At 54.7% G+C, this 114,702-nt stretch carries 105 protein-coding genes, 1 tRNA gene and 9 pseudogenes (1 of these 115 only partly in view); 33 read left to right on the forward strand and 82 right to left on the reverse strand.

Annotated features, from left to right (window positions below; translation table 11 throughout):
- Window positions 1-2,128 carry the 3' portion of an S-layer homology domain-containing protein gene (locus ACSAMP_RS07305; protein WP_457799993.1) on the forward strand. 1,235 nt of this gene lie to the left of the window's left edge, so the window shows 2,128 of its 3,363 coding nt (coding positions 1,236-3,363); the start codon falls outside the window, past its left edge; the stop codon is at window positions 2,126-2,128.
- 171 nt (window positions 2,129-2,299) lie between these two features.
- The gene (locus tag ACSAMP_RS07310) at window positions 2,300-3,349 is read left to right on the forward strand and encodes an NAD(P)-dependent alcohol dehydrogenase (RefSeq protein ID WP_457799994.1); all 1,050 of its coding nucleotides are present in this window, start codon (window positions 2,300-2,302) and stop codon (window positions 3,347-3,349) included.
- Between the two features lie 28 nt (window positions 3,350-3,377).
- Here the strand turns inward: ACSAMP_RS07310 and ACSAMP_RS07315 are convergent, their stop codons facing one another.
- Together ACSAMP_RS07315 and ACSAMP_RS07320 are read right to left on the reverse strand one after the other, a co-directional pair.
- Entirely contained in the window at window positions 3,378-3,737 is a 360-nt protein-coding gene (locus ACSAMP_RS07315) for a winged helix-turn-helix transcriptional regulator (RefSeq protein WP_457799995.1), read from the reverse strand.
- A gap of 122 nt (window positions 3,738-3,859) precedes the next feature.
- Window positions 3,860-4,909: a PDDEXK nuclease domain-containing protein gene (locus tag ACSAMP_RS07320; protein ID WP_457799996.1), complete on the reverse strand. Its 1,050-nt coding sequence runs from the start codon at window positions 4,907-4,909 to the stop codon at window positions 3,860-3,862.
- 623 nt (window positions 4,910-5,532) lie between these two features.
- Between ACSAMP_RS07320 and ACSAMP_RS07325 the strand changes: the two genes are divergently transcribed.
- The 4 genes from ACSAMP_RS07325 (at window position 5,533) to ACSAMP_RS07340 (ending at window position 9,406) form a co-directional block, all read left to right on the forward strand.
- A complete protein-coding gene (locus ACSAMP_RS07325; RefSeq protein WP_457799997.1) occupies window positions 5,533-6,336 on the forward strand; it encodes a hypothetical protein in 804 nt (267 codons plus the stop codon).
- Window positions 6,337-6,369: 33 nt separating this feature from the next.
- Window positions 6,370-7,179 carry a protein-ADP-ribose hydrolase gene (locus ACSAMP_RS07330; RefSeq protein WP_457799998.1) on the forward strand — a complete coding sequence of 270 codons (810 nt, stop codon included), beginning with the start codon at window positions 6,370-6,372 and terminating at the stop codon, window positions 7,177-7,179.
- Window positions 7,130-7,972: an SIR2 family NAD-dependent protein deacylase gene (locus tag ACSAMP_RS07335; protein ID WP_457799999.1), complete on the forward strand. Its 843-nt coding sequence runs from the start codon at window positions 7,130-7,132 to the stop codon at window positions 7,970-7,972. The genes ACSAMP_RS07330 and ACSAMP_RS07335 overlap by 50 nt, the downstream gene beginning before the upstream one ends.
- A 114-nt stretch (window positions 7,973-8,086) precedes the next feature.
- Window positions 8,087-9,406 (forward strand): RNA-binding domain-containing protein, encoded by a 1,320-nt coding sequence (locus ACSAMP_RS07340; RefSeq protein WP_457800000.1) that lies wholly within the window; start codon window positions 8,087-8,089, stop codon window positions 9,404-9,406.
- A 150-nt stretch (window positions 9,407-9,556) separates the two neighbouring features.
- Here the strand turns inward: ACSAMP_RS07340 and ACSAMP_RS07345 are convergent, their stop codons facing one another.
- Window positions 9,557-9,889, reverse strand: a complete 333-nt coding sequence (locus ACSAMP_RS07345; protein ID WP_457800001.1) for a helix-turn-helix domain-containing protein — start codon at window positions 9,887-9,889, stop codon at window positions 9,557-9,559.
- Window positions 9,890-9,998: 109 nt separating this feature from the next.
- Here ACSAMP_RS07345 and ACSAMP_RS07350 point away from each other — a divergent pair, with 109 nt between their 5' ends.
- Genes ACSAMP_RS07350 through ACSAMP_RS07360 form a run of 3 tightly spaced genes read left to right on the forward strand, consistent with a single transcriptional unit; the run spans window position 9,999 to window position 11,159 of the window.
- A complete protein-coding gene (locus ACSAMP_RS07350; RefSeq protein WP_457800002.1) occupies window positions 9,999-10,367 on the forward strand; it encodes a hypothetical protein in 369 nt (122 codons plus the stop codon).
- Window positions 10,333-10,500, forward strand: a complete 168-nt coding sequence (locus ACSAMP_RS07355; RefSeq protein ID WP_457800003.1) for a hypothetical protein — start codon at window positions 10,333-10,335, stop codon at window positions 10,498-10,500. Before ACSAMP_RS07350 ends, ACSAMP_RS07355 begins: the two co-directional genes overlap by 35 nt.
- Window positions 10,501-10,520: 20 nt before the next feature.
- Window positions 10,521-11,159 carry a hypothetical protein gene (locus tag ACSAMP_RS07360; RefSeq protein ID WP_457800004.1) on the forward strand — a complete coding sequence of 213 codons (639 nt, stop codon included), beginning with the start codon at window positions 10,521-10,523 and terminating at the stop codon, window positions 11,157-11,159.
- Between the two features lie 587 nt (window positions 11,160-11,746).
- On the opposite strand, the gene ACSAMP_RS07365 is transcribed toward ACSAMP_RS07360, so the two are convergent.
- Window positions 11,747-11,833 (reverse strand) — tRNA-Leu (locus ACSAMP_RS07365).
- 221 nt (window positions 11,834-12,054) lie between these two features.
- Between ACSAMP_RS07365 and ACSAMP_RS07370 the strand changes: the two genes are divergently transcribed.
- The gene (locus ACSAMP_RS07370) at window positions 12,055-12,852 is read left to right on the forward strand and encodes a DUF2238 domain-containing protein (RefSeq protein ID WP_457800067.1); all 798 of its coding nucleotides are present in this window, start codon (window positions 12,055-12,057) and stop codon (window positions 12,850-12,852) included.
- Between the two features lie 411 nt (window positions 12,853-13,263).
- Here the strand turns inward: ACSAMP_RS07370 and ACSAMP_RS07375 are convergent.
- The 8 genes and pseudogenes from ACSAMP_RS07375 to ACSAMP_RS07410 all read right to left on the reverse strand — a co-directional run.
- Window positions 13,264-15,258 (reverse strand): annotated as a pseudogene (locus ACSAMP_RS07375) (YgiQ family radical SAM protein); the annotation flags it as partial.
- 29 nt (window positions 15,259-15,287) lie between these two features.
- Complete coding sequence (locus tag ACSAMP_RS07380) at window positions 15,288-16,448, reverse strand: GNAT family N-acetyltransferase (RefSeq protein ID WP_457800005.1); 1,161 nt, start codon at window positions 16,446-16,448, stop codon at window positions 15,288-15,290.
- Between the two features lie 45 nt (window positions 16,449-16,493).
- A complete protein-coding gene (locus ACSAMP_RS07385) occupies window positions 16,494-17,420 on the reverse strand; it encodes a dihydroorotate dehydrogenase (protein WP_457800006.1) in 927 nt (308 codons plus the stop codon).
- The gene (locus ACSAMP_RS07390) at window positions 17,413-18,189 is read right to left on the reverse strand and encodes a dihydroorotate dehydrogenase electron transfer subunit (protein WP_457800007.1); all 777 of its coding nucleotides are present in this window, start codon (window positions 18,187-18,189) and stop codon (window positions 17,413-17,415) included. The genes ACSAMP_RS07385 and ACSAMP_RS07390 overlap by 8 nt, the downstream gene beginning before the upstream one ends.
- A gap of 170 nt (window positions 18,190-18,359) precedes the next feature.
- Window positions 18,360-18,914 carry a hypothetical protein gene (locus ACSAMP_RS07395; RefSeq protein WP_457800008.1) on the reverse strand — a complete coding sequence of 185 codons (555 nt, stop codon included), beginning with the start codon at window positions 18,912-18,914 and terminating at the stop codon, window positions 18,360-18,362.
- A gap of 15 nt (window positions 18,915-18,929) precedes the next feature.
- Complete coding sequence (locus ACSAMP_RS07400) at window positions 18,930-19,529, reverse strand: hypothetical protein (RefSeq protein ID WP_457800009.1); 600 nt, start codon at window positions 19,527-19,529, stop codon at window positions 18,930-18,932.
- A 47-nt stretch (window positions 19,530-19,576) separates the two neighbouring features.
- The gene (gene pyrF, locus ACSAMP_RS07405; RefSeq protein WP_457800010.1) at window positions 19,577-20,503 is read right to left on the reverse strand and encodes an orotidine-5'-phosphate decarboxylase; all 927 of its coding nucleotides are present in this window, start codon (window positions 20,501-20,503) and stop codon (window positions 19,577-19,579) included.
- Window positions 20,504-20,571: 68 nt separating this feature from the next.
- A complete protein-coding gene (locus ACSAMP_RS07410; RefSeq protein WP_457800011.1) occupies window positions 20,572-21,849 on the reverse strand; it encodes a dihydroorotase in 1,278 nt (425 codons plus the stop codon).
- 242 nt (window positions 21,850-22,091) lie between these two features.
- Here ACSAMP_RS07410 and ACSAMP_RS07415 point away from each other — a divergent pair, with 242 nt between their 5' ends.
- The gene (locus ACSAMP_RS07415) at window positions 22,092-22,274 is read left to right on the forward strand and encodes a hypothetical protein (protein WP_457800012.1); all 183 of its coding nucleotides are present in this window, start codon (window positions 22,092-22,094) and stop codon (window positions 22,272-22,274) included.
- A 67-nt stretch (window positions 22,275-22,341) separates the two neighbouring features.
- Here ACSAMP_RS07415 and ACSAMP_RS07420 read toward each other — a convergent pair whose 3' ends face one another.
- A complete protein-coding gene (locus tag ACSAMP_RS07420; RefSeq protein ID WP_457800013.1) occupies window positions 22,342-22,752 on the reverse strand; it encodes a peptide deformylase in 411 nt (136 codons plus the stop codon).
- Window positions 22,753-22,896: 144 nt separating this feature from the next.
- Between ACSAMP_RS07420 and ACSAMP_RS07425 the strand changes: the two genes are divergently transcribed.
- The 13 genes and pseudogenes from ACSAMP_RS07425 to ACSAMP_RS07485 all read left to right on the forward strand — a co-directional run.
- Complete coding sequence (locus ACSAMP_RS07425) at window positions 22,897-23,253, forward strand: arsenate reductase family protein (RefSeq protein ID WP_457800014.1); 357 nt, start codon at window positions 22,897-22,899, stop codon at window positions 23,251-23,253.
- Window positions 23,254-23,628: 375 nt separating this feature from the next.
- A pseudogene (locus ACSAMP_RS07430) lies at window positions 23,629-24,948 on the forward strand (Wadjet anti-phage system protein JetA family protein).
- A 36-nt stretch (window positions 24,949-24,984) separates the two neighbouring features.
- Window positions 24,985-25,563, forward strand: a complete 579-nt coding sequence (locus ACSAMP_RS07435) for a DUF4194 domain-containing protein (protein ID WP_457800015.1) — start codon at window positions 24,985-24,987, stop codon at window positions 25,561-25,563.
- A complete protein-coding gene (locus ACSAMP_RS07440) occupies window positions 25,560-28,898 on the forward strand; it encodes an ATP-binding protein (protein WP_457800016.1) in 3,339 nt (1,112 codons plus the stop codon). Before ACSAMP_RS07435 ends, ACSAMP_RS07440 begins: the two co-directional genes overlap by 4 nt.
- Before the next feature lie 2 nt (window positions 28,899-28,900).
- Window positions 28,901-30,103 carry a Wadjet anti-phage system protein JetD domain-containing protein gene (locus ACSAMP_RS07445; RefSeq protein WP_457800017.1) on the forward strand — a complete coding sequence of 401 codons (1,203 nt, stop codon included), beginning with the start codon at window positions 28,901-28,903 and terminating at the stop codon, window positions 30,101-30,103.
- A 164-nt stretch (window positions 30,104-30,267) separates the two neighbouring features.
- Entirely contained in the window at window positions 30,268-30,672 is a 405-nt protein-coding gene (locus ACSAMP_RS07450) for a hypothetical protein (protein ID WP_457800018.1), read from the forward strand.
- Between the two features lie 393 nt (window positions 30,673-31,065).
- Window positions 31,066-31,533, forward strand: a complete 468-nt coding sequence (locus tag ACSAMP_RS07455) for a transposase (protein WP_457800019.1) — start codon at window positions 31,066-31,068, stop codon at window positions 31,531-31,533.
- 379 nt (window positions 31,534-31,912) lie between these two features.
- Complete coding sequence (locus ACSAMP_RS07460; protein WP_457800068.1) at window positions 31,913-32,191, forward strand: creatininase family protein; 279 nt, start codon at window positions 31,913-31,915, stop codon at window positions 32,189-32,191.
- On the forward strand, window positions 32,142-32,594 hold the full coding sequence (locus tag ACSAMP_RS07465) for a cytosine permease (RefSeq protein WP_457800020.1): 453 nt from the start codon (window positions 32,142-32,144) through the stop codon (window positions 32,592-32,594). Before ACSAMP_RS07460 ends, ACSAMP_RS07465 begins: the two co-directional genes overlap by 50 nt.
- Before the next feature lie 124 nt (window positions 32,595-32,718).
- Window positions 32,719-32,943, forward strand: a pseudogene (locus ACSAMP_RS07470) (hypothetical protein); the annotation flags it as partial.
- A gap of 10 nt (window positions 32,944-32,953) precedes the next feature.
- Entirely contained in the window at window positions 32,954-33,418 is a 465-nt protein-coding gene (locus tag ACSAMP_RS07475) for a RidA family protein (protein ID WP_457800021.1), read from the forward strand.
- A gap of 330 nt (window positions 33,419-33,748) precedes the next feature.
- Window positions 33,749-34,444 (forward strand): hypothetical protein, encoded by a 696-nt coding sequence (locus ACSAMP_RS07480; RefSeq protein WP_457800022.1) that lies wholly within the window; start codon window positions 33,749-33,751, stop codon window positions 34,442-34,444.
- A pseudogene (locus ACSAMP_RS07485) lies at window positions 34,416-34,676 on the forward strand (transposase); the annotation flags it as partial. The gene ACSAMP_RS07480 and the pseudogene ACSAMP_RS07485, both read left to right, overlap by 29 nt.
- A gap of 115 nt (window positions 34,677-34,791) precedes the next feature.
- Here ACSAMP_RS07485 and ACSAMP_RS07490 read toward each other — a convergent pair.
- The 4 genes and pseudogenes from ACSAMP_RS07490 to ACSAMP_RS07505 all read right to left on the reverse strand — a co-directional run.
- Window positions 34,792-34,934 (reverse strand): annotated as a pseudogene (locus tag ACSAMP_RS07490) (transposase); the annotation flags it as partial.
- Between the two features lie 167 nt (window positions 34,935-35,101).
- Complete coding sequence (locus tag ACSAMP_RS07495) at window positions 35,102-36,319, reverse strand: M20 family metallo-hydrolase (RefSeq protein ID WP_457800023.1); 1,218 nt, start codon at window positions 36,317-36,319, stop codon at window positions 35,102-35,104.
- A gap of 88 nt (window positions 36,320-36,407) precedes the next feature.
- A complete protein-coding gene (locus ACSAMP_RS07500) occupies window positions 36,408-37,190 on the reverse strand; it encodes a creatininase family protein (protein WP_457800024.1) in 783 nt (260 codons plus the stop codon).
- 104 nt (window positions 37,191-37,294) lie between these two features.
- Complete coding sequence (locus ACSAMP_RS07505) at window positions 37,295-38,287, reverse strand: ornithine cyclodeaminase family protein (RefSeq protein WP_457800025.1); 993 nt, start codon at window positions 38,285-38,287, stop codon at window positions 37,295-37,297.
- Between the two features lie 631 nt (window positions 38,288-38,918).
- Between ACSAMP_RS07505 and ACSAMP_RS07510 the strand changes: the two are divergent.
- Together ACSAMP_RS07510 and ACSAMP_RS07515 are read left to right on the forward strand one after the other, a co-directional pair.
- A pseudogene (locus ACSAMP_RS07510) lies at window positions 38,919-39,122 on the forward strand (transposase); the annotation flags it as partial.
- Between the two features lie 138 nt (window positions 39,123-39,260).
- A complete protein-coding gene (locus ACSAMP_RS07515; RefSeq protein WP_457800069.1) occupies window positions 39,261-40,166 on the forward strand; it encodes a transposase in 906 nt (301 codons plus the stop codon).
- Window positions 40,167-40,276: 110 nt separating this feature from the next.
- Here the strand turns inward: ACSAMP_RS07515 and ACSAMP_RS07520 are convergent, their stop codons facing one another.
- Window positions 40,277-41,143, reverse strand: a complete 867-nt coding sequence (locus ACSAMP_RS07520; protein ID WP_457800026.1) for a DUF6076 domain-containing protein — start codon at window positions 41,141-41,143, stop codon at window positions 40,277-40,279.
- Window positions 41,144-41,855: 712 nt separating this feature from the next.
- Between ACSAMP_RS07520 and ACSAMP_RS07525 the strand changes: the two genes are divergently transcribed.
- From ACSAMP_RS07525 to ACSAMP_RS07550, 6 genes and pseudogenes are all read left to right on the forward strand, one after another.
- Entirely contained in the window at window positions 41,856-42,065 is a 210-nt protein-coding gene (locus ACSAMP_RS07525; protein WP_187015601.1) for a helix-turn-helix transcriptional regulator, read from the forward strand.
- The gene (locus tag ACSAMP_RS07530) at window positions 42,062-42,475 is read left to right on the forward strand and encodes a helix-turn-helix domain-containing protein (protein WP_457800027.1); all 414 of its coding nucleotides are present in this window, start codon (window positions 42,062-42,064) and stop codon (window positions 42,473-42,475) included. The genes ACSAMP_RS07525 and ACSAMP_RS07530 overlap by 4 nt, the downstream gene beginning before the upstream one ends.
- A gap of 683 nt (window positions 42,476-43,158) precedes the next feature.
- Window positions 43,159-43,593, forward strand: a complete 435-nt coding sequence (locus ACSAMP_RS07535) for a hypothetical protein (RefSeq protein WP_457800028.1) — start codon at window positions 43,159-43,161, stop codon at window positions 43,591-43,593.
- A 266-nt stretch (window positions 43,594-43,859) separates the two neighbouring features.
- The gene (locus tag ACSAMP_RS07540; protein WP_457800029.1) at window positions 43,860-44,162 is read left to right on the forward strand and encodes a hypothetical protein; all 303 of its coding nucleotides are present in this window, start codon (window positions 43,860-43,862) and stop codon (window positions 44,160-44,162) included.
- Window positions 44,163-45,365, forward strand: a complete 1,203-nt coding sequence (locus ACSAMP_RS07545) for a tyrosine-type recombinase/integrase (protein WP_457800030.1) — start codon at window positions 44,163-44,165, stop codon at window positions 45,363-45,365.
- Window positions 45,329-46,315, forward strand: a pseudogene (locus ACSAMP_RS07550) (site-specific integrase); the annotation flags it as partial. The gene ACSAMP_RS07545 and the pseudogene ACSAMP_RS07550, both read left to right, overlap by 37 nt.
- Before the next feature lie 170 nt (window positions 46,316-46,485).
- Here ACSAMP_RS07550 and ACSAMP_RS07555 read toward each other — a convergent pair.
- The 42 genes and pseudogenes from ACSAMP_RS07555 to ACSAMP_RS07760 all read right to left on the reverse strand — a co-directional run bounded on the left by ACSAMP_RS07555 (window position 46,486) and on the right by ACSAMP_RS07760 (window position 95,883).
- A complete protein-coding gene (locus tag ACSAMP_RS07555) occupies window positions 46,486-48,012 on the reverse strand; it encodes a recombinase family protein (protein WP_136890910.1) in 1,527 nt (508 codons plus the stop codon).
- Complete coding sequence (locus ACSAMP_RS07560) at window positions 47,997-49,655, reverse strand: recombinase family protein (RefSeq protein ID WP_329757369.1); 1,659 nt, start codon at window positions 49,653-49,655, stop codon at window positions 47,997-47,999. Before ACSAMP_RS07560 ends, ACSAMP_RS07555 begins: the two co-directional genes overlap by 16 nt.
- A gap of 2 nt (window positions 49,656-49,657) precedes the next feature.
- A complete protein-coding gene (locus tag ACSAMP_RS07565) occupies window positions 49,658-51,292 on the reverse strand; it encodes a recombinase family protein (protein WP_457800031.1) in 1,635 nt (544 codons plus the stop codon).
- Window positions 51,293-51,414: 122 nt separating this feature from the next.
- Complete coding sequence (locus ACSAMP_RS07570) at window positions 51,415-51,918, reverse strand: DUF6870 family protein (protein ID WP_429835579.1); 504 nt, start codon at window positions 51,916-51,918, stop codon at window positions 51,415-51,417.
- A 292-nt stretch (window positions 51,919-52,210) separates the two neighbouring features.
- On the reverse strand, window positions 52,211-52,693 hold the full coding sequence (locus ACSAMP_RS07575; RefSeq protein WP_136890913.1) for a sigma-70 RNA polymerase sigma factor region 4 domain-containing protein: 483 nt from the start codon (window positions 52,691-52,693) through the stop codon (window positions 52,211-52,213).
- Window positions 52,694-53,113: 420 nt separating this feature from the next.
- Entirely contained in the window at window positions 53,114-53,953 is an 840-nt protein-coding gene (locus ACSAMP_RS07580) for a class B sortase (protein ID WP_457800032.1), read from the reverse strand.
- A 177-nt stretch (window positions 53,954-54,130) separates the two neighbouring features.
- Window positions 54,131-59,881, reverse strand: a complete 5,751-nt coding sequence (locus ACSAMP_RS07585) for an InlB B-repeat-containing protein (protein WP_457800033.1) — start codon at window positions 59,879-59,881, stop codon at window positions 54,131-54,133.
- On the reverse strand, window positions 59,878-60,231 hold the full coding sequence (locus tag ACSAMP_RS07590; RefSeq protein WP_457800034.1) for a hypothetical protein: 354 nt from the start codon (window positions 60,229-60,231) through the stop codon (window positions 59,878-59,880). The genes ACSAMP_RS07585 and ACSAMP_RS07590 overlap by 4 nt, the downstream gene beginning before the upstream one ends.
- A 159-nt stretch (window positions 60,232-60,390) precedes the next feature.
- Entirely contained in the window at window positions 60,391-61,020 is a 630-nt protein-coding gene (locus ACSAMP_RS07595; RefSeq protein ID WP_457800035.1) for a PrsW family glutamic-type intramembrane protease, read from the reverse strand.
- On the reverse strand, window positions 61,017-61,643 hold the full coding sequence (locus tag ACSAMP_RS07600) for a histidine kinase (protein WP_457800036.1): 627 nt from the start codon (window positions 61,641-61,643) through the stop codon (window positions 61,017-61,019). Before ACSAMP_RS07600 ends, ACSAMP_RS07595 begins: the two co-directional genes overlap by 4 nt.
- A complete protein-coding gene (locus ACSAMP_RS07605) occupies window positions 61,634-61,993 on the reverse strand; it encodes a DUF4179 domain-containing protein (RefSeq protein ID WP_457800037.1) in 360 nt (119 codons plus the stop codon). The genes ACSAMP_RS07600 and ACSAMP_RS07605 overlap by 10 nt, the downstream gene beginning before the upstream one ends.
- Window positions 61,980-62,528 (reverse strand): RNA polymerase sigma factor, encoded by a 549-nt coding sequence (locus tag ACSAMP_RS07610; protein ID WP_457800038.1) that lies wholly within the window; start codon window positions 62,526-62,528, stop codon window positions 61,980-61,982. The genes ACSAMP_RS07605 and ACSAMP_RS07610 overlap by 14 nt, the downstream gene beginning before the upstream one ends.
- Window positions 62,529-62,581: 53 nt before the next feature.
- Window positions 62,582-62,791: a helix-turn-helix domain-containing protein gene (locus tag ACSAMP_RS07615; protein ID WP_181446422.1), complete on the reverse strand. Its 210-nt coding sequence runs from the start codon at window positions 62,789-62,791 to the stop codon at window positions 62,582-62,584.
- A 392-nt stretch (window positions 62,792-63,183) separates the two neighbouring features.
- Complete coding sequence (locus tag ACSAMP_RS07620; RefSeq protein WP_457800039.1) at window positions 63,184-64,608, reverse strand: relaxase/mobilization nuclease domain-containing protein; 1,425 nt, start codon at window positions 64,606-64,608, stop codon at window positions 63,184-63,186.
- Between the two features lie 249 nt (window positions 64,609-64,857).
- Window positions 64,858-65,145: a CD1845 family protein gene (locus ACSAMP_RS07625; RefSeq protein WP_101069706.1), complete on the reverse strand. Its 288-nt coding sequence runs from the start codon at window positions 65,143-65,145 to the stop codon at window positions 64,858-64,860.
- A gap of 131 nt (window positions 65,146-65,276) precedes the next feature.
- Window positions 65,277-65,615 (reverse strand): plasmid mobilization protein, encoded by a 339-nt coding sequence (locus tag ACSAMP_RS07630; RefSeq protein WP_370794033.1) that lies wholly within the window; start codon window positions 65,613-65,615, stop codon window positions 65,277-65,279.
- A gap of 3 nt (window positions 65,616-65,618) precedes the next feature.
- Window positions 65,619-66,116: a DUF3849 domain-containing protein gene (locus ACSAMP_RS07635; protein WP_457800040.1), complete on the reverse strand. Its 498-nt coding sequence runs from the start codon at window positions 66,114-66,116 to the stop codon at window positions 65,619-65,621.
- Window positions 66,116-74,677 (reverse strand): helicase-like domain-containing protein, encoded by an 8,562-nt coding sequence (locus ACSAMP_RS07640; protein ID WP_457800041.1) that lies wholly within the window; start codon window positions 74,675-74,677, stop codon window positions 66,116-66,118. The genes ACSAMP_RS07635 and ACSAMP_RS07640 overlap by 1 nt, the downstream gene beginning before the upstream one ends.
- 2 nt (window positions 74,678-74,679) lie before the next feature.
- Window positions 74,680-75,033, reverse strand: coding sequence for a TnpV protein (locus tag ACSAMP_RS07645; RefSeq protein WP_240287441.1), 354 nt, complete (start codon window positions 75,031-75,033; stop codon window positions 74,680-74,682).
- 764 nt (window positions 75,034-75,797) lie between these two features.
- Window positions 75,798-76,028, reverse strand: coding sequence for a transposon-transfer assisting family protein (locus ACSAMP_RS07650; RefSeq protein WP_370864147.1), 231 nt, complete (start codon window positions 76,026-76,028; stop codon window positions 75,798-75,800).
- A 1-nt stretch (window position 76,029) separates the two neighbouring features.
- Window positions 76,030-78,213: a YodL domain-containing protein gene (locus tag ACSAMP_RS07655; RefSeq protein WP_457800042.1), complete on the reverse strand. Its 2,184-nt coding sequence runs from the start codon at window positions 78,211-78,213 to the stop codon at window positions 76,030-76,032.
- 167 nt (window positions 78,214-78,380) lie between these two features.
- Window positions 78,381-78,728, reverse strand: a complete 348-nt coding sequence (locus tag ACSAMP_RS07660) for a cysteine-rich VLP domain-containing protein (protein WP_429835591.1) — start codon at window positions 78,726-78,728, stop codon at window positions 78,381-78,383.
- 10 nt (window positions 78,729-78,738) lie between these two features.
- Window positions 78,739-79,419: pseudogene (locus ACSAMP_RS07665) on the reverse strand (DNA topoisomerase); the annotation flags it as partial.
- A gap of 32 nt (window positions 79,420-79,451) precedes the next feature.
- On the reverse strand, window positions 79,452-79,916 hold the full coding sequence (locus ACSAMP_RS07670; protein ID WP_241522614.1) for a transposon-encoded TnpW family protein: 465 nt from the start codon (window positions 79,914-79,916) through the stop codon (window positions 79,452-79,454).
- A complete protein-coding gene (locus ACSAMP_RS07675; RefSeq protein WP_206603618.1) occupies window positions 79,898-81,262 on the reverse strand; it encodes a virulence-associated E family protein in 1,365 nt (454 codons plus the stop codon). Before ACSAMP_RS07675 ends, ACSAMP_RS07670 begins: the two co-directional genes overlap by 19 nt.
- Window positions 81,186-81,824 carry a CHC2 zinc finger domain-containing protein gene (locus tag ACSAMP_RS07680; protein ID WP_107030418.1) on the reverse strand — a complete coding sequence of 213 codons (639 nt, stop codon included), beginning with the start codon at window positions 81,822-81,824 and terminating at the stop codon, window positions 81,186-81,188. The genes ACSAMP_RS07675 and ACSAMP_RS07680 overlap by 77 nt, the downstream gene beginning before the upstream one ends.
- A gap of 197 nt (window positions 81,825-82,021) precedes the next feature.
- On the reverse strand, window positions 82,022-82,492 hold the full coding sequence (locus ACSAMP_RS07685) for a hypothetical protein (protein WP_022616344.1): 471 nt from the start codon (window positions 82,490-82,492) through the stop codon (window positions 82,022-82,024).
- A gap of 338 nt (window positions 82,493-82,830) precedes the next feature.
- On the reverse strand, window positions 82,831-83,340 hold the full coding sequence (locus tag ACSAMP_RS07690) for a DUF5104 domain-containing protein (protein WP_024720781.1): 510 nt from the start codon (window positions 83,338-83,340) through the stop codon (window positions 82,831-82,833).
- Between the two features lie 167 nt (window positions 83,341-83,507).
- Window positions 83,508-84,929, reverse strand: a complete 1,422-nt coding sequence (locus ACSAMP_RS07695; RefSeq protein ID WP_457800043.1) for a plasmid recombination protein — start codon at window positions 84,927-84,929, stop codon at window positions 83,508-83,510.
- Window positions 84,930-85,127: 198 nt separating this feature from the next.
- A complete protein-coding gene (locus tag ACSAMP_RS07700; RefSeq protein WP_118610060.1) occupies window positions 85,128-85,877 on the reverse strand; it encodes a hypothetical protein in 750 nt (249 codons plus the stop codon).
- 284 nt (window positions 85,878-86,161) lie between these two features.
- Complete coding sequence (locus ACSAMP_RS07705) at window positions 86,162-86,638, reverse strand: hypothetical protein (RefSeq protein ID WP_003023125.1); 477 nt, start codon at window positions 86,636-86,638, stop codon at window positions 86,162-86,164.
- 232 nt (window positions 86,639-86,870) lie between these two features.
- On the reverse strand, window positions 86,871-87,161 hold the full coding sequence (locus tag ACSAMP_RS07710; RefSeq protein WP_005930793.1) for a hypothetical protein: 291 nt from the start codon (window positions 87,159-87,161) through the stop codon (window positions 86,871-86,873).
- Entirely contained in the window at window positions 87,139-87,387 is a 249-nt protein-coding gene (locus tag ACSAMP_RS07715) for a ferredoxin (RefSeq protein WP_117677514.1), read from the reverse strand. Before ACSAMP_RS07715 ends, ACSAMP_RS07710 begins: the two co-directional genes overlap by 23 nt.
- A 109-nt stretch (window positions 87,388-87,496) precedes the next feature.
- Window positions 87,497-87,880: a TnpV protein gene (locus ACSAMP_RS07720; RefSeq protein ID WP_118143145.1), complete on the reverse strand. Its 384-nt coding sequence runs from the start codon at window positions 87,878-87,880 to the stop codon at window positions 87,497-87,499.
- Window positions 87,877-89,799, reverse strand: a complete 1,923-nt coding sequence (locus tag ACSAMP_RS07725; protein ID WP_457800044.1) for a DUF4368 domain-containing protein — start codon at window positions 89,797-89,799, stop codon at window positions 87,877-87,879. The genes ACSAMP_RS07720 and ACSAMP_RS07725 overlap by 4 nt, the downstream gene beginning before the upstream one ends.
- Before the next feature lie 67 nt (window positions 89,800-89,866).
- Window positions 89,867-91,372, reverse strand: coding sequence for a recombinase family protein (locus tag ACSAMP_RS07730; protein ID WP_457800045.1), 1,506 nt, complete (start codon window positions 91,370-91,372; stop codon window positions 89,867-89,869).
- Between the two features lie 85 nt (window positions 91,373-91,457).
- On the reverse strand, window positions 91,458-91,646 hold the full coding sequence (locus ACSAMP_RS07735; protein WP_118544239.1) for a hypothetical protein: 189 nt from the start codon (window positions 91,644-91,646) through the stop codon (window positions 91,458-91,460).
- A gap of 631 nt (window positions 91,647-92,277) precedes the next feature.
- Window positions 92,278-92,697 (reverse strand): sigma-70 RNA polymerase sigma factor region 4 domain-containing protein, encoded by a 420-nt coding sequence (locus tag ACSAMP_RS07740; RefSeq protein ID WP_118749560.1) that lies wholly within the window; start codon window positions 92,695-92,697, stop codon window positions 92,278-92,280.
- A 435-nt stretch (window positions 92,698-93,132) separates the two neighbouring features.
- Entirely contained in the window at window positions 93,133-94,257 is a 1,125-nt protein-coding gene (locus ACSAMP_RS07745) for an ABC transporter permease (protein ID WP_118603011.1), read from the reverse strand.
- Between the two features lies 1 nt (window position 94,258).
- Window positions 94,259-94,969, reverse strand: a complete 711-nt coding sequence (locus ACSAMP_RS07750) for an ABC transporter ATP-binding protein (protein WP_118603014.1) — start codon at window positions 94,967-94,969, stop codon at window positions 94,259-94,261.
- Complete coding sequence (locus tag ACSAMP_RS07755; protein WP_457800046.1) at window positions 94,966-95,442, reverse strand: hypothetical protein; 477 nt, start codon at window positions 95,440-95,442, stop codon at window positions 94,966-94,968. Before ACSAMP_RS07755 ends, ACSAMP_RS07750 begins: the two co-directional genes overlap by 4 nt.
- Entirely contained in the window at window positions 95,443-95,883 is a 441-nt protein-coding gene (locus ACSAMP_RS07760) for a LytTR family DNA-binding domain-containing protein (protein ID WP_118603018.1), read from the reverse strand.
- Window positions 95,884-96,071: 188 nt separating this feature from the next.
- Here ACSAMP_RS07760 and ACSAMP_RS07765 point away from each other — a divergent pair, with 188 nt between their 5' ends.
- A complete protein-coding gene (locus tag ACSAMP_RS07765; protein WP_178264945.1) occupies window positions 96,072-96,431 on the forward strand; it encodes a helix-turn-helix transcriptional regulator in 360 nt (119 codons plus the stop codon).
- 170 nt (window positions 96,432-96,601) lie between these two features.
- Here ACSAMP_RS07765 and ACSAMP_RS07770 read toward each other — a convergent pair whose 3' ends face one another.
- From ACSAMP_RS07770 to ACSAMP_RS07875, 22 genes and pseudogenes are all read right to left on the reverse strand, one after another.
- Window positions 96,602-97,951, reverse strand: a complete 1,350-nt coding sequence (locus ACSAMP_RS07770) for a relaxase/mobilization nuclease domain-containing protein (RefSeq protein ID WP_457800070.1) — start codon at window positions 97,949-97,951, stop codon at window positions 96,602-96,604.
- Window positions 97,952-98,093: 142 nt separating this feature from the next.
- Entirely contained in the window at window positions 98,094-98,387 is a 294-nt protein-coding gene (locus ACSAMP_RS07775) for a CD1845 family protein (RefSeq protein WP_419027712.1), read from the reverse strand.
- A gap of 146 nt (window positions 98,388-98,533) precedes the next feature.
- Window positions 98,534-98,881, reverse strand: a complete 348-nt coding sequence (locus tag ACSAMP_RS07780; protein ID WP_021887816.1) for a plasmid mobilization protein — start codon at window positions 98,879-98,881, stop codon at window positions 98,534-98,536.
- Window positions 98,878-99,051 (reverse strand): DUF4316 domain-containing protein, encoded by a 174-nt coding sequence (locus ACSAMP_RS07785; protein WP_118625813.1) that lies wholly within the window; start codon window positions 99,049-99,051, stop codon window positions 98,878-98,880. The genes ACSAMP_RS07780 and ACSAMP_RS07785 overlap by 4 nt, the downstream gene beginning before the upstream one ends.
- A 10-nt stretch (window positions 99,052-99,061) precedes the next feature.
- Entirely contained in the window at window positions 99,062-99,640 is a 579-nt protein-coding gene (locus ACSAMP_RS07790; protein ID WP_457800047.1) for a defense against restriction DarA-related protein, read from the reverse strand.
- A 127-nt stretch (window positions 99,641-99,767) separates the two neighbouring features.
- Window positions 99,768-100,124: a cysteine-rich VLP domain-containing protein gene (locus tag ACSAMP_RS07795; RefSeq protein WP_457800048.1), complete on the reverse strand. Its 357-nt coding sequence runs from the start codon at window positions 100,122-100,124 to the stop codon at window positions 99,768-99,770.
- Window positions 100,114-100,299: a hypothetical protein gene (locus ACSAMP_RS07800; protein WP_118544233.1), complete on the reverse strand. Its 186-nt coding sequence runs from the start codon at window positions 100,297-100,299 to the stop codon at window positions 100,114-100,116. Before ACSAMP_RS07800 ends, ACSAMP_RS07795 begins: the two co-directional genes overlap by 11 nt.
- A complete protein-coding gene (locus tag ACSAMP_RS07805) occupies window positions 100,296-101,036 on the reverse strand; it encodes a DUF4366 domain-containing protein (RefSeq protein ID WP_457800049.1) in 741 nt (246 codons plus the stop codon). Before ACSAMP_RS07805 ends, ACSAMP_RS07800 begins: the two co-directional genes overlap by 4 nt.
- Window positions 101,033-101,284 (reverse strand): DUF4315 family protein, encoded by a 252-nt coding sequence (locus ACSAMP_RS07810; RefSeq protein WP_457800050.1) that lies wholly within the window; start codon window positions 101,282-101,284, stop codon window positions 101,033-101,035. Before ACSAMP_RS07810 ends, ACSAMP_RS07805 begins: the two co-directional genes overlap by 4 nt.
- A gap of 15 nt (window positions 101,285-101,299) precedes the next feature.
- Window positions 101,300-101,611: pseudogene (locus tag ACSAMP_RS07815) on the reverse strand (C40 family peptidase); the annotation flags it as partial.
- Window positions 101,612-101,710: 99 nt separating this feature from the next.
- Entirely contained in the window at window positions 101,711-103,669 is a 1,959-nt protein-coding gene (gene ltrA, locus ACSAMP_RS07820) for a group II intron reverse transcriptase/maturase (protein ID WP_457800051.1), read from the reverse strand.
- Window positions 103,670-104,321: 652 nt separating this feature from the next.
- Entirely contained in the window at window positions 104,322-105,725 is a 1,404-nt protein-coding gene (locus ACSAMP_RS07825; RefSeq protein WP_457800052.1) for a CD1108 family mobile element protein, read from the reverse strand.
- A complete protein-coding gene (locus tag ACSAMP_RS07830) occupies window positions 105,706-108,039 on the reverse strand; it encodes a VirB4-like conjugal transfer ATPase, CD1110 family (protein ID WP_457800071.1) in 2,334 nt (777 codons plus the stop codon). The genes ACSAMP_RS07825 and ACSAMP_RS07830 overlap by 20 nt, the downstream gene beginning before the upstream one ends.
- A complete protein-coding gene (locus tag ACSAMP_RS07835) occupies window positions 108,023-108,403 on the reverse strand; it encodes a PrgI family protein (protein ID WP_097785037.1) in 381 nt (126 codons plus the stop codon). Before ACSAMP_RS07835 ends, ACSAMP_RS07830 begins: the two co-directional genes overlap by 17 nt.
- Complete coding sequence (locus ACSAMP_RS07840; RefSeq protein WP_055060868.1) at window positions 108,391-108,981, reverse strand: MT-A70 family methyltransferase; 591 nt, start codon at window positions 108,979-108,981, stop codon at window positions 108,391-108,393. The genes ACSAMP_RS07835 and ACSAMP_RS07840 overlap by 13 nt, the downstream gene beginning before the upstream one ends.
- Window positions 108,978-109,652 carry a DNA-methyltransferase gene (locus ACSAMP_RS07845; protein ID WP_457800072.1) on the reverse strand — a complete coding sequence of 225 codons (675 nt, stop codon included), beginning with the start codon at window positions 109,650-109,652 and terminating at the stop codon, window positions 108,978-108,980. Before ACSAMP_RS07845 ends, ACSAMP_RS07840 begins: the two co-directional genes overlap by 4 nt.
- Before the next feature lie 129 nt (window positions 109,653-109,781).
- Entirely contained in the window at window positions 109,782-110,648 is an 867-nt protein-coding gene (locus tag ACSAMP_RS07850) for a VirB6/TrbL-like conjugal transfer protein, CD1112 family (protein WP_419027722.1), read from the reverse strand.
- 12 nt (window positions 110,649-110,660) lie between these two features.
- Entirely contained in the window at window positions 110,661-110,873 is a 213-nt protein-coding gene (locus ACSAMP_RS07855; RefSeq protein WP_457800053.1) for a Maff2 family mobile element protein, read from the reverse strand.
- A gap of 89 nt (window positions 110,874-110,962) precedes the next feature.
- A complete protein-coding gene (locus tag ACSAMP_RS07860; RefSeq protein WP_457800054.1) occupies window positions 110,963-112,801 on the reverse strand; it encodes a VirD4-like conjugal transfer protein, CD1115 family in 1,839 nt (612 codons plus the stop codon).
- On the reverse strand, window positions 112,788-113,243 hold the full coding sequence (locus tag ACSAMP_RS07865) for a PcfB family protein (protein WP_457800055.1): 456 nt from the start codon (window positions 113,241-113,243) through the stop codon (window positions 112,788-112,790). The genes ACSAMP_RS07860 and ACSAMP_RS07865 overlap by 14 nt, the downstream gene beginning before the upstream one ends.
- Before the next feature lie 60 nt (window positions 113,244-113,303).
- A complete protein-coding gene (locus ACSAMP_RS07870) occupies window positions 113,304-114,017 on the reverse strand; it encodes an antirestriction protein ArdA (RefSeq protein ID WP_457800056.1) in 714 nt (237 codons plus the stop codon).
- Window position 114,018: 1 nt separating this feature from the next.
- Complete coding sequence (locus ACSAMP_RS07875) at window positions 114,019-114,360, reverse strand: DUF7768 domain-containing protein (RefSeq protein ID WP_055060880.1); 342 nt, start codon at window positions 114,358-114,360, stop codon at window positions 114,019-114,021.
- Between the last annotated feature and the right edge of the window lie 342 nt (window positions 114,361-114,702).

The following is a 114,702-nucleotide window of genomic DNA, read 5'->3' on the forward strand; positions in this document are numbered from 1 at the left end:
GGAGGCGGACTGGAAGAAGCTGGACCACTCCGCCGATCCCTCCACCGGCTATGTGGAGCAGGCCGTGGTGAACATCGTGCCTGACACGGACAGCGGGACCCCCGAGGGCAGCGACAGCGGGATGCGGGGCGTGTTCATGCCCGCCATGAGCAGCTCCCTCACCCTGGACGGCACCCCCAAGGACCCCGGCACCTATCTCATCTCCGTCACCATCACCGACGACCAGGGCCGCACGGCCACCAGCAACGCCCTGCCCTTCCGGGTGTACACCGGGAAGGAGCTGCTGGCCGACCAGCTGGCAGAGGACAAGCTGGGCGCCGGCACCCTGAAGCAGACCCAGGACGGCAAATATATGTGGGACATCATGGAGCCCTGGGTCATCACCGACTTTGGCAGCAACGTCGCCGGGGAGGAGAACAGCGTCCGGGTCCCCGCCGGACTGAAGGCCTGGTACGGCTCCCACCAGAGCGGCACCTATGGCGTGCTGGGCGCTGACCTGGCCTGGGAGCAGGTGGAGGCGGGCAACATCCCCCAGACCCTGTATATCCCCGCCGGGTGCGACCTGACCATGGTGAACATGGAAGTGCTGAGCAACGTGCGCATCGTGGTGGAAAACGGCGGCAAGCTGACCCTGCGGGACTCCGGCGTCCAGGGCATCATCGACGTGCAGGGCGGCGGCACCTTCTCCATGAACTATAACGACTTTGGCGGCGGGGAGTTCCTCACCGGGGCCTCCATCAACGGCCAGCTGCGCCTGGCCGACGGGGCCATTCTGGAAAACGCCGCCATCTATTCCCACATCAACTATCTGGCCAACGGCGATCTGGTGGACCGCACCAGCCACGAGCCCGTGGTCACCGCCACCGGAAACGTCACCGTGAAGGGCCAGGTGTTCATCAAGGGCGACGCCGGCGGCAGCAAGATCGGCCAGGCCGGTCTGCGGGTGACCGACGGCACCCTGACCCTGGCCGACGGGGCCACCCTGGTGGTCTATGGCGGCGAGGGCAACGTGGTCAACACCAAGGGCGGCACCGCCGTCCAGCTGGAAAACGGCACCATCACCGGCAGCGGCAAGCTGGTGGCCATCGGCGGCCAGGTCCTGTGGGAGGAGGGCGGCACCGCCGTCTCCGGAACCGGGACCATCTCCACCGGCGAGGTCTATCTCCAGGGCGCCACCGCCTCTCAGGCGTGGAATGCCCAGCCCGGCAAGGCCGTCAGCGGCGACGTGACCATCACCAGCGCCAAGCGCCACATCGCCGACGGCAGCCAGAAGGAGACCGTGGCCGACGACCCCCTGGAGGAGCTGTACTGGAAGCCCGGCATCGACGCCACCCCGCCCCTGGACCTGTTCGTCACCCAGGACAGCGGCAATAGCGGCGACAACGGCAACACCGGCGATAACGGGAACAGCGGCAACAACAACAATTCCGGCGGGTCTTCCTCCGGCGGCGGCAGCAGCTCCGGCGGGAGCAGCAGCGGTGGGAGCAGCAGCGGCGGTTCTTCCGGTGGTAGTTCCTCCGGCGGCTCTTCCAGCGGCAGCAACACTTCCGGCGGCAGCGCCAACACCAGCGCTGGCGGCAGTGCCAGCGGGAACATCCAGTTCTCCGACGTGAAGGACAGCGACTACTTCGCCCCCGCCGTCCGCTGGGCGGCAGAGCAGGGCGTGACCCAGGGCGTGTCCGCCGATCAGTTCGGCAGCGACCTGGCCTGCACCCGCGGCCAGATCGTCACTTTCCTGTGGCGGGCGGCTGGTTCCCCCGAGCCTAAGGGCGGCGTGAACACCGGCTTTGCCGACGTGTCCCCCGACGACTACTGCGCCAAGGCCGTGGCCTGGGCAGTGGAGAACGGCATTACCTCCGGCGTGGGCGACGGGCGCTTTGCCCCCGACCAGACCTGCACCCGGGCCCAGAGCGTGACCTTCCTCCACCGGGCCGCCGGGGAGGAGAACGGCCAGAGCTCCGGCAGCTTTGCCGACGTGCCCCAGGACAGCTATTATGCCGGGGCGGTCCAGTGGGCGGTGGAGAACGGCGTGACCTCCGGCGTGGGCGAGGGCCGTTTCGCCCCCGAGGCCCGCTGCACCCGCAGCCAGATCATCACCTTCCTCTATCAGACCTATCAGGGAAAGTAAATAAAACCAAACTGGAGCGGGACCTGAAACCAGGTCCCGCTCCAAACTTTTGCCCATTTGCACAATATTTCAGAATACCTCTTGACTTTTTTGCCGTGATGCGCTAATTAGTAGTTATATAAAAAGCACTTTACGAAAAGTCATTATTTTAATAGACAGGGAGGTTTTCTTGTGAAAGGGAGCATGAAGGTCGCGGTGATGAACGGCGTGGGCAAAATGGGCTATACCACCCGCCCCATTCCCACCCCAAAGGAGGACGAGGTGCTGGTCAAGCTGGAGTATGTGGGCATCTGCGGCAGCGATATGCACTACTATGAGACGGGGGCCATCGGCGATTATGTGGTCAAGCCGCCCTTTGTCCTGGGCCACGAGCCGGGGGGCACTGTGGTAGAGGTGGGCAGCGCCGTCAAACACCTGAAGATCGGGGACCGGGTGGCCCTGGAGCCGGGCAAGACCTGCGGCCGCTGCAAATTCTGCCGGGAGGGGAAGTATAACCTCTGCCCGGACGTGGTCTTCTTCGCCACCCCGCCGGTGGACGGCGTGTTCCAGGAGTATGTGGCCCACCAGGCCGACCTGTGCTTCAAGCTGCCGGACAACGTGAGCACATTGGAGGGGGCGCTGATCGAGCCGCTGGCCGTGGGCTTCCACGCGGCCAATCAAGGCGGGGCCCACGCGGGCCAGACCGCCGTGGTCATGGGGGCGGGCTGCATCGGCCTGGTGTCCATGATGGCCCTGAAGGCCGAGGGGGTCTCTCACGTCTACGTGGTGGACATCATGGAAAAGCGCCTGGACAAGGCGTTAGAACTGGGGGCGGACGGGGTCATCAACAGCCGGGATCAGGACGCCGTCCAGGCGGTGCTGGCCCTGACGGACGGCCTGGGCTGCGACCTGGTCATCGAGACGGCGGGCACGGAGATCACCACCCGCCAGGCCATCCAGATGACCCGGAAGGGCGCCACCATCGTCCTGGTGGGCTACTCCAAGTCCGGGGAGATGACCCTGCCCATGAGCCTGGCCCTGGACAAAGAGCTGACCTTCAAGACCGTCTTCCGCTATCGCCACATCTATCCCATGGCCATCGACGCCGTGGCCTCCGGCAGGGTGAATTTAAAGGGCATCGTGACCGACATCTTCGACTTTGACGACATCCAGAACGCCATGGACCGGAGCGTCGCCGACAAGGCCAACATCGTCAAGGCGGTGGTGAAGATCGCCAAGTAAATCAAAAAATCGCAAAGGGGAGCGGGCGTTACGCCTGCTCCCCCTGTTCTCCCTGCTCTTCTTGGCCGTCCTGCCGGGCGTTCTTCTGCTGATAGCCCGTGCCCCAGTCCACCATGGCGTCCAGAATGGGCTTTAAGCTATAGCCGGTGTCCGTCAGGGTGTATTCCACCTTGGGGGGCACCTGGGCATAGACCTTGCGGGTGAGCAGGCCGGTGGCCTCCATATCCCGCAGCTGGGCGGTGAGCACCTTTTGGGACACAGAGCCGATGGACTTTTTCAGCTGGCCAAAGCGCTGGGTCCCGCCCATCAGCTCCCGCAGAATGAGCACCTTCCACTTGTCACCAATCAGCATCAGAGTGGTCTCCACCGGGCAGGCTGGTAATTTCATCGTGATTCCTCCATAGTATCCTTTTGGTAACTACGGCTTAATTAAGTAATTTCAGCCAAATGCTGGTATTACAAGCACTTTTCGCACATTACATCTCATTTTACACCATCAGTACACCGATTTCAATTTAATACTTCTTCATTTTCCTTGTCCTCTGTTTCGTGCCATTCTTTCAGCACAGCTTCTACCTGCGCGATCAATTCTTCCTTATTGGGAATTACATAAGTGTAGCACGAAGCAAAGATGTTGTTGGAAAGTCCGCCGAGGGCATATTCGGCTTCCACATTGGTTTTGTCGGTGCAAAGAATGATGCCGATAGGCGGATTGTCGTCCGGGTCATTGACTTCCGCGGCATAATAGTTAAGGTACATATTAAGCTGTCCAACAGCTTCCGGCAATAACTTTACCGTTTTCAACTCGATCAGCACATAGGCGCGGAGCGGCTTATTGTAAAACACCATATCCACATAGTAATGAATGTTGTTTAGAGTAACCCGCTGCTGTGTCCCTACGAACATGAAGCCGCGCCCCAGTTCCAAAAGAAATGTTTCTATCTGCTGGACAAGAGCCTTTTCTAATTCACTTTCCATGATGGGCTTGTTTTCCGGGATGCCCAAGAATTCAAATACATACGGATCCTTAATAATATCGCTGGGTGATGTCAGCTCGATACCTCTCTGTGCAAGCGCAAGTACCGTTTCTTTATTTGATTTTCCCTCGGACAATAACAGTCGTTCATAGAGCGATGTTGCCATTTGGCGTTTCATTTCGCGTACTGACCAGCCGGAATTGACAGCTTCCTTTTCATAGAAACTGCGTTTGTTTGGGTCAGAAATAGAGAGAAGTTCACAGTAGTGCGTCCAAGTCAATTTTCCAGTCACCGACTGGAATTTCTTATAGGTGAGATAAAACAGGCGCATATTGTAAATGTTGGCACGAGAAAACCCCTTACCAAACTCTTTCGTCAGCACTTTTGAAAGCTCTTTTAGCGTCTGCTGCCCATATTCAGCACGTTCCTTACTTTGCTGCTCGTGCTCCACGATAATGCGCCCAATGTTCCAGTAGGTAGTTAGGAGTTCTGTATTCACTTGCTGTGCTACATTTTTTCGGGCAGACTGCAACACTTCTTTGATTTCATTTATCATGTCGTTGTACTCAGCGATTTTGTTCATGATATCGCCCCTTTCTATCATGTGCATTTTCAAATAATCCAGTCGGTGACTGGATTATTTAGTTGTCGCGGGCGCATAGGTGCAGCATACCGACCACGAGGAACACCAGGCCAAAGATCACCAAGCCCCAAACAGGATCATGCTCCGAAATGGAGCGGGCCAGCAGCCCGAACACCGCTTACAGCAGTATTTCTAAGTAGTGCAGTACCTTGGGCTTCACGCGAAGCTGGTCTGCGTACTGCATCAGTTTGTGAATGTTCTTATCCTTGGATGCCGCATAGCGTTTCATAGCTTCTCCGACAATCTGAACATCGCTGCCGCTGCCGCGCAGAATGTCACACAGCGTCCGTTCCAAATCGTAAACACGAAATATTATATGAAAATAATGTGCGGTTGTCAGCTGCGAGACGACGAACACACATCAAATTGTTTGAAAATAATGTGTGAATGTCAGAGAAGCTGCAAGGCTTTGACACAAGATGAAGCAAGACGAATAGTATCCTTTTGGTAACTACACCACAATATTGTGCTTACTTCACAAAACAGCTCTACCGCGTTATGATACTGCCAACGAAAGAAAAAAGCAACCTTTCGAACTTGAAATTTCTTTGGAGGCAATTATCATGAACAAGAACGCAGACCGCACCATTACCCTGGACAAGGGCCGGGTTGACATTTATCAGCAGAACGGCATCACCCTATACGCCTATCAGACCCGGGACGCCATAGAGGACGAGGTGTTCATCCTGGCCAAGGCGGGCCGGGGCGTGGTGATCGAGCTGCCCTGCTTCTATGACAACATTCAGGAGCTCACCGACTTTTTGGCTCGGGAGAACATCACGGTGGAGGGCAAGCTGGTGGCCTATCACGCCGCGGGCACGTCCTTCCTGCCCGGGGTGCCCGCCTATGGCACCGCCTCCTCCGTGGCCTATAACACCAACGGCGGCGGAGCCGGGCTGGTGGCCAACTTCCAGAAGGCCTTTGGCGAGGTGTTTGACGCGGGCCTGTGCCCTGTGGACCACGTGATGGAGGAGGGCGAGGTGGAGATCGCCGGCATCCGCTTTGTGGTAAAGCCCAACGCCGAGGCCTATGACCTGGAGATCCCGGAGCTGAACTGCGTGTACACCCACATGATGGGCCACGACTGCCACTCCATCGTGGCGGGCTGCCCCCACGCCGACGGCATCATCTCCCAGCTGAATTACTACATCCGCCGGGGCTTTGACCTGGTGCTCACCTCCCACTATACCCCGGAGGATCTGAAGGACGCCAAGACCAAGGTGGCCTATCTCACCGCCCTGAAGGAGATCGCCCTGATCTGTGACAGCGCCGACGAGATGCGGCAGAAGGTCCAGGCCCAGTATCCCAACTACAGCGGCCTGAACTATCTGGACATGACGGTGGGCTTTTTCTTCCCCGGCAAGTAAACCGGGGGAGAGCAGCCCGGAAAGGAGAACAACATGACCCAACAGGAGCGGCGGATGTTTTTGATCCGACATTTGCTGGCGGAGGAGCGGCGCTATGAGGACGTGGCCGTCCCGGCGGCGGAGGGGGAGCAGCGCCGTCTGCTGCGGGGGCTGATGAACGTCCGCCCGCCCCGGGCCGCCGGGCGGGAGTTCCTGCGGGTGCAGGACGACTATCTCCGGCAGGAACTGGCGGAGGAGGGTGTGACCGGCCTGGACCAGCTGCGGCCCATAGACGCAGACGGGCAGCTGTACCTCTGGCAGGGGGACATCACCCGCCTGCGGTGCGGGGCCATCGTCAACGCCGCCAACAGCGGCATGACGGGCTGCTATGTCCCCTGCCACGCCTGCATCGACAACTGCATCCACACCTATGCCGGGGTGCAGCTGCGCCTGGACTGCGCCCGGCTGATGGAGGCCCAGGGGCGGGAGGAGCCCACGGGCCGGGCCAGGCTCACCCGGGCCTATAACCTGCCCTGCGACTATGTGCTGCATACTGTCGGCCCCATCATCCAGGACCGGGTGCGGGCGGAGGACCGGCTGCTGCTGGCCGGGTGCTACCGCTCCTGCCTGGAGCTGGCGGAGGCCCACGGGGTGGAGAGCATTGCCTTCTGCTGCATCTCCACCGGGGTGTTCCGCTTCCCCAACCAGGCGGCGGCAGAGATCGCCGTGGCCACGGTGCGGCGCTATCTGGCGGAGCATAACAGCAAGATGAAGGTGATCTTCAATGTGTTCAAAGACAAAGACCGGGAGATATATGAGCGGCTGCTGGGGGCAGACCCAGCGGCTGAAGCGGGCGCTGGATGAGGCGGAGGCTGTGGTCATCGGGGCGGGCTCCGGCCTGTCCACCGCCGCGAGGTTTACCTATGACGGAGACCGCTTTCAGGAAAATTTCGCCGACTTTGCCGCCAAATACGGCATCCGGGACATGTATTCCGGCGGCTTTTACCCCTTCCCCACGCCGGAGGAGTTCTGGGCCTATTGGAGCCGCTATATTCAGATCAACCGCTATCAGGACGCGCCCAAGCCGGTGTATCAGGACCTGCGGAAGCTGGTGGCGGAGAAGGACTACTTTATCATCACCACGAACGTGGACCACTGCTTTCAAAAGGCCGGGTTCGACAAGCACCGCCTGTTCTACACCCAGGGGGACTACGGCCTGTTTCAGTGCAGCGGCCCGTGCTGCCAGGAGACACAGGACAATGAGAGCGTCGTGCGCCAAATGGTGGCCGAGCAGCGGGACACGAAAGTCCCCACCCACCTCCTGCCCGTCTGCCCCCACTGCGGACGGCCCATGACCATGAACCTGCGCTGCGACGACAAATTTGTCCAGGACGAGGGCTGGCACCGGGCGGCGGATCGATATGAAAATTTCCTCCGCACCCGCGCCCGGCAGAAGCTGCTCTTCCTGGAACTGGGCGTGGGCTATAACACCCCGGGCATCATCAAGTATCCGTTCTGGCAGATGACGATGAAGAACCCCAAGGCGACCTATGCCTGCCTGAATGCCGGGGAGGCCTACGCCCCCGAGGAGATCGGAGCGAGATCCATCTGCGTGAACGGGGATGTGGGGGAGACGCTGGATCGCATGCTGGAATAGTGGTGCTTTCTGCACATTCTGCTCATGATGTGATTGACAGGGATGAATAGAATGATTAGAATATGAGTAGAATAAAGCTGCGAGGTGAGCAGAATGAGGTTTCAGGAGACAGAAGTGGTCGAGCTGAAAGCGATGGTACAGGATGATATCAAAAAAGAGATCATTGCGTTCACAAACTGCAACGGTGGCACAGTTTATATTGGCGTTGCCGATAACGGCGATATTCTGGGCGTTGAAAATGCTGACGAGTGCGCCTTGCAGATATCCAATATGGTGCGGGATGCTATAAAACCGGATGTTACCATGTTCATTCACTATGAGACACTGAATTGCGACGGGAGAGAAGTTGTGGCCGTCAATGTTCAGCGGGGTACAAACCGGCCCTATTATCTGGCAAAGAAAGGGCTGCGGCCCGAGGGCGTCTATGTGCGGCAGGGCTATTCTTCTGTCCCGGCAACGGATACGGCCATTCGGCAGATGATCAAGGAGACCGATGGGGACAGCTTTGAGAATATGCGGTCCATCGATCAGGCATTGACCTTTGAGGCCACAAAAAAGGAATTTGAAAAACGGAATGTTGCCTTTGGTCAGCCGCAAATGCAAACCCTGAAAATCGTTTCCGCAGACGGTATTTATACGAATCTGGGTCTGCTTCTGTCTGAGCAGTGCCCCCATACCATCAAGGCGGCTGTTTTTGAAGGGACCAATCAGAATGTGTTTAAAGACCGGCGGGAATTTTCCGGTTCCCTGATGCAGCAGATGAACGAGGTTTATGAGTATATTGATTTTCATAACCAGATCCATGCGACGTTTCATAAACTTCTGCGTATTGATACCAGGGACTACCCAGAGGTTGCTGTCCGCGAGGCGCTGCTGAACTCGCTGGTGCACCGGGACTATTCCTTCCGAGCCAGCACGTTGATCAGCATTTACAATGACCGAATTGAATTTGTGTCCATTGGCGGGCTGCTTCCTGGTTTGGAACTGGATGATCTGATGATGGGGGTCTCTGTCTGCCGGAACCCGCACCTGGCAAACGTATTTTATCGTTTGCAGTTGATCGAGGCTTATGGTACCGGCATGAAAAAAATCATGGATGCCTATGCGGATTCCTCTGTGCAACCGCAGATCATAGCCACCCACAATGCTTTTAAAATCATTCTTCCCAATGTGAACGCTGTATCTAAAGCAGTGGAGACGTCAGAAGAGACCGTTCAAACGGTCACTCCGGTCTCTGAACTTAAAGAAGAAAAAATATTGCGGTTTCTTGGGGAGAGCCAAACGATCACGCGGAAAAAGGTGCAGGAACTGCTGGGAGTCAGTCAGGCCTCGGCTGGCCGTGTTCTGAAAGCAATGGTAGAGCGTGGACAGATCGTGCCGCTTGGCGGCAGCCGGACGACACGGTATGAGCTGGCAAAACGCAGCGGGGAATAAGTCAGAAAGAAAACGCAATAGATCAAAAGAGCGCCTTCCATGGCTTTTATGGAAGGCGCTCTTTTCGCAAACCGTCATTGAACCACCGGTTCAATGACAGGTGGGCGGGGAGGGGGGTATGATAGAGGCAACGTAAGACGGTCCAGGATGTTAAGCAGCCTGTGTCTCGGGGCAGTGAATCGAAGGATGGCCCCGGAAAAGGGCGGAGCAGCAGGCCGGGGCCTGCTGCTCGCACACAGTCATATCCAGTTTTGGCTTTGACGAGACCAGGATCTCGTTCATGGGCACTTCGAACAGCGCGCTGAGGGCATACAGGTTGTCCACCGAGGGCAGGTTCTTTCCCCACTGCCACCGGTAGATGGCCTGGGGGTCCTCAAAGCCGAAGTAGGCTTGCAGCTGCTTCACGCTCAGCCCCCGTTCCTTCCGCAGCCGGGCAATGTTCCGGCCGGTCGCCTTCAGGTCAATGCTCGGGTACAGGCACATTCGGATCGCCTCCGTGTCGAGATTCTCCAAACGGAGTATTTTAGAATACAGGAAACGGACGAAAAATGCAAGTGTTTTTTTGAAAAAATTGTCGCATCAGGAGGAAATTTTGAAGAACAGCGCCTGTTATTGGAAATTAGAGAAGTTCTCCCTGCGTTATGTCCACTATGCCTTTGTGGACACCCAGCCCTATCTGGCCGACCAGCTGTTTTGCGATCACCAGGTCACGGTCCGCTTCGGGGAGGAGTACGGCAAGGGGGACACGGACTATCGCATCGTGTTTTGCAAGGTGCGCAAGGGGGATGAGGGGGCCTTTCTGGCGGCCCTGGAGGAGCTGCCCGGCAAGATGCTGCTGTGCGGGCATGTGGACTATATGGACTTCTGCCGCGCCCTGGGGCAGGCGATGGGGGCGGAGGAGACGGAGAAAGAGGAGGCGGCACAGGATGCAAAAGCTGGTCCCATTGAACAAACAGAGTAAAAAGGCCCAGCGGGCCTATCACAGCAAGCAGCGCGGCTCCTGGTACGGGCTGGACCCGGTGACCAGGATCGTGCCCAACAAAAAGGCCTATGACCGGAACCGGGCCAAGCGCCTGGACCCGGCTGCGATGTGATACAGAAGGAGGATGACAATATGAACCTGAAGGAAGCCTTTCGGTTTCAGAACAAGCTCCAGAGCCTGATGGACGAGGCGGAGCGTATCCTGGCCGATGACCGGAACATCACCCAGGTCAAGGTGACGGCCCTTTACAAAAAGGCCATGCCGGAGCAGGAGAACGAGACCACGGTGGAGCCCGCTCCCAGCGAGTACGCCGACCACATCGACGCCGTGGCGGCCTTCCTGCTCCATCTGCTGGGGGAGCGGGAGAAGCTGTCCCGGGCCATCCGCGCAGCCAAGGAGCGGCAGGAGATGGACATGGACAGCGAGGTGAGCCTGAACAGCACCCGCCAGAGCCTGGCGGCCTTCTTCCGCCACATGGTGGACCTGCGCAATTCGGAAAAGCTGCTGCCCGGCGGGGCCACGGGCTATCGGTTCAACGCGGAGGGGAACCAGGTCCCCTTCCGGTGCGACGCCAAGCGGGTGGTCACCATCCACTATGACCGCAACCGGGTCCGCAGCTATCTGAAGCAGCTGACGGAGAAGTCTGACCGGGTGAGCGCCCAGCTGGACCGCTGCCTCATCAACTCTCAGGTGGACTATGACGCCCCCTTCGACGTGAACGACAGCTTTGCCGCCGTGTTCGGCGACTATCAGGAGCGGCAGACCGCCTGACCCAGCCAGGTCCGGCTGTCCCGGATGCAGCAGAGGCGGAACGCGGGGAGACCGGTTCAGGTGCAGATGAACTATAACGCTGCACGATGACTTACACAAGAAAAGTGCTATTTGGGCAGACCGCTTTATGGAACACATAGGAGACCCGCCCAACGCGACCCCCAGCGCCCGGCGCTTTTTCGCCACCACGATCTTTCCCCATACGCAAGCCCCACCACCCGCCCCTCACGTCTCCACAACGGATGAAGGGATATAACATATCCCGGGCCATCAGGCCATATAAACGCGATCAGTGCCGTCTCTTGTCCCGCCGCTCTGGCGGCAGGAGAGCGCGGCGCCGATCAAAATGGTCAAAGCGCGCCCGCCCTCTGCTGTGTCCCGGACAGCCGGATAAAGATAAAACCGAGCAACAGACGATTGCCTGTTGCTCGGTTTTGCATATGCATATCTACGCCAGTCCCAGCTCCGCGTCCCCACCAAATGCGAGCCCAACGCAGTGGGTCGCATTTGGAAGCGAAAAAACTTCCTGTCCGACTAAGAAGCCTCGCCATAGGCGGGGATTCGTGTCAAACAGGAAGTTTTTGAGCTGGTGCGGCTGACGGGAGTCGAACCCGTACGCCCATACGGACACAAGCACCTCAAGCTTGCCAGTCTACCAATTCCAGCACAGCCGCATCGGTACAATACCAATATCATATTATAAGGGCTAAGCATAGGTTTGTCAATGAATTTTTTTGAATAAGACTGATTGTCACATTGGTACTGCACTTGCCCATTCCCCGTTGACTTCACTTCCCCCGGCGGATATACTATATAACAAAAACGAACGAAGAGGACGCCGACTATGAAAAAAACAAAGCAAAGACCTGCCCCGCTGCCGGGGCCGCGAGAGGCCATGCGGGAAAAGCCGGTGGTGGCCACGGTATATTTTCTGCTGCGCTTTTCTGTGATCTTAGTGATGATCGCCCAGTTTTTCAACAAAAATTTTGAAAATGTGTTCCTGTGCGTCCTCACCCTGATCCTGTTGCTGCTGCCCGCCATGCTGGAGCGCTCCCTGCGCATCCAGCTGCCGGACACCTTGGAGATCATCATCCTGCTGTTTATCTATGCCGCCGAGATCCTGGGCGAGATCCGGGAGTTCTACACCACCTTCCAGGGCTGGGACACCATGCTCCACACCCTGAACGGCTTTCTCTGCGCCGCCATCGGCTTCTCCCTGGTGGACCTGTTCAACCGGAACGAGCGTTTCTCTCTGTCCCTGTCCCCGGCGTTCATGGCCATCGTGGCCTTTTGCTTTTCCATGACCATCGGGGTGCTGTGGGAGTTTTTCGAGTGTACCATGGACCAACTCTTCTTCCTGGACATGCAGAAGGACACCATTGTGAACACCATCGGCTCCGTCATGCTGGACCCCACCGGGGGCCAGACACCCAGGGTCATCCGGGGTATTACCGACGTGATCTTAGTCACCGACCAGGGGAACATCCCTCTGGGACTGGGGGGCTATCTGGATATCGGCCTGCTGGACACCATGAAGGACCTGGCGGTGAACTTTGTGGGGGCGGTGGTCTTCTCCATCATCGGCTATTTTTATGTGAAGAGCCGGGGCAAGGGCCGCTTCGCCCGCCGGTTCATCCCCAGAGTGGAGGAGACGGGCGTCAAAACCGAAAAACAGCAGCCGACCAAGGAATAACCGCCGGAGCGCTGGCCATACTAAAGCCATCCGATGTGAGGAGGTTTTCTTATGGAACGCAATACCTGCAACTGCAACAACAACATCCACTGCACCGTGGCCAGTTGTGCCCACCACAACCAGCCCAACAACTGCTGCTCCCTCCAGTCCATCCGCGTGGGCTGCTGCGACAGCTCCCCCACCCGCTGCGAGGGCACCGAGTGTGCCTCCTTCCAGCTGAAGTAAGGGACAAGAAAACAGTGCCGCGCAGACGAGAAAGCCCCGTCTGCGCGGCGATTTTTTGTTCTGTTTTTTTAGCCTTTTTTCTTGCCCGGTTTTTTGCTGGGCTTTGCCTTGGCCCAGCCGGCTTTCTTTACCGGTTTCTGAGCCGTGGGGCGGGAGACGGCGTGGCGGCCATCGGGCTTGCCCTGGGCGGGGTCTGCCGCCCTGGGGACCCTTGGCGTATTTGCCGTTCTGGCCCGGTCTGGCATTCTGGTCCGGCTTTCCGGGCTTGCCATATCTGCCGCTCTGTCCGGATTTCTGGCCCGGACGGCGATCATTAGAATGCTGAGCATTCTGGCGCTGGTCCTGGCCGTGGCCATAGCGGTCTGCGCCGGGACCCTTGCCCGGACGGATAAGGCAGTGCTTGCCATAGCCGATCAGGTCCTCCCGGCCCGTCTTGTGGAGGGCCTCCAGCACCAGAGCCCGGTTTTGGGGCTTGCGCCACTGCATCAGCGCCCGCTGGAGAGCCTTGTCGTGGGGCGTTTTGGGGACGAACACCGGCTGCATGGTCCGGGGGTCGATGCCCGTGTACCACATGCAGGTGGCCAGAGTGCCCGGGGTGGGATAGAAGTCCTGCACCTGCTCTGGCATGTGGCCCTCCTTATTCAGCCACTCGGCCAGCTGCACCGCGTCCTCCAGGGTGCAGCCGGGGTGGGAGGAGATGAGATAGGGCACCAGATACTGGTCCTTGCCATAGCGGCGGTTGAGCTTATAATACTTATCCCGGAACTTCTCATACACCTCCACATGGGGCTTGCCCATATAGTCCAGGGTGTGGTCCACGCAGTGCTCCGGGGCCACCTTCAGCTGGCCGGAGATGTGATACTGCACCAGGTCGGTGAAAAACTCCCCGCTGGGGTCCTTCATCAAAAAGTCGAACCGGATGCCCGAGCGGATGAAGACCTTCTTGATGCCGGGCAGGGCCCGGACCTTCCGCAGCAGCATCATATAGTCGGTGTGGTCCGCGTCCAGATTGGGACAGGCCTCCGGGGCCAGGCAGGAACGGTTTTTGCACATGCCGTGCTTCAGCTGCTTCTGGCAGCTGGGGCGGCGGAAGGTGGCGGCGGGGCCGCCGATGTCGTGGATATAGCCCTTAAAGCCGGGGTGCTGGATGAGCAGCTTGGCCTCCCGAATCACGCTCTCGTGGCTGCGGGAGGTGACGGTGCGCCCCTGGTGGAAGGCCAGGGAGCAGAAGTTGCAGGCCCCAAAGCAGCCCCGGTTGTGGGTGATGGAGAAGCGGACCTCCTCGATGGCGGGCACGCCGCCCATGTCGTCGTACATGGGGTGGGGCTCCCGCACATAGGGCAGCTCGGCCACCCGGTCCAATTCTTCCGTGGGCAGGGGATAGGCGGGGGGATTGACGATGAGGAACTGCCGCCCGTGCTTTTGGATGATGGCCTTGCCCACGGCGGCGTCGTGCTCCTGATACTCGATCATATTGGCCTGGGCATAGGCCCGCTTGGAGGAGGACACCTCCTCAAACGAGGGCACCTCCACCCGGGGGTAGGAACACACGCCGGGGTAGTCGGCGGCCACGCAGGTGCCCCGCACGTCGGTGATCTCGCTCACCGGGGTGCCGGAGTTCAGGCGGGCGGCGATGTCCAGGGTGGCCGTCTCCCCCATGCCATAGGTGAGGATATCCGCCTGGGCATCGAAGAGGATGGAGCGGCGGACCTTGTCCTCCCAATAGTCATAGTGGGCGAAGCGGCGCAGAGAGGCCTCCAGCCCGCCGATGATGATGGGGATGTCCCCAAAGGCCTCCCGCACCCGGTTGGAGTAGACCACGGTGGCGTGGTCGGGGCGCAGCCCGGCTTTCCGTCCGGGGGAATAGGCGTCGTCGTGGCGGCGCTTGCGGGCGGCGGTGTAGTGGGCCACCATAGAGTCGATGTTGCCTGCGGAGATGAGCACCCCCAGCCGGGGGCGGCCCAAGGACCGGAAGGCCTCCGGTCCCCGCCAGTCGGGCTGGGCCAGAATGGCCACCCGATAGCCCTCCGCCTCCAGCAGCCGCCCGATGATGGTGGGGCCGAAGGAGGGGTGATCCACATAGGCGTCCCCAGTGATGAGCAGAAAGTCATAGTCCTCCCAGCCCCGGCGCTGCATGTCTGCCAGGCTGACGGGAAGGAACAGGTCGCGGTCAAACTCCATGATGTGCCTCTCTTTTTCCGGCGGACAGCTCATCTGTCATAGCCGATGTATTTTTCCATAATGTCCAGGGGGACCCGGCTGCCCTGCTCCTCGCCCACCTTCACAAAGCCATACTTCTGATAGAAGTGCTGGGCACGGTCATTGTAAGGGGCGCAGCGCAGGCGCAGCTTGTCCCGGCCCAGGGGGCGGAAGAAGGACACCGCCTGGCCGATGAGCTGCACGCCCAGATTCTGCTCCCGGCGGCTGGGGGCGATGTAGCAGAAGGGGATGTATCCGGCGTTCAGCTCCTGATAGCGCTGGGTGTCCAGCTGGAGCAGCCCGGCAAACTCGTCCCCGGACATGGCCACCGTCACCCCCCAGGGGGAGCGGGACAGGTGCTCTTTGGCGTCGTGCAGAAAGCCCTCCCCGTCAAAGGCCAACTCCGTGCCGTGGGTGGTGCGCCAGGCCTCCTCCCGGGCGGCCAGATAAATAGACTCTTTCTCAGTCTCCCAGTCCAGGGGGCGGTACCACAAGTTCACGTCCTGGACGGAGCGGTCCTTCCGCCACCAGTTCTGCCGGGCCATGGTGCGGATGCTCTCCGGAAGGTGAGAGGCGTCCAGCTCCAGCTGGGGGTCCAGCGTCAGGCGGCCCCCGTCATAGAACAGGCGGGTCACGGCGGTGTTCTCGCTGTGTCCCATCTTGTGCCAGTCCTGGGGGGCAACGCCCTTCACCATGGCCAGTAGCTGGCGGATGGCCGTGCCGTGGCAGAAGACGGCGATGGTCTTGTCGGGATAGCCCCCGGCGATGCGGCACAGGGCGGCGTGGACCCGCTCTCCCACCTGGGCCAGGCTGTCACCGTTGGGTGCCTGCCAGCTGGGGTCGCTGCGGTTGAAGAGGGCGATGCGGTCTGCGTCAAAGTGATACACCTCGCCCCAGGGCTTGTCCTCCCAGTCCCCCATGTGGACCTCCCGCAGGCCGGGGTCGGTGTGCAGCTCCAGCCCCTTTGGGACATAGACCGCCCGTGCGGTGGTCTGGGTGCGATAGAGGTCGCTGGACCACACCGCGTCTATATGGATATCCTGAAAGCGGCGCTGGAGGGCGGCGATCTGAGCAAAGCCGTTGTCGGTGATGAGCGCGTCATACCAGCCGTGGATGCGGCGGTACAGATTTCCCTCGGCCTCGGCGTGACGGATGAGATAAATGGTGGTCATTGGCAAACAGTCCTTTGTTCCTGGAATGACGAAGCTTCAAATAATTTACCAGGGCTTCACCTGGCCGGTGAGTTCCTTCACGGCGGTCAGGCCCTGGCGCTGGGCGATCTGGCCCAGCTCGTCCCGGACCTTGATGGGGGCATAGGGGTCGGCGAACAGGGCGGTGCCCACGGCCACGGCGGTGGCTCCGGCCAGCATCAGCTGGGCCGCGTCCTCGCCACGGCTCACGCCGCCCATGCCCAGGATGGGGATCTTGACCGCCTGGGCCACCTCCCACACCATGCGCACCGCCACGGGCAGCACGGCGGGGCCGGACAGGCCGCCGGTGTTCATCTTTAAGATGGGCCGGCGGGTGTTCACGTCGATGCGCATGCCCCGCAGGGTGTTGATGAGGGACACGGCGTCTGCGCCGGCCTCCTCCACCGCCCGGGCGATGAGGGTGATGTCGGTAACGTTGGGGGACAGCTTCACCATCACGGGGACCTTGCCCGCGTGGGACTTGGCCATCTGGGTGACCTCGGCGGCCAGCTCGGGCCGGGTGCCATAGGCCAGCCCCCCCGCCTTCACGTTGGGGCAGGAGATGTTCACCTCGATCATGTCCACCCCGGCCCCGGCCAGCTTTTCACACATGATTCCATACTCCTCCGGGGTGTTGCCGGAGATATTGGCGATTACTTTTACGTCAAAGTTGCGCAGGAAGGGCAGCTCGTGGGCGATGAAGGCGTCCACGCCGGGGTTTTGCAGGCCCACGGAGTTGAGAATGCCCATGGGGGTCTCGGCAATGCGGGGGGCGGGGTTGCCCTGGCGGGGGTTCAGGGTCAGGCCCTTGGCGCAGATGCCGCCCAGCTGGCCCAGGTCATAAAACTGGCCGTACTCCCGGCCAAAGCCGAAGGTGCCCGAGGCCACCACCACCGGGTTCTTCATGGTCATCCCCGCCAGATTGACGGAGAGGTCGATCTTCTCGTTAGGCATTCCAGTCCACCTCCTTGGAATCGAACACAGGGCCGTCCTTGCAAACGTGCTTGCGGCTGCCGTCGGCCATGTCGCAGGCGCACACCAGGCAGGCGCCCACGCCGCAGCCCATGCGCTCCTCCATAGACACCTGGCAGGGAATGCCGAACTCTTCGGCCACTTTCGCCACGTTCCGCAGCATGGGCTTGGGGCCGCAGGCCAGCACGCCGTCATAGCCCTTGTCCTGCTCCAGCTCCTGGCGGACCAGGGCGTCCACAAAGCCGTGGTGGCCCAGCGAGCCGTCGTCGGTGGCGATCAGCACCTTGGCGCACTCGTCCTTAAAGCAGTCCTGCAAAATGATCTTGTCCTTGGACCGCCCGCCCAGAATGGCGGTGGACCGGCCCTCAGTGGCCTGGGCGCAGCCCCGCATGGGTGGGATGCCGATGCCGCCGCCCACCAGCAGATAGCGGCTCTTGGGCTTGACGGAAAAGCCGTTGCCCAGCATCCCCATCACGTCCAGGGTGTCCCCCACCTTCCGCTGGGCCAGCCAGCGGGTGCCGTCCCCCCGGACCTCAAAGGCGATGGCGATGAAGTCATTGGGCACGTCCTCCTGGCAGGAGCAGACGGAGATGGGGCGGCGGAGCAGCAGCCCCTCGCCGCACTTCACGTGGACAAACTGCCCAGGTCCGGCATAGCTGGTGCGGACCATGTCCCCGGCCTCCAGCACCAGATAGATGGCGTCGCCCATCTCCTCCCGGGCGACAATGGTACATTTACGTTCAACTTTCATGGCAGGCATCACCTTTTTATCAGTTAGTAGTTAGGGCCCTCTCCGCCCAGTGTGCGCACTGGGCACCTCCCCCAAAGGGGGAGGCAAGGGGCGGAGGACCGATGGCGCATCCTTGGCTCCCCCTTTGGGGGAGCTGGCACGGCGCAGCCGTGACTGAGAGGGCCGTCCCCTCACTTCTCCCACGGCGGCTTTTTCTCCCTCCGCCGGGCGGGGCGGGCGTTTTGGCGGGCCAACTCCGCGGCGCAGACGGGGCAGGGCTCGCCCTCCTCGTGTCGGGTCCCGCAGACGGGGCAGAGGACGGTGGGCACAGTCGGTTCTTCTTTCTTCTCAGGCTTCTTGGGCCGCAGGGCATGGCGGACGGTCCCGGCGGTGAACAGCTCCACCTTGCCGCACCGGGGACAGGCGAAAACGTCCACGCTGTACGACTCATCCGGCAGGCCCTCCCGTCCCAGCCGGACGTTTTCCCGCTCACACTCCAGCTTTCCCCCGCAGCCGGGGGTGGAGCAGGGGCGGCTGAGGGCGGCGTAGGCCCGCAGCGTGTCGACCTCCTCCAGATAGGGCGAGGCCAGCATCTGTGCCCGCTTCTCCTCCAGCGCCGGGCCGGAGAGGGCGTAAATTTGCTTCATACACTGGGCGCAAAGGGTCTGCTTCGTCTGGAACAGGGAATAGGAATAGCGCTCCAGCAGTCCCAGGCTCTCTCCGCAGAGAACACATATGTTGCCCATAGAAACCTCTCCTTCTCACTTCTCCCATGGCGGCTTTTTTCCGCTGCCCCGGGGCGGTTCGCTCTGGGCTGTGCGGCGGTTCAGGACGCAGTTGGGGCAGTTGATGAGGGGGCTGTGCTTGGCGCCGCACACGGGGCAGACCACCTGCTCCTCCGGGGCCTTTGGGATGCTCCCCATCTCCGGCGGCTCGGGCAGGAAGAACTCCGCCCGGCCGCAGTCGGCACAGCGCAGAATATCCACCGTCAGCCAGCTGGCGAACAGTCCGTCCCGGGCCACGGTGCCGAACAGACTCTCCTCCCCCAGATGGAACTTCTTGCGGCCATAGCGCTCCATCACGCCGCCGCAGCGCAGACAGCGCTTATCCGTCTTTAGGGCCTCACGGGCCCGGGCCTGGGCCTGACGCATTTGCTCCAGTCTGTCTAGATAGGCCTGGATGACCTCCGGCTCCTCCGCCCGGCCCGTGTCCAGCGCCCGGCGGGCCCGCTCCTCCTGGTCCATGTCCTGCATCCCGGCCCAACAGGCCGAACAGACGCTCTGGAGGACGTTGCCGCACAGCAGGGTCTTTTCGTCGAAAAACGAGAGGGTCTTTCCGCAGAAAACACAGCGTTTCGCCATTGGGACCTCCTTTGTTCAGTTGGGAGTGATGAGGGATGAGTTAGGAGTTACTCCACCGTCACGAACTGGGCGATGTCGTCCCGCATGGCGATGGCGGCGCTGCGGGCGGCCTGGGCAAAGTCGTGGCCGTCGCCGCCGGTCTTCTTCCAGGCGCACATGATGCCCCGGGAGGAGTTGACGATGGCCCCGTGGCCCTGGGCGTCGAAGGCGTATTTCACGTCGGCGGCGGTGCCCCCCTGGGCCCCATAGCCGGGGACCAGGAAGAAGGTGTGGGGCAGATCGGCCCGCAGCTGGCGGATCTGCTCAGGATAGGTGGCCCCGGTGACGGCGCCGGCCATGGTAAAGCCATATTTGCCTTCCGTCCCGGCGGCGATGGACTCGTTCAGGGCACCCATCACCTGGTACACGGTGCGGCCGTCGGCGGTTTTCACGTCCTGGAGCTCCCCGGAGCCGGGGTTGGAGGTCTTTACCAGAACAAAGGCGCACTTGTCCTCGGCCTTGGCGGCCTCTAAAAAGGGCTTGATGGAGTCAGAGCCCATATAGCCGTTCAGAGTGACGCAGTCGGCATCAAAGGACTTGAACTGCTGCCCCTCGATGCCGGCCCCGGACAGCCAGCCCTCGGCATAGGCGGTGGCGGTGGAGCCGATGTCCCCCCGCTTGATGTCGGCGATGACGAACAGGCCCTTGCTCTTGGCATAGCGGATGGTGCGCTCCAGCATCTCCATACCCTGCCAGCCCAGATTTTCGTAATAGGCGGCCTGGGGCTTCACGGCGGGGACGATGTCGCACAGGGCGTCCATCAGACCCACGTTGAACTGATAGATGGCCTCGCAGGCCCCCTTCAGACCCACGCCATACTGCTCATAGGCGGCCTGGCGGATATACTCGGGCACATACTCGATGCGGGCGTCCAGTCCGGCCACGGTGGGGTTCTTCATGGCGCGGATCTTCTCTTGCAGAACGTCAAAAGACATGAAAAACAGTCCTCTCTGTTATAAATTTATCTTTTATATCGAAAAGTTTTGAGTTTATCGGGCCAAGCTCACTCGTCCTGATAAACGATCTGGCCGTCCACGATGGTATACTTCACCCGGCCCTTCACCGTCTTTCCGGCGAAGGGGGTGTTCCGGCCCTTGGAGGCGAACTGCTCCGGGTCGATGGTCCACTCCTGGTCGGGGTCGAAGATGGTCAGGTCGGCGGCCACCCCCATGGACATGCGGCCCTTGGGCAGGTGCAGGATGTCGGCGGGGTTGGTGGACATGCGGCGGATGATGTCGGGCAGTTCCATCTTGCCCGAGTGATAGAGGCCGGTGAGGGTGAGAGCCAGGGAGGTCTCCAGCCCCACCATGCCGCTGGGGGCGCGGGTGAGGGGGCGGGCCTTCTCCTCGGCGGAGTGGGGGGCGTGGTCGGTGGCGATGACGTCGATTGTGCCGTCCTTCAGTCCGGCGATGATGCCCTTCACGTCCTGGGCGGTGCGCAGGGGAGGATTGACCCGGGCCATGGAACCCTGGGTGAGGATCTCGTCCTCGGTGAGCCAGAAATACTGGGGGCAGGTCTCGCAGGTCAGGTGGACGCCCTTCTTCTTCATCTTGCGGATGATGTCCACGCTGCGGGCGGTAGACACGTGGCAGATGTGGACGTGGGCCCCAGTCTCCTCGGCCAGCATGGCGTCCCGCATGACCATCAGCTCCTCGGCGATGGCGGGGCGGCCCTCCAGCCACAGCTGGCGGGACACACTGCCCTCGTTCACCGCCCGGCCCTCTACCATAGAGGTGTCCTCGCAGTGGCACAGCACGGGCATATCCAGGCGGCGGGCCCGGATGAGCACGTCCCGCATCAGGTTGGCGTTGTCCACGTTGCAGCCGTCGTCAGACAGGGCGATGGCCCCCGCCTTTTTCAGGGCCTCGGCGTCGGTGGGCTCCTCCCCACGCAGGCCCATGGACACCGCGCCGATGGGATAGACGTGGACGCCGGAGCCGAATCTGGCCCGGTTCAGGATGTATTCGATCTGCTCGGGGCTGTCCACCACCGGGTCGGTGTTGGCCATACAGGCCACCGAGGTCACGCCGCCGTGGGCGGCAGCGGCGGTGCCGGTCAAAATATCCTCTTTATAGGTGAGACCCGGGTCCCGCAGGTGGACGTGCATGTCCACCAATCCGGGGCAGACCACCAGTCCGCTGGCGAGGATGACCAGGTCGGCGTCCGTCTCCAGCCCCCGGTCCAGCAGGGCGATCTTGCCGTCCTCGATGAGCAGGTCCTGCAGCAGGACCGTTCCCGTGACCGGGTGGACCACCCGGCCATGTTGGATCAGTATTTTCATGGTTTTCGTTCCTCCGAAATGTGTCAGAAAGTCAAAAAACGTGAGTGCTGTTGCTTGTTTGCGCTGTTGTCTGTGTGGAACGCCGGGACCGACAGAAAAATGCCCGGGAATACCCACACTATAACAAGATAAATTATAGCGGAAACAGCAGGATTTAGCAACGGATTTTTCCGCCCTTTGGGAGAGAATAATCATCAGCGGCGCTTTCAGCTGCGACGCGCCGCGGGAAGGGAGGAAAGAACATGAACGAGCACTGCTGCGGAGCCGGAAAATTTATCGCCGGCATGACCTTGGGGGTGGCGGCGGGGACGGCCCTGGGCATGACCATGGCCCCCTCTCACCGCCAGCTCAAGCGCGCCGCCCGCATGGCCGCCAAGCGGGTGAACCAGGCGGTGGACAATCTGGCCGACGCCATGGACCTGTAAGCGAAAAAACTTGCAGAACAGCTCAAAACCACCGGCTTGACCGGTGGTTTTGAACTAAAAAAATGATTCAGATCAGGATGCCCTCGCAGTGGTCGATCTCGTGCTGGATGATCTCCGCCGTCCAGCCGGTGAAGGTCTTCAGCCGGGTCTGGAGCTTTTCGTTCTGCCACTGGACCTTGATGGTCTGAAAGCGCTTTGTCTTCCGCGTGCCGGTCAGGGACAGACAGCCCTCCTCCGCCTCATAGGGCCCGGACTGCTTGACGATGACAGGGTTGAGCATGACCGTGTAAGTCCCCTCGTTGTCAAAGGCGATGATGCGCTTGTTTATGCCGATCATGTTGGCCGCCATGCCCACGCAGCCCGCCTTGTGGGCGATCAGGGTGTCCAGCAGGTCCCGGGACGTGTCCAGGTCGTCCAACGTGGCGGCCTGGGCCTTCTGGGCCAGAAGGCCCTCGTCCTTGCAGATATCACGAACCATCTTGTGTCCTCCTCAGGTGGTCTTTTTCGTCATTGTAGCAGTTTGGCCGTGGATGCGCAAGGGGCACAGCGCCATATTGCCTTTTGCCGGTGGGGCCGATATAATGGACGTATCGTCAAAGTTTGCTTTAGGAGGACGAAACTCATGATCTTTCTCTGCTACCCCAAGTGTACCACCTGCCAAAAGGCCAAAAAGTGGCTGGATGACCACCAGATCGCCTATGACCTCCGGGACATCAAGCTGGACAACCCTACTGCCGAGGAGCTGACCGCGTGGCATGAGCGCAGCGGCCTCCCCCTGAAGAAGTTTTTCAACACCAGCGGCCTGCTCTATAAGTCCATGGCCCTGAAGGACAAACTGCCCGGCATGAGCGAGGAGGAGATGATCCAGCTCCTGGCCACAGACGGCATGCTGGTCAAACGCCCCCTGCTGGTGGGCGAAGACTTCGTTCTGGTGGGATTTAAGGAGAAGCAGTGGGGGGAGATGCTGGAGGTGGAGTGACCGGCGTGGAGGAACCCCCTTTATAGGAAACCTGAAAAAGAAACGTGGCCGACAAACCTTTCGGGGCCTTTCAGGGGCTGCCTATATCATGCCCTTCTAGGGCTTACTCAAGCCACCGGCTTAGCCGGTGGTTGTGACTTAGTTATCGCGCACTCACGCCGCCGGCCAGAAGGCCGGTTTTGTTATTGAAGTAAAACTTCCATTGACGAACCCCCAAAGTTCCGATACAATTTAGTTAAATCCACCAAAAAATCAGGTACCTTTGGCGCTTTTTGCATACATGGGGGTGTTGCGGTGAATCTTTTCGACCGATTGAATGGAAACATGTTCCGTCCTCTGGCCGGGCGAAACCAGCGGATCTATGCCGATCTGCTGATGCTAATATGGAATCAGTGCGGCACCTCTCAGGACTACAGCATGGGAAAAAGCGCTGTTACTCAGGTGGCAGAGACCTATATGGAGGGGCTGGGGACCTTGCTGCCCTTGGATGAGGAGGACGAAACAGACGGCCCCACTTTAGATGCCAGAGGGCAGGGCCTGAAATTTTTGCGGCGGCTGCGAGAGGCCGGATGGCTGGAAGAAATGGAAGGTGGCTATGAAGAGGAGCCCCGCACAGCTCTCACCGCTCAGGCGGTGCGTTTGCTGCAGCTATTTGACGAGATACTCCACCCTAAGACAGTGACCTACAGCGGAAAACTGCTGAAGGCCTATCGATTGCTCCAGGGCGTCGGCCAAGAGAAGAGCCCCTATGAAAACGTACTCAAAGAGGTCTGCGCCGACATGGCCGCCCTGAACACCTCCCTGCGGCAGCTGAATGCCTCCATCGGCGGCTACATCGACCAGCTGACCCGGAACCGAACGCCTCAGGAGGTGCTGGACCTGTTCCAGCGGTACGAAGACTAGATCGTGGTGGCGGCCTATCACCGCTTCAAGACCAGCGACAACCTGTTTCACTACCGCACAGAGATTTTGGACGGGCTGGATGAGTGCGACGGCCCCTATGCCCAGGCCCTGATCCAGGACTACTGCCGGGTAGAGCGGGTGACGGAAACGGAAGGCGAGGCGTCGGTGCGGCAGTTGGTCCAACGGGTGCGGGACGAGCTGGATATCATGCGGGACCTGCTGGCAGAGATCGACCGCAGCCACGTGACCTATCGGAAGCGGGCGGTGCAGCGGGCCCAGTTTATGCTGCTGTCCGACGGCTCGGCCCAGGGGCGGATCAGTGAGCTGCTGCGGTATTACGCGGAGACCGTTCAGCGCCTGGAGGAATTGTCTGACCCAGATGACAGCCCGGTGAGCCAACACTGGCGGCTCTACCCCGTCGATGTATTGGGGAAAAACTTTTTAAAACCGGCGGTGAACAGCCGCAAACCCACTCCCATCGAACAGGTCCCGTCGGAGGAGCCTATCTCAGAAGAGGAGTTGCAGCGGCAGCAACAGCTGCTGATGGACTATGTCCGCCAAGCCGTCACCCAAGAAAACGTGAACCGCTTCGCGGATCAGGCGCTGGAGGGGCGGGAGACGATCTCCGCCCGGGATCTGGCAGCCGGGGAGACCGGAGAACTCATCAAGATCATCGGCCTGCACACCTATTCCCAATCTCATGACCGGAATTATGAACTGACACTTACGGACGACTGGGTGACGGTGGGTGGAATACGCTTTCAGCAGTTCTGGATACGGAAACGCAGCTGAATCGGGGCATGTGCCCAAACAAAGGAGAGCCTGCTTATGGACGTGAGAGAAATCGCCAACTATCTGCTCAACCACTGTTTTCTGCCCGCCCAGGCGGAGGAGCTGCGGGAAAAGCACTACTACGCCGTCAACCACCTGGAGGAGCTGCGCCGCATCTTCAAGCCTCTGGGCTATACGGTAGTTTATCACAACGCGCCGCTGAAAATTGTGGCCCTGGTAAACGAGTATGAGGGCAATCAGGCCCAGTTGAGCAAATATGAGAGCATTCTGCTGCTCATTTTCCGGCTGCTTTATTTGCAAAAACGGGAAAAATTGTCGGCAGACGGGGAGCACGTCACCGTGACGGTGGGCGAGGTCCAGGAGGAATATCAGAAGATGAACCTGCCCCGAAAGCTGGATCGGGTCACTCTGGAGAGCAGTCTGCGCACCCTGAAGACCTATAACCTGGCCAGGAATCTGGACGCCCTGACGGAGGAGGACGCAAAAATTGAGATATTCCCCACTGTCATTCTGGCCCTTCCTGACAACGTACTGAAGGCCTCTGTGGACGAGACGCTGGCCGCGCTGGACAAATACCGCCGCGCAAGTAAGACGGACAAGGAGGACGAGGTATGATTCTGTTAAGCCGCCTGCGGCTCATCAACTGGCACAATTTTGCCGACGATCTGCTGGATATCCAGCAGATCACCTACCTCATCGGGGTCAACGGCGTGGGCAAGACCACCATTCTGGATGCCCTGCGCTATTGTCTGACCACCAACAAAAACTTCAACGCCTTGGGCAACCGCAAAAGCAAACGGACCTTGTTGGGCTCGGTACACGGCAAGCAGCGGGATCAGGATGAGGGCCGCCCCAGATACAGCCGCAAGGGCCACACCGTGTCCTATATCGGGGCTGAGTTTCAGGACGAGGCCGCCAAGCCGGGACAGAAGAGCTTTGTCATCGTGGTGCGGGTGGAGTCGGAAAATCCAGACGAGGACATGCGCCACGTGCAGCAGCGCTGGTATATCACGCCCCGGGGCGTCACCCTGGAGGAGCTGCCCTTCCTGGGCCCGGACCGCGTCCCCACCAAACGGGAGCAGTTCTGTTTAAAACGGGGCAAGATGCAGAACACAGACAAACAGGAGACAGCCAGAGACTGGATCTGCCGGGCCTTGGGCATCGGTTCAGCTGAGTCTCCCCTGGGCAAGAAATTCTGCGCCGTATTCCCCATGGGCACCAGTATCGACAACATTGCGGATTTCCGGGAATTTATCTATCAGTATATCCTCCCCCAGCCGGAGTTGGACCTACAGCTGCTGCAGCAGGAGCAGATCGAGCTGGACCATCTAAGCGACGTGCTGCTCCAGGCCAAGGCCCGGGCCCAGATGCTCACCGAAATCGGCCAGCTGGGCGAGACGGCCCATACCAAGCAGCGGGACTGCGCCATAAATCGTGGCTTTGTCCTGTACGCCAAGCAGCAGGCCACCGCCCAGCAGGAGGAGAAGATCCTCAGCGACATCACTGTACACAACCAGGAGATACAGCGTCTGGAAGAGGAGCTGCGCCGACAGAGAGCCAGAGTTGAACAGGCCCAGCATCGCTTGCTGGAAGCTCAGCGGGAAAACCAGAACAGCAGCGAGCGTCAGCGGCTACTAGTGTTCGAGGACCTGGTCAAGGCTAAACGGGCGGACTATGACCGGGCCAGAAAGGCCCTGTCTACCTTAAAAAACGCCCAGCAGAGCCTGGAAGCCCTGAACCGAATGTTCTCCCAGTGTCAAATGGCCATCCCGGAAGAGCAGATGCCGGATGGCATCCGCCTGCTACCCCAGCGCAGAGAGTCTGAGGCTCTCTCCGCCTTGAGCCAGCTATTGCAGGAACGGGAGCTCGGGCTGGACCAGGCGGAGTTTAATGCCAGAAGCCGCCGCCGACAGATGGAACAGCGGCGTGGTGAACTGCAAACACAGATCAATGCACTGAACAAGGGACAGCTGGTCTATCCAGACGGGGACCGGGCCCGGCGTGTCTGTCAGACCATCAACCGGGAGCTGAGCCAGATGGGACTGGAGCCGGACGCCCGCATCCTCTGCGAGATCCTGACCGTCCGGGATCCGGACTGGCAGGAGTGCGCCGAGGCCTGTCTAGGAAACCGCCGGTTCGACATCCTGGTCTCCCCCAAGCACTACCACACAGCCAAGGAGGCCTTCGCCCGTCTGAAGGGGGAGGTGGGCCAGGTCAGTCTACTGGACAGCCCCGCCCTGGAGCGGGACGCCGGACGAATGGCCACAGCCCCGGACAGCAGCTCCCTGGCGGCCAAGCTCACCAGCGAGAACTGGCTGGCCCAGTATTATGTCAACAGCCTGCTAGGCCAGATCGTCTGCTGCGACACCCCGGACACCCTGGAGCGCTATCCCCAGAGCGCTACCCGGGACCTGCTGCGGCACTACCCATACCGGCTGGCCCGTCTGCGCACCCCGGTGATGTTCATCGGCCTGGAGGCCCGTAAAAAGCAATTGGAGTCTGCCAAGGCGGAGTTTTCCGCCCTGAGCGCCAAGCTGGCTGACTGCACCAAGCAGGCGGACACCCTGACCGAGGCGCTGGATACCTGCCGCCGGGTGCTGCACGGTACCGTCCTGGCCGACCTGCGGGACAACTGGGATAGTGAGCAGCAACAGCAGGCGTGCTGGCAGGCGCTGGAGCAGGCCCAACAGGAGTATGACGCCTGGAAGAACAACCCCATCCTACAGGCAAAGATGACCCTTGAGCATAGCTGTCAGCTGGAGTTGGACTCGCAGCGTGACAAACAAGTAACACTGGAGGCCCAGCGGCAGACAGAGCAGAATTGTGTGGCCCAGGCCCAAGCCCAGCAGAGCCAGGCCATCGCGGACGACGAAGCAGCCCAGGCGGCCTGGCAGGAATTTTGCCAACAGGAGTCCCTTTTGCAGACCGAGGCGGAGAAAAAATACGCGGACGCCGTTCGTACCCGTGCCCCGGAAAAAATCGTGGAATTTCAGACCAACTATCAGCGTCAGGTAGACAAAGCTCTGGAGGATTGGGTTCGGGAGCAACTGATCCCCAAGCAGCAGGAGTATAATGGCACTTATACCTGCGACTATCCTCTGGGGCTGGAGGGAATCGAGATTTTCCGGGAGCAGCGGGACCGGCTGGTCCACGTGGACCTGGAGCGGTATGCCACCAGCCTGGACAAGGCCAAGGAGCGGTGCCGCCAGCGCTTCCGGGAGGACATTCTCTATCGGATGAAGGATGACATCATCAACGCCAAGCGGCAGTTCCGGGAGCTGAATCGGACTATGGGCGGACTTCAATATGGCGAGGAGGTCTATCAGTTCATGGTCCAGGCCAGTACTGACCCGGAGCGACGGGCCTTTTACGACGTGATTATGCGTGAGAGCAACCGGCCTATTCAGGGGGATGGTAGCATTGAGGATTGGATGGCCATGGGCGACGCTGCCTACGAGAGCCAGGTGAACGAGCTGATGGAGCGCATCCTGGCCGAGCTCAGCGCCAACGCCCAGCGGCGGCTTGAGGGAAAGCAGCTGGCCACCGAGTTGTCCCGCTATGTGGACTACCGCTACTATCTGGAGTATGACATCGAGTGTCACAATCAGATCACCGGCGGGACCATCCGCCTCTCCGCCGTCAGCCAGGACAGCAGCGGCGGCGAAAACCAGGCCCCTTTCTATATCGCCATCTGCGCCTCTCTGCTGCAGATTTACGACAAGTGCGAAAACAGCATCCGCCTGGTGCTGCTGGACGAGGCTTTCAGCCGCATGACCAGTGACCGCATCCGTCCCATGATGCAGATGCTGCGGAAAATGCGGCTACAGGTGGTGCTGATCACTACAGTTGAAAAGGCGTCGGCCATCCAGCCCTATTGCGATGTGACCTGTTCCATTGTGAAAAGCGGTACCCGCAACGCGGTGCGCGCCTTTTACCAGGAGGTAATCTGACCATGGACTACGCCATTCAGATCCTCACGGCGCTTCTGGACCGCTATGAGCGCCGGACCGGGAAATCCAGCCGCGCAGTGACGATAGAGATCATCAAGTGCTGTCCCGCCTATCGGGACCACCTGAGCGCGGAGGAGCGGAATATCGACCAGGCAGTGACCTGCCTGGTCGATTGGCAGATGATCGACGCCCCCCGCAGCCCCCAGGGGTACTATACAAAACTCACCCTCCACCTGGACCACCTCTCAGAGATATACGCCCGCTTAAACCGGACGCCCCTGGCCGACCTGCGGCAGGCGCAGCGGGATATGCTGCTGGACGCTCAGCAGAGGGAGCCAGACAGCCTGGCTGGCCGCTTTGCCCAGACCCTGCTCACCCAGCTGGACCAGGGTCGGGCGCTGGGCTATAGGCTACAGGACAACGTAAAAAAACTGAGGGACGTATTGCTGGCCCTGGAGCAGATCGGGCGGTTGGACCACGAGACCTATATACGCAACTTCTCTGAGGGGGTATTTCACGACTCTAAGCACTTTCAGAACATTGCGGACACGGTGCGCAGTATTCTCATTGACCTCACCGACCAGCCGGTGGAGAAATCAGAGATTTTAGCGTATTATAACCTGCTGGAAAACCCCACCTATCTCTATCTGAAGGGCAGCTGGGTGCTGGAACTCTCCGATTCCCGTATCCCTGTCGCTGCCCTCCCCGGGGGCATCGGCCTGACCTCCGACGGGCTACAGGCAGTGCGAGCGGTACATTTGGAGCACAAGACAGTGGTCACGGTGGAAAACCTGACCACCTATCACGACACTCCGTCTGAAAATCAGGCGGTCCTGTATTTGGGAGGCTTTCCCAACTTCGCCAGGGCTGCTTTTTTGCGTTTGGTCTATGCCGGGGAACCGGAGGCCGCCTATTACCACCACGGTGACCTGGACCCCCACGGATTTTTGATCTTGGAGAACCTAAAGCAGAAGACCGGTATCCCCTTCCGCCCTCTGGAGATGGACCTTGCCACCCTCCGCGCCTGCTTTCAGGCCGGGCACTACCGCCCCCTGACGGCAGAGGACAAAAAGGCCATGCAGTCTCCCCTGTTGGCCCCTTACCGGGAGATACTCGACTTTATGCTACAGCACAACTGCAAGGTGGAGCAGGAGTCCCTGGCCGCCATGGATCTGGACGCTCCCTCTCAGAACGAAAACATGTAAATCAAGATTCCCCGTCACTTTGTTGCTAGACAGGGTAAAGGAGACGGACTTGATGTGTCCGTCTCCTTATCTTGCAATATAGTCTTACTTTCCTCGATGCTAAAACCGAACTTTTAAGCGCTTGATAATGACAATAATACAGACTAATTGAAGAAGGTATTTAAATGTGTATTTCTGGAATAATTGACAACGAAGGCCGTTCGGCATGTCCTATTTGCAAGCAAAAAATCAAATTTATTGATGATATTCCAGCTTGCTCACAGTGCAGGCGGCTACTATATCACAACAACGCTGCTGAGATTCAAAACAAATTTTATAAAACGGCTGAAAAAATGAAAAATTTAGCAGATAATAATAGCGAATATTTGTATAAACTTGGTCAAAAAAAACTGGACTCAACCTTATCGCTATCTGAACAGCATATACATGATGCTTGGGTCGCATATAATGTTGCAAAATTAAAAGCACAGTATGATATGAACAACAGTCCTTCACATGACGAAATCGCTCAAAGTTTATATGACTTTTTCGAAGCAGCCGAAAATGTGATGAAGTGCATGGGTCTGTAAAACATAAGTTATTCACGAATAAGCATTAAAAAATAGCAACGGCCTACGCTAAACACAGACTGTTGCTATTTTTGTATATAGACAGCGGGCTGATCGACGGAGAAGCGATGGCTGCGGATGGAAGCTACATTCCGGCCAACGTATCAAGAGAAAGCTGGATCAATGTAGAAACAGAAGTTGAACAGAGTATGCAAAGCTATCTCGATTCTTTGGATGAAGAGCTTTTCAATCAGCCGGGCTTCAAAAAGCCGCCAACAAAAATTGTAAGGAAGTGCCGTACCACCAGCCAAACGGATCCAGACAGCGGTTATATCAATCACGGCAGCAAACGCGGCATCGGGTATCTGATGGAAGCAACTGTGGACTGCAAACACGGCATTTTAACAGGCGTTGATGTATATATTCTGCCATGGATTCTCCTACGATCCACAGCTGGACGCATTCATCTGTCCGGAAGGAGTTCCTCTTACGTACCACAGGCTAAATTGCAGCAAATCGACGGGCAAATATCTGCGTTGCTACCAAGTCGAGGGCGATGCTCGTATGCACTGTCCAAAACGGCCGAACTGTTTTGACAAGGCTGGAATTCGGCGCAGAGTGCTGGCCAGCAGCTGCTATCCAGCATTTTACAGAGGGCATCAGCGTGTTGGAACTCCTGAATACCTATCCATGATGCGGCTTCGTAAAATCTGGGCCGAGGGCAGTTTCTCCGTCTTGAAACGGGAACACTGCATTTCAAAGATTCGAAAAAGGGGCATTCTTGCAGCCACGGAAGAATGCCTCCTTGCTGCCATGGCTCTAAACCTTAAGAGAATGGTAAATGCCGTCTATTTCTATCTCCAGTTCCAATGTTCTGCCTGAAAACCTGTGGGTTTCGGAAGAATTTTTGCTTTTGTCAACAGGTCCTTTATTGTACCTTATCCTCAAATTATGTCCGTGCTTTGATCCTTTTGACAAAATGAATAAATCTTCACTATATTTTTATGACATTATATCTAATAGACATGTGAAAATTTTTTTATTATTTTTGTCACAATAGCAGGAGTTTTCAGTCTACTCCTATATGGACTTGACATCTGAAAAGCGCAGCTATATCATCTAATCAACTCGTATTACAAGTTGATATGCTTACGAGAATAACAAAAAGGAGAGATAAAACATGAGAACACGCATGATGGCTGAAATGACTTAGGTTGAAGTAAAAGAGGCGATCAACAATGGAGCTGGTGTAATTCTGCCCATCGGTGCCACTGAGCAGCATGGTCCTCATTTGCCTTTAAGCGTCGACTCTGTCCTGCCGACCAAGATGGGTCAAGCTGTTGCAGAAGAAACTAACATGTTGGTTGCTCCCGCAGTCTGCTATGGATATCGATCCAGACCCGCTTCCGGTGGTGGCCAGACCTTCCCTGCTACCACATCTCTGCGCGCCACCACTTTGATTGCCATTCTGGAAGATATTCTGTCTGAGTTTGTTAGAAGCGGTTCCTTCTGTTTATGTTGTCGTGGGTTTGCTTCCTAAGTATTTGAAGTTTAAGCCCGGTTGCTTTATCTTCGCTGCTATTTCTATTGCTATCCAGCCCTGGAATATTAGCAGTATGGATGTGGTTTTGAATGTATTCGGTGCTACTGCGGCACCTGTGGTTGCGATTGTGGCGGTTGACTACTATATTTTCCGAAAGAGAAAGTTTAGTTTGGATGACATTTACAAGACTCACGGCAAGTATTATTACTGGAACGGATTCAACCCCGCTGCCATGATTGCATACGTAATCGGTACCGCCGTGGCTGTCATTTTCATGGACTACGGCTTCTTTATCTCCCTTGCTGTTACCCCCATCATTTATTATTTCCTTGCAAAGATCTTTGGCAAGACCTATCCTGCTATGGTTTCTGAGACTGCAGCAGACATTGTCATCGCTTAGTCGTTATTCCACACTGTTCTATTCTCCATTCACAAAATAGACACATATGCACAGAACCTTCCGGGCTCTGCCGGAAGGTTCTGTGCAGAAGGAAAGTTTATGAATAAATTAAGGCACTGTCGCTTCTCTGGCCACCCCCGAATCCATTATGGATGAAATCCAACATCGCGGTCTTCCTTTATGCAATGGTGCGGTATACTTTTGTGGCACTATTCTGCTTCAAGAATCTAAGTTTTGGTACAGCGATGCCTGTCGCATCCAACTCAGCGATTCCAGAACCGGAAAGACAATTATACATACTTACAATGTCAATCTATTAAAAGATGACATTACCTATTTCAATGTATAAGGAGTAAATTATGATTATTGAAAAAAAGTTGGAAGAAATGGGCCTTACTCTGCCCGAATATCCAGAGGGGCAGGGCGTCTTTGACCATGTAAAGGAATTTGGGCCTAATCTGGCCTATGTAGCGGGATGTGGCCCAGAGATTAACGGCGTTTTGAAATACACTGGCCGTGTAGACAAAGAAGTTACCATGGAGCAAGCAAAGGAGTGTGCTGTGGATTGTACGCTAAACTTTCTTCGTGCTTTACAATTGCATTTCGGCGATTTGGATCGCATCAAACAGTTTGTAAAAATGACGGTCTTCGTTGCCTGTGATCATGATTTCAAACTGCAGCCTGAGGTAGGCGATGCATGCAGCGGCCTTCTGAAAGAATTGTATGGAGAAGAGCGAGGCGTGCCGGCCAGATCTTCGATAGGGCAGGCTGCTTTGCCCTATGGTTTTCCTGTAGAAATCGAGGTCATGGTGGAATACGAGTAAGTTTTCCGTGATACTAAAAATAAAACAGAAAGCAAATCAAATTATGACTTGCTTTCTGTTTTTCGTTACGTTTTGAAGTGACGCAACTGATATATAATTAATTTGTCACTCATGAAATTTTCAGAAGGATCTAATGGCAGACCTTTTTCATTTCATTCAGAATTTTAAAATTGCCACCATAATTACTATGTTGCAAAATGAAGCTTGAGTTTTCCCATGCTGACATTTGATTTCTCGTGTGCTTATTTGTGGCGTTAAAAATGGGGCGAGCAAACTGTATATGACTCTGTATCCTGAAACATTTCCAAAGAGAAAGGTCATAAAAGATTTATGAAAAAGATAATTATTCTCTTAGGCGTAGTAGATAACGGTCTGATCGACGGAAAAGCCATGGCTGCGGACGGAAGCTACATTCCAGCCAATGTATCAAGAGAAAGCTGGATTGATATAGAAATAGAAGTTGAACAGAGTATGCAGAGCTATCTTGATTCCCTGGATGAAGAGCTTTCCAACCAACCGGGGTTCAAAAAGCCGCCAACAAGAATTGCAAAGAAGCGTCGCACCACCAGCCAGACAGATCCAGACAGCGGCTATATCAATCACGGCAGCAAACGCGGCATCGGGTATCTGATGGAAGCAACTGTGGACTGCAAACACGGCATTTTAACAGGCGTTGATGTATATTCTGCCAATGAGAAGGAAAGCATCCTGATCTTGCGGCATTTGGAACGGCAAATTGATCTTGGTGTCCCGATGAAACGACTTGCTCTGGATCGTGGATATGAGACCGGTGCTGTTCACCGGGGACTGGAGCTTCTGGGCATTACCGGATATATCCCCGCAATTCAGTTCTCCAATCCACCTGAGAAATATGGATTTTCCTACGATCCACAGCTCGACGCATTCATCTGTCCGGAAGGAGTTCCTCTTACGTACCACAGGCTAAATTGCAGCAAATCGACGGGCAAATATCTGCGGTGTTACCAGGTCGAGGGCAATGCTTGTATGCGCTGTCCAAAACTTTGACAAGGCTGGAATTCGGCGCAGAGTGTTGGCCAGCAGCTGCTATCCGGCATTTTTCAGAGGGCATCAGCGCGTGGGAACTCCTGAATACCTGTCCATGATGCGGCTTCGTAAAATCTGGGCCGAGGGCAGTTTCTCTGTCTTGAAACGGGAACACTGTATTTCAAAGATTCAAATAAGGGGCATTCTTGCAGCTACGGAAGAATGCCTCCTTGTTGCCATGGCCTTAAATCTTAAGCGGATGGCAAAATGCCATCTTTTGCTATCTCTCAATTTATTATTCTGCTGGAACCGCTGTGGGTTTCAGCAGTTTTTTTGCTTTTGTCAACAGGTCCCTTATTGTACCTTATCTGATATTTGGTGTCCGGAAACACCTCGCCCACGGCCTCCAGCATCCCCATGCACTTGTCGCCAACGATGAGCTTTACGCCGTCCAAGCTGCGCCACGAAGCCACTGGAAGAAGTTGACCCAGTTAGCCTTGTACTCTTTCAACATAAAATGCCGCCCTGGATACCGAGCAGTCGGTATTCAGGGCGGCAATATTGTAAAAAAGCAACCACTAAATCTACTTTTGGCATAAATAACCCCCATAGCGGTTTTTCTATGACGCGCCGCTATAGAGAAGGCTGTGCAACGCTTGAGACGATCTCGCACCGACCTTAATATGCCAGCCTATATATAGTTTCTCTTAACACATAGGCTCCCTTTTCCAGGTCGTCACCGCAGGTAAACTCATCCGGTGAATGGCTGATTCCCTTCCGACTTGGTACGAAAATCATCCCAGTGGGCACTTTAAGGCCAATGACCTGGGCGTCATGTCCTGCGCCGCTGTTCATTTTTATGGAGGAAAGCCCCAGCGCCTTGGCGGACTCCTCCACCGCCTCCACGATGGCGGGGGAAAATCTGACCGGTTCCTCTCTGCAGCACTTGATCAACTCCACCCCAAATCCGTCCTGCTCCAGCTTCAACGCCCGTTTATGAAGCTCTCCCTCGATGTCATCAAGGGCTCCGTCCACGCCGTCTCTAAGATCCACGCTGAGCTGAGCGCTTCCCGCGATCACATTGGACAGTCCCGGCTTGGCGGTCAGTTTTCCCACCGTGAATACGGCGTTCTCCGATTTTTTCTTCGTGTAGTCCGTCATATCTCGTATAAACTCCGCTGCCGCCACCACCGGATCCAGACGCATCCCCATCGGCGTGGTGCCCGCATGGTTCTGCTCCCCTGAAATGGTGATGTCGTATGACCTTACGCCCACCACGCTGGTGACCACGCCGATCTCCTTTCCCAGTGCTTCCAGACGGGGGCCTTGCTCCACATGAAGCTCTATAAATGCCTCGATATCCCTTCTCTCCGCACTTCTGAACTCCTTCGGGTCATACCCTGCGGCGATCATCGCGTCTCTCAGCGTGATCCCCTCCGCGTCCCGCTCATCCAGCGCGGCCTCATCCATCCTCCCGGTCATAAATCTACTGCCCAAGTAGGAAGAGGCAAAGCGGCTCCCCTCCTCCTCAAGCATACCAACGACCTCAATGGTCTTTTTGGGCGTTCCATATTTCTTTACCAACTGTCCCACGGCGGCTATCCCCGCGATGACACCTGCTGCTCCGTCATATTTTCCCCCGTTTTTCACAGTGTCAAGATGACTGCCTGTCAGAATAACGCCATCTTGTTCTCCTTGGACCCGTCCAAAAACATTCCCAACGGCATCCTCATAGACCTCCATCTCGGCCTGTTTCATCCACTCCTTCACATAGCTGGCTCCCCGGCTGAACTCCTCCGTATAGGAAGCCCTCCATATTCCACCATCTTTTCTGGTATGATCTCCGAGAAAATCAAGCCGTTGGGAAATGGTCTCTCCTGCAGTAACATCCTTCATAATAACTGAGTGTTCCTCCTATCTATAAGCCGCAAAGTCATAGAACGGCGGCAACGTTGTGAAAACTTCTGTGTTTTCCCATTTGTGGTCAAGGACGGTGTTTGCGCTGTTCCCATTCCCTTTCATTGGTTCGGATGATCTTCTCCTGAAGGTTTTGGTAGATATCAAAATATCGCTTGCCCTTCTCTGCACTTGCGCCGGTGGGATCTCCAATGACTCCATTGTCACTGATGGACCGGGTCCCGCAGTGAAAGAAGCGATCCAGCAGCTCGCCCTGCAAGGAGCCGACAAAGCCAGGAGCCAATTCATCTCTCCGAACATAGTTCTCATCCACCATCATCATCAGAGAGGTCTCCCAATCACAGGCATGTCCACCGCAGAAGCCAGCAGGCTGGTTTTCCAAGCGATCCATCTCGATGAGCAAGTTGTCTAATGCTTCCAAGCTCCCTCCCGGAATAATGCAGACATCGGGATATACCTTTTCTTGCTCCGCAGCGACCTCGGCCATTGTAGCAAAATTTCCCCCATGGGAGGACGAGAGAATAATTCTCCGAAAGCCATGGTGGACGTAGGAGGCGATATAATCCTCTACAATACCCTTGAACACCTCTGGGCGGAGGGTCAAGCTTCCGGGGAAGCCCAGATGGTGCTTTGAAAGTCCCGGCCTGATCACGGGGGCCACCAGGGTATTTCCAAGACGCTTAGCCAGATCAACTGCCTCTGCATAGCCCAGCACCGTATCGGTGATCTCTGGAAGAGCGGGGCCGTGCTGCTCTACAGAGGCCGCGAAAATGATGACCGAGTCAAAGCCATTTTTCTTTGCAATATCAATCTCTTTCCATGTCATATTTTCTAATAGCAACGTGTCCATGCCTATGACCATTCCTTTCCGCTGTGTTTTAACGTATGAAACAGGGGGCCGGATCTTGTGCGGCCCCAAAAGTACGGCTGTCCTGCAGGTGGTAAGCCCAGGCGTTACAGGAACATTTCCAGTCCCAGCTTTTTTTCTGCGGACAAATCGGTCACCTTAGATGCGACCATCAAGTCCTGAAGGCCAATGCCGGTGCTGTCAAAAACGGTGATCTCGGACTCGTCGCACCGGCCCTCTGCCAGACCGAGAATAACATTTCCCATCTCCGTGATGTGTTGGACGGGCAGAATCCCCTGCTTGACCGCTTTTTCGCACTCGCCTACTGCAACGACCTGCTTGAGATCATCACAGAATACCTTGGCCCGGCCAAGGATCTGTTCCTCCAGCTCCTGCTTCCCCTCCATATCAGAACCGATGCAGGACAGATGGGTCCCCGGCTTCAGCCACTGGTCCAGGATCAGCGCCCTTCTGGACGGGGTTGCGGTGAGGATGATATCCGCACTTCTCACCGCCGTCTCCAGGTCCTGCACTGGCAGAATGTCCACATCCGCCGGGATCGATGGCCGGATCTCGTCAATAAAGGCTGGCACCTTATGGGGGGAGTGCGGGTTGGAGACCAAGATCCTCTTGATGTTCTTCATGACCTTCAGAGTGGCATCCAAAAGGACGGGGCCCTGGGCACCCGTGCCCACCAGCAGCAGCACCTCTGACTCCGGGCGGGCGAGATACTTGCACCCCACAGCACCCGCTGCGCCGGTGCGCATATTGGTGATCAAACCGCCATCCATCATGCTCTTCAGCATGCCCGTCTTTCGGTCAAAGATCAAGATGGTCCCCGTCAATCTGGGCAGCCCTAAATCGCTGTTTCCGGCAAAGGCACTGACCAGCTTCATTCCAAAGATTCCTGCGCCGTCCATGCTTCCGCTTTTGATGTCAAACTCAGAGACACCGTCTTCAAAGGAGTGGCATACGATAGGAAACAGTTCTGCCAAGTTGCTGCATTTGTAGGAATAAGCCTGTTCAACTGCTTCGATGACCATATCCATGGTCAAAATAGACTGGATCTCTTGCTTGTTTAAAATTGTAAATTGATTCATGTCGCATCCCTCATAACGATATTTGTTGGACCATGACAGCCGGGCTGTCAGTTGAACGCTGTCCTTGTGTTTGCAGACCACATTTTTGCGCCGCCTCGCCAGGAAAGCTTATATGCCAAATCCAGCGATGAAGTGCCCGATATTGTTGATGCTATGGTACATAATGATGGCGGCCCGGACCTTTAGGGCATGCGTGAGATGATCCACGTGGCCAGGTGACAAATAAGACGAAAACCCGGGCCATAGGGGCAGCTTTAACAATGTTGCCGGACCGCCCAAGAGACAGCTTTTTTCTTAAGCAGAATGGGAAACAAGATTTTGAACGTAAAGAATTTTTTGATTTATACATCGAATTATAAAAATTTTTGAACTGAAAAGCAAGTGGCAAAAAAGTTGTGCTCTATATAAAAAATAAAAACCGAAAGAATACAATTCGTCGCTTTACCTAAATAGAACGTCAACAACTAAGCCAATCGCCAAAAAACCAGGAAAAGCTATTACAAAAACAATAATCCGCATTCCTTTATGGAATAGGCAGGAGGGGACTGAGGCATGAACATTCAGAATCTGAAATGTCTCCTGGAAACCGCAGAAAGCAGCTCGGTATTATCCGGCAACAGGCCGTCCATCTGTCGACCCTGTCAGTATGTTCAAAATGCTCTTGATCGGATACCTGTATGGCATCAAATCAGAGCGGCGGTTGGTGGAGGAAGTTCAGCTCAACATCGCCTACCGATGGTTTTGCGGATTTGAACTGGATGACACGATCCCAAATCACTCCACATTCAGCAAGACCAGAACACGAAAATGGCAGCAGAGCAGCCTTTTTCAGAAAGCCTTTTATGAAATAGTCAAGCAATGCATAGACAGCGGGCTGATCGACGGAGAAGCGATGGCTGCGGATGGAAGCTACATTCCAGCCAATGTATCAAGAGAAAGCTGGATCAATGTAGAAACAGAAGTTGAACAGAGTATGCAAAGCTATCTCGATTCTTTGGATGAAGAGCTTTCCAATCAGCCGGGCTTCAAAAAGCCGCCAACAAAAATTGTAAGGAAGTGCCGTATCACCAGCCAGACAGATCCGGACAGCGGCTATATCAATCACGGCAACAAACGCGGCATTGGGTATCTGATGGAAGCAACTGTGGACTGTAAACACGGCATTTTAACAGGCGTTGATGTATATCCTGCCAACGAGAAAGAGAGCCTTCTGGTCTTGCGGCATTTGGAACGGCAAATAAATCTTGGTGTCCCGATGAAACGACTTGCTCTGGATCGTGGATATGAGACTGGTGCTGTTCACCGGGGGCTGGAGCTTCTGGGCATTACCGGATATATCCCCGCGATCCAATTCTCCAATCCACCCGAGAAGTATGGATTCTCCTACGACCCACAGCGGGATGCCTTCATCTGTCCGGAAGGATTCCCTCTTACATACCACAGGCTAAATTGCAATCAATCAACCGGCAAATATCTGCGTTGCTACCAAGTCGAGGGGGATGCCTGTATGCACTGTCCAAAACGGCCGAACTGCTTTGACAAGGCTGGAGTTCGGCGCAGAGTGTTGGCCAGCAGTTGCTATCCGGCATTTTTCAGAGGGCATCAGCGCGTGGGAACTCCTGAATACCTGTCCATGATGCGGCTTCGTAAAATCTGGGCCAAGGGCAGTTTCTCCGTCTTGAAACGGGAACACTGCATTTCAAAGATTCGAAAAAGGGGCATTCTTGCAGCAACGGAAGAATGTCTCCTTGCTGCCATGGCCCTAAACCTTAAGAGGATGGTAAATGCCATCTTTTTCTGTCTTCCAATTTACTATTCTGCTGGGACCGCTGCGGGTTTCGGCAGTTTTTTTGCTTTTGTCAACAGGTCCAAATCTTGACGGCACCATAAAGAAAAATAGCATTCAAACCCTACATGGGGCGGTTTAAAATCTGCCTCGCTATAGACAAAGATAACCGTGTGCTGACCTTACGGTCAGCACACGGTTTTTCATTTGGATTCCTTCAGCCAGGTCTCCAGTTCCTTCTGGGAGATTAGCCCCTGCTCGCATTTATCCTTTTCCGCTCTGGCCCGCTCGCTCCAATCGTAAAACTGCTGGTCGGTGATCCGTCCGGCCTTGATCCACGCAAAGCGCCGCTTGTATTCCTTGCGGTAAGCTTTGAAAGCGTCATTGTTTGCCTGTCGAAGCGTCCATTGTTTCAGAGCGCCGATGTCGCGGCAGCGCTGCTGCCCTTTCGGAACGGGCCGCTCGCAATACTCCGCGCTGACCCGCCCGGTTTGCGGAAACCATCGTCCGCAGTTCTTGCAGCGTCGCACTGTGATGTTCCGCTCCACACAGCTCCGCAGAGAGTAGTCGATCATGTCCCGGATACTGGAGGAATACAGCACCGGTGAACACTGCCCCGGCTCCACCGGCTCAAAGCTGAGCGGGATGGGGTGGAAACAAAACAGGCCGGGATCTTTCGGCATATCGTAGGTATAATTCCTTGCCGCCTGCGCCTGCGGCTCCCGTCCCGCGCTGTCTACATCCAGCACCAACTCAAAAAAGCGTTGGATCTGCTGCTGGTACAGCGGAAGCTGTTCAGGGAGCTGGCGCAGCTCGTCCAGCATTTGCGCATCCTCCGCGCTGCCCCGGTCACCATAAATCCCAATTCTGGAGAAACGGTCATACCAACGCACATACAGAAACTCCAGATAGATATGTCGACTTTTCAGTTGGCTCAGTTCCACTATGGCATCTGTGCCAGCCTGCCGGTCATCCTCAACGATCAACCGCCTCCAACGATCTGCGATCCGTTGGAGAGAGGGTGTCAACTCCCCATAATCCATCTCCAGAAAGGTGAGCAGGCTTTCCAAAAAGGGAAACTCCCCCTGGACATCCGGAACGCCTTGCGTACCAAGGGAATCATACTGAAAAATCTCTCTGCCCTCAGAGAAGAACATTTTGGCATACCACATGACAGACCACCTCGAAATAGACAATCATAATATAGAAATAAGGACAGTCTTGACAAGGAGTGAAAAGTATGTTACCATACAAACACGGAAAGACTGTCAAAAGTAATTTACAGTTAGCCTAACACGGAGACTGCGGATTGTCAATGAAAAAGACGGTCACAAATCCGAAAAAGCACCTCGACAACTGAATACCCATCACCGGAGATGATACACGCCGGAGAAGTAACGCCAGGACCGTCAATCAGGGCTCCCACAAAGTCGAAGACTTTGTGGGAAGAGGAGCCGCAACGGAGTGAATGAGTTTTCGGGCAACCACGGAAACGAATGATACAAAGTTTACGGCGACGATGAGCGTACCAAGGCAGTGAAAACGCCGTGCAGGTCAAACAAGGCCGCAGGGCAGGAACGGGTACGGTGCGTGGCAGAAGATCGTTAAGAAAGGGGGAATCGGTATCTATCGTTCCTACAAAAAGGAAAACCGCTGAACTGTTGCAGCAGTCCAGCGGCGCGCCGCGTTTCGGAAAACGCAGACTCCATCTGCAAACAGTCTAACAGAGGGACCTCCGAAACGCAAGTAATTTTTCTCTGAATTCTATTGGAGGTAACGATTTTGAAAATATCAACCTATCACAGCTACGATGAATTGCCGCTGTTCCTCAACGCGGAACTGGTGGCAAAGGTGCTGGGCGTGTCCATCTCCAGTGCCTACGAGCTGATGCACGAAGAAGTATTTCCGTCTGTGCGCATCGGCAGTCGGTTCGTGGTGCCCAAGGATAAATTCCGGCAGTGGGTGGAGCGGCAGACTGGAGGTGCCAGATGAGAACTTGGACAAAGCGCGACCCGGTCAAGAACTATTTTCCTCTGCCCAATGAGATCTATCAGCTGGGTCTGTCTCACAGTGCGATCGCTGTCTACGGTTACCTGCTCCGCATCGAAGACCGCAGAACCTATCAGTGCCATCCCAGCTACGCCACCATCGGCAAGGCGGTGGGCATGAGCAACAACACCGTGCGGAAGTATGTGCAGGAGTTGGAGGAACGCGGGCTCGTCCGCACAGAGCGCACCAGCATTATCACGCAGGACGGGCGCAAGCAAAACGGAAGTCTGCTCTACACGATCCTGCCGATCCAGTTTTCCATTGACCAGTTTTATCAGCGGCAGATGGATGCTGTGGACAGGGCAAAGGAACGGCAGCGAGTGGCAAGACGCATGGAGCAGACCAGCGTGTGAAACAGCAGATATGTTTCTCTGCGTCCTGTTGCTGTGACCGAAAAAACCGTGGGACCCATCGGTGTGAAGCGAGGTATAGCAGCGGGGCTGCGCGTGCCTGCGGGCCCGCGGCGCCGATGAACTGCGGCTGCCCGCCAAGGGCGGGTTGACGCAGTTCATCGGCTGTTATTCTGCTCCCACGGTTTTTACCGCCTCAAATTTGAAGGCATTTTCACAGATTTTGTGCTCTCGGATGTGCTGCACAGATCAGTTCCCCGCGCCGTTCGCCCTGTGTGCCGCTGTGTGTGCGTTTAGGGGCTGGGGTGGAGTGTTTACCCACCAAAGCCCATTGAAGCGAGCGTTGCGGCGTTTGTGGGCGATGTGTGAGAGATCCTTGCGAATACTGTTCCGACAAAGGAGAAATGAGTCATATAGGGGTGAGTTTTTCCTCCTGACCATGCCCTGTTTCGGAGATTGTAGCCCCTTGTTTACCCGTTCGATTAAAGCACAAGATAAAGGGCCGCAGTCGCAAGCGCCCGCAGCCCGCCCACAAAGCCCCGCAGTGCGGGGCTTTTCAGGGAATCGCCAACCGCCGTCGGTTTGGCGGTTTTACAGAACAATCGCAGTCGGTCATTCGGCAAAGTCCCGTGTTTGCAGGGCTTTGCGGCGATTTTGACCGACGACACAGAAAGGAAAGAAAAAATATGGATGATAACAAGAAAAGCACTACGATCTGGCTGCGCCCCAGCGTGATCAGCCGCATGGACGGCTGGTTGGAAGCAGATAACTGTCAAAGCCGCAGCGAATTCGTAGATAAGGCCCTGCGCTTTTACATGGGTTATCTCGGCACCGAGGACAACACGACCTACATCTCTCGGGCCATCCTGACAGCCATTCAGGGTACGCTGGACGACAACAACAATCGGCTCTGCCGCATTCTTTTCAAGTGCGCGGTGGAACTGAATATGCTGTGCCACACCATCGCCGCGCACTTCCGCGCCGACCCGATCCACACGCGGGAGCTGCGGGCCTACGCCGTGGACGAGGTGAAGCGCACCAACGGTCAGGTGAGTTTTGAAAGCGCGGTGCGGAGCCAGCGGCGCATAGAGCCGGATGACACGTGGCCCGGATTGTACTGATCTCCCCCTACCTCAAGGGCGGACAGAACGCTGCAAAGCTGGTCCAGCGTACCCGCTACGTCGCCACCCGTCCCGGCGTGGAGCTGCTGGCGGATGAGCGCAGTACACTCCCCGCCACAAAAAGGGCTACTCGATGCAGATGCACATGTGAACATGTTTGGAAACGTATTTTTTGCGCCGCAATAGTCAAAGAAACATTTTAGAAAACAGTAGCTTTGTGCGCCGGGTTGTGGTATGTGTTGTGGCTACCAAAAGGAGGTGCCGCAATGTACGACTACATGAAAGCCCTGCAAAAGCGCTTCGACCGTCAGGAACACAGTGAATTGGACGCACAGGTCGAATACGCTCGAGAGGAACTGCGGCAGGACATGGACGCCGTGGGGCGCAGAAAGCTGCTGCGGCTGTTGGACGCGCAGAACGCGTTGCTGGTAGAAGCCACGCTGATGAGTTTCACGGCGGGCTTCAAGCTGGCGTGGGGCGTGGCAAAAGAGCTGGAGGCAGATGGGCTCTATTCCTTCGAGCGGGAGGAAGAAGAGCATATCTGCCATCCGGCGGAACAGGAGGACTAAATGGCAAAACGAAGACCGTCCGGTGACGGCATGGTGCGCAAGCGGGAGGATGGGCGCTGGGAAGGCCGCATCGTGGTGGGCCACAAGAAAAACGGTACGCCCATCTTCCAGCACGCCTATGCTCATACACAAAAAGAACTGACGGAAAAGCTCCATCAGAATATCGAACGCTATCAGGACGTGGAGCTGACCGAGGACAGCCGGATGACCCTGGGGGAGTGGCTGGACCGTTGGCTGACGGAATACAAGGCAGGTACGGTGCGGCCCGGTACGCTCAAAAGCTATCGCTGCTATATCGAATACTACATCAAGCCGCAGCTGGGCGACAAGCAAATCTCCCTCATCTCTCAGCAGGACATCCAGCGGATGTACCGCCGCCTGAAAATAGAGGGACGCATTCATGAGCATCCCGAAATGAATCATCAACTCTCTGACTCCATGGTCCGCCACATCCACTCCGCGCTTCACGCCGCACTGAAAGACGCGGTGCAGGCGCATGTCATTCCCAGAAATCCGACCGAGGGGGCGACCGCACCCAAGCCAAACTACAGGCCCAAGCGCATCCTCACCCGTGCGGAGCTGGATGCTTTCCTTGAAGTGGTGGAGCAGGATGAGGTGTGGAGGGACTTCTTCCAGACGGAGCTGATGACCGGCCTGCGCCGCGGTGAGATTTGCGGTCTACAATGGAACGACTTCGACGAGGACACTGGTACGCTGAAGGTGTGCCGTACCCTCCACAGCCAGCGGAAGGGCGAGTACACCGTCGGCGAGACAAAAACGGGAAAGGGAATGCGTACCATCCTCCTGCCGAAGACGGTGGCGGACATCCTGCGGCGGCGCAAGGCGGATACCATCAGTCAATGGATATTCCCCGACCCAGTGAAGCCGGAGGATCCTGTCAACCCCGGCTCGGCCTACCTCCACATGAAGACGCTGCTCCGGCGGACGGGGCTGCCCAGTATCCGCTTCCACGATCTGCGCCACACCTTCGCCACCCATGCCCTTACCAGCGGCGTGGACGCCAAGACACTGTCCGGTATTCTGGGACACACCAATGCGTCCTTCACGCTGGACACCTATACCCATGTTACATCGGATATGCAGAAGACAGCCTCGGGCATCGTGGGCGGCTTCATGGAGGACATCTTCGGAAAGGAGTTGAAACCGTGGCAAGAAAACGAAAAGCCGGCGACGGAACCGTAAGACAGCGCAAGGATGGTCGGTGAGAGGGGCGCATCGTCATCGGCTATGACGATAACGGCTATCCCAAGACGAAAAATGTTCTCGCCAAAACCAAGAAGGAGTGCGTCGAGAAGCTCCAAAAGCTCAAGGAAGAGTGTGGCGGGCTGAAGCCGGAGAAGGTGCGGTCAGAGATGCCCTTCGGGGTCTGGCTGACATATTGGTACGAGAATCATTCCAAGCCGAAGATCCGTCCCACCACGCAGGAGACTTACGAGAGCCGCATCCGTCTGCACATCATCCCGGAAATCGGTGACATCCCGCTGAATAAGCTGACGCAGAATGACCTGCAGCAGTTCTATGGTCGGATCAAGAATGGTGGCCGGAAGCGCTTCACCGACAAGTACGGCGAAGGACTGTCCGACCGAATGGTGCGCATGTGCCACGCCACCTGTCGCTCCGCGCTGGAGAAAGCGGTGCAGGATGGACTGATTCGCATGAACCCGGCCATCGGCTGCAAGCTGCCGCCAAAGAAGGCGCTGGAAATGCAGGTGCTGACGCGGGAGGAGCTGCAGCGATTCCTCATTCAAGCGAAGTTTGAGGGCTACTATGAAGTGTTCCTCCTGGACTTAGCCACCGGCCTGCGCCGGGGTGAGCTCATGGCGCTGCAATGGGACGACCTGAACTTCAAGACTGGTGTGCTGAATGTGAACAAGCAGGTCTACGATGTGTGGGGCCAGCTTCAAATCAGCACGCCCAAGACGAAGAACTCTGTCCGCAAGATCGTCCTGCCGCCCGCGGTGGTGGCAGTGCTGCGTGAGTACAAAAAGACGGTGGACTCCCGCTGGATGTTCCCGTCACCGGTGAAGGAGGACTGTCCCATTACACCCGGCGTGGTACGGCGCAGATTGCAGCTCGTCTTGGAACACGCTGGGTGCAAGCATGTTAGATTTCATGATCTGCGCCACCCGTATGTCAAGCACACGACAAAAATTTTTAGCTTGCGCTCGATGGCTTTTCAAGCGCAGGCTTATCCTGATGCTCGGCGAAAAACTCGCGGAGCTTGTCAGCTTCATCGGGGAGGACAAAGCCAAAGCCCTGTCCGTCCACTCTGCAATAGAAAGCGATTTTCATGACTGCCACCTCAATCAAAAATGTCCTGGATTTTGTATGCGATCTCGATGCGCTTATCGGGATATACCAGCACCCGGTCGATCAACAGCTCGGCCAGCTCGGTGGTCAGCGTGTCCGCATCGAAAATCGCCTTGGACGCTTCCTTGCGGCTGTCCTGCCGTGCCTGTTCGTCCTGCTTCTGTTTCGCCTGTGCCAATACTGCGGCATAGGCGTTTTTTGTTTTCAGCAGCAGCTCGTTACACGCGGCCTTTTCCGCCTTGTAGGTGTTCAGGTCAATCTCGCCCATAAGATAGTGTTCGTAAAGTGTGCGCTTGCCGTCTTGCAGCGTCTCGATCTGCTGCTCATATTCGGCGCGTTCCGGTACGGAGGCATCCACCCGGAGCGAACCGTCCGGGGCAAACGGTGCGGCGGCTTCCATCTGCTTTTTCAGCGTCAGGAATACCGCTTGTTCCAGCTCTGCGGCGTTCAGACGCATCTTGTGGCAGCGGCTTTCTACGTCCGCCTCGGAATGGCGGCAGTAATAATACGAGGTTTTCTGCATGGTGCGGGACAGCGCATGACCGCAGCAGCCGCAGAAGGCTTTGCCTTTCAGCGGGTAGTCCCGCTTCTTTTTGTTGGGCTGGGAAAAGCGGAGCTGGCTGGCCTGCACGGTATCAAACACGGCTTTCTCTACGATGGCCGGGTGATGGTCAGGGATGATGTACCATGATTCTCTGTCCTTCAGGTGGCTTCTGGTGCCGCCTACTTCGAGAACCGCCCGCTTGCCGATCACATACACGCCGGTGTAGCGTTCATCCTCCAAAATGCGGAGAATAGTGGATGTACTCCAAATCCCGTGACAGCGGGAAATATCATGGGTGTGATTGCCGTGCGCGGCTTTGTACTGGCCGGGAGTGGGGATGCTTCTGCGAAACAGCTCCCGCGTGATGGCGGTGGCGTTGATGCCCTCGGCGGCAAGCTGGAAGATGAGCTGCACAACGGCAGCGGCCTCCGGGTCAGGCTCCATTCTGCCATCGGCGCTTTTGCGGTAGCCGTAAGGACAAATCTTGCTCTGATACTCGCCTCGCTGCATCTTGGCGTACTTTGCGCTCTTGGTCTTGATGGACATATCGCGGCTGTAATACTCACTGATGAGATACTTGAACGCCACATCCATGCCGCCGGTGTCGCCCTTGAATTTGCTGCTGTCAAAATCGTCGCTGATGGAAATGAAGCGGGTATGGAACAGTGGGAACACACGCTCGATGAAGTATCCAGTTTCAATGCTGTTGCGCCCGAAACGGGAAAAATCCTTGACAATGATGCAGTCGATCTGATTGGCCCGCACCAGCTCAATGAGCTTCTGCACCTGCGGACGCTCAAAATTTGTACCGCTATATCCGTTGTCGATGAACTCCATGATCTCCGCGTTCAGAGCTTCCGGCATGGAAGCTGCATACTCATGGAGGACAAGGCTCTGATTTTCAATACTCAGACTGTCGTACTTGTAGTCCTCAATGGAGAGGCGTATGTAGAGGGCAATCACATATTTCTGCATTGTTCCAGCACCTCCGCATAGGTTTCAAACTCGCTCTGGAAGCGATAGCGCACCGTGATCTGCTTATTGTGGGATACCTCAATGCGGTCGATCAGCCGCTCAATGAGCGCACCGGTCAGCGCACGGTCGGTCTTGATCTGTGCAGCATCCTGTTTCAGCGCCCGGTGCTGCTTGGTTTGGGCATCCATTGTCCGCAGACCGTCCTCCAACTGTTCCATTTCCACGGCAAGATCGGCAATGCGGCTTTCGTACTTTTCCTTGTAGTCGAAATATTCATCCTTGGTGAGAACGCCTTGAACAAGGTTTTCATACAGGCTCCGCACGATACCGCGAAGCCGCTGGATTTCCTGTTTGCGGCTGGTGATCTTCTCCCGCAGCTCAGCGCGGTCAGCGGCCTGCCGGGGCAGTTCTGCAAGGGAGAGGGTGTATTGCCCCAGCGCCGTATCAAGCGCGTCCTGAAGCATATCTGCCAACATATCCAGCAACGCATCCTCGCGGATGGTCACGCCGGGGCAGGCATCCTTGCTGATTCGGCTCCTGCTCAGACAATGGTAGAAGTACACATCGTCGGACTTCTTACGGATGTTTCTCTGCCGGTGCAGGCTGCCGCCGCAATGGGCGCAGAACACCTTGCCTTTGAGCAAATTCGGTGTGTATGCGTTGATCTCCCGCGCCTTGGCGCGGCTGGCGGTCTGATTGAGAATTTCCTGCACCGCCGCGAACTGTTCCCGGCTGATGATGGCCTCATGGGTGTCCCGCACCACCGTCCATTCCTCGGCATCAGCCTTGACCTGCCGGTGATCCACGGTTTTGGTCTGCCCCTGAACGAGATCTCCGGTGTAGACCTCGGAGCGGAGAATGACGCCGACCGTTCGGGTCTGCCACTTGCCGCTGCCGAGCAAATTTTCGTGGGTGATCTTTCCCTGCATCTTCTTGTAGTGGCTGGGGGTGAGGATGCCAGCCTCGTTCAGCCGCACGGCGATGGTATTCAGGCCAGCGCCCTCGGAAGCCCAACGAAACATCCGCTGCACCACGACGGCGGCAACGGGGTCGATGATAAGCTGGTGGCAATCGTCCTCGGCTTTCAGATAGCCGTAGGGAGTACGCGCACCGATGAACTTGCCGTCCTTCATGGCCTGCCGCTGCTGCGCCCTGATCTTGCGCCCGATGTCCAAAGCGTAGGCTTCGTTTATCATGTTCCGCAGCGGAATGATGATACCGGAATGGGCATCCTCTGGGGCGGCGGTGTCGAAGTTTTCATTGACCGCAATAAAGCGGATATTACGGATGCGGAAATACTGTTCGATGTAGTAGCCGGTGTCGATGGTGTTCCGCCCCAAACGGGAGAGGTCTTTCACAATGACGCAGTTGACGTGACCAGCCTCAATATCTGAGAGCATCTGCTGAAAGCCCGGACGGTGGAAGTTTGTCCCGGTCGCGCCGTTGTCAATGTAGGTATCGTACACGCTGATCTCCGGGTACTGCTCCAGATAGCGGGCAATAATCATCTGCTGGGTTTCAATGGATACGCTGTGCGTGTGGGTATCCTCCACCGAAAGGCGGACATAGATCGCGGCGCGGCAAGCGGCGTCAGCCTCCTGCACGGCCACCGCAGCCGTTTCTTTTCTGCTTTTCCTTGCCATGCTCAGCCCACCTTTCTCTGTTCGTAATCTTTCTGCTGCGCTGCCAGCGCCAGAAGCTGCAACGCCTTTTTGTATTCGTCCTCATGGGTAAAGGTAATATCCAGCTCCTTCTTCCCACGGACGCGGATGCTCTGTACCATGTGAATGAGCGCCCTGCGGTCTAAGGTTTCCAGCGTGGAGAACTGCGTAAACTGTGAAATCCAGCGGTTGCGCTCACTCCGGTTTTCCAGCACCTCCGTGAGTTTTTCCTTGAGAACGCGGACGCTCTCGCGGATGTCCTCGGCCTGCTTGGTGTACTTTGCCTTATAGGAAGCGTATTCTTCCTTGGTAAGCATACCCCCCACAAGACTCTCATAAAGCCGTGCCTTGAACTCCAGCACCTGCTCCAACCGGCGCTCGTTGTCGGTGATGTGGTCGCTGTATTCCTTGGCAAGCGCCTGATTGATGCTGGTCTGGTCAATGCCGGTCAGCAGCGCCTCCAGAGAAGCAATATTGCCGATATAGGCTTTCAGGCTGTCCCGCACACAGTCGATCAGGCTGCTTTCTTTCAGCATGACCGGATGGGCGCAGCCCTTTTTCTTGCCGGTAGGACAATAATAGTAGTGGTACTCCTTGCCGTTTGCACGGTTGGTCTTGCGGGTCATGCGGCTTCCGCAGCACCCGCAGATCAGAATACCGGAGAACAGGTACACCGTATCCTCGTTGGGAGAAGTGCGGGTATCCAGTCCCTTAATGCGCTGCACCAGCTCAAAATCCTGACGGGCAATCAGCGCTTTATGGGCATCCGGGACGCGCACCCACTCGGAGGCGGGGCGCTGCTCCATCTGCTTGATCTTGTAATGCGGCGTACCCTGTTTGCCCTGCACCAGCGTTCCGGTATAGGTTTCGTCCTGCAAGATGCGGATGATGGTGGTTGCCGACCATTTGCAGTCAGCCTTGTCTGCGTATCCCTTTTTCGCGTAGGGCAGGCCGTTGTTCTTCTTGTATGCCAGCGGAGAGAGAATGCCCAGCTGGTTCAGCTCTGATGCGATCTTAGAGGCGCTTGCGCCCTCCAGCCGCATACGGAAGATGTCGCAGACAACGCGGGCGGCGTAGGGGTCAGGGACGAGCAAATTCTTGTTGTCCTCGGCTTTCATGTAGCCGTACACCGGGAACGCGCCGACGAAATCGCCGTTGCGCCGCTTCACGTCCAGAGAAGAACGGGTCTTGATGGAAATGTCCCGGCAGTAGGCTTCGTTCATAATGTTCTTGACCGATACGGCCAGATCATCGCCGCTGTCGTGGGCGGTGTCGATGCTGTCGGTGATGGCGATGAAGCGCACCCCATAGGCCGGGAATACCCGGCGCAGATACCGGCCGGTTTCAATGTACTCGCGCCCCAGCCGGGAGAGGTCTTTTACAATGACGCAGTTGATATTTCCATCGGTGACATCCTGCATCATTTCCTTGAATGCGGGACGGTCGAAGATGATGCCGCTGTATCCATCGTCGATCTTTTCGGAAACGACCTCAATATCCGGGTTGTGCTCCACAAAGTTTTCAATGAGCTTGCGCTGATTGGAAACGCTGTCACTCTCGCTGGAATGATCGTCGGTGTAGGACAGGCGGATATAAGCGGTGGCTTTGAATTTAGGCATGAAAAAGCACTCCTTTCTCCCGGACTGCTCCCGCATGAAAAGAGTGGTTATCTGGCTATTAGGTTTTCATCCTTTTCCACACCGATCATAGCACTCTCTGCGGAAAAAAGCGAGGATGTCGCTCAGCGCAAAATGCCTTGCAGACATTCCTCCAACGTAACACCGTTCCCGGCGAAGCAGGCGTTTACCACGAAATCGCCGCAGCGGAAGCGGTAAGGATTTTTGATCTGGCGAATAAAGGCGGCAATGCGTTCTTCCTTGGGAAGATTTTTGTCTACGGATACTTCCCGGATGTCCACCAGTTCATCCGTGTGGATTTGGGTTTCGTTTGGTGTCGGCTGCATCATGGCGATCTCCTTTCTCGGTTTGGTGGGTTTCCTCAAGGTCACATGAATGCGCTGACGGGAAAGGCCATCAGCGCATGGTATCTGACTTTGAGAGGCGGCTGCGCGGGCAGAATTGGAGCCACATAACATAATGGCGAATACCGGCGCAGCCGCTCTGCTTGTCCATTTGAGAAGATCCATCCTATTTGCCACGCGCCCCGGATAGTGGGCATGATGCAGGCCGCCCTTGGCAGGGCTGTCATAACTCCACGATACCGCTGCCTCAAAGAGCTGGCGCATACCGCAGGGTTCCCCCTCAAGTCTGTGGGAGGGCGTGAGCAAGTTTCATTATCCGCCGCGCTGTCATCGCGCCCGATTTGCCGAATCGGGTCTAAGGCTGCGTAGATCGCTCGGATGGCTTTTCCGGAATCACCTCCTTGAAGCCATCGTCGTGGCGGCGCACCTTATGCCGCTATCACGCGGGTTTTGTGCCTGCATCATGGTCTATTCAGTTTTCAACGTTCGGTGAAAGGCTTCGTGGAGAATGTCCCTTCACCTATCGCCGATTTTGGGCCACTTTTGCACCCTGTTTTCAGCAATCAGGGAAAAGTTTTTTCATTTTCTTCATCGCCGCGCCGATGCTCTTGGAAATATTCTGATGGCTGACACCCTCGGCTGCGCCAATCTCATCAACCGTCATCCCATCCACGAAATACATCCACACCCTGCGGAACTGCGTATCCGTCAGGTGCTTCCGAATCTGCGTGACCTTTCTGACGCTGCGGTGGATTGCCTCTGCCCGGTCATGCGCCTGCTCCATGCAGACATCCACGGCAGGAATGGAGGCCGCTTCCTCGGATAGCTCATCCAACGCAAGCGTGTGATTGGCATAGACGTGAGCTTCCTTTTCGGAGGCGTGATAGTCCTCGTCCGACAGGGCTTTCCATTTCAGAAATTCTTTCTCGCTGGCAAAGTCCTCGCGGGTCAGGCGGACGATGACTTCATTGGCGTCCATATAAACGATGGCATCGGGGTCTTTCTTATTCAGCGCATAGATGCTTTTTCTATTAAACATTTTGTTCCTCCGTTCAGATCCGAGTGGGTAAAAAGGTCTGAACGAAGGGCGGCGGGGAGCGGCAGCCCACGGCGAAAAAGTGCCGGGAACGACAAAAAGCGCCCACACAGGCATAAAAGCCTGCATGGGCGCTTCGGTGCGGTTCAGTATGGAAATTGTCGGCGGCTGTCGGAGGGCATAGGTATCCTACGGTGTCCGGGTATCGTCCGGCTATGCTCCCGGCGCGGCTTGTTGCCGCAGCATTAGCGGCACCTCCTGTGCTCTCCTGTCATACGCATAGGTCCCTTTCATCTGAAAAATGTTGGGACAGCAAAAACAACGGCCGCCCCGTACAGAGCAGCCGCCGTTTTCCCTATACCATACGCTGCTTTTCAGTACCGCAAGGATGGGTGTCCTGTTATCGTCGTATTCTGATTTCTTTTAGGGCATTTCAGGACTATCCACAAGGGATACGCTGAACTCCTGCGCGGTTGCCCCCTCCGGCAGCAGCTTTGCCATGACCACCAGCCGCTGATTGCCGCTGTTGGCCTTGTCATACTTCCGGCAGCAGGTGGAGAGGGTCAGAACGGTATCTTCCTCGGAGAAGGTCACGCCATCAAAGTCAAGCCAGTTTTTCCGCGCAATCGTCTCAAAGAAGCTGGTCAGATCATCTCCCGTGGGATCAGGCGCAATATAGTCAAAGCCAATATCCGTGACGAATAGCGCGGTGATCTGGAAAATCATGTCCTCGCCATCCACAGAGAGATAGATATACGGATGCTCCTTTACAAAGTCTGCGTCCATATAACGGTAGAGCTTGGTGAACCGCACACCGTCCGGGTCGCAGTTGCTGGCGGAGTGGCCGAAAATGGTGGTGTTTTTGTCCAGCTTATCCCTGCCGCCAATTTCGTTTTCACAATGGGCATAATAGCAGCCCCACATGGCATACTCGCCGTTTTCATCCAGCTTCAGGTAATAGCCGTTGTCCTCCGCCTGCATCACGGGATCGTCTACCTCCGCACCGGGAATATACAGCCATGCCACGGTGTCGGGATTCTTCGCTCTGGCTTCCGCCAACTCTGCCTGCCTGTCCACCGAGGGGATAACTTCGCCCGCGGGAGTCGCTGATGGCTGAGACGCAGATGTGCCGGAAGGCGTTCTGTCGGGAATGTCGATAGGCTCCGTCCCTTTCTGATAGCAGCCCATGACTGCCGTGGTCATGGCAAAGAGAAGGACGGCCATGCAGATGATCGGACGAATGATTCTTGTGATTCTTTTCATAATGCTGTCTCCTTGCCGCGCTGGGATAGCGGCGCAGCTCAAAATGTCATTGATTTGTTTCTTGTAGCGAAAAGAGAACAGCGCAGCTTCAGGGCGAGATGCCCGTCCGCTGCGCTGTCCGATGTTCGCTTATGGGGTCATGCCAGCGGCTTTGATGTTTAGCCGTATGTCAGCCGGTCACTTCTTGCAGCGCCAGAGGAAGGTCACGATCTGCGCTCTGGTGCAATCCGCATTGGGGCTGAATGTCGTGCTGGTGGTTCCCTTGGTGATGTTCTCCTTGACCGCCCACAATACCGCATCAGCATAGTAGGCGGTGGACTTCACATCAGCAAAGGGATTGGCTGTACCCGCTGCCGGGGACTTCTCAGAACGCCACAGGAATGTGACGATCTGGGCACGGGAGCAGGTCATGTTGGGGCTGAACGTGGTGTCGCTGGTGCCCTTGGTGATGCCGTTTTCTACTGCCCACAGCACAGCGTCGTAGTAGTAGCTGCCCACAGGAACGTCGGTGAAGGGCATGGTGCTGGTTTTAGAGGCGGGGCTTCCAGCGGTGCGCCACAGGAAGGTCACGGCCTGCGCACGGGTGCAGATGCCATCCGGGGAGAAATGGGTATCATCGGTTCCCTTGGTAATGCCGTTTTCCACTGCCCAATCCACAGCGTCCTCATAATAGCTGCCGGTGGCTACATCCACAAACACGCCGGTCTGGGGGTTGCCGTTAGCTTTCATAAAGATGACCTCGATGGTATGGGTTCTGCTGACATTCTCAAAGGTGTAGGACTTCACCGCGCCGATGCTCTTGCCGTCGATCTTGACGTTGGCGACAGCATAGCCCTTATCCGGGGTGATGGTGAAGGTCTGATCCCGGCCCTCACGGACGCTGACATTGCCGGAGGGAGAAATGGAGCCGCCAGCCCCGGCAGTTGCCTTGATGGTGTAATAGCTGTAAGAATGGCCGCTGCCATTATAACGCCAGTGTGCCGTATAGGTTCGGTTGCCAGTGCTGCCCGTTGGGATGGTGACGGTCATATTGTTCTCGCCGTCAAGCCCCGTGCCGCTCCAGCCGGTGAAGGTATAGCCGGATTTGGTAGGATTCTTGAGGGTGAAAGTCCTCGTCTCGATGGTGTAGGTGTCGGGATTGCCCTCCGCAGTGCCGCCGGCCAGATCATAGGTGATCGTGTACTCGGTGGGTGCAGGCGCGTCCTTTTCGAAGATGGCCTTGACCTCCACGTTGTCGTTCGGCATGAGGAACTTGTCGTCCTTGATGGTCACGCCGCCGCTGATGACCTCCCACTCCTTGAAGTGATAGCCGGTTTTGGGCGTAGCGGTCAGGGTGATTGTCGTACCAGCCGCAGCGGTGGAAGGACTTGCGGTGCCAGTGCCGTTTCCGTCATTACCGACGGTGACGGTGTAAGTGGTGGGGGTAATAACGCTGTTTTCCCACAGCGCCTTGATCTCTGTGTCCCCGCTCACGATATAGGTATCGCCTACCTTGTACTCCGTGCCGCTAATCTCCCAAGCCTTGAACTCCTGATTGGTGGGAGCGGTGAAGCCGCACTCGGGCAGGATGTAATTTGTCCCTGTCTTGACGGTCACGGAATCCATGTTGCCGCTGCCGCCGCCTGCGTTGAAGGTGATTGTCCAATCCGCAAGCGACGCGCCCTCTCCCACCGTGACCGCCGCATCGGAGCTGGCAAAGTGGTTGTTATCCTCAGCATAGCGGACGAAGTAATGACCAGCGGACAGGTTCTCAATCTCCGCGCCGCTGCACGGCGTATAGCTGCCTTCGGCTTCCATACGGTATTCCATCTTGTCAGTCACGCCAGTGATCTTGCCGTCGCTGCCGCCCTCGTCAGAGGGGGCGACACCATTCAATCCGGCGGGAGCCTCCTGCGTGGCTTTGCCGATGCTCCACGCCGTGGTTACGGCGTCGGTGCTGCCGTCCGCCCATTTGCCGGTCTTGGACGTGACGCTAACGGTGTAATCGCCCGCGTCCGTGCCGGTGTTGCCGGTGATATTCATGGTGCCGGAGTCGTAGCCGATCACGTTGGCTACCAGCTCGGAGCCATTGTAGATGTAGGTTCCGGTCACACTGATGTTGGGCTTGGCCGGGTCGGTAGGCATAGGAGGCGTATCTGCCTCAAAGATAGCCTTGACCTCCACATTGCCGTCCGGCATGGTGAACTTGTTGTTGGTGATTACAAGCCCTGCCGGAGATTCGACCTGCCACTTCTTAAAGTGGTATTTCTCGCTGGGCATTGAGGTCAGGGTGATCTCCGTACCGGCCGCAGCGGTGGAAGGGGTTGCGGTGCCGATGCCGTTTCCGTCATTGGTGACGGTAACGATGTACTCAGTAGGGGCGGGAGGTGCGTCCTCCCACAGCGCCTTGACTGTGATGTCAGCGGTGACGGTCACAGGGGCGTTCACCGGATACTCCGTACCGTCGATCTCCCATGCCTTGAACTGCTTTCCTTCGGGCGCAATAAACTCGCACTCCGGCAGAGAATACTCGCTGCCGCGCAATACCTTCTTTGCAGGCATTGCGGTGGTGACCTCCTCCGGCAAATCCTCGGGTTCGGAGCCGCCGTTCGCGTCAAAAGTGATGGTATGCTCGTTGCGCTTTTCAAACGTTGCAGTTATGGTGACGTTTTCCTCCGGCTGGGCGAAGGTATAGGTATCATCCTCAACTGCAAAGCTGGCGGGAGTACCGTTGATGGACAGCGTACTGAGCATATAGCCCTCATTGGGTGCAATGGAGAGCATGACAAGGTCGTCCTTGCAGAACAGGGGCGTGCCGTCCTCGGCGGTTTCTGTGGCATTCACCACCGTGACTGTGCCGTTTTCACTGCTTGCAGCCGTTACCCTGTACTGCGGTGCACCGGCCACCGTTACCTCTACCGTAACCGTCTGCAAGGCTTCCTGCTCCGGTGGGACGACAATGTCTGTGCCTGACAGATCCAGCGTCCCGGTCACGGTAAAGTGCTGCTCCCGTTTGGCCGCTGGAACATAGTCCGCCGCCTCGTCCCATTTGACCGGAACCGAAACGCTCTGATTCCCACTGGCCGCCGTCCGGACGGTGACCGTGGCAGGCAGCGATTCAGACAGCACCGCGCCATGCGGGAGCTTCTGCTCGTCGAGCGTATCGACATGGGCCAGCGTGTTCCAGCGGACCTTGTTTTTCAGATAGAAAATCGTATTTCCACAGGAGTCTCTGATATAAATATTGTGGTAGACATTGTCGTCCATGTCCGCCGGGATCGTATAAATGCCGTTTTCATCCGGCTTCAGAACCGTTTGGCCGTCCTGCACCGTAACCGGCGTCTCGTCATGCACCTTGAACTGCAAATTGCCCCAGTAGGTCGTGCCTTCCACCGCGGCTGTGCTCGAATTGGCTTTGCCTTCCAGCTCCTTGCCGGAGGGATGCACTGTGGCCGCCGGATCTGAGCAGTCCAGTATGAGCTTCGGGGAGGAGACGTATTTCGTCCCCACCTCATTTGTAGCCTTGGCGTAGACATACCACTCGCCATGGTAGTCCTCAAAGGAGGGACCTATGAGGGTAAGACTCCAAGATTCCGAATTGTATTTATACCATTTAATGCTGCCTTTGTCATCCAGCTCCTTCAGCTCCTTTAGTGTATAGCGCGTGGCCGTTTCAAAATAGTAGCTGGTTTCGTCAGATGAAATCCCAAGACTCACAGCATAGCCCTCTCCGTACTTGTCTACCGGATCGACATAGCAGAATTCATCCGGCGCATCCGCACGATAGTCCCAAAAGCTTTTGTTTCCTACACGAACCGTCAGCGTAGGCAGTTCCGTTTTCGGGATCACCAGCAAAAACTTCCGGTTCGAGTTGATGATGCCGAGGTTATAGTAATTATTCTCCCCGCGGTATATTTTGATATTCTCGTTATCCAGATCGACAAAATACGCTTCCTTCGGCAGATGATCGAACGGCAGTTCCAGTTCAAACCCGTGCGGCACGCCAAGGTGGAGGATCGCGCTGCTCGGGTCGTTTCTGTCACTCAGGATCAGAACCCGGTGTCTTCTGTACAGCCTTATCGTTGTCGTGGTGCTGTTGCCCGCATTATCCGTAGCAACGACCTCATACACAAATCCCTCATCATTGTTGCCGCCGTCCGGCGCGGTCAGCTGATAAGCCTGTCCGGTCTGCACGGTCTGCTCCTCACCGTTGATCGTCACAGACTTGACGCCGGAGGACACCTCCTTGTCTCTCACCGGGTCGCTGACCATGAAGCTGATCGTGCCTGGCTGCCCGTCATCGGTGTCGTCGGCGGTATACTCCATTCCATTCGTAATTCCCTCGATCACCGGAGGCGTGGTGTCCTTCGCCGACACAACCCCGCATACGGTGCACTTCTTTTCCTGGTTTTCCCACTCTCCGGGAATATGCTCACCGTCCGGTACAGGTCCACGCTCTAGCGGATTCCGGGCCGGGCAGCGTGTGCATCCCCAGACATGACAGCCATTCCGGTTTTTCCAGCCGTAGGTATGGTTTCCCTCGCAGGAGGTCTCCATCATTTTCACATCAAGATCAGTTATCGCCCATCCGTAGTTCTGCGTGTATGGCAGAGTCAGCAGCGACAGGTCAATCATTCCGTCGCTGTCCGGAATCAGGAAATCAGTGAGATGCATGAAGTAGCTCGGTTTCCCATCCGTTCTGAGCGCGTAACCGTTAGCCGTCAGCATGACGATCTTTCCATCCTTTGAGCCGACCTTTATCCGGTCGTTCGTCGCGATCGACGGATCCGCCACGAGCTCATCCGGTTTGTAAACAATGTCGCCGTAGCCGACAGCCGCCGCGTCCGAGCCGTTGCTGCGGTAATTGGTCGACAGATTCAGGGTAGCGTCGGTAAGGGTTATGTCCATTCCGCGGCACCAGCGGCCGCCGCCTATCGCCGCTCCGTAGTGTCCCGTCGCCGTAACAAAGCCGCCCGTCACCGTGATATCACGGGCGGGGACATACTGCCCGCCGCCGATACCCGCGCCGTTGTGGCCGCCTTTAGCCGTGACCGTGCCGCCGGAGATGTAGATATCGTGGGCGGCGTTGATGCCATTCATGTCCTGCTCCGTTGTCCAGCAGCCACCGCCGATACCAGCGCCTCCGTCACCGCCTTGAGCGCTGACTGTGCCACCATAAATATAGATCTCACTGCCGCGCCCCTTATAGCTGCCGCCGATGCCGGAGGCCAAGCGGCCGCCGTTGGCTTGCACCATGCCGGAGTAGAAATACAGTTTCTCACCGCTTCCGCCCTGGCCGCCGCCGATGCCTGCGCCGCCCTCGCCGCCGATGGCCGCTATGGTGCCGCCCCAGTAGTCAGGATTGCTCTGAGAGCCGAAGTGCATGTTCACGCCATGGCCGTACATATCTCCGTTGTAATAACCGTTGGAAATATTGCGGGTCGCGTAGCTTCCTCCTATGCCCGCCGCTTTGTCGCCGCCCTTGCAGGTCACCGTGGTGCCTGTGCGCGCCAGAACATAAAGCTGACCCTCGCTGCGGTTTTTCTGTATTGCCGCGCGGCCGTCGGCGCCTTGCAGGGAGCTGTTCTTGCCGATGAAATAGATATATGCCGAAGCCTTCTTATTTAATTCAATAGCCGGCCCCTTGGAACTGGGACTCATCTCGATATTTACGCCGTCAATAAATACGTGCGGCGCGGTTTTATCTCCCTTGATGAATATCTTCTTATCCCATGCCCATGTGTCCCTGAGCTTATCGGGAACGGACGAGTAGATATAGTAGCTCCTACTGTCCTTAATGGATATGTCCGATGTCCGGTTGTACACGTCAATGCTCACGTCGTACTTTGGTATGGTATCCATCGGCCCGTCCGCTGCCAATACTGTTGTCGGCAGCAGCGTCAGCACCATGCAGCATAGGAGCAGGATGCTGAGTATTCGTTTCTTCATTGGCTTTTCTCCTCCTTTTCGTGTCGGTTCGGTTTGTCCGCCCCGTCTTTTTTCTGATTTTCTCTTTTTCTGAGCCGGAAGCACAGCACGGTGATGACCACCGCCGCTGCAAAGGAGACGACGGCCACCAGCACATAGCCGCCCGCGTCCTCCCGCAGCAGCATTGCGCCGAACACGCCCCATGCGGATGTCTGCCCCGGCCCGACGACCGTGCCCGCTGTCTGCATCAGCGCCGCGCACAGCAGTATACACGCTGCGGAGAGGCTTATTACCTCGCGCCGCTGCCTCCGGCGGGTGTTTTCCCGCACCCGCTGCTTGACGAGTGCGACCCGTCTTGCGGTATCGTACATTTCGTTTGAACCTCCTCTCTGGATTTTTTGAAATGTGGCTTAAAAACCCCTTCACTTATATAGGTACAAAAAATCGAAAAAACTCTCACCCAAAACGCAAAATTTTTCAAAAAAATTTGAGAGCCGCCAAAAAGCAGCTCTCAGGGAGTGGATATTCGGTTATTTCCTCCGCGATAAGCGGAAAGCGGACCATCTTCCCACCGCGATCAGCAGCACCGGCAGGGCGTAGGCGATGTACTGCACCGCGCCGCCGTAAGCAATCAGCAGATTGTAGATGGCATGAAATGTGATGGCCGCGCCCAGCAGCCCGCACGTGCCCGCGACCTTCAGCCACGTCCGCCGCCATGTGTATGCAAGCCCGCCGCCCACGATCAGGCCGCAGAGCACGTGCATGGCTCCCGTGCCGAAGCCCCGGAAGAAGATGAAGGAGAAGCGGTCTGCGCCGTTCTGAATGAGATAGCACACGTTTTCAAAGGTGGCGAAGGCGAGGGCAACCGTGATGGCGGCAGCCTTGATTTTATCCCCCTCTGGCTCAAACACCAGAAGATAGAACACCAGCGGCAGCAGCTTCATGATTTCCTCCACCACCGGCGCGATCTCCGCCGTGGCGGCAAGGGCGTCCGCCTGACACACTGCCGCAAGGAAGGTGTTGATATAGGCCGAAAGCAGGCACACCCCCATTCCGGCAATGCAGAACAGGAAGAAGCGGAGCTGCCGCCTGCCCATGCACAAAGCAGCTACCAGCAGCGGAGACACCATGCACAGGAAGATATTTTCGATGTAGGTCATGCTGCCACCGCCCTTCTCGTGGCGGGCAGCAGCCCCAGAATCGCAAGCGTCAGCAGCATATCGCACCAGAAGGTGGGGCTTGCGGGTGAGGTATCCGGCCAGAAGCAGCCCGCCGTCCAGAGCAGATACTCTGCGCACACAATGCACAGCACGCCGATGTGAAACCACCGCATATTCCGCGCCGCGTCCGTCTGCCCATTGGCGTAGACCAGTCCACGAATGGCGCAGAAGGAGAGCCATATCATCATGCCGCACCAGATCAGATTGGAGAGAATGTCCCCAAAGGTGCAGTAGAATACCAGCAGCGGCACGCCGAACGCAGGCGCGAGCCATGCCCTGCGGCAGCGGAAGCTGCGCTCGTCCTGACTGGCGAGCGTGGCTTGCAAAATGCGCAGGAAAATGACGCTGGCCACCCAGCCGAACTCCGAGACATAGAAAACCCGCGGCGTGGTATCGAACAGCAGCAGATACAGCGTCCAGTAGAGCGCGCCGAGGGCAAAGCAGCCGTAGAAGCACAGCAGCAGAAAATACGCCTGTCGCCCACTTTTCCGGTAGGAGATACCCGAGAGCAGCGCGCCCACGAACGTGACCAGCAGTTGCAGCAGGTTCTCAATCAGCTCCATGCGCATCCTCGCTTTCCCTCGTTCTGCCCGTCCTCCCGGTTCATCTGCCGCAGCCGGAAGCACAGAACGGTCACGCACACGCCGAGTAAAAACGCCAGCAGCCCGATGACGATGTATCCCAAGGCAGCGCCGCCGCCGTACATACTGGCCGCCGTTTCAAAGCCGGAGTAGTCGCCTGTCTGGATGCTTGCGGCAATGCCGGGCATGGCAAGGGACGCGCCGATGAGCAGTACAAGGCACGCCGCCACGGCAGAAGCCATGGTGATCGTATTGCGCCGCAGCCGTTTTTCCCGCTCAATTTGGGCGATGCGCCGCTTCGTCTCCACGACGCGCTCCTCATGACTCCGCATTTGTGATTCCCTCCCGTTCCAGCAGCCTTCGCAGGCTTTCTTTTCCGCGATACACCATGTTGGTGATCTGTTTTACCGTTTTCCCCGTGACCTCCGCCGCCTGTGCGTAGCTCATATCCTCGAAATAGGTGAGGTACAAAACCTCCCGGTAGTCCGGGTTCATTTCATCCATGCAGAAGTGCAGGATGCGGTTTCGCTCCTCCGTCCGTATGACCTCCTCCGCCAGCAGCCGTTCGTCCGGCTCACCGGTCAGCGCATCGAGGCTGAATAGCGGTTTTCGCTTGCTCTTGTGGCGCAGTGCCATGTGCCGCGCCGCCTTATAGAGATACGCCTTGAAGCCGCCGTCCCGTACTTTTGGCTTTTTCGTGAACAGATAGGCGAAAACATCCAGCATCAGCTCCTCCGCCTCGTGAACGTCGTGCAGATAGCCGTCGATATACAGGGTCAGGGGGTCGCCGTATTTTTTCATCAGGGCATTAAGCCCTTCGTCGTCACCGCTCAGATATTGGCGGTACAAGCTCTCGTCGCAAGTCATAGCGTTCACTTCCTTTTTGCGGATGCTTCCAATTCCAATGCGGAGGGGATTCGTCAGGTGCTTGTCCTGCCGGAATCGCGGTGCTGCCCCTTGAAGCGCGGGTCGGAGGGCTTTTCCGCGTTTTCCGGGATCGCCCATGAGCGCCCGAACCGGGACGCGCCGGGGATCCGCCCCTCGGCGCAATATTGGTTGACCCGCCGCTCCGACACGCCCCAACGGTAAGACGCCTCCCGAATGGAGATATAGCCCTTGATCCCGTTCATACCGCACCTCCGCATGGATAATACTCAACACGATACATTATATACGAATATCCGAAGAAACACAAGGCATCCGGCGAAGTGTTCAGAGCAAAGTTACGGATAGGAGCGACATTTTTTGAAAAAGTCCTCCGAAACTGGCCAAAACGCCCCTTTCGGATTGTAGTATGGGTAGAGGGGAAAACGGGGGTACGAACGGGGGCAAGAAAGCGGCAAGCAATGCAAAGCGGTACCCACTTTGCAAAAACAGGCGGATTCCGTTTACACGGAGCCCGCCTGTTTCATGCTCTGTTGGGGCGCTGCCCCAATCCCCGCAGAACACAAAAACTGTGTTCTGGAACGATGGATAAATCCATCGGCTGCGCGATTTTGCAAATCGCTTATGGGCAGGCAGCTCAGCGCTGCTCTGCCTCTTTTTCCCGTCGTTCATTCGCTTCCTCCTGCTCCTTGTCCAGCTCCAGAATACGGTCGATATTGGCCTTGGCCGTCAGCAGCTCTTTCATTTCCTCACGGGCTTTTCGGTAGTCGGCGTAGGCCGCTTTCTTCTCCGCCAGCAGCTTGGCGTACTCGGTATTCAGCGCCTTGATGGTGGGCAGCTTTTTGAAGCCCAGTCTATCAAAGTAGTTCTTTGCGGCCTTGTGGATCGTGATCTCGCTTTCATGCTCTGCAAGAAATTTCTTGGAGTACCCGGCCTTGCGATAGGCAACGTAGGTATCGCGGGTCTTGGCGTAATTGACAATATGCTCCCGCAGCACCGCAATCTCGGCCATGCGTGTTTCCGAAGCCTTGATCCTTGCGGAAAGCTCATTGAAGTGAGCGGACGCTGCCGCCGCTTTCTCTGAGAGAACGGCGTAATCTAAAAGCTCATGGTCTTGCAGATAGGCCACCGTCTGTGCCATCTGTTTCAGGTTGAACAACGTCGCCCAACGCGCATAACCGGCACCCTTGCCCGCGCGTAACTTGGCCTGAATGTCCACCAGCAGATTCCCGCTGCGCTTTTCCGGTTTGACCGGCGCGGCGACATTCTTTTGCGGCGTATGCGCCTTTTCACCTGCAATCACCGCGCGGAGATCTGCGGGAGTATAACCGTCGCCGAGGGTATCCATGCGAATGGATTTTTTCTGTTCGCCGCCTAACAGGGACGGGACTTTCTTGCCCTTGACCTCATACCCGGCCCGCCGCAGCAGCTCCAGCAGCGTTTCAAAGCTGTCGGGCTTTTGCGCCAGCGCATCGTCAATGGCCGCGCATATCCGCTCCCGGTGGGAGGGCTTCTTTTTGTCGCCCAGCCACTTGTTGTAGCTCTTGCCGTGGCGCTTCGGATTCTCCACGATGGAGTAGCCGTTCTCGATGCAGATGGTATCGTTGAGCCGCCGCACGGCGCGGCTGCTGCCCCAAAAGTTTCTGAATTTCCGGGTCTGGCTGAGTGCGGTGGAGTTCCAGATCACATGATTGTGAATATGGGCTTTGTCGATATGGGTGCAGACGATATAGGCGTGATTGCCCTTGGTGAAGCGCTTGGCCAGCTCACAGCCCAAACGGTTCGCGTCCTCCGGTGTGATCTCTCCGGGAACAAAGGATTGCCGTAGATGGTAGGCGATCACATCATCCTCGCCGCGCACTCTGCCGGTCTTTTGGGTGTATTGATTTTTGGCGAAAAGGAACTCGGCATCGGCGATCCTGCTGTCGCACTGCCAGCTTGTTATGAGCCTGCCGCCGTCCGTCTTTTGCGGATTTTCGGTGTAGTCGATGATAGCGCTGATGGCCTGTCCCACCGTGCGGCCTTTGCCGGTGTGCAGAGGCATCAGGCGCGTGGTTGCCATGTTGGACACCTCCTTGAAAAGTCAAACGGCCTGCCGTAGCAGACCGCTTTACACTACCCCTTTATCTATCATGTGCATCAGATTATTCGGCGCATACAGCTTCCATTCCTCGTGCCAGATGAAGCCTTGGCTCTCGCTTGATAAATAGGATTTTATAGCACGGAGGGGTAGTTTTTACAATCTCTTTGAGTAAAATCAAAAACAGAATTTATGAAAAAGCAAGCCGAGGCGTTCGCCCCGGCTTGCGCTTTAACTATGGATGAAGTTTTTCATGGCAGCGTTCACGTCTTGCAGCTTGCCAAGTCCCTGCACCGCCAGCAGCGGAAGTCCCATCGGGCTGATTAGAAACGCCAGCACAAGGAGGATAATGCCGTTTTTTACAGAGTAGGTAATCATCACGGCGATGGCCAACAGGGAGAGCAGGCCGCTTGCCAGCTTGAACACGAAGCCGGAGCAAGACAGCAGCCCCGCGCACAGCCAGACGAACAGGGACAGGATAAGCGATAGCGGCACAAGGATAATTTTCAGAATAGACATTTGACGGCCTCCTTTTCAAAGACGTTATGCTTTTCTAATATCAGAATACCATGACAGCGCGCGCTTTGCAACAATGCGAGGCTTTTGCTTTGTGTGAACAGGGGCGGCGGAGTGACCGCCGCCCCTGCGACTTATTTCAGCGCCGCCAGCGAGGAAACGATTTTCTCTGCCGCCGTCCATATCCGTTCCTGACTTTGCTGAATGTCCTCCAAATCGGCCTCATAGATGCGGCCTGTTTCGTGAGCGCGGCGGGTAAGCTGGTTGAGGTTGTTGCTGGAATACCGAAGCAGGGACACCAGCTCCCGCAGCTCCGGAAGGTCGAGCTTCACCACATATCCGTCAATCGCCATCTTGCGGAGATACGCCGCCATGTTGGTGGTGCCGAACTGCGCCATCTTCGTTTCAATCATTTCCCGTTCCTGCGGCGTGACGCGGAATTTGAGCTGAACGTCCCGCTTACGTTTTGCCATCGCTCAGCGCTCCGGGGCTTTGGACTTCGCCGAAATTTTCGGCGAAGTTGTTTCAGGCGGCTTTTTCAGCTTGTCCCGGACAGAGGTTTTCTGCCGCTCCTGCGCATAGGCTTTGCGGGTCTGGCTGAGAAACAGATCGACCAGACCGGGATGGCTGCTGACGGCCAGATAGCAGTTGCGGTCAGTACCCCATGCGTCAGGATTGGCGGGGATGGACATGGCGTTTGCCCAAGCCCTGTTGTCGGGAGAATACCGTCTGTCCCAATCTGCCTGACAGACGGTGATGGCGAGGATATGAAATGCGCGGTCATAGCCGAACTGCTGCACCACCTGATCGACCGCTGCTGCATCCAGCCGGTTATCCCGGTAGTGGTCGCGGATGGCGGCTTCAATCGCTTCCTTGCAGGCTGCGTTCGCCTGATTAGAAGCGCGGTAGGCCGCAAGCTCGTCATGCTCTCTGGCGTAGGCTGCCGGGTGCTTGTAAACGGGGAGATTTTTCATTATCGTGCCTCCATTTCTTTTTTGTGGGGCTTTTCCGGTGCGCCATGAACAGGCGACGCTTTCAGCCTATCCAGAACGGAAGGCCGCGCCGATTTTGCAATCGCCTGCTCAGGCTGCGGCTGTCCCTTGCCGTCCAGATTCAGCTCCATATCCAGTTCGATGAGCCGTGCAGTCTTTGCGGTCAGCTCCTGCTCCTGCGGGAACGGCTTACCGACCTCAGCCTTTGCCGCTGCCTGCTGGTTATAGAGGTTTTCAAGCTGATCCTGAACACTGCGCAAACGCTCCGGCATTTTATCCAGCGCGTTCTCGATGCGGACAAGGTTGCCTCTGGCATCCGAACCGAGTTCAACGCGATGTGTCATCCGGCCTTTCAGCGTCAGCGTGTACGTTTTCCACATGGAATCAAAGGCAACGGACATGGTAAAGCCGCGATAGCTGCCGATCTGTACCGGGTCTTTGCCCTTGACCTCCTTGCAGGTATCCAGCAACGCGGCACCGGCGTTTTCCTTATCGGTGAGCCGGTCGCCGCGAATCTCCATGCCGACAAAGCCCTCTGCCGGGAGCGGATGCGCCGCGAGGGTCTGCATATCCGCCTCCAGCCCACGAACAAAGCCCTTGTGTTCCTCTATCTTTTCCGGGAAGTATTTCAGCAGACTGTCCTCCAAGCGGAATTGCTTGCTGTTGTGGTCTGCTTTCATAATTTTGAGCTTGGACACCTCGATGTCCAAATCCATGCGCTCTTTGATGCGGGGATCACCGGCGCATAGCGCTTTGATCTCCGCAAAGGACAGCGCCGTAGCGTCCACGTCCTCACAGGAGCGAACCGGGGATTTTGAGGTCATGATCTGAGAGATGAATTTCTGCTTGTTCTCAACGGTCTGCCAGAGGTAGGCGTCAAATGTCCCTTCGGTCACATAGCGGCAGACATGAACGAGCTTGTTCTGATTGCCCTGACGCTCGATGCGGCCTTTTCGCTGCGTGAGATCACGGGGACGCCACGGGCAATCCAAATCGTGAAGTGCGACCAAACGATCCTGCACGTTGGTGCCCGCGCCCATCTTGGCCGTGCTGCCCATCAGGACGCGCACTTGACCGCTGCGTACCTTTGCGAACAGTTCCCGCTTTTTGACCTCCGTGTTGGCGTCGTGGATGAACGCGATTTGCTCCGGGGGCATCCCGGCGGCTATGAGCTTTTGACGCACATCCTCATAGACCGTAAACGGCGTGTCAGAGCTTTCTTCCAACGGAATTGCACTCTCCAGCGCACGGATTTCCGGGTTGTCCAGCGTACCGGGGGACGCCTTTGCTGTCCGATGCGAGGGTGCGGTCTTTGGCGTGGAAATGTCGCAGAACACAAGCTGCGTCAGCTTATCCGCCTCACCGTCACGCCAGTATTGGAGAATATTCGCCACGCACTGATTGACCTTGGTGGTTTCCTCGTCGGGGAGCATGGGATTGATGATGCGCTGGTCAAGCCCCAGCTTGCGTCCGTCCGAGGTGATTTTGAGCATATTGTCCACATCCGGGCTGACCGCACCGCTGTGTACCTTGGACGCTCGTTCCGAGAGGGCTTTCACCATGTCCTGCTGGATCTGCGTGGGTTTGGTGGCGATGGTGTGGTACGCAACCTCCGGCGTGGGCAAGTGGAGCTGATCCGCCGTTTTGATGTCGGCAACCTCTTTGAACAGATTCATCAATTCGGGCAAGTTGAAAAACTTTGCAAAGCGCGTCCTTGCCCGGTAGCCGGTGCCCTCCGGGGCAAGCTCCAGCGCGGTGGTGGTTTCACCAAAGCGGCTTGCCCAGCAATCAAAGTGGCCCATACCCATCTCTTGCAGCCGGTCATGCTGCAAATAGCGCTGGATGGTGTAAAGCTCTGTCATGGAGTTGGAAACCGGGGTGCCGGTGGCAAACACCACGCCGCGCCCACCGGTCAGCTCATCCATGTAGCGGCACTTGGAGAACATATCCGAGGATTTCTGCGCATCGGTGGTAGAAAGCCCTGCCACGTTGCGCATCTTCGTATAGAGGAAAAGATTTTTATAATTGTCCGACTCGTCCACAAACATCCTGTCTACGCCGAGCTGTTCAAAGTAAATCACATCATCCTTGCGGTCGCTGGCTTGCAGCTTTTTCAGCCGCGCCTCCAGCCCCTTTTTCGTGCGCTCCAAGCTCTTGATGGTAAAGCTGTTGCCGCCTGCGAGCTTGGTATCCTGAATGCCATCGGTGATTTCCTCAATCTGCTGATGAAGGAGCCGCTCCTGCCGCTCCGGGCTGATGGGGATACGCTCAAACTGCGAGTGGCCGATGATAACAGCGTCATAGTCGCCGGTGGCGATACGGGCGCAGAATTTCTTGCGGTTGTGGGTTTCAAAGTCCTTCTTGGTAGTGACAAGGATGTTGGCCGAAGGGTAGAGCCGCAGAAACTCGGATGCCCACTGTTCCGTCAGATGGTTCGGCACGACAAAAATGGATTTCTGGCACAGTCCCAACCTCTTGGATTCCATCGCAGAGGCTACCATTTCAAAGGTTTTTCCCGCGCCGACCTCGTGTGCCAGCAGCGTATTCCCGCCGTACAGCACATGGGCGATGGCGTTTTTCTGATGCTCCCGGAGGATAATTTCAGGGTTCATCCCAGAGAAAACGATGTGGCTGCCGTCATACTCGCGGGGACGAGTGCTGTTCATTTCCTCGTTGTATTGCCGTACCAGCGTTTCGCGCCGCTCCGGGTCTTTCCAAATCCAGTCCTTGAACGCATCCCGGATAAGCTGCTGCTTCTGCGCGGCAAGGGTGGTTTCCTTGGCGTTGAGGAGACGGCGCTCCCGTCCGTCTGCATCCTCAATGGTATCGTAGATGCGAATGTCGCGGAGGTTCAGTGCATCCTCCAGCAGCCGGTAGGCGCTGGCGCGGTCTGTGCCGTAGGTGGTGAATGCCGCCACATCGTTGTAGCGCACCATGCTCTTGCGGGAAACCTGCCATTCTGCGGTGTACGGGACATAGCTGATCTCGATTTGTCCGCGCAGATAGCGGGGCGTTTCAAAGGTTTCGTACATGAATTGCTCGATGTACTTCTTATCAAGCCATGTCGCACCCAGCCTCACCTCAATCTCACTGGCTTCAAGGTCTTTCGGCTGGGCAGCAATCAGGGCGTCCACATTCCCGGTGAAGAACGGGTCGCGCGCTGCCACACGCTGTGCGGTGCGGAGCTTCTGCCGGACGTTGCCAGAGAGATATTCGTCCGCCGTTTGCCAGCCCTTCGCCCAATGCTCGCCGCCGTCCTGCAAGTCAAACGGGCCGCTGTTGGGTTCCTTGTAAATGACACCCTTCAAATCCTCAACGATCTGCGGGATTTTCTCGCTGCCGCCCATGAGGGAGGCCATAAAGTCGAGATCGACGCAGGCTTTTTCTCCGATGCAGACAGCAAGGGCTTCGCTGGCGGTATCCACAGAATCTACGCTGCGCTGCTGCTTGATAGTGCGCTTGTGGAACATATCCGCCTTGCGCTCCAGCTTTCCGTCGTCGTCCAGCACTTCCAGTGAACACAGGAGGTAGTAAGAGGAATCGTCAGAGAACGCAAGACGGTTCGCACGGTCATTGATTAGGCCATGTTTTGCGGAGAACGCATCATAGAGGCGGTTTAGCTCGGTCTGCGCTTCCTGAATCCGGCTTTCTGCGCTGTACTCGTCCATTTGCAGGGCAATCAGCTCATTCACGCAATCCCGCAGCGCGACCATGCCCTTGACACGCTCGGCGGCGGTGGCGTTCAGCTCCGGTTTGACCATGCGGCTGTTTTCCCGGTAGTACACATCGCCGTCCACCACGGTGTAGGAGTAGTTTTTCACGTTGGGGTCTGCGGGGATGGACGTGTCGATCTGTTCGCCCTCGCCCAGCTCTGGCAGTTCCGCCTCCTGATAGGTGCCGCGAATGTTTTTCACGGCATCATGGAGCTGATCTGCAAGCGCCAGCCCCTCAATGGGGACAACGGTGAAATCCTGCTTGCCGTATTGGGTGCTTTCGGAGGTCTGCCTGCCTAAAATCATCTCCGGGTGGTCAACAAAATAGCGGTTGATGGCAAAGCCATCCCCATTCTGGCTGAGGTGTACCCAATCCGGTTCGATCTCAATGGGACGGTCACGCTTTTGGAGAAAGAGAATGTCCGAAACCACATCCGTACCGGCGTTGGCGCGGAACGCATTGTTGGGCAGACGAATGGCACCCAGCAGCTCCGCCCGCTGCGCGATGTACCTGCGGACTTCGGGCGATTGCTTGTCCATCGTGTAGCGGGAGGTCACAAACGCGATCACGCCGCCCGGACGCACTTGGTCGAGGGTTTTGGCAAAGAAGTAGTCGTGAATGGAAAAACCGAGCTTGTTATAAGCCCGGTCATCTACCTGATATTGTCCGAACGGGACGTTGCCCACGGCGAGGTCGTAAAAGTCTTTTCTGTCCGTTGTTTCAAAGCCCGCGATGGTAATGTCCGCCTTGGGATAAAGCTGCTTGGCAATGCGTCCGGTGATGCTGTCCAGCTCCACGCCGTAGAGCTTGCTGCCCTGCATCTGTTCCGGCAGCAGGCCAAAAAAGTTGCCAACGCCCATAGACGGCTCCAGAATGTTGCCGCTCTGGAAGCCCATATTGCCGACCGCTTCATAGATCGCCTTGATAACGGTGGGGCTGGTGTAATGGGCATTCAGCGTGGACGCTCTGGCCGCAGCGTATTCCTCCGGGGAGAGTGTGGCGTACAGCTCTGCAAACTCGTCCGACCAGTTTGGTTTATTTTCATCGAACGCATCTGCCAAACCGCCCCAGCCCACATAGCGGGAGAGGATTTCCTGCTGCTCCGGGCTGGCCTGTAAGCCCTCAAACTCCAGCTCTTGCAGGAGGTGGATAGCCGCCATATTTGCCCGAAACTTTGCCTTTGCACCGCCGACGCCGAGGGCATCATCGGTGATGTGGAAATTCTGCGCGTCGCGGTGGCTTGCCGCCTTGAAGTCGGCATAAGCGGCCTGCTCCGCAGCGGCGACGCTGGGAAAGCCCTGCCACTCGCCATCAAGGGGGATAGATACCGCAGGACGGTGTGCGGGAGGCTCGTCGATCTCGGCCTGTGAGATGGCATCATCAAAATCAGGCACGAATTCGCCCATTTCCGAAAGTGCCGCGCGCCCTTCCTGATCCAGAATCAGAGCTTCTTCCTCGCTCATGGCAGGCGGTTCAGGCTTGGCGGGTTCCGCAGAGGGCGGGTCATGCTCCGGTTCCGGGATGTGCAGCGTTTGGATTTCTATGTCGTAGGGCAAATGCGTTTTCTCGGCAGGATAGAACGCGACGGGTTTGGTGACAGGCTGCGGCTGCTCCCGTTCCTGCTCTTCAACAAACGAGCGTATAAACGCAATGTGTTCAGCGCGGAAAATGGGAAAGCCCTGCCTGTTTTGAAAAGTCACATCGCGCAGAGATACTTCATCCGTGCCGAAATTTACGCTGTCAATGACAAACTTCCGTCCGTCAATCTCCAACTCCATGCCAATGGGGATATACTCCTTGGCATCGGCCTCGTTGATAACATCATAGCCGTCGGTTTCATTTGGCTGCGCAAACACGAAGCTGTGTCCATGCTCCAGCAGCCGCTTTGCGGCGCTTGCCCATTGTCCAAAATCATAGCCGGTCACAGCGGTTTCGCCCATACCGGGAATATCGCGTTGCAGCAGGCGGCGATTCAAAGCGCTGGCGGCTCGTTCTGCATCCGCGCCATAAAAAAGCAGCCGTTCTCCGACACGGACACCGATGAGCTTTTCGGGATGCTCTGCACGAAGCGCCTGATATGCCGAAATATTCGGCGCAAGCTCACGACCCTGATTTGCAATTCGTGTGAGGACAGCAGAAACCGGTTCGGTTCTGTGTTCCGGCTCGTGATTGTTCTCGCTGGATGATGGAACGTTGCTGAGATGCGCGACAGTTTCATCTGCGGAATCAATAGTATAGAGCGTACCGTCAATTTCTACGCGCTGACCCACAAGGGTTTGAACCGCTTGCGGCGTCTCCGGGGTTGGCTGTTCTGTGTGCTGCGCCGCAATGACGCGCTGCGGCTCCGCTTCAGAAACCTCGAAATATCTGGTGTCGAGGTAGCGTTCAAAGGAATTGCGGTCGATGCTGACAGGTTCCTGTCCGGGTACGTTCGGTAACGTGTGCCAGACGTGATCTTCATCTACACGCGCGATAACGCCGACTGCTGCTATGTGGTCTAACTCTATGGATGAAATGCGATCTCCAATATGATAAGTATAGCCAAGCGGTGTTGTAAACGCCGGAGGGGATAGCTCAATTCCCATATCCCGTTTGATGCCATCCAAGTAAGCAATGGCGTTATTCTGTTCTGCAAAGCGGAGCGTTTGTTCCCCATCTCCGCAGAACCGTTCCAACACCTCATCCCAAATGCCGGTAATTCCGCCCTCGCCGGGATGCAGACGAATGGAGTATCGGTCAGGTGAAAATAACCGCAGTCGCTCATTCTCATCGTAAAATTTATTCTCGCGGATGAGCTGTGCCAACCGCCGCTGTACCTGCGCCCATGTGAGCGTCACCGGCTCGGCGTTTCCTACATGGATATACATGGGAGTTTTGCTATCTTCCCAGCCATATTTTGCAGCCAGCCATGCGGCGGTGCTGCGTTCTCGCCCATGCGCCTGCATATATAGTGCAACTTCCTGCTTGCCCTTTAGGTTGTTGTGCCAATCCAGAAGCGCGTTGTCAATGTCCTCCTGTGTGATTTGATAGGGAGAGGGTGCGACCGTCGCTGCCAGCGTGGGATACAGTTCCTCCAAAAGCTCCTGATGCAGCCGGTTATGGAACGCGGGCATATCAAAGTACAGGCGGACAAGCTGGAGATCATCAGATGCCGTGACAATACGACGGATAGCGTCCGCACCCTCCAGATAAGCGTTCTGGCGGTCTGAATTGCGGCAGGCATTGACAAAAGTCGTATCTTTGGAAAGCGCGTTGCCAACAGTCAGCTTGTACCCGTCAAACAGCTCCCGTACCGTGGGCTGCGGCACATCGGCGGCAGGATCGCGGAACACCCTCGTGCCGTCCGCGCCGAACTCTGCTTCATAAGCATTGATGGCGGCTTCTGCTTCATGGTCGATAGAACGCAGCGTGTAAATGTGGCGCTCACCTCTAAAGTCTGGCGCTTCGGCAATCGTCACATCATACTTATCGCGCAATTTCTCTACATACATCTCTAAATTGTGCGACGGTACGCCGCACATCTCCACACGGCCAGCGCCGGGTATCTCTCTTGTGGTAAGGTTGAGGTCAAGCAGCTCCGCCGCCTGTTTTGCGTCCTCGCCGTAAATCTCAAAGAAATCGCCCACCTGAAACAGCACGATGTCGTCCGGGTGGGCTTCCTTGATGGCGTTATAGCTGTCGTAGGCGGTGTTTCGCACCACATCCTGTGCCTGCGCCTTATCATAAAGCGCCTGTTCGTCTGGTGTAAAATAGCGGTTCATCCGAATCAGCTCAGAGATACGCGAAGCGACCTTGTTCCAATTCATCTGAACATCTGCACAGCCCACTTTTTTCAGCGTGATGCCTTTGCTGCCGTGATCCTCGTAGCTGCCGCTTTCTCTGGATACGGCATGGGTATGCCCGCCGATGCCGTACTCCTTTTTCAGAAAATCGGCATTCTCCTTGGGAGTGTGCGAAGTCTGGAAAAACGCATAGATGCGGGTCTTTCCACCCTCAAAGCTGCTCCCGTTTGCAAGAGAAGCCGCAATTTCATCTTCGGTGATAAACCTGCCGGTTTCTGGAATAGCCTCCATATCGGAGCGGAATTCCTTTCGCGGAAGGGACAAATCTTCCAAACGTGTGAGAAGTGCCTGCGACTTGTGGTAATGGAAGCGCAGCAGCGCACGGTTTTCGCGGTAGGCGTCCATGAATACCTTGTATTCCGACAGGAGCCTATCCCGGAACGCCGGATTCAGCAGATCGTCCGTCAGACGCTCCGTTTCCTCTGGAAAGCTGGTGCTATGGATATTACCCAAGCAGGACAGATACCCCAGCGACTTTGCTTCATCCGAGAAATCGTGATAAAGGTTCCAGACATCCACAGCAATACCCAGCCGCTCATAGCGCGGGGCTTCCGTGACCTCAAGATTGGTGGCAAATGCGCCGCCGTCCAGAAGCTCCTCGATACGCTCCGCCGCATCTGCCCAGCCTATCACTTGGGCAGAACGAAGATAGCGAGAGGTATCTCCGGTTGCAATATGGATACCATCGTCCCCGTACCATGCGGAAAACCTGCCGTTATCCGTAATCAGGCCGTTGCCGCCGTAGTAGAGCTTTTCGAGAAATACCGCGCGATCCTCTAAAGGTTTTTGCTTGGAGAATTCCGCAGCAATTTTCATCCGCGCTGCATCCGCATTACCGCCCGCGCGCAGGATGTGGTCAATATCATCCTGAGAAATGAACATAGAAAAAGCGGAGGGTGTTACACTCTCCGCTTCTGCGATGGATTGAATTTGTTCTGCCTCTGAGGGGAAGAAGGACATCTGCGCCCCAGCAGGGGCATCGAACATATTTAGCTGAACACCAGTTCCGTGAGGATCGTTTCCTCGGCCTGCGCTTTCAGCGTGTTCATCAGCCCTACCCACTTCATCGGGTCGCTGGCTTTCAGCGATTCCGTCACGCCCGCCGACTTCATCAGCTCCGGCATCATCTGTTCCAGCCGGTTGTTCGCCGCCTCGTCGATCTCCCGCAGATGGGGGTACAGCTTCTCGGACAGCAGCAGGCTGTTCCACAGCACCGGACGATGCTCCTTCAGGTAATTCTTCCGCATCCTGCCGTACTTGCCCAGCGGGGCTTGCGGCTGCTCGGTCAGGCTCAGGTCGGGAATCAGATAATCCCCGCTGCGGGTGTAGGTCAGTTCGCTCATGGCTTTCGCTCCTTTCCGCGATTTTCTCGCGCTCATAATTCTTGATGGTGACTTCGATCTGCCGCAGCACCAGCTCGCTGGACTGGCTGATGGCCGTTCCAAGGGCGGAGACGGTCTGAGGGGTGTTGAAATCAAAGACGTTCAGAAAATCCTCATGTTCGAAGTAATCTCCCGGCTGCATCCCGCAGCGGGACAGCAGCGCATAGGTGGTGCTGACAACGGCGGCGTTCCGAAAAGCGGCTCCGATGTTGAACTCATCATAGTCCTCCAAAAAGGAACCGTCAACGATGCCGACAATATCGCGCCGATTGTCGTGCCAGTATTCATCTACAAGCTGCGCCGCCACACGCTCCAACTGATCGGCAAGCCCGCTTTCACCGGAAACGTCGAAGCGCTGCTCCAGCGCCGCAGATACCACCTCACGATGCTCCTGCCGGTATTCCCAAAGATAAGGGCGGCGAGAGTTCTCGCCGCCGCTGGTATCGGAAACATCGAATACATATCGGAGTTTTGGTTGGTCGCTGCTGGTATCCACAAGGGCGATGCCCTTGCTGCCTCGCCGCACATAGCGGCGCATCTGCTTATTCCAGAGGTCGTATTCCGCGCAGGCCGTGGCTTCCGGGCGCTGGGCGAAAATCATGAGCTGTTCATTGTAGGGGTACTTATACAGCCTTGCGGCGGTGGTCAGAAATGCCGTCCACTTCTGGTAGCTTCCCGTGATCTGCTCCGCCGTGCGGTCTGCCATCTGCGCATAGATCTGTACTTTACTCGGCATCCATATCCTCCTTTTCAAAATCGGGGAACAGGTCGAGCGCGTCATATTCCGCGTCGCTCATCCCGCGCAGCTTTGCGATGGCGCTGTCCGTCAGCTCCCGCAGCTCCGTTTCATCCGCAGCGAGGTAGCCGCGCATTTCCTCCAGCGCCGCGATCAAGCCCGTGCGGGTGCCGGTGTTGTAGAGGCTCATAAGCTGGCGTTCTTCAAAGGTGATTTTCATATCAAAGCTCCTTTTCCGCGCTCTTTTTGGGCGCTGTTTTGTGTGGACGTTCTTGGGCCGGTTGGCTTTTGAGCTGCTCCAGCACAGATTTCTTCTTTTCCCGGTGTGCCGCCTCTGCCAAATCCATCAAGGAGATGGACATACCGGCCTTGACCTGTGCTTCAAGGTCGGCGACGGTGGGCTGTTTGGGGCCATTGTTGATAATGCCGTCGATCATGCCGTAGTCATCTTCCATCGACATCTCGGCGGCTTTCAGATAATTCTCCGGTTTCTGAAAGGCGGGCAGCTCCTGAAATCCCATGCTGTCACAGTAGTGATAGGATACCTTGCCGTCCTGTTTCAGCGCAACGATGTCGCTGACGGAGAGGCTGTGTCCCACAAAATCGCCGGGGCGCTCGTCGTTGAAAATGTAGTAAAAGTTTTCAAGGATTCTGCCGGTATCATCGTCCGGGTACACCTCACGGGTATAGACGGCTTCATAGTTGGCAGGGTCAGGCGGCGCGGCCAGACTGCCGAGATTGGCAAAACGCAGCTCCACCGGCGCATCCCGGCGCAGTTGGTAGATCGCCATAGCATCGGTGGGACTGTTCAAAAAACGCTGCTCCACATCGCGGGGAGGAATATGGCCTTTGACCGCATCCCAATCCGGTCTTGTGACGCCGAACATTCCGTCGTGCTTGATGATGTCCTCGGCTTCAAAGACCATTTCCTCGGCGTTGTCGGGATAGAGCATATAAACCGTGATGTCATGTTCCAGCAGCTCCACTGCCCGATCCTTGGAAAGTGGGAGCATATCGCTATCCAGATACCCATAGCTGCGCATATCGTCCACCGTCAGCGTGGGGTCAGGCATCGGGACGGCCTGTTCCAGCTCCGGGAGCATATTATCTGCCGCATCGGTGGGAACAACGACTGTGCTGGTGATTTGTTCGCCAGCACCGAGGGGCAACTCGTTTGCCTCCTGCAAGTCTTTCAACAGCTCCAGCGGTGCAAGGCGGATCGGCGCAGCACCGCCAATATTGTGGAGTTTGCAAACCTCAAGCGCCGCTGTGGACAGTTGCTGTTCGGTGCCGTCGAGTACGCCGCCATCCAACACTTTTGCGGAACCGGCGTCATAGATGGTGTAATCAATGCCTGTGTCGCTGCGCTGAACGTGAATGTATTTGTCGTTGTCCACCATGTAGAGCTTTTCCGCCTCTGGCGCTTCCACGCTTGGCTGCTCCGCAGCGGCCAAATTCTCCCGGTCTATGCCGCGCTCCTTGCAAATCTCCGCAAAGTGCCGGTCAATGTCCGTAATCAGCTCGGAAGCCGTCTTGTTGATGGTTTCCAGACTGGCGCGAAGCTCTTTCAGCTCCTTGCCCTTTGACCATGTGGCGATATAGCCGAAGCTGTTTTCGCCCGTTTCAATGCCGTAATACTGGCAGACCGCATAGGAGATGCTTTCGGCCTCGACCTCCTCGGTGTTGCGGCTCTTTTCGCCGGGGACAAGGATCGTCTCACCATCGTCCGCAAGCTCCGTCATGTGTTCGTAGTCGTGGAGCTTGGCGTGGGCAATCTCATGGACGGCGGCGCATACCGTCTGCACCTCACTCATACCGGCGCGGATGGTGATGCTCTGCGCCTTAATGCTGAAAAAGCCGTCCGTATCCCGCGCAACGGGCTTTATCTCCATCGGAACGGGAGAAGCACGGCGCAGCGCCTCCATGAAAACCTCATACTGCTGCACATTGCCGCTCAGATCGGCGGCAAGCTGGGGCAAGGGCTTTCCAGAAGTCTGCGACACGTCAAAGACGGATACCACCTTGAACATAGGGATACGGATTTCCTTTTCCTCAATGATGGCCTTGCCGTCTGCGTCCAGCACCGGCGCATTGGTTTCGGGGTCGGTCTTGATTTCCTCGACCTTTTTCTTATAGGGAGTAGGAGCGATGATGCGAATGCCTTTTTCGCCTTTCAGGACGTTCCTGCCGAACTGATCGCGCCACTTGTTGAAGCCCGCCACATGGGTTGCGTCGGGGCGCTGCATATAGATGAGCATGGTATTATTGACCGAGTAGCGGTGAAAGCGGCTCATGGTGGCAAGGTACTTCCGGTACTTATCGCTCTCGAACAGCTCCTTGATGCCATTTTCGATGCTGTCAACGATCTCCCGCATCCGGTCTTTGTTGGTTTGTTTTTCAGCCATGATGATCTCCTTTCAGAAAAAATAGCGCCCCTGCGCAGAAGAAAACACATCCTGCACAGGGGCAATTCTCCGCAGATAGAGGCCGTTTTTGCGCTTGCGGATAGAATGACGCAGCCACTTGCAATCCGGCATGGGAAAAGCCTTGCGGCACGGGGCTTTCCCAGTCTCTATTTGCGGAGGTTCCAGTATTGTTTACGCTTCCGTTTGGCGTCCTGCTTTCGACGCTCCTGCTTGGCGCAGGCGGGGCAATATTTGGTGCGATTGGAGGAAGAATAGACCGGCTTACCGCAGACGGCGCAGCGCTTTCCCGGCCTTTCCCGCATCACGTCGGCCAGCAGCTCATGGTCGGCGGGAAGTACCGCGTTTCGGAACCAGTTGCACAGCAGCGAGTAGGAAATACCCTGTACGCAGACGCAAGGCTCTCCATCATCCAGCGCGAGGCAGTTGCCGTGATCGTAATTACAGCAGAGCTTCCGAATGAGCTTCTTGGCGCGGCGGAGCTGCTTGTGATCCATACGCGGCGCATCAGCCATTGTCGAACACCAGCTTATAGCCCGTGTGCTGCCCATCATCCTCCAGAAGAACGACGGCATCATAGGTTTTCCCGGTTTTTTCCGAGTAGCAGCCTTTCAGCGGGGCGCGGCCATTTTTCAAAAGCGCAGCGGCAAGAGATTTCGTCAGCGCCTTTTTCTTGGCGGTGAAAAAGCGGCTGTTTTTCCAGAGAACAAAGGAACAGGCACGGTTCTCGCAGAAAAAGCCTTTCGGTGATTCCGTCACCTCGGCTCCGCAGCGGGGACACTTGCCGACCACCTCACGCCCGGAGGGGAACAGGACTTCCGCACCGGGGATGGGCTTGTAGGTCTGCACCAGCTCATTCAGCATGGCGGCGATCCCATCCATGAAGCTGTCCGGGGCGATTTCGCCGCGCTCGATCTCTTTCAGGCGGTGCTCCCATTCAGCGGTGAGCTGCGGAGACTGGAGCTGTTCGGGCAGAACGGTGATAAGCGCCGTGCCGGTGGAGGTGGGCAGCAGATTTGTGATCTTTTTGGACTTCCTGCGCTCCACAAAACCGGAGGACACCAGCTTTTCAATGATACCGGAGCGGGTCGCCGGGGTTCCGATGCCCTTGCGCTCGGCATCATCTGGCATATCCTCCTTGCCCGCGTTTTCCATCGCGGCCAGCAGCGTATCCTCTGAAAGCTTTTGTCAAGGGGGTGCGTGGATATTTTTTATATTACTTACGCAGATTCTCTCTCTGCTTCTGCCTGAATAATGCGTTTCAATCTGTCCTCAGCAGTCAAACCGCTACTATGGTCAAAAAACACTTTGACTTTATAATTTGTTTTGCCTTGCTTAATCACAAAAACTCCATCTGGTTTGTTTTTCTCCGAATGGTTATTTGGGGTGGGTAGTGTACTGTTCACAATATTTGTCATACGATATTCCTCCTTAAATGAAAAAAGCCCGACAAGGAAAGGTCTGACAACGAAGTTCCGACAACGGACATCAGAAAAACTTTTTTCTTTATCGGGCGATACTATCTTTTTACTATTTCCTTTTTCTTTATAATATTGGTTGTCATGGTTGTCAGAGAGGGAAAAGTGCCGCAATATCAAGGCTTTCGGGATTTTTGCCCGACAACCAGACCGACAACCGGCTCGACAACCGAAGCGACAACGGGCTTTTATTTTTGCTTCAACCATTCTTCCGGAAGTCCTAACTGTTCCATTTCTTCTGTCGGGATTTCTTGAAAACCATCCATGCTGTTGTCAGGCTCGTTGTCGTTCCTGATACGCTCCCAGCCTTTTTGTCTACGGTAAGGCTCTGGAAAATACCTCGGATTGCTGAACGCCCTCCAGCCTGTGACAGCGTTATTCATAATGTCGTTGATCTCTCGCAGTTCCCATTGTTTCGGTTCGTCATAATCATGCCCCAGTGCTTCCTTATAAAGCTGTTTGGAACAGACCATGCTGCCGGAATAGCGTTCCAGATAATCTAAAATCTGTCCTGCCTTTGTGTCCTCCGGCATAAAGTCCTTTTGGTGAGCTTTCAGGTAAGCGTTCATAGCCGGACTGAATCTCAGACGGAAATTGCCGCTTCTGTAAATCTCCATAGCCTCTGCCCACATCTGATTGATATACTCTCTGGAAGCCTGTTCATCTTCCAAAATATGAACCTCAGCCCTTTCAGGATAGACCATAACCGGAACGAAGCGGCGGTTGCCTGTTCGGTCAAGGGGAAGAAAGTCAAGGGTATTGGAAGAACCTCCAAACACACATTGTCGTTTTCTGTCTGCCGGATGTGTTTCATACGGTATCTTATAGGTTTCCTTTTGGCGGCTCAGAAAGGATTTGATTTCTTCAATGCTCTTAGCGTTAGCGGTTGCAATCATTTCCGACATTTCAATAATCCAATGCCCCTGCATTTTGCGATACACATTTTCATCATCCAGCTTTTTCAAGTCATCAGAGAACCAATCATCATTGACCGCAAGCAAACGGAAGAAAGAGGACTTTCCGGCTCCCTGACCGCCTACAAGACAGAGCATTACCTCAAATTTACACCCCGGCTTAAAGGCTCGTGAGATAGCACCCAGCAGAAACAACTTCAATGCTTCACAGGTGTAATCATCTGTATCAGAACCGAGAAAGCGGTGCAGACAGAAGCGTATGCGTTCTGTTCCGTCCCATTGCAGGGCATTGAGAAAATCACAGACAGGGTGGTAACGGTTTTCATTGGCAATAACCGCAACTGCGTCTATAATTTTCTTCTCTACGGTCAATCCATAGTTTTCTTCAAAATATAGGAGCAGATATTTCACATCCACATCCGTCAATGTCGGGCTGTCACGATACCAGCCGAGGGACTTCACAATGTCGATTCTTTCGGTCAGAAGATTTTTTCGGATAGCCCCTTTCAAAAGTGGGTCATATTGCAGAACACGCTTATAATTTGCGGCAGTATTATAAACCTTACCTTTCTCGCTCTGCTCTAAGCTGTTTCGGATTTCTTCTACTGTGCATGGTTCTGTCTGCTGACAGTTCTGCAATTCGCTGTTCAAGTTTCAACACCTCCTTTCTCTGTTCTGCCACAAGTGCTTTTCGTTCCTCCAATGAACCATACAGAAGAATATCAAGCAGATATTCGATATAGTTCTTCTTATACAGTGCTTCTGCAAACAGAGGATTCCATTCCTCATCCGGCTGTTTAGGAGCGTATTTCTTTTCCCATTCTCTAAGAAGATGAAAATAATCCGTCAGCACCTTGTAGCAATGATTTTCTCCTTTTTGATACTTCTGTTCCGGTGTCGGCTCACGAATACGAGGGCGGACACTGGGCTTTTGTCGGCTGTCATAGTTAAGACCAAAATCTTCAGCAAGTTTGACAGCAGCTTCCCTCAGCCCGATACCGAATAGCTTCGCTGTGAGATCAACAGCGTCTCCGGTTGCTCCGCAGCCAAAACAGTAATAGCGTTCATCCAGCTTCATACTGGGGGACATATCCGAGTGAAACGGACAGCACGCCATACCTGTGCGACCCACTTTCAAGCCATAGGCTTCTGCGGCTTGTCGGGCAGTAACATTTTCTTTTACAATTTCAAATACATTCATGTGACTCCTTTCCTGAAACGAAAAAAGCACCTGTCATTTTCAAAACGAAAATAGCAAGTGCCTTAAAGTTCCATATTTAATTTTAGGTGCAAAAAAGCAGGAGACCTTTTCAGATTTCCTGCTTAGCAAAGCTGTGAAGATTTAATTGTGGTTGGGTTGCCAGTTATACAAACTGGGATTTTTCTTTTTAGAATGAATTATTTATTTTCTACAATAGCACCATATTTCGTATGCGGAAGATATTGTACCTTTAAATAAGTATTTTTATCAACATACCTTGAAAATACTGTGATTTCGATTTCATCATCTTTAACTTTATCATATAGAAAAATACTTCTTCTTTCAGAAGATATATCTGCACCACCATGAGATTGTTCAGTTACATATCCTTCTGCATAACTATACTGTTTGTTTATGATGTAAGGCATATCTAAAACAAAATCTTTCAAATATAAGATTAAAAGAATAGCTACTATAACAAGAATGGTATTAGCCAATCGAAGAAATATTATATCATTTTTTCCAGTATATTCTTTTTTTATCGCTTCTTTATCAAAAAATATCGAATAGATAAGTTTTCTTTTTTTAATTAGATAGATAATGCAAGCAATTAAAGCTATAACAAATAATGAAACTCTTATAAACAATCTAAATATAGCAAAATCCATAATATCATTCCCTTAAACTTCAAGTTTGTTGCTTACATTATACTTCATCAACCTAAAGAATGGAAGATATTTTCTTGCTCCCTAAAGCAAAAGCACCTGTCATTTTCAAAACGAAAACAGCAAGTGCCTTAGAGTTCCATATTCAGTTTTTGGGAAAAAAAGCAGGAGACCTTTTCTGATATGCTCCCTTTATGAGAGACAGTGAAAAAACAAACTGTCATCATGAAGGGAGCATATCATTCGGATCTCCTGCTTAGTAAAGCTGTGAAGATTTAATTGTAGTCAGTTTTTCTTATACCATCCGAAATTTATACTTTAATGTTCTCTCATAACAAAAATCAATTTTGTCCTCCAACAAAAATACCGTTTGGGGGATTATCCCATATAAAATTATCCTCAGCCACTTCGCTCTCTAATGCAATTTCAATTTTATATATCCCCACATTTTGGGCATTTTCATCATCCTCACTATACATATAAAAATTCATACAATACCGTTCCTTCTCTGTCAATATGAGATACATACCATCCAATTCCGTTTTCCTTTTACCATAGTTGCTTTCACTTGATGATGCACAATCGCCCTCAAAACTTTGGATACTGCCCTCAATATAATCGAAAAAAGCAGAGATTTCAGTGTCTAAATTCTCAATGTTCTTTTTGCTTTCTTCGGAAAATAGAGATTTGAGTTTCTCTGAATCCTGTTGCTTACATGCCTCGATAATTTGTTGACACATCTTATCCGTTTCATTTTGTTCAGAGCTAAACCAGTCATTGAAATATTTGTTAGAGCAGCCTGTTAAACCGAGTATAATAATCACACTGAAAAGCAACAGTACTTTCTTCATATAATTACATCCTTTACTTGATAATTGCAAAATCACTTATTGGATTAAGGTCATTACAAAAAATTTCTTACTATCATTATACTTCATCAACCTAAAGAATGGAAGATATTTTCTTGCTTCCTAAAGCAAAAGCACCTGTCATTTTCAAAGTGAAAACAGCAAGTGCCTTAGAGTTCCATATCCTGTTTTTTGCTTTTCGCCGGAATTGTCCGGCTGACTTCACGCTCTGCAATTTCTTTCTTCTTGCGGCTCAACTGCTCTATAATGGAACTTTTGGCTTTCTTCTTGATTTGCTCCGTTCCGGCTTTTTTGACCTCCGGTTTCATCAGCGTGGTTTGAATTTTCTGAATGGTTGATTTCATAGCGTTTGTGATTCTGGCAATCACGCCATCCAATCGTTTCGTTGCATACTCGATTTCTTTCTTTGAAGCCTTACGCTCAGGGGAGAGAACCCATGTCTTAGACTGCTCCACCAGCTTAATATCCTCCTTGTGCGTTTCCAGTTTCACAGTATCAGCAACGACCTCAACCGCCTTGTCATAGGCAATATCGGCAACCTCATCCACCAGAGCTTCCACATCCTCAATCTTCATCGTGAGTTCTTCCAGCTTTTGCTCCTGTGCTGCCAGTTGCTCCTTTTGCTTGAAAAGAATATAGTCCTGTTTTTCCAGATATGCACGACCACCATATTCCGGTTCTTCTTCCAGTTGTAAGCCATGCTTTTTCGCCACATCAAACAGTAGCACTCGGCAAGCTGAATCGAAAGTCATCTTGCGGTTGTTTTTTCTTCCGACTGGCTTCTCCGGTTCCGGCAGTTCAAACCCCAGTGCTTCCAAAGCCTTTTCCTGTTGTGGGGCAATCTCCCCATATTGATTTTCACAGTCGAACACATGACGCTCGTGAATATGAGGGGTACTTTCATCCAAGTGCAGAGCCCAATTCAGGATATGGACATGAGAACCGAAACGCTCATTTACGATTTCCATAAATTCTGTGACGATCTCAATGAGCAATTCCGGTGGAACATGATTATCAAGCGTTCCAATCTGATAGACCGTTTCCTCTGGACAGGTCTTTTTGCTTTTGAGCAAATCTCCGGTTTCCTTATTTCTTTCAGGGTGTCGGTTCTTCACATTTCTTTCGTTCTGTCCGGTCACAAAATCACGATACCGCTGACGATAAAAAAGCTGTTCCACATCTTCAAAAGTGGCAGACAGCTCATTTTCCTTTTCGGGATTTTTGAAATTGCGGAAGCCATTGTAACAGTCCCAATAGAGATTTTGTTTGGCTCGTTCTTCGTCAATGTGTTCGCTGTTGGCAATGTCAAAACTGCGGTCATTGTGCTTCGGATTATAAACGCCATTCTTTCCGGCTCGTCCATTGTGCCTTGTTAATTTCACATGAATTCCTCCTTTTCTTTTTGATTTCCCCGACAGGGGAGAAGGGCAGCGAAGCTGATTCCTTGCGGCTTTCTGCGTCAAGTAATACCCAGTATTAAGTGGCGAAGTGCCACTTAACTGGGCAAGGCTGCCGCCCTTGACCTGCACAGGGGTATTGCATTCCCTGTACCCATGCACAAAGGGTTGCACCCTCTGTACTCCCGCCCGAACAAACTGACTTCGCCCCGTCCCAAGCTCTGTCAGTTCCTTCGGTTTTACAAAACAGTCCACCGGACTATTTTGCAAAAAGAAAAACCGACGCATGATCGCTTTACGCTCAATACATCGGTTTCTTCATCTGACCTTGACGGTCATATTCAGTTGTGGCAGATTAGCCAATTTGAAAAATTACTCTGGCACATCTACTGAATAACTTAGATTGTTTCCTCTCTTGTCGCTCTTTAAATCATCATAATACCATAGATACATCGTTCTGTCATATACATTGATTTCAATAACACCATCTGGCTTTTGACCTTCTACTTCTAATGAGTAAATTTCCTTATCATGTGCATAGCCAAAAACAAATCTGGTATCTGGATAATTTGGATTCAAGTCCTGTTGAAAATCACTTAATTTTAAAGATGAACGAATTAGTTCTGTAATATCAGATATAAGAATGCTATCCTCTTTAGTTGTAACCGGTGTAGCATTCATAAATGCATATTGTACACTTGCTTCCTCCACCTGTTTTTTGCAGCGTGCCATCACAAAACCTTGAACGGGATTGTTATCACTTCCTGCTCGATAGAAAATCGTATCATACTGTTTGCCATTCCATATATGCAATATTTCATCAACATGATTAAGAAAATCTTCTGGAACAGAAAATTCTTCATTTTCAGCATTCAAAGGAGAATTCAAAATAGCTTCTTCGACAGAACTATAATATATGAGTTCAGAATCCTTTTTATCGTAATCACTCAAATTGAATTCGACATATGCATTGTCTTTATTGTCATCTTCCGGAACATAAGTATAGCGACCATTTTCAATATGGTCATCATAATCAACAAACAGTCCAATACATATCAGCGCTGCAAAAATCAAAAAAACTATTCCTACAATGATTAGCAATATTTTCAAAAATTTTTTCATACAAAAGTCCACCTTCTTGCTTCATTTCAGTAAATTATATCATACCGATATGAACAATTCAATTCACGCTCTATCAAGTAGTTTTTTACTTACCTATAACGCACATTTCCGCAAAATCCATAGTCTCCGATACTTTCCTCACAGGCGATATACAGTCGGAATTCTGTCAGCTCATGAAATAAGAAAAACCGACGCATGATCGCTTTACGCTCAATACATCAGTTTCTTCATCTGACCTTAACGGTCATATTCAGTTGTGGCAGATTACAGGTAATCTACAAAAATTATTTTTTCCATATAACTTCACCACAATGCGGACACTTTTTGGGAATGATTAAATTGCTATTTTCATATTGAATTAAAGATATTTTCTTATTCTTGCGGTCACAAATATCTTTAACTTCTTTATTTACAAGACTACCTCCTTCTTCTCCTAAATATCCCAAAGTAGTCTTATACCATGGAAATTTTCCTTTACATACAGGGCATTTCCATAAAAACAGGAAAATGTATTCAAAAAAGAAAGACACCAACCACATCAAAAAGGTTAAGAAAAATATGACTAAGCAAACAAGTCTAATATAATTAGGCAACACTCCTTTTATAGGCAACATTTCTTTTAGGAAAACCGCAATCCCCCCTATAGCAAGTGATGGCACACAAATATATGGCAAAATACGAAATATTTTTTTATTCACTATACTTATCTTGTTTAATGAAGAAATATTTTTATATACAAATTCTACCTTACTTTTTTCCATATATACTGCCTCCCGAAAAGCTCACTTCTAAAATTATCTTTTGTCTATTATACTTCATCAGCCTAAAGAATGGAAGAAAGAATTTTGTGTACAGAGTTCCTGTTCAAACCTTGTAACGCACATTTTCGCAAAATCCATAGTCCCCGATATTTTCCTCACAGGCGATAGGCAACGGTCAAAACATCAGGTCTGCACCTGACATTTTAACCGCATATCAGCCCTGATTATCACATTATCCCTGCTGGCTGTTCAGCCCATGCTTTTTCGCATATTCACTGGCTTTCTGTCTGCGTTCCTCGCTGTAAGGCGGCAGAAAACGGATAGACAGACGGGACTTTGCCAGCTCATAAGAAACACCGCCTTGAACATTGGATTTTTCCAGTCGGCAAAGGTCAGGGTACTTCTTAGCAAAAGCAGCCAACCTCTTTTTCAATCCGGCGTTGTGGGTGTAGATATTTGCCTTGTCCTCGCCCTCATTAAAGAGAACGATTGTTTCTTTCTCAATCTTCGTCAGTCTCGTCATAGCAGCCCTCCCTATGGTTTTTCAACACACGCAGCTTGCAGTAAAAGCAGCGATACCACCTTTCAACACCCTCAGCACTCAGCTTGACGGAAAGCATATAAAACAGCTTCTTCGCCACTGGATCGGGTGCAAGGGCAGCTACCATACGCAAACGCTCGACAGTTGCTTTCAGGTTCGGACAGCCAAAGGCATAAAGGGTTTCCATTTCATTCTGGTTCATCTTCATTGTGTTTTCCTCCTTAAAATTTGATAAATGAAAAGCGACAGACACTTCATAAGGAAATACCTGTCGCTTCGTTGACGATATAAAATTGTTGGTTTTGGACTTGATAAAATCAGCAGTAAATCATTTCCTGTCTGATGATTTCTTCGGCTCGGTTACGGATAGAGTTCATGGACTGTACCCACAACATCTGATTGTCTGCTTTCATGGTTTCGGTCACACCCTCGGCTTGTTTCATCTGCTCAATGATAAGGCTGCACCTTTCCGCTGCCTGTTCGTTCAGGTCAGCAAGGTAAGTATGCAGTTCGCCGGATAAACAGAGGGCAGAGAACCTTGTAGGGCGGTACTGCTCCAAATATGTCCTGTGCAGTCTGCCCCACATACCGATAGGGCGGTGTTCCTCCGGCGGCTTCAAGTCCGGCACATAGTAATCGCCCACAAGAACATAGTCCAGACCGTTGCTTTTGTCATGGATTCGTGGTTTCAATTCTGTCATGCTATTTTTTCTCCTTTCACTTTTTGCCGATTTGATTTGGTTGCGGCGTTCTGTTCGACACGCATATTGCTATCAGAATTATTTTCTTCTGCTATACGCTCATGTTCAGCAAATTCTTTTGATTTCTCACGAATCTTTTTCATATACTTACGATTGGATTCTCGTTTTCTGCGAAGTCGTTCCGCCTCTTTTTCAGCAGCAATCCTTTCTTCCTCTGTTGGTTCATGCTGCTCCACAGGTACTTGAAATTGCCCGACATAGTTAAGATATATCTCCACCTCTGTGGTGCGGTCTGCACCTTTTCCCTGTGGCTCGTGAACCAGTATTTTGTCTATAAATTCATTTATCATGGTAGGAGTAAGCTCTGTAATGTTCTCATACTTTTTAACCAGCTTTATAAAACGCTCCACATTATTTTGACCGCCTATAATTCGTTGCATATCAGCGGTGTCAGTCTCAATAATCTTGTTTAGCTCGTTCTGCTCATTTTCATAATCAGTAAGCATACTCTGAAAAAGCCTGTCCGGCAATCTTCCAATCACATTATCTTCATAGATTTTCCTGATAAGCATATCCAGTTCGTGAACTCGCTTCTGATTTCTTTCAATGCGGTTTTTTACAGTTTCAGAAGCAGCAATATCTTTCATCGCCGATTCTTCTTGCAGAGAATAAACAAACTCCCGCTCATTCAAAGAAACATAATGGCAAGTCTCCTGTATGGTTGTCAGAATGATGCTTTTAAGTGCTTTTGTTGAAATATGGTGGCAAGTACAATGTCGGTCATACTTCTGATAAGCAAGATTATATGTGGAACATTCATAACAATCTGCCGGATTGGAATAACTTGTCCTTTTTTCGCCTTTGGCAGTATAGTATATTCTTTCTCGCCCTTTCCGCTGCCTGTGATTATACATCGGCGCACCACAATCAGCACAGTAAATCTTTCCGGTCAGAACATTAGGCTCGCCCATAGGATCTGCTTTTCTTACATTCTGTCTTAACTTTTGAGCAAGTAGCCATGTTTCTTCATCGACAATAGGCTCTTGTGTATCATCAAAAACCACCCAATCTTCCTTATCTGCCCTTTTCGTCTTTTTGTCCTTATAGGAATTTTTGAATGTCCTGAAATTGACAGTCTTTCCGATATACTCTGGTCGGGCAATCAGAGTAGTAACCTGATTTCCTCGCCACATATACGGATTTTCTTTGTCATAGTTGCTTGCATGATTTCCAAGTCCCTTTTTGCCAAGATAATAAGATGGTCTTTCAATTTTTTCTTCTGAAAGTTCTCTTGCTATCTGATAAGGTCCTTTTCCCTCAATAGTCATGCGATAAATTCTGCGGACTACTTCAGCAGCTTCTTCATCAATAATCCAATGGTCGGGGTTTTCGGGGTCTTTCAAATAGCCGTATGGTGGGATATTACTTGTATGAGCGTTGCCGGAAGAACCTCTGGATTTCAGTACAGCTTTAATTTTCTTACTTGTGTCCCTGACAAACCACTCATTCATAATATTCAGAAAAGGGGCAAACTCACTGGTTTCTTGACGGTCACTGTCAATACCATTATTGATTGCTATAAATCGAACTTCCTTTTCTCTAAACAGAATGTCAGTGAAAAAACCTACTTGCAAATGGTCTCTGCCGATTCTGGACATATCTTTGCAGATACAGGCAGTGATTTCTCCGTTTTTAACGCCTTCAACAAGTCTGTTCCATGAAGGTCTGTCAAAGGTCGCTCCACTCCAACCATCATCGGTAAAATGAACAAGATTCGTAAAGCCATGTTTTATAGCATAATCTTCAAGCATTTGCTTTTGATGAACGATACTGTTACTCTCTCCAGCATTATCATCATCACGAGACAGTCTTTCATACAAAGCAGTAATGCCATTGCTTTTATCTTTTTTTCTTCTCATGCTGAACTCCTTACATCGCTTGACAAGGGCACACAGCCCTTTGTCGTGTGCGATGGATAAGTAAAAGTCAAATTTTCCACTCAATCGAAACGTGTTCGTCGGTTGCGCGGATCTGTGAGATCAGGCCGTCGGCAACCTGCCGCCTGTCCTCGAAGTCAATTTCTTCCCATTGGTTGAGGTAGACCGACAACCGCTCGATCTGTTCCGGGGACATGGTTTCCGCTGACAGCGCCGCGATCTCTTTTGTCAGGGCTTGGCGGCGTGTGTCCAACTCCTCGATTTTGCTGTTGGCATAGGACAGCAGCACCGCATTAGCCCCGGTTAAAGTATTCAGCAGCTTTTCAATCTCGTCCTCCACGCGGGCAAGCTCCATGTTCAGCGCGGTCAATTTGGGATTGACCGTTTCCCGCTTTGCCGTCAGCGTCTGGAACTCGGACAGCTTCTTGACCATCTCGCCGTACAGAAACCTTTCAAATTCCCGTGTGCGGAGCGTCCCGCAGCCGTCACAGCTTTTACTGTCAGCCCGCTTAGAGCAGCGGAGATATTGAACGCCTGTCGGATTGCCGACGCTCATAAGCGCGTACCCGCAGCGACCACACTTGATCTTTCCGGCAAGCCATGTGTTCTTTGCCTTGCGCCCGCCTTGGAACGCCTTATTTGCCATGAGCTTTTTCCGGCAGCGCAGCCATGTATCAGATGATACCAGCCCCTCGCTGGGAGCCAGAACAAGTATCTGATCTTTCAGGTGCTTGTTTTTTCTTTCCTGCACGTCCCGGCCCTGATAAAGATAGCAGCCGTTTGTCCCGGCAAAATCTGTGGCTTCATTGACTACCACCGTACCCTGACTTTTGAAGAACTCATACATATCGAGGTCAGCCTGCGCGTAAATGGGATTTCTCAAAAGCTGGGAGATAAAGCCCCGTTTCATTTCCTTACCGTAGATCAGGATGCCCTCGTCGGAAAAGTAGCGGGCGATGTCTCCGAAAGAAGTTCCGGGCTGGGAGTACATTTCAAACATCAGCTTTGCAATATCTGCCGTTTCCGGGTCAGGCTTCATCATTTTTGTGCGGATGCCCTCAATGGTGGTCGGCTCCAGTTGGAAGCCATAGGGGGCTGCGCCGCTCATGTGAAAACCGTGCTGGCAGCGGGAATAGTAGGCGTCGGTCACGCGCTTCTGGATGGTTTCACGTTCAAGCTGGGCAAACACGATGCAGATATTCAGCATGGCCCGCCCCATCGGAGTGGACGTGTCAAACTTTTCCGTAGAGGAAACGAACTCGACATTGTATTCCTGAAAAGTTTCCATCATGGTTGCGAAGTCCAGAATGGAACGGCTGATACGATCCAACTTGTAGACCACCACGCGCTTGATCAGGCCCCGGCGAATATCGGCCATCATTTCTTGAAACTTGGGCCGATCGGTGTTCTTGCCGGAATAGCCCTTGTCGGTGTACTTGCGGAAATTGCCTCCTCTCAATTCATACTTACAGAACTCGATCTGGCTTTCAATGCTGATACTGTCCTTGCGGTCAACGGACTGTCTGCCATAAATGGCATCTTCACGAATAATCATTTGGTGCTCCTTTCCGTGTAGGAGCTACCAAACCTTACACCTATATTATACCTCTGGTAGCCCCGCATCTCAAGGATGTCCCGCATTAGTGCATCTGTGCCCGTCCCGGCGCATACTTCACAAAGACCTCATACAGACAGCTTTCAATTTCACGCTTGCGCTTATCCCGTGCTTTGGGAGAGAGCATCGGGGTCAGGTTTTCCACGGTGATGGATTTGCCCTGAAAAGACGCGGTTTTGACTTCCTTGTGATAGCCGACTCTTGCTTCCGTCATCTGAAAACCTCCTATAAAAATCAGCGGTGTGAATAGATTTGATGGTTTCCCGTTGTCCGTGGGGAAACGTGAAAGGACGGCACAAAAGCGCCGTCCTTTGACCTTGCCCCACCTCTGGCCACGATGACCAGAAGCAGCGGGACAGTTGTTTTCCGTTTCAATCCACAAAAGAGGGAGCCGCCGCGCCGGAATGGTTTGGGCTGTCATAAGACAGAAAGACCCGGTTGGACGGCTCCCTGTATGATTGTTGTGTGCCGTATTTGCCACGCATCCCCGGCACGGGGAGTATTCCAGACCGCCGATGGCTTCGGCTGCATAGCCCCACAGTACCGCTGCCCGTGGAGGGCTGGCGCATACCGCAGGGACTCCCCCTCAAGTCTGTGGGAGGGCGTGAGCAAGTTTCATTATCCTCCGCGCTGTCCTCGCGCCCGGTTTGCCAGCACCGGGTCAAAGGCTGCGTTGATCGCTCGGCCAGCTTGTCCATCACCTCCTGAACTGGCTGTCGTGGCGGCGCACCTTACGTCGCTATCACGCGGATTTCGTATCGGGAATACTGTCTATTCAGTTTTCAAGGTGAGGAAGAAAACTCCTCTCACCTATCAGGAGGTTTCGGGGGCAAATGTACTCCCTCTTACAGAGATTTTTTCAAAATATTTTTCATAGCGGCCAGCCCGCGCTCAATGGAGCAGCAGATGCGGCTCCGGCCAACGCCCTCGGCTGCCGCGATCTCGGCCTTGCTCATGCCGAGAAGATAATGCTGGTACACACGCCGGGCCTGCGTGGGCGGGAGCTGGGTCAGCGCGTCATAGAGGGCAAACGTGGTTTCCCGCGCCTCAATGTACTCGTCCGGGGTCATGGGCTGGCGGAGCACGTCGGCCTCAAAGCCGGGATCGGTGTCCAGCGAGCACTCGCCATTTCTGCGCTTCTGCCGCTTGTAGCTGTCGCACAGGCGGCCTCCCATAGAGAGGGTGGCGGCGATCTCGTCCGAAACTTCCAGCATCACATTTTCGGTCATATAGGGGTAATACCGTTTCAGGTTGATAGTCGTCATAATTGTCCTCCATTTCAAAAGGTGGTTGGTGAGTGCGGATTGAAATGGAGAACAGGCGGCCCCCGGCACCTTGGAGCCTCTGGCCACCGTGACCAGAAGCAGGGGCATATAAAAACGCCCGCACAGCATGACACTATGCGGACGCACGAAACAACATTTTCGCTTACATACTGACAGATTTCGCATCCACCGCCGGACTGATCCCATCGGACAGGCAGACTTTTTTTGACAAGTTAGGGGGGGTAGAAAGTGAAAATAGCATGGCGGCATCCTCCTATGTGCCGCCGTACTCATGGCTTTATTTTGTAGGTAACAAGAGAAGCGGCGGCTCTGAAAATCGAGCCGCCGCTTCTTGGGCGCATGAAATTATGTCTGCGTTGCGACGGCTTTTTTTCTTTTGCCGTCGTCCGGCAGATTGTTCTGTTATTAAAGGGCTTATGTTCCTTGATATTCTGAAAACGATTTACAAGTGATTAGAAACGATACTACTGTGAAAATCAGCGTAAATATTACAATCCAAACAGGCATTTCACAGGAGAGCGGCAATAGGTTGACTAACTTATGTTCTGCGGTTCTCAATACCCATTGTGCTTTTGCAGACCAAATGGGGAATATGAACATCCACTCACCAAGTACACCGCCTAACTTCATCGGGAAATAGGGAAGGAAATAGAGCACACCGCTCATAATCAACGCTATGAGTGACTTCTTGCATAGAGCCGAACAGCAACAGGCCAGCACAGCAGTTCCAACAGCGGATAGCCAATAGAAAAGCATAACAACAAGGAAAAACTGCAAGTTGTTCATACGGATGGGGATTTGCGATTGATTTGACATAAACTGCGTTTGAATATCCGCATTCCAACCCTCGAACCCAGCAAAATAGGCTCCACAGGCTAAAAGGATGACCACACAAAATATAACTGCGCTGATGGCTGCAATTAAAAAAGCGGCGGTAAATTTTGCTTGTATCACCTTGCTCTTTCCATAACGAGTGGAGAGAATGACATTTGCCGCACCGCTACTGTACTCCTCAGAAAAGACAGGGGCCAACACGATCAGAAGAAAAATGGCAAATACTACATTCGAGTTAAACAGAATGTTAAAAGCAGTCTGCCAAGTATAATCAAAAGAAAAGACTAAAGGCGAATGAAAGGATAGGACTCCCGCATCAGCAACGCTGATATATCCATATTCTGAACGCTCACGGTCAGCCTGATCAGCAGCTCGAAAAATTGAGAAATTGTCATAAATGACAGGCCAGTTAAACGAATGTTCCCCATGAGCATCCCGCAAATCTACAAAGTCATCCAACACATGAGCAACGGCCTCGTCTGTCAATTCTCCTGCGTATTGCTCATAAACGGACTTGTTGTAAAGTGCCGCCGCACGCCCTGTTACTTCCACACCGTCAGCAGTTTCCACTGGAAAGGTGGGGGATGAGTTCATGCAACAGGAAAAAAACATAAATGAGGAGTACCCCAACAGGAGCAGACCACCAAGCAACAGGTATTTCCGGCGTATGAGCTTATCAAGCTCTAATTTTGTGAGCAACCGCATATTACGCCTCCTTTTGAAAATAGGTCAGATACACATCTTCCAAGGTTGACTTCCCCACAAGGCCAGCAACCGTATCAAAGGCCGCTATTTGCCCTTCTCGAAGCAAAATTATTTTTTCTGCGATCAGTTCAACATCAGAAACGATGTGAGTGGACAAAATAATAATACTGTGTTGGGCTAACGCTGACAAAAGATTTCGTAGCCGTACACGCTCCTGTGGATCTAAACCAGCAGTAGGCTCGTCCAGCAATAGGATTTGCGGATTACAAAGCAGGGTTTGAGCAATTCCAACACGACGAAGCATTCCCCCGGAAAAGCCCTTTAGCTTTTGCTCTGCATTCGAGGAAAGCCCTACGGCCTCCAACAGCTTATCGATCTCCGCCTTGGCCTGAGCCTCTGTCAGTCCTTTCAAAGCGGCAATATAAAGCAAATATCGTTTCGCGGTAAACTCAGGGTAAATTCCCAGGTCTTGCGGCATATAGCCCAGCATGGCACGATAGTGCTCCCCAAGTTTCGATACTGGCTCGTTGTCCAAAAGTATGCTGCCAGCAGTAGGCCGAAGAATACCAGCTATGATTTTTAGCAGAGTGGATTTTCCTGCCCCGTTTGGCCCCAGCAGTCCATAAAGGCCGGGTTCTAATTCCAGATTGACCCCACGCAGAGCGGAATATCGGTTATAATTCTTACTAATATCTTTGACTTTCAGTTTCATTTTGTTTTACCACTACTTTCTTTGTACTTGGCGAGAGCCTCATTATAGTGACACTCCAAATGGCGATAATAACGCTCCACAACAAAATAAATGAATAACAATACTACGAAGCAGATGAAAAAGCCAGCCCACCACGAAAGAATTGCTACTGTGGTGTCTGTAATATCGAACCACCTTATGATAGCAGATGGAATACCTGAATAGACCGACAGTACACCGCAGGTAATTGAGCTAAGAATGCCGGTTGCAATCAAACTAATCCGGATAGGCACACGATCCGAGGTGATTATAGTGTGTGCCATAGAAAAAACAACTGCCATAGCCAGACAAAGGCGCAATTCAACCAGACCGACCCCCTGACTGCCATTAAAACCGGGTAAATATCTCCGAACGCAAAATAGGAATATAAGCAATCCAAAAGTAAAGAAAACAGCCTTGAAAAAACGCAAGATCGCACCGAAATATTGTTTCATTTATTTCACCCCCAAAGCGTGTTTAATGCTTCCAGCATATTGGCGTGATACAATAATTTTTTCCTGATTATCCATAGTGAGCAAAAGTCTGGCCCCAATCTCTGGCCGAATTGATTTTGTTCGCCGTAGATTGATGATCGTTGTCTTAGATGTCCGAAAAAAAGAATGGTCTTTCAGATAGTCCTCCAACTCATATAATCGTCTATCTGTTTCGTACACCTGCTCCTCTGTATAAAGAAAAGTCTTTCTATCCACGGACTCAATATATAAAATATCTGCTAAACCAAGCTGGAATGTTTCTCCTTGCCGACGGCAAAGAAGTTTGGCATCAACTGTATTTAATGCGGATATGATTTTATTGACAAGCGGATCATCGGCCACACAGTTAATGATGACTTCGATTTCTTGAATATCTGGCCTGTCATTGATCCTAATTTTCAAGTTAAATCACCCCCTTATGGCTATTATATGGGAATTTTCGTGTTTTTCAATATTGTCAAACATGAGTTGCACTTTTAGGCTACTGAGATACAAAATGACAGAGATATGAAATTAAATAGTCGGCAGTATGAAAACAAAAGTCGTTCAAATACTATGACCTGAAATGTAAAATTACATTAGGTGATATTATGAAGATAGAGCGAGATGAACGACGATTTGATTTCCACGATATAGGGCTTGCCATCAAGCGAGCCCGTGAAGCCAGCGGCATGACACAGGAGCAACTGGCTTATATTGTTGACCGTTCTCCACGGACGATCATGTATAACGAAAATGACGGCCAGCATCCCAGCCTCAATACTTTTTATCAACTGGTCACGATGTTTGACATATCCGTAGACCAATACTTTTATCCGTCCAAAAATACAGAGAGCAGTTGTAGAAAGCGGATCAACGCTATGCTGAACTCACTGGATGAAAAGGATTTACAAGTTGTTGAAGCTACAATACAAGCATTGAAGAACGCCAGAGAAACGGAGGTCAAGTAAAAGAGCCTTCGTTTTTAGGGGGCTTTTTTGGGGTGCCGCTAAATGGCAAGCAAGGCAAGTGTATTGACACTTGCAATTTCCGCGCTGCGGAAATGCTTGTTGGGGTGCCCCCAAACCCGCTGGACTTCTGGCCACCGTGACCAGAAGAAATGTTGTCTGCGTCGCCGCCCCTAACGGGCCTGCTCCTTATTGCGCTGGCTGTCCGTCAGCCCGCGCAGATGATCCACGCTGCCCTTAACCGCCACCAGCTCACGCATATCTTGCTGGGCCTTGCGGTATTCCAAATAAAGAGCCTTTTTCCGCGCTGCCAGTTGGCGGCGTTTTTCTTTTAGTACGTCCATTTTGGGGAGCTTCTCGCCACCCAGCAACTCGGCCATCGTCGCCTTGGCCGCCCGGTAGTCGGCCAGTTCCGCCTCGTGCTCGGCAAGGTATTTCCGGCTGTACTTGGCGGCCTTGTACCCATCGAACGCGGGGCGGGTCTTGGCGTACTGCACCACGGCGGCCATCAGGTCGGACACACGGGAAAGCTCCGCCTCGGTATGCTGAATGTCCCCGGCCAGCGTGTGAAACCGCTCTGTGGCGGCGTCGGTCTTTGCGGCCAGATCGTCATATTCAAATAGCTGGTGCTCTTTCAGATATTGCAGCGCAGCCGCCATCTGTTTAAGGTTATACACCTTGGCCCAGCGTTCATAGGCGGGGCCTTTGCCCTGACGCATCCGCTCCTGAATGTCGATCAGCAGATTGACACGGCGGGGTGCGGGCGCTTTCCGCGCCGTGGCCGTTCGTGTGGGAGCCTTGCCGTCAATGACGGCCTGCACGTCCTCGGGGCCGTAGCCGTCCCCCAGCGTGGATGCCCGGAAACGGGCCGCCCGCTGTTGTCCTGGCACAAGGAATGAGATCGCGCCGCCGCGCCCGTGCTTGACCTGTATGCCTGCCGTTTCCATGCGCCGGAGAAAGTCTGCAAAGTCCTTGGGGCGCTCTGTCAGAGCCGTGTCAATGGCAAAGCGGATCTGTTCTTTCTGTGAGAGCTTTTGATTTTCGCCCAGCCATTGACCGTAGTGCAGATACCGTCCCTTGCTGTGGAGCTTGGGATTTACGATCACGGACAGATCGTGCTCCAGACATACCCGGTCAGACAGCCGCCGCAGGGCGAACGAGGAGTCGATGAAGTTGCGGAACTTCCGGGAGCGGTCATAGGCGGTGGAATTGTAGTAGATGTGATTGTGAATGTGCTCCTTGTCTATATGGGTACAGACGAAGAATTGATACTTGCCCTTTGTCCAGCGCATCGCCGTTTCATAGCCGATGCGGTTGGCCTCCTCCGCTGTTACCTCGCCGTGAGGGAACGCCTGCCGGATCTGGTAGCACAGCGCCCCGTGTCCGGCCCTGCGGTCAGTTTCGCCCTGATACTGATTTTTGACCAGCATGAACTCGGCGTGTGCCGTGGCTGGATCGCAGAGGTAGGAGGAAACGGCCCCCAGCTTCTCCGGGTTCAGACCGTAATCAAAGCGGTCTTTCAAACTTTGCAGGGCCGTTCGCTTATCGGCCCGCTTGTGGGATTTTAGGTAGGTCGTGGCCGTAGGCATCCCTCCTTTCCATACGACAAGCGGCGGCTGGGATCAGCCGCCGTTTTCTGCATCTTCTGGCCACCGTGACCAGAACTCAGCCCGTGATGAAGCCCCGCAGGGAGCCGTTCAGCTCGTCCAACTTGGCAAGCAGCCATCCGGCCAGCGCGGGCAGGCCAAAGGGCGAAATGGCAAACGCCATCAGCAGCCCCACGATCCCCGTGGAAATGTCTTTCTCCACAAACAGCATCAGGACACTCAGCAGCCCCAGCACCGACGCGAGGATGGAGAGCAAACCAGCGGAAAGACTCAGCAGGAACGAGAGCACGGCCACAAGCAGGGTCAGCACCAGCACAAAGGGAGCGGCAAGAATTTTGAATATGATCCGCATAGAGGGTTCCTCCTTTTTCCTGTATATGTCTATTATAACTCTGAAAAAATCGGCACTCAAGGATGTCCCGGCCCTCCGCACTTCTGGTCACGATGACCAGAGGTGCGGACAGCCGGGGAACGGCGCTGGGCCGTTCCCCCCCTGTGTCACATTGTTACAATGGCGGAGAGCTGGGCCAGCAGATCAGACAGCGGCCCCCACAGGTCGGCATAGTCCTTTTGCAGACGCTTCAGCTCGTCCGGGTACAGGCCGCCGTAGCTGTTGGCATGGATGGCCGCCTGATTGAGATTGTTTGCACAGCGCCGCTGGAGGGACACAAGCTCCTTGACGGGTTCAAGGTCAACGTGGAGCACATAGCCGCCCAGCGCCATTTTTCGGATATAGGCGCTCATGTTGCGGATGCCCGCCTCGGCCATGCGCTCCCGAATGACCTCCAGCTCGTCAGGCCGTACCCACACATAGATGGGGACGCTGCGGACGCGCTTTTTTGTCAACGCTCCTCACGCTCCCGGCTGCGGCGCTTGGGCGGGTGTTCCCGCACCTTATCCAGCGGCTTATCCTCTGGGAGCGGCGCAGGCAGATTGTTGATGATGCCGTCGATCTGATTATAGTTCTGCTCCATAGAAAGCTCGGCGTTCTTGTTGGGATTGCGTTCCTGATCCATAAATGTCCTCCTATCTGTCGCCCCGGTCAGGGGCATTTTTCTTTGGGGCAGCTTGGCCCCGGTCAGCCTCGGCCTGCTTTGCGGCGGTTTTCATCTGTTCCCGGATCGAACGGGGCCTGTCGGGATTGTCAGGCGCAGGCCGCAGCTCATAGTCAGACGCCTGCCGTTTCGTCAATGGCCGCGTGTAGGTCAAATGCCCCCACACCAGAAATGATCCATTTTCAACCGGGACGCGCTGATCGTAGTTGACGATCTCATCCGGAGCGTTACGGGGCGGCTTGGGGAATGTCCCAATGTCCACAGGGCGCTGGGTGGAGTAATACTTGTAAAGGCCGGGGGCCTCGGTCTGCTTGACACCGACATTGTAAAGACGCCGGTACTCCTGCACCCGCGCCGCAAAGTCCTGTTCCAAAGCGGCACGGTCGCTGCCGTAATGCCCCCATTCATACTGCCGCTGGCCGTCCTTGTCGTCATAGCAAGCCCATGTGACATAGGGCGAGGGAGCGGTAGGATGATGCCCCAGCGCAAAGCCCCTGCCATTTTCCAGCATGACGGCCTTTATGATCTCATAGCCTTGGTTTTTGTCCATACGTCCTCCTTTCCAAAGTGTTAGCAATATTTCTGCAAAACCGGGCGGGGCTATGAAATCATACGCCCCGCCCATGAAGCGGCCCCGGAAAACCCTGCAATCAGCGGATTTTTCCGGGGCTAAATGCTCACGGCCTACCCCGGTATTTCCGCATATAGCCGCGCTGCTTCTGCCGCCTTGCGGCATGGGCACAGGCCGGGGAGCAATACCGCCGCCGCCCGTCTGGGAGAAAGGCCCTGCCGCACACCGGGCAGGGCCGGGTTTCTGTGATACGCTCCACGGTCAGCGACCTTTCCAGCACAGGATCAAGGGGCAGCACCGCTGCGCGGAAATAGCGGCAATAAGCGCCCGTCCAGCATTTCCCCAGCATATAGCACTCGCAATCCAGCGGCAGACAGCCAATGTCTTTGTCATAGTTGGCACACCACCGCTTCACAAGGGAGCGGATCGCCGCCTTTTCCTGCCGGGTCAATTCACGGCTCATTTTTGCCCCCTGTCTTTACCCTGAGCTGCTCCCGGTAGCAGAACACGCAGCCGATCCCATGCCAATAGAGGCAGCCGTCGCAGCGGGAGCCTTTGGGCGGCAGGTTGGGCGGGACGCCCTTGAAGTAGCTCTTTTCTTTCATAAAGTCCTCATAGGGGCTGTCGGTAAACCTCATTCTTCACCGTCCTCGTCCCACGGCGGCCCGTCATCCTCGGGAGCGGTTTCGTCATAGTCCTCCGCGCCGTCATACTCGCCGCCGTAGTCGGCCTCGGACTCAGCGGCCCGCTGCTTCTTGGGACGGTAGATTTTGAAGTACCAGCCAGCGCCGCCGCCAATGACCACCACGGCCAGCGCCAGCAGAAGCATATCGCCGTTGCCCGTGGCCTTGGGCTGCTCCGGCTCGGGGTCAGGCTCCGGCTCTACCACAGGCGCAGGCTCCGGGGCCTTGCCCTGGCACTCACTCAGATTGACCGCGCAGACGGTACAATCCGTGTTGATAGCGCCTACGGCGCATTTGTCGGTACAGGAACACTCCGGCAGCTCACCGCCCGCCGCCTGCATCGCCGCCAGCAGGTCAGCCTCGTCCACCATGTTCAAAAAGTAGGTGTGATACTGCTCGCCGTCCTCGTCGGTGGGCTTGTCGTAGTCGATGACGATGTAAAAGGTATTGCCGCCGCTGGTCTGCACCGTGATGAACTGCTTGTTGGTGGCCTTATCGTAGAGCAGGTCACGGGTCACAAGGTTGCCGTCCTCGGTGAAGCCCTCGCCGGGGTCAACGGTTTCCGTGGGCAGCGGCTCCACGGGGGCAAGCCCGTCCCATTCCTCGCCGCCTCCGGCGTAGGCCGTAACCGCCATACTGCCCATGAGGACGGACACACAAAGCGTTATCAGCAAAAGCCGCAGTTTTTTCATTTTGTCACCTCCGTCTGTTCCATCGGCTTCTGGCCACCATGACCAGAAGCACCGCCCCGGAGCTGCTGGAGCACCAGCGGCAGATCGGCAAGGGAGATACTCATGCCGCGCACGATCTCCACGATCTCGCTGTTTTCCGCTTCCAGCTTCTTCTGCTCCAATTCTTTAAGCCGCGCCTGCTGCTCGGCAATTTTGGCCTTGACCTTTTCAATCTCGGCCTCGATTTTTGCGCTTTTCGTAATTGCCATATCAAAAAACCTCCTTTACGGTAGTCGCCCGTAGGCGTAAAGATGGGACTGCCAATAGCTGCTGTTGAGGTTGGCATAGCTGATGGGGTCGCCACAATGGAGCATCCAGCCGTCGCCCACATAGATGCCTACATGGGAAACGCCTGCTGTGTCATAGGTGCCGACAAAGAACACCAGATCACCGGGCCGCGGGCTGCTCGTCCGGGAGCAGATGTTATAAAGGCCCTGCGCCCCCAGCCGCCCGAAGCTCCAGCCGCATTGATTGTAGACATAGCTGACGAAGCCGGAGCAGTCAAAGGACGTGGACGGGCTGCTGCCGCCCCACAATAGTGATAGGTAATCCTTTGATGTTATCTCCGGATTTTCCCCCACTTCACACCGTGCATGCGACTTTCACCGCACACGGCGTTCCATCGTTAGTCATACTCACAATCTATTACAATCTACCTTGTTCATTTTTAGGGGTTGTGTTCCCCGAATTTCTCCTAAACCTGCTTTCAGGCGCAGAGCGTTCAGCTTTTCCATTTGCTTCTTATTGAGATTGCAGACTTCAAGGTAATAAGTAATCGTTTCAACCGTTTCTGCATGGACGAGCCGGTGTACCAGTTTATTTATCAGCACCAGATTTTCGTAGCTGTCATTCCCACCGTATTTTTTCGGCTTGATGTGGTGGCAGTGTATTTCATCTGTTGTCAGAAATGGCATTCCCGTAACAGCACATTTTCCGTATTGTGCCGAGAATAGGGAAATCCGGTTATCAGCTAATTCAACGCTCCTGTTTCCTATAGGCTGTCGCATAAGTGCCAGCATCAGATTCACGTTGATTTTCAGATTATCGTGCAATCCCTTCCGCCCCGCTGGGGTGTAGCAGTTGATAGCCCTTTTTCGGCTTAGAGGGATGCTATGCCGGATATAGCTGATAGGATATACTGGTTCGTCCGTCCCTTTCACATAGCGTAGCGATTTAGACTTTCCATATTTCTGCGATTCAAAGACCGTTAATTTTCGGCCGTTTCTCACAAGTCTGCTTCCCTGGCGTTCCTTTAATCCATTGGTCAGCACTGTCATGACAGAACGTCCCAGGGAACTGCAATCTTCACTGATACAAGTTGCTATTCTGTAATAGTCTTGCAGCCCCACGACGATTGAGTTATACAGCGAAATCTCACCACGCTCATGTTTTTCCTTTCTTGGGTGGATTATATTTTTCGCCTGTGTGACCAGTTTTTGACGCGCATGTTCAAGCTGTTTGTCACCTACATGAGATTTGATGACATATTTATCTGCTCTGCGAAACACCTTCATCTTGAACCCTAAGAACTCTGAATAGCGATGTTTTACATTCACTATCTTTGTTTTTGTTGGCGAAACCTCTAAATGCAGACGTTCCATTAACCATTGTGTGACTGCCTTCATCGTCCGTTCCGCTTCATCTTTCGTCCTGCAAAATATTCTGAAATCATCAGCGTAACGGACAATATACATCTCCTTTAGATTTGTCCTTCGCATAAACTTGTAGGCATTGGATTTATTGATACTGCCATTTGCGTTTATGGAGGTCTTGTATTTTGCCGTGACCGGATTATCCTGCCATTGGCTGTCAACCCATTGGTCTAATTCATTCAGCACGATATTCGCCAGAAGCGGGGAGATAATACCGCCTTGGGGTGTCCCTTTGGTCGGGTATTCCATTGCCCCATTTTCTAACCGTATTGGTGCTTTAAGAATCCGTTTCAGCACGAACAGGAGATTTTTGTCCCTGATTCCGAGCGACCATATCTGCTTTATCAGCTTGCTGTGGTCTACATTGTCAAAGAATCCTTTGACATCAAACTCAACGACATAGTGCAGTCTTGTATTCTGTATTAAGAACTCCGCTCTTGCGATGGCGTTTTCAGCAGACCTGTTTGGACGGAATCCATAACTGTTTTCGCTGAATTTCGCTTCACAAATCGGCTCCATGACCTGCTTGATACATTGTTGTACCAGCCGGTCCCAGACGCAGGGGATTCCCAGCGGCCTGGTTTTTGTTGGGTCGTAAGGTTTTGGTATTTCTTTTCTTCGGACAGGTTTCGGACGATACCCATGTGTACTGCCGATTGTAATGAAACGGACTGTATCAATAACCTCATCCGGCATCAGCTTTCCGATGTCATCGAATGTCACGCCATCTGTTCCCGGAGTTTTGCTTCCGTCATTTGACTTGATATTTCTATATGCCAGCAGGATATTTTCACGTTTTAAGATGATGCTCATCAAATTTGTGAAAGTCTCATTTTTACTGCTTTTCGCATACAGACCGTCAAACACTTCCTGCATTCCGTAATACTCAGCATGGCGCAGTCCGCTCATACATAATGATTTTTCGGCTTTCTCTTTTGGCATAAGGCATCACTCCCTTCTTTTGAATTGAGTGACTTTTTTGTCCTACTCGAATCCTTACTGCGATTGAATGATTGTTTCATATATGACTAATGACTTGAGGCCATCCCTCCGAATCCTTCTTTTTCGCGGGATTCATCGTAAGTCCGACCTCTGCTTTTCAGCACCGGTTCGGCAGCTTATTTTCTTCGTCTGCCTGCTTTACCACTATGGTAAAGCCCGATACCTTTCCTTGTTCCGATAATTCTATCTGTGCATATACCCTTAGGTCTCCGCTTTAGTCCTGTCAGCTTGGATGCGCCTTTAACACATCATGGTCGTTCATACATACGATTTTTACTAAACCACACTGACGGCGAATTAACGCCACCATACATTTCTATATGGCCTACCTTTAGACCTGTACATTCGCGGTTTTCGTCAGTGCTTCCGCACATTCTAACCATAGGTATTTTATAGAGCCCCGGCCTATAGGTGACACCGCCCACCTCTGGGCGGCTTTCGTGTGGCTGGTTGTTATCCAGCAATTCTTACGGTCACTCTCAGCCGACTTCACCGAGCTTCTGACCCATAGCGTTTCCGCTTTAAGCCAGTCGGAGTATTAGGCTGGCGTTTCAGGGCGTTACCCCATCATTCCACCAATCGAATTACCAGTTCACCTGTCTTTCTTTTCACCTCCAATCATTGGACAAGTGCCCAACCTTTTCAGTTGGGAACAAGTTGCACCATAGGGGAAACCGAGATACTTTTCCGCTTCTTTCAGAATGGCGGCAAAGGTTTCATCATCCAGATAGGACTCCGGGACTCCATGCTCCGGCGGGCGGTTGGTGATGTATTTCCCGATATAACCGGACGAGGGGAACAGATCGGGCCGGTTCCCCAGCGTGGACATATACAGGGCGTACATGGAAAGCTGCTCCTCGGACATCATGTAAACCGGAACATGGGAGAGATTGAAGTTTTCCAGCGTGACATAGCAGATGTAATAGTTGTACGGAACTTCTACATCATAGTCGTTGCCCTCGCTGTCCGTCCGGGTGACGGTGCGGTAACGCACCTCGACAACCACATCCTCGGTCAAAATATACTGGCGGTCAAAGAGGTCTTGCAGCGTCCCGCGCACCTCGTCCAATGTCCACGCACCCTCATGGAGTGCGGAAATCATAGAGATCAGCACATAGGGATCATGTTCGATGGTGTCGAGGTCAAAATGGTATTCGTCATAATCGTGGGTGCGGGTGTAGGTGTCGAGGCAGCGTTGCAGCTCATTTTCAAAGGCACAGTAGGCGGCCTCAGCCCCCAGCATATCCGCGTCCTCTGCCTTGTAGGTACTGGCAGCGATGGCCGCAAGGGTGCTGTTTCCCACGGACACCATCGAGGACATACACGATTGCAGGGTCAGCACCACCAGCAGGCAGCCCAGCGCAAGCAGCGTCCCCACGGGATGCCGCTTGACGAACGCCGCCGCTTCCCGGACAAACCGCTCTGTGGCCGATACGGTTTGTTCTGCGGCTTTGGCGGTCTGCTTGGCGGTTTCCCGCGCTTTGCGCTGATACTCCCGTTTCAGCTTGTGGCGGTGCCATAACCGGGCGGCGGCGCTCTGTGCCTCCGGCTGCTCCTGTGCGAACTTGCGGGAATGGTAGTCCGCCGTGGCCTTGATGTACCGGGACTCGGCGCGGGCGGCGGCCTTGGCCGGGTGCTCCCGGATGGCCCTGCGTACCTTGTGCCGCCCATAGTGCAGTGCGGCCTCGCCGGAACGCTCCACAAAATGACCGCCCTCCACACCTACATTGTCGCGCTCCTCCTGATACACCTTTCCATGCAGAAAAGCATGGGTTTCATGTCCGGCGATCCGGGCGATCCGCTTGATGGGGCCGGGCTTTTTCGGCGGCTTCTGCTTTGCCAGCCTTTCACGGGCCTTGTTCAGCCGTTCCTCCCGGCTCTCCATGCGGAGCTTGGACTTGTGGAGCTTGGCCTGTTCGCTGTCGGTATGGAACTTCTGGCCACCGTGACCAGAAGCAGCCCCGCCCTCGGGCGGCTTATTCTGCCTGTTTTCCATTGGCTGCGTCCTCCGGCTTGGTAGTCAGCAGGTCGTAAATCTCGCCACGGGGGAAGCGGTCAACAAACGGGATGGTGACGCTGCCATAGAACAGCAGGCCCTCGCCGGAGTTGGACTGCGTGATATACGATAGCTGGTGCTCTGAAATACCGATCTGCTTGGCAAGAATGGCGCGGTCACTCTGCGCCTGCGACAGCAGGATCATAAAATCCGTGTTGTCCAGAATGTTCTCGATCTCCCGGCTGGCCAGCAGGTCTTTCACATTCTGCGTCAGGGCAGAGGGGACACAGCCCTGTTTGCGGAGCATCTTCCAGACGGTCACAAAGTAGCTGGCGGTCAGCGGATCGCGGAGCAGAATATGGAACTCGTCAAAATAGCACCACGTCGCCACACCGTTTTTGAAGTTGGTTCCCACCGCAGAAGTGACAAAATCGTTGGTGATGTGCATGGCAATCTTGCGGAGGTTTTCGCCCATGCCTTTGAGCACAAAGCACACCACGCGGGAATTGAGGTTGACGTTGGTAGGATGGTTAAAGAGGTTGAGGGAGCCTGTGCAGTATAGCTCCAGCGCCGTGGCGATCCGCTTGGCCTCCGGCTCCGGCTGGCGCAGCAGCTCCTCATACAAATCTTGGAGCAGCGGCGTTTTGGCCGTTTCCAGCCCCAGCGCCATTTCCCGGTACACCTGACGCACACAGCGGTCAATGACGGTTTTCTCGATAGGCTGCAAACCATCCCGGCCTCCCACCACCAGCTCACACAGCGACAGCAGAAAATCCGCTTTCAGGGACAGGGGGCTGTCCCCGCCGCCCATGTCCATCTGAACATCCATCGGGGAAATGTGGTTGGGGCTGTCCGGCGCGATCTCGATGACCTGACCGCCCAGCCGCTCCACCAGCGGGGCATATTCGCCCATCGGGTCAACCACGATGATGCGATCCTGCGGGATGGCAAGAAAGACGTTCAGCAATTCACGCTTGGCGGCAAAGCTCTTGCCGCTGCCCGTGGAGCCGAGGTAAAGGCCGTTGGCGGATTTCAGCTTTTTGCGGTCAGCCATGATGACGTTATGGGACAGGGCGTTCATGCCGTAGTAGAGGGACGGGCCATCCATGCGAAGCTCCCGCGTCATAAAGGGGACGAAGATGGCCGTGGAGCTGGTGGTCATGCCGCGCTGAATTTCAATGCCGTTGTAGCCGAGGGCCAGCGAGGACATATAGCCCTGCTCCTGCTGCCAGTCCAGCCGCTTGACGGCGCAGTTATATTTCTGCGCGATGCCGTTCACGGTGAAAATGTCGTTTTCCAGCCGCTCCCGCGTGGGGGCGGTGTTGACGATCAGGAACGTCAAGAGGAACATTCGCTCGTTGCGGCTTTGCAGATCGGCCAGCAGCTCAGCGGCGTCCTTGGAAAAGGTGACAAGATCGGGCGGAAGAATGTCAGGGTCATATCCGGCGCGGGTAGCCTTGCGCTGCTCCTCCACTTTCATCTTGTCGATGTCGGAGATTTTACCCTTGACCGTTTTAATGGCCTTGACCTGGTCCACCGTCTGAATGTGCATGGTGACAGTCAGCTCGGCGTCCAGCTCCAAAATCTCCAACAGCAGCTTGTCCGACAGCTCCGACGCCATAATCTGCAAGTAGGACACCGCGCCCCATGTCTGGCCCACGCGGAACGAGCGGCTCTGCCGGAAGTCAAAGCTGTCCGGCACGATAAAGTCTTTCGTTCCCATGCCCGTATGGGCGATGTCCGCCCACTTGAAGCGGAACGGCTCCCGGCTGCCGGGGTGAAGCTGGCCGTGCAGCAGGGCCAGACGCTCCCGCCCGTCAAGGGGCTGGCTCTGTACCCCCAGCCGCTTAAAGTTGCCGATCACGTCCGCCTCTACACGTTCCAGACGGGGACGGGCGGCGGCCACATTTTCAGCGGGGATGCAAAAGGTGACGTACTTGGCCCGTTCGATACCGTTGTTGCTTTTGGCGATCTGGTTTTTCAGCATCCCCGTGTATTCCGTGCGGACGCTGTTGAAGCGGTCATCCGCCTCGGAGATATTCACCTTGTAGCGGCTCCCGGAGCGGCTGCGGCGGTTGACAAAGGAAAGCTGGAACGGCAGCGAACTGTCAAAATAATTCAGCCACGAACTCCAGCCGCTGAAAATGGCCGTCTGATCCTCGGCGGACGCAACGGAATAGTTGATGTCCTCATATTCCAGCGTTTTTGTGTAGACACCGCCGGGGAGCTGACAAATGCCGTCCGGCAGCATCCGCACATAGGGAATGGTCTGCTGGGCCGATATGGTCGCCGGACGATTACCGGCCCGCGTCAGGCTTTTTGACTTCTTGGGGCTTTTGCTCAAGTGTGACCTCCTTTCCCGCAAATGGGGCGTAGATATTCTGCGTCTGATAGGGCCTCACACCGGGCCGCAGGAACTTGGCCCGGATGATATTCCGGGCTACCTTTTCAAAAGGCAAGCCGTCACGCTCATACATCGCCATGAAAAAGGCCGGGAGCATGAGCGCGATCATCAGGAACATCGCCCCGGTGCCGCCCAGCGCGTGACGGGTCAGCAGATACACGGGGATGCCCACGGCAGCCGCGCCGCCGAAGCAAATAAGCTGGCGGCGGGTGAGGTTAAAGGCAATTTTCGTCTTGATCTTGGAAAGATCGTTGGGAACATTCACATAGGGCAAGAAACGTCCTCCTTTCCGCTATCTTCTGGCCACCGTGACCAGAGGCCCGCTGTCGGCTCCACCTCGTTGCCCCACACGTCCCAGCCGGGAGGGGTCTGCCGTGCGAACAGCTCCACGCGGGGCCTGTCGCCCATGAGGGCAACAATCTTGTCCCGCGTTTCGTCCGGCTTTTTGCTGTGGGCCTCGATGGGAGAAATGATAAATTGGTGAATATCGGCGGCCTGCCGCTTGGGGTGTCCCTTGGTCGCCAGCAGGCAGACCTCGGCATTTGCCCTCGTCCAGAAGCCCAGCCCATAAAACCAGCTATCCGCCTTTTTGTTCTTTTTGAGCCAGACAAAAGCGACGCTTTTATAGGTGAAGCCCCACGCACGGATGAGCCGCAGGGCCTCCGGGAGCTGTGGGAACGTGGCCCACATGAAAAGGGCGCTGTCCTTGGCCGCAAGCTCGGCCACAGGCAGCGCGCACAATTCATCAATGCTCATGGTGGGGTAATGGTTTTCTGCCGCCCCCTGCACTTTCTTTGCGGAGTAGCGCCACGGGGGATCGGCGTAAATAATTTCGTAGGTTCCTGTCATCATTCTCCTTTCCTGCCAGATGCCACAGCCTCCCGCGCCCGCCGGATGCGCTCCGTGGCGGGGCCGTAAAAGGCCGGGGCGGTTTCAAAGCAGACGAAGCGGCGGCCTGTGTTCAGCGCGGCTACGGCAGTTGTGCCGGAGCCAGCGCAGACGTCCGCCACCACCTCGCCGGGGCGTGTGTAGGTGCGGATCAGGTACTCGCACAGGGCCACGGGCTTCTGCGTGGGATGCACGGTGGTTGTCACCGTGGGGAACGCCAGCACATTCCCCGGAAAGCGCTGCCCATCGGACTCGCCGCTGGTGCGTTCAAACTTTCCGTAGTTGGGGCTGCTTCCGCTGCAACGGTGAATTTTCTTGTACGGCTTGCCCTGTTCAAACTGCGGAAAGTAGGCCGGGGACTTCTGGTAGAACACCAGAATGTTCTCCGTCTTTTTCAGCGGAGCGCGGCGGGCGTTGAGAAAACCCGTGCAGCGGCTTTTGTACCATACCCACTCATAACGGAGCATGGCGAGGTTGGACGCGCCCAGCACCTTGTCATAGGGACATTGTGCGAAAAACAGCACCGCGCCCTCCGGCTTGACGGCCCATTTCACCGCCTCCCACAGCTCCGGGAGCGGCAGCGGCACATCCCAAAAGTTCCGGGTCGTGCCGTAGGGCGGATCGGTCAAGAGCATATCCACGCTATGCTTCGGCAGGGAGCGCAGGCCCTCAATGCCGTCGGAGAGGTGCAGGCCCTCCGGGATCGGCTTCTGGCCACCGTGACCAGAAGCGGTGGTATCAGCGATAAGATCACCTTTCCTTTCTCAATGGGCGCTGAAGATGCTTTTGGAGATCGTCCCGGTTTTCATCAGCATGAAGCACAGAAGCACCGTATAGCCGATACAGCCCCAAATCGCGCCGATGGGATCTCCGCCTGTGGCGATCCCCTGAATGAGCACCGCATAGATGGCAACGCAGACGAGGATCAGCATACCCTGAAAGCCCACGGCAAACAGGGAGCGCAGATAATTCTGGCCCATTGTGCCAAGCTCCCGGTTGGAGAGCGTCGCCACGGGGATGGGGGCTAAACTGGTCAGCAGATATATCTCGATCATGCGGCCATATACGATCACGAAAATAAAAATGTTCAGCGCCAGCATGGTAAACTTAATGAGGAACGATTGCAGGAACAGGCCCAGCAGAGAGCCAAGCTCCATCGTTTCAAGGGTCATTTCCAGATCGGCCAGCATATCCGGCGTGATGTTGGTTGCGCCTGTGACAATGCCCGCCGCGCTTGCAATCACGCTTTGAGACACGTCAAAGACCGCCATGACGATATTGAACGTGTTGGACAGGATCAGGATGGCACAAGTGGTTTTGAATACCCATTTGTAGATATTCGCCACGTCGAACTCGTGCATATTGTTCTTTTCCAGTATCATCTGGATCAGCTCATAGGTGGCAACGAAGGTCAGGATCAATCCGGCAATCGGCAATATCACCGTTTCGGAAAGCTGCCGTATCAGGGAGAACACCCCAGCGTTCCATGCCGCCGGGGTAGTCCCCACCTGTACGGATATTTCCCCGACGCGGGTATTCACCGTGTCAAACAGCCCCTCGAGGTTTCCCATGATGCCCTCGATCAAAAGCCCTTTGAGCCATTCCGTGATCCATTCGGTGAGAATACCCATCGGCAGCTACCCTTAAAACAGGGTAGACAGCAGAGGGATCAGGGTCGTGCCCAGCACGATGATGCCGCCGCCCGCCATGAGCTGCTTGATGCCCTGGCTTTTGGCCGCTGCGTTATCCGAGCCGTAGCCCTCCAGCAGATTGACCACGCCCCACACGGCAAGGCCAGCGCCCAGCGCCACGACGAGAGTTTGCAGGGTAGTAACAGCAGAAGTAAAAAACTGCATAAATCCTCCATTTCTCCGGGATGTCCCCGGCCATGAAAAAAGCCGCCATTTCTGGCGGCAGCTACTCCTCTGGACACCGTGACCAGAGGTTATACAAAGGCGTCCGGGTCATCGAGGTCGTCATAGTTGAGGATGTCCTCGTCCTCGCCTGTGAGCGCCTCGTCCGGCACGTCCACCTTGTAAACGGTATAGGTTTCGTTGGGGTTGAGCTTGTCCATCCGCCGCGTCACAAGGCTGTTGAGATCAAAAGCGTTTTTCACCTTGTCGGCCTCGGCGGTGTATTTATAGTTGGGATGCTGCTTCAAATCGTACTTCTTGGAGTAGAACGGCGGCAGGCCCCGAAGCTGCAAAATGCACCGATCTCCGGGCATGGTGGCAAGCTCGCTTGGGGTCATCAGCTCCCGGCCCAGCCGCTGCGTGTTCTGGCTGTAGCTTTCGGACTGGCCCCGTGAGCGGCCCTCGGTCTGCATGGAGATGGTGGCCTTTCCCAGCCAGTTTTCCGAAATTTCCTTGATGGTGGAGCTTTCGCGTCCACCGAGGAACAGCACACTATCCATGTTGCCGAGGATGGTTTCCGCGTTCTTGTCGTAGATGGCCTTGCACTGGGCCAACTGCTGATACAGCAGACACAGGCTGATCTCACGGGAACGGATGACGGCCACCAGCTTTTCAAGCTGGGGTACCTGTCCCGTGTTGGCCGCCTCGTCCCACAGTACCCGCACATGATGGGGCAGCCGTCCGCCGTGAACATTGTCCGCCCGTTCACATAAGAGGTTGAACATCTGCGAAAAGGCCAGCGCCACAAGGAAATTGTAGGTACTGTCCGTGTCGCTGATGCAGAAGAATGTTGCCGTCCGGCGATCTCCCATGCGGTCAAGCTCCAGCTCATCATAGGACATGATCTCCCGAAGCTGGGGAATGTCAAAGGGAGCCAGACGTGCGCCGCAGGAAATGAGGATGCTTTTGGCCGTCTTGCCGCTGCTTAGCTTGAATTTGCGGTATTGCTTCACGGCGAAGCAATCCGGCTTGCGTTTGGCAAGGCCGTCAAACATATAATCCACGGCGTTCTTATAGTTTTCGTCATCCTCCTTGACCTCCATGCCGGAGATCATGTCCACCAGTGTATTCATATTCCGATCCTCGGCAGGCCCCTCGAAAATGATGTAGGCAATCAGGGCGCAGTACAAAAGCGTTTCCGCTTTCGTCCAGAACGGATCACCCTCCTTGCCCTCGCCCTTGGTGTTGGTGATCAGGGCGTTCACGAATTTCAGGATGTCGGCCTCGTTGCGGATATATGATAAAGGGTTGTAGTGCATGGACTTGGAAAAATCTATGCTGTTGAAAACCTTGATCTGATAGCCCCGGCGCTGGAGAAAGGCCCCGACCTGCCCCAGCACGCTGCCCTTGGGATCGACCACCACATAAGAGGAATGAGCTTGAAGCAACTGCGGTGTGAGCCAAAAGCGGGTTTTGCCGGAGCCGGACGAGCCGATCCCGCAGAAATTAAGGTTGCGGGCATTGGCGGGATTTTTGGGGCGAGTATTCATGGTGAGCCGTTCCGTGGCGGTCAGGATCATATTGTTTTCAAACTTGGGATCGACAAAAGGCTTGATGTCTTTTTCGTTGCCCCAGCGGGCCGTGCCGTACTCGGCATCCCGGCGAAACTTCTTTGCGTTTTTGCTTTTGAAGTAGATCAGCAGGCGGAACGCCGCCGCACCCACAATGCCTACCAGCCAGTCAAAGGGGACAAGGCCGGGGGCGAAGCTGGCAAAGGCCGCGCCGATGGTCTGGCCCAGCCCCAGCAGCTTTTCCCCGAAGCCCGTACCAGCGGCCAGACGGTACGCCGTGCCGATTTTCAGGCAAAACCAGCCGATGAACAGGTACGGGATATTCGGAAGAACATACTTCCTGATTTTATCTGTCGCCATGCGCCGCCTCCTTTGTCAATTCCCGCTGGGGCTGCTTTTTCACCTGTTCCTCCACCTGCCGGAGTTGCTCCCGGATCGGCGTCTGCCGGGACTTCGCCCGTTTTAGTTCCAACCGGGAATACTCGGCAAAGCAGCCTGTGATGGCATCGGTCTGCCGTGCCTTGAACAAAAGCAGATATTTTTCATCCCCCACGCGGCGGATGGCGTAGTCCACGCCCCATTTCCGGGCAACCTTGTCGAACAGCTTGGGCGTGTCCACCTCGATGGCGTTGGTGTCTCCGCCGTGGCCCATGAGCTTTCGCACACTCTGCTTGCCGTGGGGCGTCTGCGCCTTGCGGTGCTCCTTGGCGATCTTCCGTCCCACGGCGGCCACCACATAGGCCAGCGCACGGGCGGTCAGCTTGGACGCCTTGACGCTGACGGCGATGGTCTGCCGGGACACTTCATCTCCGACGATAGCTTACACCTCCTTTGCCCTCTGGCCACCGTGACCAGAAGCGGCCTATCTGTCCTCGCGGCTGGCGGGAAGCCGCAGCTTTTCCTCGTTCAGCGCCGAACGGTCTATGACCTCCTGATACGCCGCCATCTGCTCCCGGATATTCAGCTTGGGATAGGCGAAGATACGGTGCTCCGGGGGAATATCCTCCATCCCGTGATACCGCTCCACAAAGCTGCCGCCATTATTGAACACATAGCCGCCGGGGGCAAAATGGCCGCCCTCGTTGATCCGCACGTCCCGCCCGTAGGCTTCAAAGTCGAAGTAGGGCAGCACATTATCCGGCACATCCAGCATTTCCATTTCCTCGATATAGGCCCGGCCCAGCGCCTCCTCACTGTCGATACCGGGGTAGAAGTCATAGCAATCCAGATTTTGCGCGAGGTTGATCAGGTCATGGACGCTGCCCGTGTATTCGCCGCTGTCAATGACGGCCTCAAACTTTTCAATGTCGCTCTGGTCGAGGTCAGACAGCACATGGGCCAGATGGTTCAGCTCGTCAATGCTTTCATACTCGCCCAAATGGTCATACAGGCCCAGCACATCACCGTCGAATGAGGTAATAAAGATTTCCTCATACCGTACCCCATCCACGCCGATGCGCTTCAAGAGGGCCTGCACCTCCTCCGTGGTGGCCGGGAATTTCAGCGTTTCGCCTACAAGCCGCCCCTCGTTATATTTGCCGAGATTGGTAATGTAGGCTTCAAACAGGGATGACATATCAGCGGCGGCCCTGACGCTTTACGGTCAGGATGCCGTCCAGCGTGGTTGCCGTGATCCCCAGCCGCTGGGCCACGGCCACATCGTTTTTCATGCTTTCCGTGGAGATACTGCCGCACACCACCAGCACATGAGAGCGGCGGAGCAGGTCACGGCCCATGTCGATGCCGCTTTTATGCTCCTCGGGAACGGCATCGTTCAGGAAAAGCGGCTGATAGAGCGTGGGGCAGATGGGCGAAAAGCCCGCCTCATAGACAGCGCGGCAATACTTGGCGGCCTGCTCCGTCGCCTCGCAGGGATCGCCGCTCCACGCGGCGGTGATATACGCAAGGGGTCGTTTCATTTTGAAAACCTCCATTTTTATAATGTAGTGGGTCAACCTTTTTCCCCCGCCCTTTTCCAATCTTGGAAAAGGCGGCGGCTCTGGAGGATATACCCCCGCCGCTTGCCGGAGAAAAAGCACAGCCGGGGCAGGCGGTCAAGGGCAAGGCCGCCGCACACGGCGGGGCGAAGCCCCCTTGACAGCCCACTCCCGCCTGTGCTCGATTACGGGCGGCGACGGGGGATATAACCACAAGAGCCACATCGTCGGCACAAACTTCATATCCCTCACTTTTGCCGGATGGCAAAAGCTCGATCATTCCGTTGCGCCTCCTCTCCCCACAAAGTCTTGCGACTTTGCGGG

The sequence above is a fragment of the Flintibacter sp. SJQ-8 genome, from assembly GCF_054108085.1.

Coding starts and splice junctions, on each gene's coding strand:
- ACSAMP_RS07790 (WP_457800047.1), bottom strand. CDS start 99,640: ATGGACAAAAACCAAGGCTATGAGATCATAAAGGCCGTCATGCTGGAA.
- ACSAMP_RS07870 (WP_457800056.1), bottom strand. CDS start 114,017: ATGTCATCCCTGTTTGAAGCCTACATTACCAATCTCGGCAAATATAAC.
- ACSAMP_RS07415 (WP_457800012.1), top strand. CDS start 22,092: ATGAACGAGCACTGCTGCGGAGCCGGAAAATTTATCGCCGGCATGACC.
- ACSAMP_RS07735 (WP_118544239.1), bottom strand. CDS start 91,646: ATGACGGAAGCAAGAGTCGGCTATCACAAGGAAGTCAAAACCGCGTCT.
- ACSAMP_RS07345 (WP_457800001.1), bottom strand. CDS start 9,889: ATGTGCCTGTACCCGAGCATTGACCTGAAGGCGACCGGCCGGAACATT.
- ACSAMP_RS07425 (WP_457800014.1), top strand. CDS start 22,897: ATGATCTTTCTCTGCTACCCCAAGTGTACCACCTGCCAAAAGGCCAAA.
- ACSAMP_RS07540 (WP_457800029.1), top strand. CDS start 43,860: ATGTACGACTACATGAAAGCCCTGCAAAAGCGCTTCGACCGTCAGGAA.
- ACSAMP_RS07445 (WP_457800017.1), top strand. CDS start 28,901: ATGGACTACGCCATTCAGATCCTCACGGCGCTTCTGGACCGCTATGAG.
- ACSAMP_RS07700 (WP_118610060.1), bottom strand. CDS start 85,877: ATGAAAAAATTTTTGAAAATATTGCTAATCATTGTAGGAATAGTTTTT.
- ACSAMP_RS07775 (WP_419027712.1), bottom strand. CDS start 98,387: ATGCGGATCATATTCAAAATTCTTGCCGCTCCCTTTGTGCTGGTGCTG.
- ACSAMP_RS07825 (WP_457800052.1), bottom strand. CDS start 105,725: ATGGAAAACAGGCAGAATAAGCCGCCCGAGGGCGGGGCTGCTTCTGGT.
- ACSAMP_RS07435 (WP_457800015.1), top strand. CDS start 24,985: ATGGACGTGAGAGAAATCGCCAACTATCTGCTCAACCACTGTTTTCTG.
- ACSAMP_RS07385 (WP_457800006.1), bottom strand. CDS start 17,420: ATGCCTAACGAGAAGATCGACCTCTCCGTCAATCTGGCGGGGATGACC.
- ACSAMP_RS07765 (WP_178264945.1), top strand. CDS start 96,072: ATGAAGATAGAGCGAGATGAACGACGATTTGATTTCCACGATATAGGG.
- ACSAMP_RS07645 (WP_240287441.1), bottom strand. CDS start 75,033: ATGAGCGAACTGACCTACACCCGCAGCGGGGATTATCTGATTCCCGAC.
- ACSAMP_RS07505 (WP_457800025.1), bottom strand. CDS start 38,287: ATGAATCAATTTACAATTTTAAACAAGCAAGAGATCCAGTCTATTTTG.
- ACSAMP_RS07785 (WP_118625813.1), bottom strand. CDS start 99,051: ATGGATCAGGAACGCAATCCCAACAAGAACGCCGAGCTTTCTATGGAG.
- ACSAMP_RS07565 (WP_457800031.1), bottom strand. CDS start 51,292: ATGCCTAAATTCAAAGCCACCGCTTATATCCGCCTGTCCTACACCGAC.
- ACSAMP_RS07805 (WP_457800049.1), bottom strand. CDS start 101,036: ATGAAAAAACTGCGGCTTTTGCTGATAACGCTTTGTGTGTCCGTCCTC.
- ACSAMP_RS07390 (WP_457800007.1), bottom strand. CDS start 18,189: ATGAAAGTTGAACGTAAATGTACCATTGTCGCCCGGGAGGAGATGGGC.
- ACSAMP_RS07625 (WP_101069706.1), bottom strand. CDS start 65,145: ATGTCTATTCTGAAAATTATCCTTGTGCCGCTATCGCTTATCCTGTCC.
- ACSAMP_RS07555 (WP_136890910.1), bottom strand. CDS start 48,012: ATGCAGAAATATGTGATTGCCCTCTACATACGCCTCTCCATTGAGGAC.
- ACSAMP_RS07560 (WP_329757369.1), bottom strand. CDS start 49,655: ATGGCAAGGAAAAGCAGAAAAGAAACGGCTGCGGTGGCCGTGCAGGAG.
- ACSAMP_RS07400 (WP_457800009.1), bottom strand. CDS start 19,529: ATGGCGAAACGCTGTGTTTTCTGCGGAAAGACCCTCTCGTTTTTCGAC.
- ACSAMP_RS07355 (WP_457800003.1), top strand. CDS start 10,333: ATGCAAAAGCTGGTCCCATTGAACAAACAGAGTAAAAAGGCCCAGCGG.
- ACSAMP_RS07330 (WP_457799998.1), top strand. CDS start 6,370: ATGACCCAACAGGAGCGGCGGATGTTTTTGATCCGACATTTGCTGGCG.
- ACSAMP_RS07730 (WP_457800045.1), bottom strand. CDS start 91,372: ATGATTATTCGTGAAGATGCCATTTATGGCAGACAGTCCGTTGACCGC.
- ACSAMP_RS07685 (WP_022616344.1), bottom strand. CDS start 82,492: ATGGATTTTGCTATATTTAGATTGTTTATAAGAGTTTCATTATTTGTT.
- ACSAMP_RS07855 (WP_457800053.1), bottom strand. CDS start 110,873: ATGCAGTTTTTTACTTCTGCTGTTACTACCCTGCAAACTCTCGTCGTG.
- ACSAMP_RS07845 (WP_457800072.1), bottom strand. CDS start 109,652: ATGCTCTTGACCGATCCGCCCTACGGCACGACCCGGAACTTTTGGGAT.
- ACSAMP_RS07370 (WP_457800067.1), top strand. CDS start 12,055: ATGCGGGAAAAGCCGGTGGTGGCCACGGTATATTTTCTGCTGCGCTTT.
- ACSAMP_RS07575 (WP_136890913.1), bottom strand. CDS start 52,693: ATGTTTAATAGAAAAAGCATCTATGCGCTGAATAAGAAAGACCCCGAT.
- ACSAMP_RS07795 (WP_457800048.1), bottom strand. CDS start 100,124: ATGAGCCGTGAATTGACCCGGCAGGAAAAGGCGGCGATCCGCTCCCTT.
- ACSAMP_RS07810 (WP_457800050.1), bottom strand. CDS start 101,284: ATGGCAATTACGAAAAGCGCAAAAATCGAGGCCGAGATTGAAAAGGTC.
- ACSAMP_RS07545 (WP_457800030.1), top strand. CDS start 44,163: ATGGCAAAACGAAGACCGTCCGGTGACGGCATGGTGCGCAAGCGGGAG.
- ACSAMP_RS07320 (WP_457799996.1), bottom strand. CDS start 4,909: ATGAACAAAATCGCTGAGTACAACGACATGATAAATGAAATCAAAGAA.
- ACSAMP_RS07580 (WP_457800032.1), bottom strand. CDS start 53,953: ATGAAAAGAATCACAAGAATCATTCGTCCGATCATCTGCATGGCCGTC.
- ACSAMP_RS07595 (WP_457800035.1), bottom strand. CDS start 61,020: ATGACCTACATCGAAAATATCTTCCTGTGCATGGTGTCTCCGCTGCTG.
- ACSAMP_RS07585 (WP_457800033.1), bottom strand. CDS start 59,881: ATGAAGAAACGAATACTCAGCATCCTGCTCCTATGCTGCATGGTGCTG.
- ACSAMP_RS07570 (WP_429835579.1), bottom strand. CDS start 51,918: ATGCGCCAGCTCTTTGAGGCAGCGGTATCGTGGAGTTATGACAGCCCT.
- ACSAMP_RS07720 (WP_118143145.1), bottom strand. CDS start 87,880: ATGACAGAATTGAAACCACGAATCCATGACAAAAGCAACGGTCTGGAC.
- ACSAMP_RS07755 (WP_457800046.1), bottom strand. CDS start 95,442: ATGAAACAATATTTCGGTGCGATCTTGCGTTTTTTCAAGGCTGTTTTC.
- ACSAMP_RS07380 (WP_457800005.1), bottom strand. CDS start 16,448: ATGACCACCATTTATCTCATCCGTCACGCCGAGGCCGAGGGAAATCTG.
- ACSAMP_RS07450 (WP_457800018.1), top strand. CDS start 30,268: ATGTGTATTTCTGGAATAATTGACAACGAAGGCCGTTCGGCATGTCCT.
- pyrF (WP_457800010.1), bottom strand. CDS start 20,503: ATGTCTTTTGACGTTCTGCAAGAGAAGATCCGCGCCATGAAGAACCCC.
- ACSAMP_RS07455 (WP_457800019.1), top strand. CDS start 31,066: ATGTATATATTCTGCCATGGATTCTCCTACGATCCACAGCTGGACGCA.
- ACSAMP_RS07615 (WP_181446422.1), bottom strand. CDS start 62,791: ATGAACGGGATCAAGGGCTATATCTCCATTCGGGAGGCGTCTTACCGT.
- ACSAMP_RS07630 (WP_370794033.1), bottom strand. CDS start 65,615: ATGGCAAAACGTAAGCGGGACGTTCAGCTCAAATTCCGCGTCACGCCG.
- ACSAMP_RS07860 (WP_457800054.1), bottom strand. CDS start 112,801: ATGGCGACAGATAAAATCAGGAAGTATGTTCTTCCGAATATCCCGTAC.
- ACSAMP_RS07440 (WP_457800016.1), top strand. CDS start 25,560: ATGATTCTGTTAAGCCGCCTGCGGCTCATCAACTGGCACAATTTTGCC.
- ACSAMP_RS07655 (WP_457800042.1), bottom strand. CDS start 78,213: ATGGCTGAAAAACAAACCAACAAAGACCGGATGCGGGAGATCGTTGAC.
- ACSAMP_RS07875 (WP_055060880.1), bottom strand. CDS start 114,360: ATGAAACGACCCCTTGCGTATATCACCGCCGCGTGGAGCGGCGATCCC.
- ACSAMP_RS07800 (WP_118544233.1), bottom strand. CDS start 100,299: ATGAGGTTTACCGACAGCCCCTATGAGGACTTTATGAAAGAAAAGAGC.
- ACSAMP_RS07660 (WP_429835591.1), bottom strand. CDS start 78,728: ATGGATCACAAGCAGCTCCGCCGCGCCAAGAAGCTCATTCGGAAGCTC.
- ACSAMP_RS07515 (WP_457800069.1), top strand. CDS start 39,261: ATGCAAAGCTATCTCGATTCTTTGGATGAAGAGCTTTCCAATCAGCCG.
- ACSAMP_RS07605 (WP_457800037.1), bottom strand. CDS start 61,993: ATGCGGAGTCATGAGGAGCGCGTCGTGGAGACGAAGCGGCGCATCGCC.
- ACSAMP_RS07620 (WP_457800039.1), bottom strand. CDS start 64,608: ATGGCAACCACGCGCCTGATGCCTCTGCACACCGGCAAAGGCCGCACG.
- ACSAMP_RS07495 (WP_457800023.1), bottom strand. CDS start 36,319: ATGAAGGATGTTACTGCAGGAGAGACCATTTCCCAACGGCTTGATTTT.
- ltrA (WP_457800051.1), bottom strand. CDS start 103,669: ATGCCAAAAGAGAAAGCCGAAAAATCATTATGTATGAGCGGACTGCGC.
- ACSAMP_RS07410 (WP_457800011.1), bottom strand. CDS start 21,849: ATGAAAATACTGATCCAACATGGCCGGGTGGTCCACCCGGTCACGGGA.
- ACSAMP_RS07670 (WP_241522614.1), bottom strand. CDS start 79,916: ATGGTTGAAGCAAAAATAAAAGCCCGTTGTCGCTTCGGTTGTCGAGCC.
- ACSAMP_RS07315 (WP_457799995.1), bottom strand. CDS start 3,737: ATGAAATTACCAGCCTGCCCGGTGGAGACCACTCTGATGCTGATTGGT.
- ACSAMP_RS07610 (WP_457800038.1), bottom strand. CDS start 62,528: ATGACTTGCGACGAGAGCTTGTACCGCCAATATCTGAGCGGTGACGAC.
- ACSAMP_RS07650 (WP_370864147.1), bottom strand. CDS start 76,028: ATGAAAATCACCTTTGAAGAACGCCAGCTTATGAGCCTCTACAACACC.
- ACSAMP_RS07335 (WP_457799999.1), top strand. CDS start 7,130: ATGAGCGGCTGCTGGGGGCAGACCCAGCGGCTGAAGCGGGCGCTGGAT.
- ACSAMP_RS07640 (WP_457800041.1), bottom strand. CDS start 74,677: ATGTTCGATGCCCCTGCTGGGGCGCAGATGTCCTTCTTCCCCTCAGAG.
- ACSAMP_RS07475 (WP_457800021.1), top strand. CDS start 32,954: ATGATTATTGAAAAAAAGTTGGAAGAAATGGGCCTTACTCTGCCCGAA.
- ACSAMP_RS07715 (WP_117677514.1), bottom strand. CDS start 87,387: ATGAAGATGAACCAGAATGAAATGGAAACCCTTTATGCCTTTGGCTGT.
- ACSAMP_RS07590 (WP_457800034.1), bottom strand. CDS start 60,231: ATGTACGATACCGCAAGACGGGTCGCACTCGTCAAGCAGCGGGTGCGG.
- ACSAMP_RS07750 (WP_118603014.1), bottom strand. CDS start 94,969: ATGAAACTGAAAGTCAAAGATATTAGTAAGAATTATAACCGATATTCC.
- ACSAMP_RS07360 (WP_457800004.1), top strand. CDS start 10,521: ATGAACCTGAAGGAAGCCTTTCGGTTTCAGAACAAGCTCCAGAGCCTG.
- ACSAMP_RS07325 (WP_457799997.1), top strand. CDS start 5,533: ATGAACAAGAACGCAGACCGCACCATTACCCTGGACAAGGGCCGGGTT.
- ACSAMP_RS07745 (WP_118603011.1), bottom strand. CDS start 94,257: ATGCGGTTGCTCACAAAATTAGAGCTTGATAAGCTCATACGCCGGAAA.
- ACSAMP_RS07725 (WP_457800044.1), bottom strand. CDS start 89,799: ATGAGAAGAAAAAAAGATAAAAGCAATGGCATTACTGCTTTGTATGAA.
- ACSAMP_RS07680 (WP_107030418.1), bottom strand. CDS start 81,824: ATGAATGTATTTGAAATTGTAAAAGAAAATGTTACTGCCCGACAAGCC.
- ACSAMP_RS07850 (WP_419027722.1), bottom strand. CDS start 110,648: ATGGGTATTCTCACCGAATGGATCACGGAATGGCTCAAAGGGCTTTTG.
- ACSAMP_RS07420 (WP_457800013.1), bottom strand. CDS start 22,752: ATGGTTCGTGATATCTGCAAGGACGAGGGCCTTCTGGCCCAGAAGGCC.
- ACSAMP_RS07705 (WP_003023125.1), bottom strand. CDS start 86,638: ATGGAAAAAAGTAAGGTAGAATTTGTATATAAAAATATTTCTTCATTA.
- ACSAMP_RS07600 (WP_457800036.1), bottom strand. CDS start 61,643: ATGGAGCTGATTGAGAACCTGCTGCAACTGCTGGTCACGTTCGTGGGC.
- ACSAMP_RS07395 (WP_457800008.1), bottom strand. CDS start 18,914: ATGGGCAACATATGTGTTCTCTGCGGAGAGAGCCTGGGACTGCTGGAG.
- ACSAMP_RS07690 (WP_024720781.1), bottom strand. CDS start 83,340: ATGAAGAAAGTACTGTTGCTTTTCAGTGTGATTATTATACTCGGTTTA.
- ACSAMP_RS07500 (WP_457800024.1), bottom strand. CDS start 37,190: ATGGACACGTTGCTATTAGAAAATATGACATGGAAAGAGATTGATATT.
- ACSAMP_RS07535 (WP_457800028.1), top strand. CDS start 43,159: ATGGATGATAACAAGAAAAGCACTACGATCTGGCTGCGCCCCAGCGTG.
- ACSAMP_RS07480 (WP_457800022.1), top strand. CDS start 33,749: ATGAAAAAGATAATTATTCTCTTAGGCGTAGTAGATAACGGTCTGATC.
- ACSAMP_RS07840 (WP_055060868.1), bottom strand. CDS start 108,981: ATGATGACAGGAACCTACGAAATTATTTACGCCGATCCCCCGTGGCGC.
- ACSAMP_RS07710 (WP_005930793.1), bottom strand. CDS start 87,161: ATGACGAGACTGACGAAGATTGAGAAAGAAACAATCGTTCTCTTTAAT.
- ACSAMP_RS07635 (WP_457800040.1), bottom strand. CDS start 66,116: ATGAAAAATCTCCCCGTTTACAAGCACCCGGCAGCCTACGCCAGAGAG.
- ACSAMP_RS07740 (WP_118749560.1), bottom strand. CDS start 92,697: ATGACGACTATCAACCTGAAACGGTATTACCCCTATATGACCGAAAAT.
- ACSAMP_RS07530 (WP_457800027.1), top strand. CDS start 42,062: ATGAGAACTTGGACAAAGCGCGACCCGGTCAAGAACTATTTTCCTCTG.